Source organism: Sphingobacteriaceae bacterium, assembly GCA_002319075.1.
Classification (GTDB): domain Bacteria; phylum Bacteroidota; class Bacteroidia; order B-17B0; family Aurantibacillaceae; genus Aurantibacillus.
Genome location: NVQB01000001.1, coordinates 2,764,462 through 2,879,804 on the forward strand (window position 1 = coordinate 2,764,462; position 115,343 = coordinate 2,879,804).

Genomic DNA, 115,343 nt, shown 5'->3' on the forward strand with positions numbered 1-115,343 from the left:
TCCAGAGCCTGCCTGGTGTTACAAGAAGCGGGTTTTACAGCTGTAGAGATAGAAGGAAAATTAGTTATTTCTTATAAATCGAAAGAGGAAACTGCTTCTCTTATAAAAAAACTTATCGAAAATAAACTGGATATTTTTGAAGTGTGCATTGAGAAAAACGATCTCGAAACTGTTTTTATGGATCTTACAAAATAAAACCCAGAAGATATGGTTACAGCTTTTATACATAGTTTCGCCGCTGAATGGCTTAAGAAAAAAAGAACTGCTGCATCGTGGCTAACCGTTTTAGGCGCTTTTTTTTCACCTCTTATTTTTTTGATTTATCAGCTCACTCATTTTACCGAACTCTACCATCTTAGTCAGTCCCCTGTTTTTTGGGAATCTGTTTTTGATCATTGCTGGAGTTTTATGTGTACCATGCTTTTGCCACTGGGCGCCATTTTAGCGGTGAGTCTTGTTACCCAAATCGAATTCCGAAATACAACCTGGAAACTCGCGCTGCTAACTCCGCAATCTCTTAGCACTTTATTTTTCTCAAAATTTGCAGTGATCCTTTTTATGTTTGTGCAATTTTTTGTTTTGTTTTGCATCGGGACATATCTCTGCGGGATATTGCCAGCCGTAGTATACAGAGGTATTCCTTTTCCGGTGGAAAAATTCCCTTTTGAGATTTTATTGAAATTTTCCGGCAAATGCTTTTTTGATGCCTTACCTATTCTCGCAATTCAATATTTACTTGGACTCCAGTTTAAAAATTTCTTAGTGCCTCTCGGACTTGGAATAGGATTATACGTAGCTTCTATGATCGCTCTTTCGTGGAAATACGGTTACCTGGTTCCTTACATTTACCTCCCTTTAAATGTGTTGCGGGGCAGCTCAGTGGATTTCGAAATAAACCGGCATTTTTTCGCGGGACTCTATTTTGTGTTTTTTATGCTTCTTAGCTATCTTTTATTTATCACTAAAAAAGAGAAAGCATAAATGAAAAAACCTGTGATCATTCTCCTGCATATCACTTACTGGACACTGTACTGCCTTCTTCTCCTCATGTTGTATGGCCTGACACGTTTAAACGAAAAAGTCCCTCATAACGGTTACGGTCTTCTTATGGTTTTGGCCCAGTCTGCCCTTTTACCTGCGGTTATTGCCTTTTATTCCTGCAACACTTTTCTTTTTTCGCTATTTCTGGGAAAGCGTAAAATTCTTTACTTTATTCTTTCTGGTGTTATTATTTCCATGTGTACGGTGGTTCCGGCAGAGATCCTGTTGTATTTTGAAATAAAAGGTGCTATCTGGAATTTTGAAAATTGCCTGGGTATTGGCCTTTTTATAACTGGAAATGCCTTAATGAATGGCGGAATGGGTACTGTGATGCGAGCCTTTGTAGAATGGTACGAAGACATCAAAGTGAAAGAAGACCTTTCGAAAAAGAATTTTGAAACAGAATTGGCTTTAGTAAAATCGCAGATCAATCCCCATTTTTTATTTAATACCATTAACAACATTGATATGCTGATCCTTAAAGAGCCACAAAAAGCTTCCACCTATTTAAATAAATTGTCAGACATTATGCGTTTTATGCTTTATGAAACTAAAACGGAAAAAGTTTCTCTCAGTAAAGAATTGGCTTACATCGAAAAATACATCGAATTACAAAGAATAAGAAGTACAAATCATGCTTACGTAAAGTTTGAAATTGAAGGATTTTCAGAAGATATCCTGGTAGAGCCGCTTTTATTTATACCTTTTATTGAAAACGCTTTTAAACATACCGAAGACAAGGCAACCAACAATGCAATCCGGATTTCTTTTTTAATAACGAAAGAGAAAATTAATTTTGAGTGTTTTAATATTCGTACAAAGACTCAGGATTTGAAAACAGAGCATAGTGGACTGGGAAACGAACTTATTACAAAACGTTTAGCTTTATTATATCCTGGCAAACACAAAATGGAGATTGGCGATCGGGAAGATGCTTATCTTGTAAAAATTGAATTGAAGATTTGAACATCCGCGCCATCATAATTGAAGACGAGCCACTCGCCGTAGAACGTACAAAAATGTACCTCGAAAAAATTCCTTTCGTGAGTCTTGTCGCCTGCTTTACAAAAGCTAAAGACGCTTTAGAATTTTTAGGAACGAATTCCATTGATCTTATTTTTCTGGATATTAACCTGGGAGAAATTTCCGGGATTCAGCTTTTAGAAACCAAGCGTCCGGAAGCCGAAGTTATTATTACCACTGCTTACGAAGAGCACGCTTTAAAAGGATATGAATTAAATGTCATTGATTATTTATTAAAGCCTTACAGCTTCGAAAGGTTTTTACAGGCGGTTGAAAAGGTTCTGGCTAAACTTTCAAAAAAAGAAAATGAAGTTTCGGAGAGATTTATTTTTATTAAAACGGAGAACCGGGTTGAAAAAGTGTTTTTAAAGGAAATTCTTTACATAGAAGGCATGCGCGATTATAGGAGGATTCACACGCTAAGCAAAAGAATTATGACTTTGCAGAATTTTAAGGAACTGGAAATAGAAATTCCATCAGCCATCATCTGTCGGGTCCACAAATCGTACATGGTTGCTTTAGATAAGATAGTTGCTTTTGAAAAGGATAAATTGAAAGTGGGCGAGGTGGTTATTCCCATTTCAGAGACCTATAAAAAAGGTTTTTTTGATCTTCTTCCGTATCCTTTAAAAAAGGATTAAACGGGTTTTTTAAAAGTCTGGTTTAAAACTGAAGCCAGCCTCAATCCGCTTTTAACTAGTTGCATTTTGATAATAGGGGTTATCTTTTCCAGATATTCATCACCTAATTTATTTCCCTGGAAATCATAAGCGTATGATAAAAGGGCGCGCGATTCTTCCATCCAGGCCATTACGTCAATGCGCTGATAGTTAGTAATGTCTCTTTTAGTAAAATTGGAGGCCAGGCGCAGACAATCTTCTGCGGTTATGGCTTTGTATTCCAGAACTTCCGAATCCCAAACTTCATGCAGATCGGTGGTTTTATAAAAGAACCTGAGTTTAATGTTACTTCCACCTTTGTCCTTCACAAAACCACAATGCAGGGGCTGATGAATGTCGGCTACTAAATGTGTTAAGAGCTTAAGAGAAAGAAAAGTTTCTTTAGTACTGGTTCTTTTTTTTAAGGTCTTAATTAAATTCTCCAGAACATTTATAATATCGGGTTGTTTTGTGCGCACATAGGTTTTATCATTCTCTATGGCTACAAAATGCCAGGGCTTCATAAAATCGTAAGATGAGTTCATAACGACTTCATCCATCCAGTAACCGGCTTTTTCAAGGGAAATCCCTTGCAAATATTTTTCCACCGAATCGGCTACAGCTGGCTCCAGGTAACGGGTTGCAATCTGTGTGACTATCTTATGAGCGCGGGGACCCCAGGCAAAAGCATTTGAAACAAGGCACAGAGTTAGGAGAAGGATGGGTATACGTCTATTCACATTTTAAATGTAGAAGTAATTGTAATAAAAAACAATACCTATGGAAGGGTATTTTCCCGAAATGACTAGGAGGAAAACCACATTTTGGGAAATGTTGGGATAAATTAGATTTTTATTACTAGTTGAAATCTCTTATAATTAAGTCTCTTAACGATATGGCTTAGCTATCGAATAATGCAGACACACAAATTATTATTATCTATAGAAAATTTTATATGTTTTGAATGAAGTAAGGTTCAAAAAAAGATTCTTCAACTTTTATATTTTTAAATCCCAAGATTAGAAATTGGGTTGCAATTTCCCGATAAGTTTCACCAATTGGTAAAAAACAGAGAATGTGATTTTCTGAGCATGACAAGCATCTTTTGAATAAAATGAAAACAGGAATATTTTTCCCATTGTAAAAAAATGAAACGTAATATTTTTCACTGTCGACTTTAAAAACGTTCTGATCTAATAAATTCGCAATTTTAATCAGTGCATCTTTATTTAAATGATGGATCCAGGAACTTTTTAATTGAAAAGATTCTCCTAAGCCTTTTCTTACCCCACCATTTTCATGAATTTCAAAATTTATTTCAAAATTGCAGTTTTCACAGTTGCAATAGATAAATTTATCTGCGAAAGGAAATTTATTAAAATCCGCACTTCTATTTTCTATTTTTCCTAACTCTAGAAAGGTTGTTTTATCTTTAACCTTAAAGTATATATCTTCTACATCTTTTATTGAACTAATTCCCATGTTTTTAAAAGTAAATTATACTTGTATTTTTCAGGTATTTCAATTTCATTTTGATTTAGCAATATATCGAATTTTTCTGAGCATTTAATTTGAATCGCTCCTCCCTGTTTTTCGAACCATGGCATGGCTTCTCCGAATTCTATAAAAACATTAGAATTCTTTTTCATTTTAACTTTAATATAATGATAGTCTCCATATTTTAAAGCATTGGCTTCTGGATCAAAATAATTTTCCATTAGTGCTCTCGATTCTATTGTATAAACTCCTACTGTATAATTCAAAGGGTGAGGCATAACCTCCCGTAATGTTTTCTCCATAGTGAAATCTATCAAATAATTCATCTGCTTTTGAATTTCTTACTTCAGACACCCCCCCAAACACCCTCGCAAGGAGGATATTCGATTGCAGGATCTAGTACGAATTTCCTATAAACATTTTGCTTATGAGCGCGGGGACCCCAGGCAAAGGCCTTTGAAACCAGGCACACAACTAAAAGAAGGGTGGGTAAGCGTGATTCACATTTTAAGTATAGAAATTGTAATAAAAAACAATACCTGTGGAAGGGTATTTTCGCGAAATTAACTGGGGGAGAAAGCACATTTTAGGGAATGTGCTTTTGTGTCAGGGTTTTATTTAAGAATCTAACGCAATTTAAATTGTTTTAAGTGAGATCTCTTCAATTGGGCTTAGTGTAACTGGAAAAGGAAAATTATAGTTAGATTTTGTTCTTTCCTCCCAAATTTTTTCAATAGCATCTTTACTGATAATTTTATGATAAACTCCTCGATCATAAAGCTCTAAAGAAAGACTTTCAAACGCAACTTTGTCATCTGTAACTATCCTGTAACTGTCTTCACTTATTTTACTTATATCAAAAGGGAAATTGCGGTATAGTGCTTTGGTGGTGACAAAAAATGAGTTAGAGATTTCACTTTTTTTAATCACAAAATAGAAAACGTTTAAAACTCCGGTTTTTATAAAAGGCAATTCAATCGGAGGATTCTGACCATGAAAATAGAGTCTATACTCATAATCATTACACCATAATTAGTATTCTAGTTCTTTATATATGGTGTAAGTTCCGAAACGCATTTTTAAATTATTGGTTGATTGATACAAATTTACCAATTGCTGGATTAAATTCAGCTACAATCTTTTCATCACCGTTTTCTATTCCATTCGGGTACTCCTAATCGCGTCTTCGATCCTGCAGTAAAACCATGGTTAGTAAAAGGAAAAGCGTCTGGTTCTGGAATATTGAAAGGAATTGATGCAATATCACTATTGGTGGCTTTGAAACGAATAACGCAGATAACTAAATTACTATCTATTGAAAATTTTACAAGTTTTGAATGAAATAAGCTTCAAAAAAAGAATCTTCAACTTTTATATTTTTAACTCCCAAGATTAGAAGTTGGGTTGCAATTTCCCGATAAGCTTCACCTTGAAACCAGGCACACAACTAAAAGAAGGGTGGGTAAGCGTCATTCACATTTTAAGTGTAGAAGTAATTGTACAAAAAAGCAAGAGCCAATGAAGAGTATTTCCCCCGAGATAAACAGGTATCAAGCATATTGATAAAAAAAAGTTGCTAAGTTCTTGAGCTAATCAAATATAATTTTAGTTCTTCCTGGTGTTGAATTTTGCGACGCAAAATAGTCCAGAATTTCTTTTTTTTCTTTATCTGAAATTTTTCCGTTTGAATCCTCCTTTTCCCATTTTCGTAAAGAGGAAAGATCTGCGTAAAAAACAGGAGGATCAAAGGTCAATTCGCCAGACACGACTACTTTTTTTTGATCATATATTATTACCATAGCTCCCCTCGAAATAATTGAAAAACTTATATCCATTGCTAATTCTAATTAGTTTGTCTTGGTTAACAATTTAAAATGTTCTGAGTTGATGAGATAAAGGGAAGGGTATTTTAGTTATTTCCGGTCAAGATAAAGCCCCTTATTAATTTCCACTAATAATTTAAAAGTTTTATCCATTTCATCATCAAGTAGAGGAAAGGTCTTATTTAATATATTTTCGGGATAAATTCTGGCGAAATTATTTACGGATTCTATAATCCACTTTAGATTTTCAATTGAATCATTTGCTAAAAACGCACTGATAGATGAGTTTGTAATATCAAGAGCTCTTGACTTTAAAAGTGAATTAGAAATGGATGAAATTTTTTCTGCTTCCGACGCACAAGCGATAAAATAGTCAAAATTATGTTTTAGAATTTTGGCTTTTACTACAGTTAGTTTTTCCATGGTATTTCTGTATCTGGCAAAGAAACGATATTTTCTGAAAATTCTAGTTTTATAGTGCAAAGAAAAACATTCCTGCAAGCGTGCCATACAATACAGCGATTTTAATAAAAACTTTAAGTCAACACTAGATGTGAACCTGACGACATAAAACTACGAGATTTTTATACCTCATGAAGGTATTTGTTTGACATAGAACAGCAAATAATGGAACGTTTTATATTGTACTGGGTGGATGTTGTGGAGTACGTTTTAATTCAAACACCTATAGTTAACGAAGGAGAAATGTACTATTTCTATTAGAGGTAATGTAAATTGATTTTTTATCATTGAGGTTTACGCACTAGCAACTGGAGTATCAACTTCTCTAACGTTGTAGAATTCATAGTTATTTCTAATTTTTTCGGATAAATTTTTTAAGGAGTCAAAATCCTCAGTAATTTCTTCGGGAATCAATATGAAACTTCGAGAGTAATCTACTAGACCAAAAAAGACAACTTCAATAATTAATTTGCTGTTTAATTCGTAAAGAATAAAATCCCAGTTTTTTTTATAAAGTACCTTCGCCATAAATTGTGTTTTATAATTCTGTTACTGTAAAATCAACATCTTTTATCATTCCTTCTGTTTTAATTATCGCTTCTAATTGGCCCGTTGGTGATTTTCCTCCCGGTATCCAATGGATGTTAGTGCCTAATTCATTACCACTTGGTGAGGTAAAACAGCTCTACTCATCAAAACTTAGCCCATCAATTTCAATTATATCTAAAACCACGATTGATTCCGGAGCTCTCTGGCCGCCTAAAGAATAAATTATTACACAGGTCTTCTGATTTATTTTGCTGATTGCTACTTCAAGGGGATTTCCAGTAGTAACGCTCAGTGGATATTCATAGTTCGTCACAAATGCGAGATCACTAATAAGAAATATTTGCTCAAGTTTGCTTAAGTCAGTAATTTTCTTTTTATAAAAGGGCTTCTGATTTTTGAAAGGAAAAAAAACCAGTTGTTGATTTAATAGCATTAAAGATATTTTGGCGTTAACATATTCGTTAAAATCTGAACTGGCCAGCCAGTAGTTAGTGTTCAGCGCACAGTTCTTGATTTCGTTTTGACAATCGAAAAAATCGAAATATTTTATTCTATTTTTTAACATAATTTACTCCAAGCAGAATTGCTATACTTCCACTTTTCCAGCACTTCCAGGTCTTCGCTAAGCCTATGAAAAGGTATAGAAGTCTTAATTTGTATAGCTCCTCCATATTTGTCAAACCATGGTATAGCTTCCCCGTATTCAAGTAGCAATGGTTCTTGAGTGCTTTTAATTTTGAATTTAAAGTAATAATAATTCCCGCCACTTTCGGATATTTTTTGATAATTTTCCATCAGCGCTCTAGATTCAAGAGTATAAGCGGTTTCACTAATCGCTAAAGGGCTAGCATATGATCCTCCCAGATCTGATTGAATTTGGAATCGATCAACTATTTCATCTTGTAAAGGTGCTCTTACTTCAGACACCCCCCAAACGCCCTCGCAAGGAGGATATTCGGTTGCAGGATCTAGTCCGAATTTCCTATAAACATTTTGCTTATGAGCGCGGGGACCCCAGGCAAAGGCCTTTGAAACCAGGCACACAACTAAAAGAAGGGTGGGTAAGCGTGATTCATATTTTAAGCATAGAAATTGTAATAAAAAACAATACCTAAGGAAAGGTATTTTCGCGAAATTAACTGGGGGAGAAAGCACATTTTAGGGAATGTTGGGGTTCCGCAGATTTATTGCGAGCTATACAAGTGCAGAGATAAATGAGAAGGTCAAATCGAATTTAATAATTAAATAACAAAGACAAAGAACACTTGTCCTCGCGTTTTGATATTAAATCCAGTGCATCACAAAACTTAAAAAGAAATAGCTAGCTTTTTTTGGCCTTGGCTATTAAATAAAATCATTAGGTAAAAAATTCGGCCCCCCACGTTTAAAAATCACCTTTAAATTGTTTGTAATGCCTTCGAAAAGCCCATTTGAAGAGTATAATTCAATACCACTACCTCTTAAATCTTTTTGTAAAGACAATTTATTTTCAGAGACAAACTCACGTATTTTATTAATAAAGTCTTGAGGAGTATTATTTTTTCTCAATTGCGTGATATTAAAATCATCATTGTGATAATATGGAATTAAGTATGCTATGAGAAGATCCATAAAAATATTTTTGTCATTAACATCGGCCATAACTTGAATAATTTGCTGCCAAAATATTTCCTCAAAAATATTTCCTTTAACTTTTAAATAAGGCAGAATAAACTTTTGGTAACTTCCTAGCGCCCAATGTTCATCAAATTCTTTGTCTAAAACGAAATAGTTTTCACGACCACTTATAAAGTCTTCTAAGTTATTATTTCTTAAAACTTCTTCAAATTCTAATTTCCTTTGATTTTCTCCCATTTACCTGAAAAATTATTAATTAGTTCAATGATATTCTTGTTATGAGTTATCTTTTCTGATCCTACAAGTGCAGCTTCAGTCGTGCCTTTTTTTGTCAAACCATGGTATAGCTTTCCCGTATTCAAGTAGCAATGGTTCGTGAGTGCTTTTAATTTTGAATTTGAAATAATAATAATTCCCTCCACTTTCAGATATTTGTTGATAATTTTCCATCAGTGCTCTATATTCAAGAGTATAAGGGGTTTCAATAGTTGCTAATGGACTAGCATATGATCCTCCCAGTTCTGATTGAATTTGGAATCGATCAACTATTTCATCTTGTAAAGGTGCTCTTACTTCAGACACCCCCCAAACGCCCTCGCAAGGAGGATATTCGATTGCAGGATCTAGTCCGAATTTCCTATAAACATTTTGCTTATGAGCGCGGGGACCCCAGGCCAAGGCCTTTGAAACCAGGCACACAACTAAAAGAAGGGTGGGTAAGCGTGATTCATATTTTAAGCATAGAAATTGTAATAAAAAACAATACCTAAGGAAAGGTATTTTCCCGAAATTGACAGGGGATAAAGCACATTTTAGGGAATGTTGGTAAATGCTAAAAGAAAAATCGCTATGAATTAATCCTTGGAAGTAACGTGTTTCGCGGTGTATTATCATCGCTGCAAAAACGTCACTGGGAAAACCTTATCTGTATTATTTCGAGGGCGCACCAGCAGGCAGTTACGTCGGGGCTTTTGTTTATTTTGAGCCAATCCAAAAGAAATGGATCAATGCCGCTTATGTCTGCCACAAAGGATGTTGACGAGAAACTCGTTTATAGCTGGGCGCATGCGTAACTACTTGTCATGGATCAAACTGATATTGCTAGAATTATTTTGGTAAGGAAACAGTCTCATGAGGAAGTCCAGCAAAGTGGAAGTAATAATAAAATATAATTTTTTAAATGAAGTGTGTGGTTTAAAGAGGGAAAGAGATTTCTGTTGAAAATTCAAAAAAGAAGTTAAAAGTCTAGTTTTTCCGTTTTTTTCAAATCTTCCGGAAATAAATATCCATGCAATGGATATCTTTCTTCCCAAAGAAGCTCTATGTCATACTTATTAATTTTAGCTTCATACATTCCTTTTTCTACTTCCACTGCTTCGAGAATTTTAACATCTTCGCTTGGACGAACAGTCAATATCATCACTTCATTTTCTTCTTCTTTTACGATTGCATCACAACCTTTCACGCTGGCCCATTTTCGTGTTTGGTAAGCATACTTCAATAGACCTCGTTGTAACTCTATGGAGTTATTTGAGTTATCTAATGAGATTAATTTGTCAATGTTGCCGACTCTGACTAGTCTATATTCAACGTTATTGTAAATGGCGTATGTATCAGAACCTCTATTTTTCATGGTTTAACAAATTTATTTAATTCTCTGCTATAACAACCAATAAACTCTTCTTTTCCCGAATTATCAATTATAAACATTTCGGCCTTATCTTCTAATTTTAAACTATTTGGATATTCAACTTTTAATTCCGGAACTCCTAAAACCCCGTTTGTCCCTGCAGTGTACCCCTGACCAGTGAATGGATATGGATTTTTATTATACACGGATTGAATGTTAGGATTGTTGATGCTTCCACCATTGTCATAGTTTCTGGGGATCTCGATACTAGCAAAGTCTAAAGTTTTAAACCTAACTATTAAACACTTAGTTGCTGATGTTGCTACGAATTCTGATTCTTTATAATCTAAACGGAGTCCGTCAAATATTTCGTTATAGGTGTTTAAATGTTTACAATCCTCAGCTGTGGCTATAAATCCTCCAATTGATTTTATATTTGTTTCCGCTTTAAAAAAGCCATCCATAAAGCTAATTGGAAACACTTTTTGCAAAATGCTTTCACTTGTCGGTAGAGGTATGGAATTTCTGATGATATTCACAAAGTCTTTTTCCCCTTGTGTCATAGCAGAGGTTGACTTGAGCATTAATTCCTTAAATTGGCCTAAAGTTAAAAAATTCCCGTTTAATTTATTTTTAGAAAGTAGACCCTCAATTTTATCTGAAAAGCCACTCATTTTTGAAATGATATTTTTACTATAAAGTGCTTGTGCAGAACTGGATCTAGCCATCTTCACCATTCCCCCCAAATAATCCATAACCTCATCCACCTGCTTTGACGTGGTAGCATCATCGATATGTTCCACCAACTCGGTTTTGTTGAGCTGATATTCTTTTACAAGTGCTTGTACCTCAGATTTATCAAATGCTGTAAAAGGTTTTTCATCCGCCAGATCAAAATAACCAGGACTGAAAATTTTTGGATTGCTTAGTATTCTGGCGCCACCCCAAACAGTTACCAGCAAATTAAATTCGTCGATCCATTTTTTAACTTTGCTATTAGCCGGAAGGCCGTTCGCTGTTATATTTGCCAGGGAACCCACTACCTGGGCGCCTTCATAAAGTGCCAGACCCATTTTGCCGATGCGCGCGGCTTTCCAAACCAGTCCTGGACCTGTGGCTAAGCTGACAACATCCGCGACGGTTGCTGAAATTCGTAAGGCATCGTCGTTGAAAGTTTGATCTGCAGCGTATTTTAAAAATATAGCAGGCGCAATGGTCAGTGTAGCATGCGATGCTGCTTCAGCTATGCTGGAAAGCGAACTTCGGTTAACGATAGTTATCGGTGTGAACGGAGAAAGTGTAAACGTAAGCGGATACGTCCAATGGGCAGTGCGAATATTTGTAATTACACCATGCACATTAGCATGTTCTATCGTTTGATAATCTACAACCTGTTTGCTTATGTTAAGACTTCCATTATCGTTAAGAGAAATAGAATATTTATGAGTACCAACGGGCGCGGCAGTGATGAGATAAGAATCATCATAAAAGAAAACGGTCTTAAATTGGTCGGTGATAGTGCCAGGAAAATAGTGTTTAACCACTTCCCCCTTTTCTTTAAATTTTATACATAAAATTTTACTTAATTTTTTATAATCATTAAAAGTAATAATCGCGTAAAGTTCTGCAAGCAAAGACCTGGTTCCGCAATTGTTAGAAGGATTGGTTAAAGCATCAAAAAAGGCAATGATGTTTGCGTCAGGCACCTCAAGGTTTAGAGTTTCAAATAGCCTCACCATGGCGTCTTGTGTTCCCCAGCCATTATCAAGGATCAAAATTTTTAAAAGCCGAATGCGCTCTGCATTACTAATAAAATTAAGCGCGCAAATATTCGACATGTCATTTACATATTCCGCCACCAGTGCTGGGTTTGTGATGGATTTGGTTTGATTATCGGTAGTGATCGTATTATTTGCATACCCTTGAAGTTCTTTAACACGTTGAAGTAGCATCACAACCTTATCCTGATACTGCTGCAATGGAGTTCTTGTTTGCGGGATTACATTGTTAGAGGTACTTAGCAAATGTTTGGTTAAATCGAAGTCATCAATTAAACGCTCGAGACTATAACATTGGGAAATGATTTTTGGACAAAGCGTAATAATATTTGCAACGGTTATGGCATAAGGAATATAATCGCGATCGCAAATAGTTAACGCTTCTAAAAATCTTTTTGAGTCCACGCTGTAGGTTGAAGTGAGAGCAGCGCCAGACAATTCAATAGTTGGCCCCGTTATGCCACCAAATTCCACCGGAAGGCTCTGGAGGAAAGTTCCACTGCCATTATGATTGGCCGTGGGCCATGTAACACTTGAACTTACAGGAACTTTAGTAGCTTTAAACTTAAGTTCTCCGTTTGTCACGCAGCCATAAACAACTACCACTTTATTTAACGAGGAAATTTTTTTTGTAAGAGTGTCCATTAAAATTCCCTTACAATCAGAAGCATCTACATAATAGCCGTTAAAATTTTCGCGGTGTTTTTCTAGCCGGCACCGCGTATAATTTACGTTGTTGTAGGTAAATGCCTGCAAAGAACCATCTGCAAAAAAATCATATTTTTCCGGCGTCTGAATATCCTCGTCATTATATGAAAAGGCAACTTTAGATAATTTACTAAGAAGGAGCGTAAACGGTTTGCCCGCTGGCGACATAAAAGTAATCGTGCTGTCGGGTTCATTGCGAAGCTCCCAGAGCTGGGAAATAGCTTTCGAATCCAATTTTATTTTAAGCACACTCAAATACTTTTCGAGCGCAGCAATAAATTTGGTGGTAACAAGTTCACTGGAGGATGTAGAAGATAAATTATAGGTGTGTTCCTCAAAAGTAGCAGTTCCTGCCAATTCTGTGGCGAGAGGCTCACTTAAACTAATTTTGTAGACGACAGAAAAATCGCTCCGATTGCCGTGAAAACTGACATCGATGCGTCTGTTATTATACGAGCTTTCATTTTTAGTAAAAGTCTTTAAGATTTTGGTGCCAAGGCCTTTTACCTCTTCCAGCGTTTGCTCATCGGCACTTAAATTTATTTTAATGTCGTACTTCTCCTCTAGTTCTTTTTGTTTGGTTAAAAAGGTTTCGCTGGCAGAAAAATACGCGAAAGTCTTAAGGTTGATGAAGCTTCTTTTCACCGCCTTACTTGCGTACAAATTGAGGACCTCTTTTTTTAGTTTTTTTTGGTTGAGGGACTTTAAGAGAGTAAGGCTAGGGGCTTCCCTGTACTGTTCCTCCAATACAGCTATTTCTTTTTCAATCTTCTCAAGCTCGGAATCGTAATAATAGACTATCTCAATTGGAACGTCTGCTTTTTCATTTTCTTGTGAAAAGAGCCTGTTGTAAGTGGAGGCGAAAATTAATATCAGGCATATAATTTTTCTATACATGCTAATTAATGATTTGTTGTTTGCTTAAACTGTAATTAATTGGAGCGTCGAAACCCAGATGAAATCCAAGAACCGTAATGCTTCCACTCATGGAACCATGCAATTCTGATTCGGGTTGACTTTTGTACGTGAGAATCCCGGAAAGGCTAATACCGGCAAGTGTTAAACTATTAGATGCAGCAGAGGTTTCGTAGTCTATACCCACGTTAGCGCTAAGCCATGCACTTATACTTGCTTCGTTAATGGTAAAGGTCGGATCCCATGAGATACTGGTGTAAGCGTTGTACCCAAAATTTAAATTTGCAAAACCCCGTATTTTAATGCCGGTAAATTCAACCCAGGGACTTTGCGCAGAAATCGCTACGTTCATAGCAAGCCCTGCAGTCATGCCCGTATTACTTACTTCCATAAAAGAAGTATTGCTAAGAAAGTCTTTGCATAAAATTTTGACCCCGATTGGATTTTTTTGTGTCCCGGCCCAGACCTTCCAGTTATTTGGACCTCGCAGATCAAGACCTACATCACCACCTGCACAGATGATAGGTTCAGTATTTAATTTAACGGAGAAGTTCCCTGCAATTTTTTTGCATTCCGGAGTTTTATAATAACCCAGGTAACCACTGCCGGTTATAAATCCAGGCGATTGATATTTTCCCTCATTGTTTTTCAGATAATTTAAAACACTAGCATTTCCAACAAGCTGTATGTAAAAACCACCATCATTAAATTCTGCTTCAGCTCCTAAATCAAACATATAAGTTTTTCCAGAAGTTGGTTGATCGTAGAAATAGAATTTGCAACCTATGCCAAATTTGTTTTGTTTATCGGGTACCACCTGAGTTGGAGTGTTGCGTTTCATCTTACTATATGCGAAGCCTTCTACTCCATACCACACAACCGGAACGGGATTTAACGGGATAGTAAAACCCGTAACGCTTAATTTTGCAAACCAGTATGTAAAATTTTGAGCTAACTGTGTTGTTTTTCCATTGAGAAAAAAAGCAGTTATTTCAATAGGATTGTCTTTATTTGGAACTTTGACACGAACCAGCACATCTGCCTGCCAACTGTCTCCGTAAACAGGGTCGTCTTTTGTAAAAATTAAAGTGCCCCGCACATCCAATGCCGGCGTTACCAGGTAAATTGTAGTAGGATCAAATTTTACGATTTTATCAAATTCTCCATTCTTAAGTTTACTTCCAATATTATTGAAATCAAATTTTACTGTACTTAGTATAGCGCTTGCATAAGGTCCTGCTGATGCACCGAAAGACTGTGTTATACTTGAGGCTACAGCATTGGAGATTCCCTGAACAAGCAGTTCATTTAGAATCTGGTTAGAAATAGCGTTCCAGTCTATGCCATTTATCGCGTCTTCAACTAAACTTTCTCCGGTGTTTAATAAATTCGCAGCACTAATAGTCATGATAACATCGCGAATGGTATCGGCAATGCTCTCAAACATGGTTCCCGAATTTTGCAAAATAGAATTCAGATTTATGGTAGCATTAACGCCGTTATTTATAAGCTGAAGTCCGGCCGCGGTTACCTCTTGTTTTACAAAACCTTTTACTTTTGCTGTAACACCTAATTGCACAAAGTTTGTGATTTTGGAAGTAATGTTTGTCTCAAAGCTATTTGCAACGGAGTTCTTGACGCCGGCCACTATATTATTTCTTACAGAAGCAAATACTGTTGTAATAACAGCATGGTACTCTTCATCTACCTGCGCTTTGAGTTTAATTTCGAGTTTTTCGAAAATGGAACCTAAGTTTTGATCTATCTTGGAATTAATAGGTACAACCACTCTGGTATTAATAGCCGTCCTCACTTTCGTCATTGCCTTGTCTGAAACGTCTTGTATAGGTTTATTTATACGAAAAACAATTTCATCGAGTACTTTTAGCAGGACGTAATTCATTAATTCCTTTGCATTTAAGGTCTCTGATTTTTTTGCTACATCGCTTTTCAAAATTAAATTAACTATGTCGAGCGATGCCCAGTCTTCATCTGCTATTTCAGTAACTTCTTGTATAAAAGGCTTTAGACGGTAGATCACATCAATTACTTTTCCCATATCGGTTATGAGATTGTTTTTTATGAGTGGGTCATTTTTCGAAATACTGTCTGCTGTTTCAATGTTTACCGAAGGAGTTCCGTTGAATGCAGTTGCATTTACTCCTAGATCAGTAAAAGCAGTATTTAAGTCACTGACTAAAGCTGCAGTGTACCCAGAAGTGCTGCTTTGAAAAGATGTTGAACTTGCAGTAGATCCCGACGAGGCTACTGTTGAGGTAACGGAAACAGATCCGCTCAGCAATGGATTTTTGTAAATAGAATAAGCGTTTATAACGGGTGGACCTGTTTCTCCGCTTATCTCTTCATCCATGTTTATTTTTGCACTGGCACCGAAGGCATAGGCATTTCCATTTCTTCCGCATCCTAAATAGTCGACCGTTATGTCGAAATTACTCGCCTTACCTGTAGCCTGGTAAGTCAGTGCTGCTTTGCCATTCGGCACATCGAAGCCAATATTGCCATTTCCCCATACAGAGAATCGTTGCACACCTTTGAGATTGAGTTTAAAGTATGGCCAGCTCATATCTAAATCCATCTCAAGATGATTTTTTCCTTTGAACACCGCCCGTTTGATAGTTATCGGAATTTTTTGTTCCGCTCCGCCCCCGCCATTGAAAGTGAAAGTGGTGTTTGTAAGACCATTTACTAAATACCCTTCATTAAACCCATAGTCGGTCATTTCTATGCGGTAAGGAAAACTTTTTACGGTGTCAATAACGGGAATGTAAATTCCGCCGCTGATAAACGCTCTGTCAATTTCACTTTCATTTATTTTCGCGTGAAAATAACCCAGCTTTGACGTAAAGGTCATGAAGCGCAGAGAGTCGCTGGTTTGAAAGGGAATGGTTGTGTTAAGGGACAGGCCTCTATTTGTAACATAAGCTTTATTCGTATCGTTGGTAGTATTAACAAAATCAAATTCCCTGGCAAACGGCAGAGTTATTTGTCCACTGGTTTCAGGTGATTTTGGTAGTTGTAGTTTGGCCTGGTCAATATATAAGCCCTTCCAGCTGCTATCCGCCTCAAATTCACCCGGCGATTGTTTTTCTGAAAAATCAAGAATGTAATGTGTGGGTAGCATGCCAAATTTGGTGTTTCTGGCAAGCATGATACTTTCTGAATTAGGGTTGGCATGTTGAGAAATGTAATGCAATTGTTTCATGTTCTCAAAAGCAATGTGTGTAGCCGAATTATTTGAATTTATAACCTTTGAAGGCAACTGCACATAACCATTAAAATTAAATTCGTATTTACTTTGGTAGATAGAAAGTTCGGAAGATTGATCTAGTTTAACGGTAAAACCATAAGGTTCCATAACTGCTATCTGGTAATCTTTTTTTAGGGGAATACTGTAACTGTTGTTAAGATAGAAGCTTGTATTGGCAAGCGTTAGTAAACAGCGTTCAGAAATTAATTTTTCAACTTCCTGCGATACCCCAGCATGCGGAAAATTCCATTCTACTTTGCCACTTAATTTCAGATTACTCACGCCCACAATAACACTGTCTGGTTTGAATACTGCGGTCTTATTATCTGCATAAGTCTGCGGCTGTAACGTATAAGAAGCACATTCAACCTTGTCGGCAAAGCTGCCACTGATCATTACCCACTCGTTATCGCCCAATGGACTGATCGTTATATTAGAGTAAGCAAATTCGGTTTCAGTAGAACTCTTACTGAGTTTTGTTTTGCACTTACCGGATATAACATTATTTACCTTATCGAAGTTTGTTAATTTGGTAACAGACATCAAAAATCCGCCGGCAATGAACGATTCAATTTCAGGAGGACCGGTAAAAGTCTGGACCTTGCTTTTCGCTATTTGCTGAGTTCCGCTTTGCGCATACACCTGCCAGGCATATTTGCCCATGCGTTTTATATTCGCCCAAAACATTACAGGAACTGTTTTGCTTATTTCCTGATCGTTCACAGCTAAATATTCTTGTTGATAGAAATAATCGTTGTTAAGAATTGCGTCTTCAGGACTTTGATCTTCCTCTATTTCTACAAGTTTTAAAGTATACGTTACTAATTGGTTTGGTAAAGCTTTGCGTGGCTTTTTCCATTTAAATTTTGAAGGCGTTCCCAGGGTAAATTGAAAGTCATTCTCGGGTTCGATAACATCAATGGTGTCATTTTCGTAGTAGCCGAAATGAAAATGACAGGGAGTTGAATAACCATTATTTTTAAAACTACTTCTGCCATTACTCTCAAGTGTTCTTACCGTAAACACATACCTTTTTCCTTTTTCAAGAGGTGGGTCTGTAGCAGCGTATAAGTAATTATTCAGTTGCAGAGGCGAAGATTGCCATATCGGAAGCGCCTGGTTATTGAGGATTGCGGTAGAAGGATTAGTCCAGCTAGTATTCACTTCATAAAGATCTATTTGGTAAGTAAGCTGACTAAGATTTAAATTGCCATTTGCGTTACTAAGTTGCCATTGAAACAAAATATTTTGCAAGGAAATAGTTTCAACCACCGAACCACAAACAGGATTTAAAATAATAGCTGGATCATTTAGGGTAAGGTAGGCAGTAGCGCATCCGGGTCGGGATATGGTTTTACCACTTTCGTAATCGACGGCTTCAAAACAAAAAGTGTATAGTCCTTCAGGCAAACGGTTGCTTATTTCCAGTTGTGCTTTGCTGATGTTTGTAAAATATAAATTGCTGTAATTAAAATAAAACGCCAGGTCAGCGCCTTGCAATTCATAAGGTTGGCCCGGGGAAACAATTACCGGTGTTGCTGGTCTTAAACCGGGTTTGGTTTGAATGACAATGCCATTTGGACCTGTGATCTTTAATTTCAGCGCGAAGGCCCAACTGACTTCAGTAAAATCAGTAAAATAAATTGTGGTCTTAATACGCGGCTGAAAAGGATCTGCATACTCATCGAGGAACAAAGTTTTAGGATTTGTAAGAACTGTTGAAAGTGCAGAAGGATATGTTTGGGCCAGAGTTCTGGCGGCAAAGCAAAAAACAAAAACAGAAAAAAGGAAGATTTTCTGACGCATAAAAAACAAAAGGATCTTAGTGTGTCGACGAAAATACAGCAAACTTCCAGCGGAAAAGTGTTGCGCCAGGGCATGCAAAAATAATTTGGCCGGGATGCTATTTAAAGACGATATACGCAGTAAATGCTCCGTCGAAAAAGAATATTATTTTTCTAAAAAGAGGGAAGGGCTGATATTAGAGGGCAAGAGACGAAGAGGCAGAAGTAAATTTTTCATTTGTTCTTTACTATAAACACCTGTACTTTTTACTAAGCAGGTGAGGGGCAGTAAGCCATTAGCTAATAGTTAGAACCACGATCAGGCTATAAAAGAAAAGGGAAATACAATCGGATTCAAAAATTACATCTCTACAATTTTATTTTGAATGGCGTATTTAATAATGGATGCAACGCTTTTGCCATCGATTCTCGCAAGAATGAGGCTTCTGTCGTATTCTACCGTGCGTACACTTAAAGAAAGGGTGTCCGCAATTTCTTTGGTGGTTTTATCCTCACAAATTAAGCGGATGATTTTCAGTTCCCGCTCGCTAAATTCAGACTCCACAGGCTTTCGCGATGCGGCTTGCACCAGCATGTCTGCAACATCGGCGTCCGCGTATTTTCCTTTAAAGTAAACGTCGGTAATAGCTTGCACTAATTTTGCGGAATCACAATCCTTTGGTAAAAAAGCATTTGTACCTTTTTTAAAGTAGGCCGCTACATTTTCAAAATTATAATTACTGCTTAAAATAATGATCTTAAGTTCGGGGTAATCGCGTTTCAAAGTAGTAAACGCTTCGTGCCCCGATACTACCGGCATATCCAGGTCGAGAAGAATAACATCTACTTTGTTGGAGGTCATTTTTTTTAGAAGTTCCTGACCGTTAGAAGCGGTAAAAACAACTTTCATGTTTTCGTAAGTACTAAGTATAGCAACCAATCCATCGATTACAATTTTGTGATCGTCTGCAATACCTATGCGAATTTGTTTTTTCATTGTTTTAAAGGAATTTTCACCAGTACGTTAGATAAACCATCTTCTACAAAATACAAAATTTTGGCGTTCAGTAGCATGGCCCGTTTCTTTAAAGATTTAAGCCCAAGGCCGTTAGAGGTAGCGCTATGCACTTCCATTTCTTCATCTGTAACTCCCTTACCGTTATGAATGCAGGAGATGATAAAATCGGTGTCGGTGTTTTCGGTAAGAACCAAAAGAGTTCCAAAATTGCTGTGTTTATTCAGATTGTTCAGTACTTCGAGAACAATTCTAAAAATATTAAGTTGTTCGCGAATATCAAAAGGTAAATTGTCGGTAAAGTCACTGGCATTCTTAAAATTAATCAGGGCCGAATTGGCGCTTCGCATACTTTCTACCTTATGTTGCAGCGCTGTTAGAAGTCCATGATGAAGAACCGCTGATGGAACCAGGTCGTGCGAGATATCTCTTACATCGTTGTAAACGGCTCTTATAGAAAGCAATTCTTCTTTAAATACCTCGCCATTAGCGCCCGCCTCACTTAAAACTTTACTTTTGGTTTCAAGTTTCCGGATAATTCCGGTTAAATCTCCTAAGATCTGATCATGCAGGTTGGCGGCAATGCGTTCTTTCTCCTTGTCTTCGGCTTCTCCTGCTGCTTTGAAAATTTCCAGCTGTTTAGCCTGCTCAAGTACCAGCATTTTTTTGCGGTGAACGTTTAAAAAAGCGATCATGCCTAAAAAAAGGCAAACGAAAGCAAGTGCTGCTACAGCAATTAAAATCACTACCTGCGTTGTGCTTTCCATACGCCACGGGAGATAAGAAGGTTGCTTGTAATATTCATGAGCAGATGCAGACTCCAAAGATATTGAAAAAAAAGTGCTGGTAGCTTTCCAAGATAATTATAGAAAAGAAAAAGAACAAAGGCCATACTAAAGTAGAGAACGAAGCCGAAATTTAACCAGAAAAAGTAGTGCTCCCTTAAATCATAAACTTTCAACTCTTTCATCAGCTTAAAAAGATAACTCCACCCTAAGATCAACACAAATACTGCTTCGCAAGTGTTTACCACGCTATCTTCACTATGATAGCCCTTTTGGATTAAAAATTGATAAACTGAAATTAGCATAAAAAAACCATAAAAAATAAGGATGAGTGTTTTTGTCTTTCCTGTCTCGAAAATTTTGTAATACATGAAAATAATAAAAGAGCATTCCAGGATCGTATAAATGTTCTCAGTAGTATACGTTTCGATTTTGTTTGCGGCGAAAATAACTCCGGTAAGTTCAAATAAACAAGACAGTATAAGAAAAACAAATAAAGCTCTTAAAATCACATTAAGAGCTTTACGTTTTATAATACAACAGGCAATTGGAACTAATATACTTGCAACAGATATATCCCTAAGAATATAAAAAAGGAAATCAAAAGTCATTAGGTATTGAGAGGATTTGATATCGAGCAGTTAGGAGGGCATTTAGCTGAACGATCCAAAAGTAAACCGGTGTAAAGATCGTTATCGGAAGCATCTATCCCAACCAGCACCAGTTCTTTGGCGCCGCTGGCATCTATACCATAATAAGCTCTCAGGCCCACACAATTGGGCTGCGCCAACAATGCCGTGATCGAATCTTTAGAAAAAGCGTGTGCCAGAATGACTCCCGGAGGATTTGCATCCCTGTATTTTTTTGTAAGCGCTGTAGCCGTAGCCAGGGGAATGTCGTGATCTTCATGTCCGGTCATAGTGTGGGGGATTAAAGTTAGAGATTGATTTTCCTCAAATATAGCCAAGTCTCCAGCGGCAGCAAAGTAAGAGCCTATGAAATTATAAACCTGTTCGACGGGAAGTTAAATTTTATCGACAGATGCTGTGTTTAAGCCTCTGAATTTTTATCTGGAGACATCCCTCTTTTGGGTGAGACTGCGTTACCCCTTGTTAAAATTGAGAAGCCATAAAGAAAATACTTTATCTTCAATATTCCGTAATTTTTTGCCATGTTCCCAAAAAGAATTCTTGTAGTTATTTTAGTTTTAAGTTTTGTAAAAGGACTAAAAGCGCAAAGCTCAATTGGTTTTGATGTACAAATCAATCGCGATTTTTTTGAATTAAAAGATGAGGGTTCAGCACTTAAAAACGGCCTGGGAATTAATGTTTCTCCTGCATTTATATACCGTTACGGTTTTGGATCTAAACTTACTTTTTTAACCGGAATGCGCCTCAAGTTATACTCTGAAGAGATAGCTTTTAAAAAATTAGTGGGAACATTTACCAGCTCCGGCAACGCAAGCCTGGTGATTCCCTGTCACCTTGAAAAAAATATAAATCTTTACCATTACAAATTATTTTTAAGTCCGCTGCTTGGCCTTAATTATAATTTCCTGCTTAATAGCGGTAGCACAATGGAAGGTGCTGTTTCAACACCCAACGACAGTGCAAGGTTTAAATCTACAAAGCCGTATGAAAGGGTTTCCTTTTTTACTGCTATGGCAGGACTTAGTTTGGAATACCGTTTCAGACCCTCTACCTCTATTGCGCTTTATTGGCAGTATACAAAGGGCTTCTCTACTGTAACCTCTCAAAACATTTCTTATACCGTAAATGATGGTGCTGAAATGCATGCAGTACAAAATAATACGGGAACGTACTTCACCTATTTAGGTGTAAGAATTTATCGTCATTTTCCACGCCGAATAAAAACTGCCAGGGATAAAAAGGAGTAAAATCCTAATCTAAAAGATTTAGTTTCCTGTTAAAATGAATCTTATATTTGGATATAGTTTTTGTATCCCCAATGAAGCAATTTTTATTAGTCCTTTCACTTATTCTGGTGGCTTTTTTATGCCCTGCTCAGAAAAAAACCAAAGGTGCATCCGCTAAGGGCGGACCAAAAGTAGGTGATAAAATTGTTGAAAGCATTCCGTATTTCAAAGACAGTGCTACAGCTGCTACTTATCAATTTCCAAACGATGCGTTCACTTTACTTTACAGGTTTGGTGAAAAAGATGGTACAAAAGATAATTACGACAGCGTTTATAAAATGGTGACTCACGTGTACCGTTTGAACCGCTATTTCGGTCCCCGCAGAAAACCCAGCCGCTTAACCTGTTACATGTTTGTAAAAGAGGTAAATGCGGAGGCCATAGCCTTAAAAAATAAAATCAATGCATGGACCAAGTCGATTGGAGACAGCATGGTAAGAACAGAACGGGCAGGTTTTAATTTTAACCGTCCCTGGCAGGTGCTTTTTATTACCAACACCCAGGTTGGGCCCACAAGTATTTTAGCGGCAGAAAAAGTGAGTATCGTAGCGGCTGATGGCGTGGTACTTGATTCTTCACCCCTTGGCGATTTTCATTTTAAAGGAAAAAAGGGTTCCGTAAAAGGAAAGTTGCTTACAGAAAAAGAAACTAAAAAAGTCCCGATCCCAAATGTTATGGTAAGCCTTTTAAATTTAAAAACAGGCAAAGAAGAAGCCGATTCTGCATTAACTGATATTTATGGTGACTTTGAAATTAGCGTACAGGACGAAAGTGCAGACTACAGCATCATTGTAAAATCACATTCTACAGACGTTGAGAATGTGATCCTTGCAACTCAGAGTGGACAAGAAATTTCGCGGCTTAAAAGAACTTCGCGCGGGTTTGAGTATAAATTAATTCCAGGTGATATAGTGCTTCTTACCGAAAAAGAAAACGAAGACATAACACTGCTCTTTAATAAATTTGGTGTGAGTAAAGAGACAGATTTAAAGGTTTCTGAAAACATCCTTTACGCGCTTGGTCAATATAAAATCGAGGATGCTGCGTCCAAAAAAATTCTTGATAAAGTGGTAAAGATTCTGAAAGAAAATCCAAAGGTAACCTTGCAGTTAATTTCTCACACCGATGCACAGGGTGATGACGCGTTTAATATGAACTTATCCGAAAAACGCTCTACCTCCGTCATAAATTATTTTATTCAGAAAGGGATTGATAAAAAGCGTCTTACCTCAATAGGTAAAGGTGAAACGGAAATTCGTAACCGTTGTATAAATGATGTGGATTGTTCAGATAAAGAACATGAATATAATCGGAGAACGGAATTTAAGTTTACGAAGGGGTAATCAGTAAACTGGTGTTGACATTTTAAGACAATTTAGGCACGGGAATATTTGCATTTTACTCCATAAAATTTGCAAAATGATAGATCCCTGCCGCGGAAGGCGTTTATTCAGATATCAATTTTATATATTTGAATTCACATGTCTATAACCCAATTTACCAGATTCTATTTCGCTTTAAATAGTTTTCTCTTACTCTGTTCAGGTACCGCTGTAGCTCAAAATCCTGACGATAATTTCACCGTGCATAGTTTCAACGGGAAATTTCTTGAGCATCTTATAAAAGAAAAAATAGATTCGGTGCGGCTCGCACATAATTTAAAAACACTTCACAACGATTCTATTTTATTTGTTGCAGCGAAATTTCACGCAAATTATTTATTTAATAAAAAGGAGCTAAGCCATACTGAGCCCGAAAATCCTATCACAGAAACACCTCAAAAACGGGCTGATCATTTTGGAGCAGTAAACTATTTAGTTGGAGAGAACGTTGCATTTACCTATGTAGGAATTCCCAGCAAAGATAAAAAAGGAAAAGTAAGTACGAATTCCACTTACAATCAAACAGCAACAGACTTCGCTGTTATGTGGGTGCATTCACCCGGGCATTATAAAAATATCATCATGCCCGATTACAATGCCACGGGTGTTGCTGTTTGGGCAGATACAAAAACGAATCGTGTTTATGCCGTTCAAAAATTTGCAGACATTCTTTACAGGTATCAATTTGATGAGAATAAGAATTTCTTCTCCTATTCAAATTACGTTCCTGAACCCGTTGTAAGCAGTTTTGAAGGAATTCCGGCGCAGCTTCATAAAGGTAAGCATGCTTACAAATTAAAAAATCCAAAAAAAGAATCGCAGTGTGAACGGTGCTATATGAGTCCGGGTTTTCAATTTGGTTTATCGAGAATTGAAGCGCGGGATGGTAAGATTTATTTTAGTTCTTATGATTTACAGTCTATTCTTACATTATTGAAGAAAAAGAAGGATGGTTTTGCCGTTGAGCTCATTTCTTACGATCCTTATGATTGCGGAAATCCCCAGTACTACACTGATCCTTCAAGAAGAAACAAACAATGCGTTTTTAGCGGGAAAGTGCTGAAGCCGGTTTACAAGAAAAAAGCTATTAAAGGATTTAAGGCGGGAACTAAGGTTAAGAAGATAAAGACAAAAATTGACGCTAACAAAATTAAAAAGTATGAAATAAAACTGGGAAAACTCCCTAAAGACTTAACGGAATATGTGGAATTAAATCTTGTAATAATTCAGAAAAAGAAGGTTTGCCGCATCATGCGGTTTAGCGGCTATTGTGGCGATACATTAGAAAGATTTTATAATCTGCCGCTCTACGTCGACAGTGTTCCGCAAGGCGCGGATATTACAGAGGCTTATAAAAACGTGCAATTTTCTATCCCTTTTCAAAAAGGGAAAACGGACTATAACATGTCCGACATTAAACCCATTACCGATTCTTTGTTAAGCGAAAATTTCACGGCGGATAGCATCATTATAAAAGCCTTTTCATCCGTGGAAGGAAAAGAAGATTTGAATAAAAAACTTCAGGACCAAAGGGCTTTTAATATTGCGAAGGCTTTGGAAAAAAATCAGAAAGAAAAATTGAATACCGTTATAGTGTCCATAGAAAATTGGGAACTTTTCGAAAAGCAGATTAAAGAAAAAGAGGTCTTAAAAGAGTTAAGAGGTTTATCGCACGAAAAAATAAAAGAAGTATTGTTGGATACACTCAAACAAAAAAAGTTTGAACCGTATCTTAAAGACCAGCGGATTGCTTACATCCGCTTGAGAGCGCGCGAGATCATCAACGAGAAAAACATAGAGCGGTATTTAACTACAAAGATCCGGCTGCAGAAACAAACTCTAGGCAAACTACTTGCTGAAGAAAATAAAAAGCCGGAAGTAGTACGCAGCTACCTTGACTCTCTGGAACTCTTTATGAATGTGGCTTACGGCTATATTAAAAAGAAAGTGATCAAGCCCGAATTTTTTGAAAATTTCAGGATCGTAAATTCAAAAGCTTTGAATTCCTACAACATTATGCGTTTGAAATATCTGGCGAAGTTAGATAGTTCCAAGATCGCTGATTTTGAATGGTCCAGGCAGTTTTATGGAGATCTTGTGTATCTATACAATAACAAGGAAAGTTCTTTTTTTATTGATTATAATATGGACGCCTTAATTCAGCTTTATGGAAAGCGAATGAACGTTTCAATACCTGACGATCAACAGGATAATTATTTAGGTGAGCTGAATTATTTTGTCAGAGATTCATTACAAAAAAAACTTGCACAAAAATTAGAACTCAATTTTTGGTTTAGTGTATGCAGTAAAACAAAGGAAGAAACTCCAAAAGATAAACAAGAACTTCACTACCGGTGCCTGACGAATATTCATAACTACTTTAATTCGAAAAAAATAGATCTCGCAGAAAAGAATAAGATCTGTTATTACTACATCTATCATTCCCGTGCAGACTGGGCTACAGAACTTCTTTGGCCAGATTATCAGAATAAAATCGACAATCCCGAAGGTTTAGTGATTCTCGCAAAAGTATTGTATGAAAATTACCAGGAAACAAAAGACCCAGCTTACTACGAATTCTTAAAGGAAATTTACGGCCGGATGGGAGAAAAAACCTGGTGCCCTATGTTTGTAGGGCCTTGTAATATAAGTTTCCAGGCGCTGGACTATGAGAATTTTCGCAACTTTTATTGTGAAAAATGCAGCTCGTATCTCAATTATGCCAAGGCACCAGATAATGTAAAGTAAATTTATATTCAATGGCTACTGTTTCGAAGAAAATGCGTTTTGTAACTTGCATCTTGCTCCTTGCAGGATTGGGAGGATTTTTACTTTGGCAAAAATTTATGGTTGTGCATGAGCCTTTTATGGATAATGCTTTTTATAAGTTTGAGCTGGATAGCATAAAGAGTCAACGTAGGGTATTGTCTAATGACAAGGCTGGATTAAAGAAGGTAAAGGCGGCATTTATCAAAAGCATTACAGGTAAAATATTTCCTTACTGGTATGGAACTAAATGGGATTTTAACGGAACAACTCAATTACCTCAAGAAGGAAGCATTGCCTGTGGTTATTTTGTTACTACTACATTGGAGGATATGGGCGTTCCAATCAATCGTGTAAAGATGGCGCAGTGCGCGTCAGAGGAAATGATCCGCTCTTTAGTTTCAAAAAAGAACCTGCACCATTTATCCGGCATGTCTCTTTTAGAATTTGAGAAAAAAATGGAAAATATCGGGCAAGGCCTATATATTATCGGACTGGACAATCACACAGGTTATATTTTAATTTCAGAAACTGGAAATTTTTTTATTCATTCCAGTGGTTGGTTTCCTTTTAAAGTGGTTAAGGATAAGTTAAGTGAGTCAACAGTGATTGGAAAATCAAAGTACCGGGTTGTTGGTAAGATCAGCGATGACGAAGGTTTTCTTAAAAAATGGCTTGAGATTAAATAAATACAACGCAGCGTTTAGAAAGAAAATTTATTTTTCTAAAACTGCCAAAGCCGTTAATCTGATAGTTACTACGAAGTGTGTGGCCAAATTTAATAATGCGTCTTCATCTCCACATATTTCAAAAACTCCTGCTTAGTAGCTTCTTCCTGGAATTTACCTCCATAAAAAGAGGTTACTGTAGCGGAATTATGATCTTGTACTCCGCGTGACGACACACATAAATGTTTTGCATCAATAATGATAGCTACATTTTCTGTTTCTAAAATATCCTGGAGTTCTTTAGCAATTTGCATGGTGAGACGCTCCTGCACTTGCGGACGTTTTGCAAAGTATTGTACTATACGGTTTAATTTTGAAAGGCCTATTACTTTACCATTTGATATGTAAGCCAGGTGCGCTTTTCCGAAAATCGGTACAAAGTGATGTTCACAGTTGCTGTAAAAAGTAATATCCTTTTCCACCAGCATTTGATTGTACTGGTAAGTGTTTTCGAACAAAGCGATTTTAGGTTTGTTTGCAGGATTTAAACCGCTGAAAATTTCCTTCACGTACATTTTAGCAACACGTTGTGGTGTGCCTTTTAAACTATCGTCGCGTAAGTCAAGACCAAGCGTTTCCATGATCTCACGGAAATTGGCTTCGATCTTTTTCATTTTCTCGTCGTCACTTAATTTAAAAGCATCTTTTTTCATAGGCGTTTCCACGCTGGTCATCACATGGTTATCTCCCATCTCTTCAGCTCTTTCTCTTTCAGTATCACGATCACTTAGTGAAGCGATGTCGCCCTTAGCAAGGGTATTCAACGAAGTTTCTTTCTGTTTCATACAAAGTTATTTTTAACTCAAAACGGTTATCTAAGTGTTTGCGAAGAATACCGTATATAACCATGGCGATATTTTCAGCTGTTGGATTAAGATCTTTAAATTCTTTAGTATCGAGATTCAAATTTTTATGATCAAATTTTTCAATCACATGTTCTTTGATCATCTGGCTCAAAAGTTTGGTGTCAATAACATACCCCGTTACAGGATCGATCTCGCCAATTACTTTTACTATGAGATCATAATTATGTCCGTGATAATTCGCGTAATTGCATTTTCCAAACACGCGTGCATTTTCTTCATCACTCAGCTTATTACTGTGAAGACGATGAGCAGCATTAAAATGCTCTTTTCTGAATACGGCAATTTTATTACTCATATGCTTATGTCAGTATTCTTAATGGTCATATTGAATAGCCACTTTAAACAATCATTCCTATTTTTTCTGGTAAACATGGCTATTTCATAATTTCTTTAAATCAACAAAATAGGGAATAGCTATGATTTTGATTCTTAATTTTTATTCAGGCACTGTTTCAGAAGTTTGCTGATCAAGTGGCCTTAATTAAAGCACTAACAAATTTAAACTAAAAAAGTTTAAGCAAAAGGCTTTTTAGCGAATTATAACGAAATTCTAACCGAAATATTCTACGCAAATACGTGGTGTTTCGTAGAGTTTTACGCAATGTAATTTAACATTTGTAGGTAAATGCGGAACAATCTGCTCCCAGATAGCGATAGCCAAATTCTCAGTACTGGCAAGCTTTCCCGACATAAAGTCCACATCCATATTTAAGTTGCGGTGATCGAGCTTATCACAAACATAAACATTCAAAATCTGACTTAATTTTTTAGCATCCATTAAAAAACCAGTCTCTTTATCGATCTCGCCTTTAATAGTAACGATGAGATCGTAATTATGCCCATGCCAGTTTGCGTTGGCACATTTACCAAAGACTTCGGTGTTTTTTTCTTCGCTCCAGTCAGGATTATATAATTTATGAGCTGCGTTAAAATGCTCGTGGCGGGTCAGGAAAATCATAGCATAAAGTTACGCATTTTATTAATTTTGTAGTCAATGAAAAAGATCCTTATAGTGGGTGCCACGCAGCCTGAAATTAGTCCCACAATCAAATATGTATTAGACGTTTCGAAAAGTGAGGAAGAGGACTTGGAAAATCTCGAAGTCTCTTTTATTTTAACAGGAGTAGGAATGGTGAACACCGCTTTTACTATGGGAAAACTGTTTGGACATAAGTTTGACGTAGTTATCAATGCAGGGGTAGCAGGAAGCTATGTCAATCATAAAATTGGAACAGTTGTAAATGTTACAACAGATTGTTTCAGCGAATTAGGTGCCGAGGATGGAGATGATTTTATCAGTATTCTTGAAATGGGGCTGGGAGATCAAAATGTAGAAGTTAGCGATCTTTTCAAAAATACTTTAACTGACAAACTCGAAATTGTTTCTGGCATCACTGTAAATACAGTAAACGGAAACGAAAAAAAAATTGAACAAATAAAAGCTTATATCTCGCCGCATGTTGAAACCATGGAAGGGGCAGCATTTATACAATGTGCAAACGCCTTGAAATGGAAAGCCATTCAATTAAGAGCGATCAGCAACCAGGTTGAGAAACGTAATAAAGCAAACTGGAATATGCCTTTGGCGATAAAAAATTTAAATGAATTTTTGATTGCGTTTTTAAAAGACTTGAATAAATCAAGCAATTAGAAATAGTAGTGAAAATTAAAGAAACATATCAGCATACTTTGAAGTTCGGCAATCTATTGTCTACTGCCGGCGAACCCATCGTTGATAATCGTATCGAGCTATTCGAAAAGAAATATGATATTATTCTTACTGAAGAGTTTAAATATATTTTAAAACTAAATAATGGATTTTCTCTTGGTGGAGGTATCTATGGCTTGGGTGAAGAATTCGGTGGAGGCTCGCTTGAAAAAATGTATGAGCTTATGCATCAACATTTCCAGGATTTCATTCCCAAGAGAGTAGTACCTTTTTCTTCGGATGGCGCAGGAAATTGTTATTGTCTCTATCTGGATATAAAACAAACGGAAACTTGCCCTATTCTGTTTTATCAACAGGATTACGACTACGAAAACTTTAATGAAATAGAGGTTTGCAATGCTAGTCTTGCGGAATGGATCGACGAGGTTTGTATAGGATGGACTTTACAGGATTACGATTATGACGGAAATAGCAAATCAGACATTTTTTACAGACTCAAACACTTATTTAAAAAAGAAAAATGAAACTTACTCTCGGTTATTCTCCTTGTCCTAACGACTGCTTTATTTTTGACGCTTTACTTCACAAAAAAATTGATACTGAAGGACTGGAGTTTGAAGTGCAGCACGAAGATGTAGAAACTCTTAACCGCAAAGCTTTAAAGGGCGAATTAGATATTACGAAGTTAAGTTTCCATGCCTATGCCTATGTGATGGAGCATTATATTTTATTAAGAGCGGGGAGTGCTTTGGGATTTAATTGTGGTCCATTGTTAGTGCATAACGGATTGTGGAACGGCACAGACAGTTCAAACATGAAAGTTGCCATTCCAGGTAAGATGACAACAGCTAATTTTTTATTGTCTCTTGCTTTTCCTCAATTAAACAATAAAATAGAATATGTTTTTTCAGACATTGAAGATGCAGTCTTAAGAGGAGAAGTAAACGCCGGGTTGATCATTCATGAAAACCGTTTTACCTACGAACAAAAGGGATTAAAAAAAGTAATAGATCTTGGAGAATATTGGGATTCGTTGATTCATGCGCCCATTCCGTTAGGAGGTATTGTGATCAAACGCAATCTGGATTCGGCACTGCAGCAACAAGTAAACCGTTTAATTCGTAAAAGTGTTGAATTTGCTTTTGCGAATCCCGAAAGCTCAATGCCTTACGTGAAAGAACATGCCCAGGCTATGAGTGAAGACGTTATGAAAAAACACATAGCACTTTACGTGAACGATTTTTCGGTAGATCTTGGAGACACTGGTATTAATGCAGTAAACCTGATGTACGCGAAAGCAAAGGAAGTAGGGTTATTTGATTTATCAGGAAAGAAATTGATAATTTAATACAAGGAATAACTTGAAGTAAAAGGCTTTTAACCCTAAATTATAAACTCTTGCCTAGTTCCGTTCCCATTTCTGAAAACAATAATCAAATTTGTTCTTTTCATCAGCGTTGTGGCATTCCTCCCAAACTTTAGTAAACTCTTCTTCTTTTAATTCAGGAAACCAGGCATCCGCTTCAAAGCTATGCTGGATAGCCGTTCTATAAACTTCAGAAATTTGCGGCAAAGTCAGTTTAAAAATTTCTCCGCCACCAATGATAAATACTTTTTCTTCGTTACAACTTTTTATCGCAGCTTCAACACTGTGATAAATCTCAGCGCCTTCTAACCTGTAATCAGAACTGCGGGTAATTACTATATTTTTTCTTCCAGGTAATAAACGTCCTATACTTTCGTAAGTTTTTCTTCCCATAATAATGGGACAACCCATAGTTGTTGTCTTAAAGAATTTAAGATCAGCAGGCAAGTGACACAATAGCTGGTTATTTTTGCCAATGGCATTATTTTGATCCGTAACAACTATAGCAGCGAGTATCATACAAAAAATTTAAGCTACAAACCTATTCAAAATTCTTCTATTGAGACAATTATTTTTTCTTCTAATTGAACTTTAATCCTGTGGGGTAAACCAATTTTTTTTTAGATTTACCCTATGCAGGGACAACTTCTTATAGCACACCCTTTACTACACGACAGTTTTTTTAACCGGTCTGTTGTTTATCTCACTAATCATGGAGAGGATGGGGCTATTGGATTCAGCTTAAATTTCAGAACGCAATTTGTACTCCGCGACGTTCGTCCGCAGGTAATAAATGGCAACTTTCCAATTTTTGACGGCGGCCCGGTTGCTAAAAATCAATTGTTCTTTATCCATACGCTAGGGCATGATATTGCAGACTCTGTCCATATAGGAAATAACATCTTTATGGGTGGAGATTTTAATGAGCTCATTCATATGATAGATCATGGCCAGGTAAAATCGCATGAGGTACGGTTCTTTGCGGGCTACAGCGGCTGGGGAGAAAACCAATTGGAAGGCGAAATTAAAAGTAATCACTGGTTAATAAATACACCTGAGGACTCTTCTTTTTTTAGCAATGAACCCGATGATCTTTGGGGATTGCAATTAAGTGAAGTAAAGGGAAGTTACAGCATTTTTGCTGATTTTGGGTCAGATCCTTCCATGAATTAGAGTGCAGGCATGTCTCTACCGAGAGAAAAATCATTCTGCCTCAAAAAATTTTAAAATATCAAAATTTATTTTATGTTTGACTTAGGGTTTTACACACACAAAACCTAAGCGTTATGTTGGGTAATCGCTTAAAGTAAAAAGCGCTGATTCGTTCAGCGCTTTTTTTATGCTTTGAAGCGACCAAAAAATCATTCGCCGCAAAACAGTGCCATCTACCGCAAAAATTTTTATTCCCTGTATTCACGTAGTACATTTGATCCGGGTCATAACACACACACGTTATCACCCGAGCGGTTTGTTGGGTAATCGCTTTTCTTAAAAAGCGCGGTTTGGGTTCCGCGCTTTTTTTGTTTTCTACTACGCTCAGCCAGGCCGCTAGAAGGCTCAGATGGATCATGCTAAAAAGCTTTGGGGAAGAAAATAAAGTTTGATTGTAGCGTGGATACTAAGCCTATAAATAGCTTTCTATATGCGCTTTAACCGAAAGCGGTGTTACGCTGTATTTGTTTCCGGATCTGGCTTAAAGACAGGTGTGGCGGCAGAGCTTTAGGAAGAGGATAAAATGGCGAAAGCTGTTTGGTTCGTCTTCGCTTAATAGCTGCTGACGGGATAGCAGGTGTCTTGGATGCCTTCACTTTATCATGAGATTTTTTAATCAGCCCTTTTATGAGCAGAAGATCATACAGGCAAAGATTTTCGCTTATTTTGAATTCCTTTAAAAGTGCCAGGGCTTCGATTGTCTGCATCCCTTTCATTGGATCGCGCTTTCCACGAAGGGAGTCTTTATCGTTATCTGCGAGCAGGCGCATCAACTTCATGAGTCGGTGGTAAAGGGTTTTGTCTTTATGAGCAGTGTGTGCTATTACCAGGCGGCGCAGAGCAGCAGCAGCCCGTGCACAAGTTGTGAATTCTTCGCTGTTCTCTCTTGATCGGACAAATACCGGTGAGGTTTTGAATTGTTTTCGACTTGGCCCGCCTTTGCACCTGACCAGCCAGCCAAAGACACTGTGGTAAAAAGAAATACCATTTACAGTACCTGAGAGTTTTATATCACCAACCTGAAATGCCATATACAAAGATACCTGGAAATTGAACGAAAAATTTGACGAATGAGTAAGAGTGTATTGACCTCTGAGGGAAGGTGTATGAGAAGCTGAGTGAATGGATGTGTTTTATATTAAAAGACGGGATATGTACGGGGTAAGTAGGGAGTATTGTGCAAGGAACCAGGGAGTTGGTATAAGGCTGGTGAATTTTACGCCACTCCTTTTGGGCCTGAGCCCTTTTAGTTCGGTCAAACAAACGTCTGAATTAATTAAATAGGCTTTCGCAACACACCTGTTAACTGTGAGCTAAAGTGAAGCTAATTTAGGACAGAGTAGCACGACTAATCTCTCATAGTTTAACTGTGAGTGTGGGAAAGCAAAACACTCCAATTCTTTTGATACGCCCGTGGCGCAGCCAAATCAGTGATAAAAAGCTCAACTAGTTGACTCACCTCAATTAATCAGCGTCAGCCGCAATTATTTTAATTTCAAGTGTTGTCATTTTATCTTTGATGCAGGTTTTATATAAGAACCTAGCGGTTTGTTGGGTAATCGCTTTTAAGAAGCGCGGATTGGGTACCGCGCTTTTTTCTTTCTTAAAATTTTCAAAAATTTCTTTTGCTTATCATTCTTCGGAAAGTCACTCTTATGCGGGGTAAGGATTCACGCAAACTTTGAAAAATTTTTCAAAAGCCTTGGTAACATTTCCCAACTTCTTGCCATTTGGCCTCGAAATTTTGACGAAATAAAAAATTGACCGATTAAAATTGCTTTTTGCCTCAAAAAGTTTTTTGTTTTCCTAAAACGTTTTAAATTTGTTCAGGCTAATCTAACTAAACAGCCGAGCGATTTTTTGGGTAATCGCTTTTTGAAAAGTGCGGTTTTGGGTACCGCACTTTTTCTTTTTTATCTCATTACTAATTTTCGGATTTTTTTTAAGCAGGCATTTGCTCGTTTTAGCAAGAGTGTTCCTTGGTTTTCTATTTCCTTACTTAGGAATTTCGTGTAATATTTTTACTTTAGAAACGGGAAAGGCTTTAATGTCTTGTTGGTTGCCTTTGATGCTAAAATTAAGGCGGTAACATATTTTTTATAAAATGTAGTTGTAGTTCTTAAAAGAAAATACTGAATTTTTTTATGTGTGAATATGCGTCACACCCTTGATCTTCTTTGATAAAAATCAAGAATTTTTCAGCTATTCTTTTTCATTGCAATGAGAAATTTATCCCACCTCGAAATCATCGGATTCACCTTATAAAATTGGTCATTATCATGTGCGAACCTAATTTTGGAGCGCTTATATTATTTTAATGTAAGAAGGTAAAGCACTTAAAAAAACCATTAATGAACAAAGATCAAATTAGTATATTTATTGTAGACGACGACAAGATTCTTTCAACCGTTCTTAAAAACGAAATTCGCCGGAGTTTTCCGGAAGAAAATATGATGATTTATATTTTTGAAGCAGGCGAAATTTGCCAGTCGTTTATGCAGAATAAACCCGATATTGCTATTGTAGATTACCATATGAACAGTCGCTATAAAGATGCCATAAACGGAATTGCCGTAATTGATATTTTCAAAAAGGAGAGTCCGGATACTAATGTGATTCTTTTTACCAAAGAAGAGAATATGACTTTAGCGATGGAAGCCTTTGATCACGGTGCCCATGACTACGTTGTAAAAAACGAATTTATGTTCCGGAGATTGCATGTTGCATTGGTGCAATGTTTACGCCTCAAAAGAATAAAACAGGATCTTAGCCGCCAGAGAAAGCGCGGAAAGATAGCTGTTTACCTGATGACTCTTCTTTTGGCCTGCGCCATGGTTTTGCAATTTGTTGTGCCTGGATTTTTATTAAGTAAATCAGTTTGAAGTTTAAAACCCCAAGTACTATGAATACCCTTATAATTGACGATGATCTGTTCCTTAAAAAAGCGCTGAGTTTCAATTTGCTTGACTTAGGGCATGTTGTGGCAGTTGCAGGCGATGGACAAGAAGCCATTCAGATGATTGAAAAAAATCAGAATTTCGATCTTATTTTTTGCGATGTGATGATGCCGGTGCTAACAGGACCGGCGTTTTTGCTTATGCTTAAAAAATATTTTCCAAAAAATATGCCTTGCATTGTTATTATCTCAGGAGTAAAAGAAGGGGAAGAATTCTTGAAAAAAACAGATATTCAATACGATTATTTTGTAAAAAAGCCAATTGATATGCCCGCGCTTAGGAAGCTTATTGGAGAAATAAGTAATTCCAAACAAAGCTAAGTTCTTAAAAAATGCGATCGGGATTAAGACCATACACAAAGCTTGTTATTATTTTTAGTTTCGTTATAAGTGCGGGATTAGTATTGTTTATTGCGGTAAACGCTAACAGGCATTTGTCGGTTATGTCGGGCAACACCACCGACCTGAACAATGCTTACAGGGTTTTGGAACTTTTAGAAGTTTTAACAAGCGATGTAAATATCATTGACGCAAAACAGAACGCTTACCTCCGCACGAGTGATCCTCAAATTTTGAATGCACTCAACATAAAAGAAACTGAGGTAAAATCGAATTTGAAAAGCATCGGCAAGTATTTTTCGGGCAGAGCAGAGGAGGAAAAATTCTATCTCTTAAAAGAACTTACCTTCAAAAAACTTCAGTATACTAAGGATCTCGCAGGATCGAATAATTCAGCTACTCTAAGGACTAAACGAAAAGCGGCAATGGTGGATCTGGGTACAAAAAATACCTTGAACGAAATCAGTACCCTGATGCATGAAATCGATAGTAGCCTTAGTTACACTACACAGAGCCTAATTGACAGGAACGTTAATTCAGTGAAGGTTTCCAGAAATTGGGGAATACTTGAAGTAGTGCTGGGAGTTATTGTTTTATTTGTGTCGCTCCTTCTTCTATTAAGGGATTTAAATATTCGTAACAAATTGGAAGCTGAACTTCTCATCGCAAAAAATCAGGCGGATGATAATTCTATGATGCAGGAACAGTTTATGGCGAATATGAGTCATGAGATTCGGACACCGATGAATGCTATTCTTGGTTTTGCAGATCTTCTGCAAAAGACGAATCTCGATAGAAAGCAGTCGGAATACATTTCAGCCATTCGTGCCAGCGGATCTAATCTACTGAATATAGTGAACGATATTCTTGATTTTTCGAAAATTGAAGCGGGGAAACTAACCATTGAAAAAATTGCTTTTAATTTAGAGAGCCTCATCGGTTCTCTGAGAATTATGTTTTCGGAAAAGGCGCGACAAAAAAACATACAGTTTGAAGTTAGTATGGATAGTAATTTACCGGAGATGATTTTCGGAGATCCAACACGTTTAACACAAATTCTCGTGAACCTGATCAATAACGCCATCAAATTTACCGATGTTGGCGTAGTAAAAATAAGTTGCGAATTAAAAAGTATTGAGCATGATATGGCTCAGGTTGTTTTTCGTGTCAAAGATACCGGTATCGGCATTCCACAAGATAAATTGGATATTATTTTTGAGCGTTTTAACCAGGGAAATAGAGAAACAACGCGACGCTATGGAGGAACTGGCCTGGGACTTTCGATCGTGAGGGATCTTGTGGAATTACAAAATGGAGAGATCCGTGTAAAAAGCAAACAAAATTCGGGCTCAGAATTTATCGTTACCCTTAGTTACCCTATTTCTTATGAGACACATATAAAAATTACGGATAATTCTCACACACGATTTCCATCCTTGTCGGGAAAAAACTTAAGTGTGCTTCTTGTTGAAGACAATGAACTTAATCAGAAACTTGCAAGATCGTATTTGCAGGGCTTTGGATTAGAGGTAGATTTGGCTGAAAATGGCGCGGTAGCTATAGAAAAATTGCAGGAGAAAAAATTTGACCTTGTGCTTATGGATATTCAAATGCCTGTTTTGGATGGTTACAACGCAGCCCAAAAAATCCGCTACGAGCTTCAAATGGATATTCCGATCATTGCTATGACAGCCCATATTATGAGTGGCGAAAAGGAAAAATGCATCAGCTATGGCATGAACGATTATATTTCGAAACCATTTAAAGAAGCAGATCTTTATGAAATTGTATCCTCTTTTCTGAAAATAGAAAAACAGGTGGAAACAAAACCGCCCCTTGTTGAAACAAGTATTAGAACACATGCAGGGGTAGTAGACTTTAAAGACATTGAAGACATGTCTCGCGGTAATAGATCTTTTATCATAGAAATGATCACCCTGTTTTTAGAAAAAAACCCTTTGGATATTGCAGAAGTAGATGCCGCAATAAAAACCAGGGATCTTAGCGCAGTACGCGCGATATCTCACCGCATGAAAACATCTGTAGGGTTTATGGGACTTAAGCATCTGGGTAAGATTTTAGGTGAAATGGAGATAAAAGCAGAAACGGATGGCGAGATCAAGGAAATTTCAAGCCTTTTCAACAAGGTAGTAGCAGATTGTAAAAAAGCCAGGAGTGAATTTGAAATCGCTCTGGAAACTACTTATAAATAGGCGGTAATTTTTTAACGTCTTCTTAAGCGCCTTCAAATGTTGCTCACTCAGGTAACTGCAGACGTTTATACACATTTATGCTCAGGATATATATTTTCTTAGAAAACTATTGCTTATCTTGATTACGCAAAGCGAACACAGCGGCTGAAAGCATGTTTTAAGGAAATGAGTTTATGCGTTGCATTTTCCGAATTTTTTTTGCAAGTTTAAAAACACAGTTTAAACATTAACTATGATAAAAGCAGTAGCCATAGATGACGAGTCAATTGCATTAAAAGTTATTGAGAACTTTTGCAAAGACATTGATTTTATTAGTCTTGAAAAAACTTTCAGTGAAGCAAAGGAAGGTTTAAAGTACCTGAATAAATTTCCGGTAGACCTTCTGTTTCTGGATATTGACATGCCTTTGATGAATGGTATAGATCTTTATAAACAACTGAAACAAGATACTATGGTTATTTTTATTACTGCTCGTGCAGATTATGCTGTGGAAGGCTTTAATTTAATGGCAGTGGATTATTTACTGAAACCTTTTTCTTACGATAGATTTTTGCAGGCTACCAAACGTGCAAACGATCTTTTAAATTTTAATACCCAAAGCGAAAAAGCTGAGGACTCTAAATTTTTATATATCCGTGCCGATTTCAGTCTTATCAAAGTTGCTATTGCCGATATTATTTACATAGAAGCGCTTGATGATTATTTGAAGATTTATATCCAGGATCAAAAAACGCTTGTGGCAAGGATGACTATGAAAGCCATTCTTGAAAAGCTCCCCTCTTCTAAATTTATCAGGGTACACCGCTCGTTTATAGTGGCTGTAGACCGCATTCAGGCGCTCCGTTCAAAGACAGTACTTGTTGACCGCATTGAAATTCCAATGGGTGGAAGTTATATTGAAGAAGTAAATAAGGTTTTCCAAAAATAAATTGACCTCAAAAAGTGGAATTAGGCCGCATTTAATTCCCTTCTTTTTGCTTTAATTTTATATTTAGTCGCTTCCATCAACACACACATGAAAGAAGACTTTTTATTTATTAATTCTCAAAAGAAACTGCATAAAGTCAATGTGGGTTCTATTAGCTTTATTCAGGCTATGGACGATTACATAAAAATTCATTTTAAAGATTCTAAGTCCATTGTTACCCGCATGACTATGAAAGTAATACTCGAACAATTAGACAGCGACGAGTTTATTCGTGTTCACCGGTCTTTTATTGTTCCGGTAAAAAACATTGAAGCAATGGGTGTAAAGAACATTCTTGTAAATGGGAATGAAATTGCGCTGGGTAAAAATTATGCTGGCGAGGTTAAAGAGCGTTTTAAAGAATACAAGTAAATAATTCTTTCCCTCACAAAAATTTCTCTTACATACATAACCATTTTCAGAGCTTGCTCAGTTGAAAGGGTCTCTTCAAAATTTCAAGCACTTAAATCTGTAAATCGGTAAAAAATATACCCAATGTACGGTATTTTATAGTGGAGGTCCTCTCGCTAAATTGATGGCCTAAAACGGGGACATGAAAAAAATCATCTGGGTATCTTTTTTTATTTGCAATTTTGTTTTTTCTCAGGCGCAGGAGTATAAAAAAATGCAAGATGCTGCCGCCAAAGCGTGCGAAGAAGGCGACTTCAAAAATGCCATTGAGCTTTCAGAATCGGCGATACACGCTGCTACCAGAGACAAGAAAACCAATGTAGATGACTTATATTCTTTGCGATCTGAGAATGCGGCCTACTATCTTTTAAGCGAGCAGGTTGAGAAAGGACTGAGTTTATTTGCTGGTTTAACAGAAGAAGTAGGTACTGGAAAATATCCCATTGCAGAAATGAATCTAAACCAGAACTATGGGATCGCTCTTGTTTTTTTAGGTCTCTATAGTGATGCCTTACCCCTTCTGGAAAAAGCCCACGGGTTAAGTAAGACGCAAAAAATGAAAACCAAAGATCTGGTGTCATGCCTGGGTTCGCTTGCTGTATGTTACCAGTATCAGTACGATTTTTTAAAATCAGAAGCTATTTTTAAGGAAGCGGAGTTAGTTTGTGAAAGAGATAATTTGATGAATACGGCAGATTATGCTGCTCTTGAAAGTAATTTTGCGCTGCTGTATCGCGACATGCAAATTCCAATCAGTGCTAATGAGTGTTATCTGAAGGCAGAGAAAACTTTTACAAGATCAAAAGATACTTTGAATCCTCAATATCCTGTTTTTTTATTGGATTACGGATCAATGCTTGCGGACGCCAACCAGTTTGAGAAAGCACTAAGTCTGTCTTACAGGGCAAAAAACATAGATAAAAAGCTTTACACAGAGAATTCAAATGCTTATGCAGCCGACCTGAATAATCTGGGCTACATTTATGCCCGCATGAATAAAATTGTGGAGACTGAACAGTTTTACATACAGTCTTTAAAGATCAAAAAAGAATTGCCTTTTGTGAGATTAGACAGCTACCTCACTACTTTAAGTAATTTAATGGTTTTTTATTCTAACATGGGAAGAGATGAGGAAGCTGTTGGATTTGTTAAGGAGCTGGAGGATGGGTTAAGGAATAAAGAGCTCACTGATACTTTGAAGCGCGCTACTTTCGCGAATAATCTTGGTATCCAGTTTAAAAACCGGGGAGATATTCTCAAATCTATATACTATTTTAAAGAGGCTTTAAGGTATTATGAAGCCATTTATGGTAAGGATAATTTGTTTATGGCTGAGGTGTACATAGACATGGGAACAGCTTTTTTTGCGGTGGATAATTTTAAAGAGACATCCGACTACCTGAATAAAGCCGCCGATATTTATTCAAAAACCAAAGTGGAAGATAATGTGAATACCATTGGGATGTTTTGCAATCTCGCCATTATTTTAAAAGAAGTAAATAAAGTTAAGGAAGCCAATACATACATAAACAAAGCTCTTGACCTCACAAAAAAATTCAATGTTAAACAAGCAGATATTTTAGAGCAGGTTTATATTAGTAAAGCTGAGATTGCTGCCGAGCTGCACGATGTGAAGATTTCAACGGATTATTTTAATAAATACCTCGAATTAAAATATGCGCAGATCGAAGAAAATTTCAGCTATATGACGGAAAATGAAAAAATGTTTTTCCTTGAAGAGTTTGAACATAATATCAAGAATTTTTATACGATGATCTTAAGTGAAATTGAAAAGTACCCCGAGCTTATTAAGGCTTTGCTGGATTTTCGTTTGAAGACAAAAGCAATGTTACTCAATAATCTTTCTAAGATCAAACAAAGCATCATTGATTTGAACGATCCTCTTCTGAACCAAAAATTTGATGATCTTAAATTAAAACGTGAAACAGTTGCCAAGCTGCTGAGTTTTAACACCGAAGATTATCCCAATGCACTATCTGAAGCCTCTGCTTTAAAGGCTGAAGCCGATTTAATGGAAAAAGAAATTTCATTAAAAGTGAGCGGAACTTTCTCAGGAGATGCAACGAAAAAAAGTGACTGGAAGACCATTCAAAAATTATTAAGTCCGGGAGAAGCTGCCATTGAGATCTTTCAATGTTACCTGGTTTACAATAATAATCAGGGTAAGGGAACCAATTACACTTACATTGTTATTAAGCCAACGGGAGAACCTTTTGCTCTTACAATAGATCGCCCCATTAGCTGGGAAGATGAAGTGCTTAATCTTTACAGAAACAGCATTGACTTTAAGAAAACAGAGCCTGATCTCTATCGTCGTCTCTGGAAATTTGTAGATGAAAAATTAGCCGATACCAAAACTGTTTACATATCACCGGATGGCATTTATAATCAACTCAATCTGAATACAATTTACAATGACGAAAAAAAGCAGTATCTGATCGAAGAAAAAGAAGTTCATTTACTTACTACTTTGAATGATCTACAAAATGTAAAATCCTCAACTTTTAGGAAGCCGAGTAACGCGGTGCTGGTGGGAGATCCAAAGTTTGATTACGATATCACAAAATTAAATGTTCCCAAAAAAGAAAAAGAGGTTTCGCTGGCTGTTGCTTCGCGGGGGGCTTTTGGTTTTGCTCTGGCTGAATTGCCGGGAACAAAAGTAGAAGTGGAAGTGATCAAGACTATTTTTGACAAGAATAACGTGAGTTGCAAATTATTGATGGAAGAAGCGGCTAATGAGCGTGATGTCAAAAAAATTAAAAGTCCTGATGTTCTTCATCTTGCTACGCATGGTTTTTTTCTTGAAGATCCAAAGGAAGAAGACCTGGCAGCTTATGATAAACTGGAAAAAGAGTTTTATAAAAACCCGATGGTGCGTTCTGGTATTTTTTTTAGTGGAGCCAATAAAGATTACGCTCTTAATACTTCGAATGCATCCTCCATTACCGATTTTGAAGATGGGATGCTCACTTCATACGAAGCTATGAACTTGAGTCTTGATAAAACAGAACTTGTAGTGTTAAGTGCTTGTCAAACGGGTTTAGGAAAAGTAAAAAACGGGGAAGGGGTTTATGGTTTGCAAAGGGCGTTTAAGCTAGCCGGAGCTAAATCCATTATTATGAGTCTTTGGCCGGTGAGCGACGATGCTACAAAGGATCTTATGATTGCGTTTTACGATCATTGGATTAAGAACGGAGATATGTACCAGGCATTTAAAGTAGCACAGCTGGAGGTTAAGAAAAAATACCTGGAGCCCTATTATTGGGGGGCCTTTATTCTTGTGGGCAAATAATATACGTGTTTCACGGTAGTGCGAATACCCAGCAGCGGGTATTTGCAGAGTTGATTGGCTGTTTAATATTTGTATATCTAAACCACACACACATGAAGCCACTCTTACCTGCGTTGTTATTAACGATATCTACCTTTACTCAGGCGCAAACCGGTACACATACCGAAGTCACTAAAACGGTACTTGAAAATCTCGGCACGAATGTAAATTCAAGTTCGGGGGAGTTATTACCGGTAATTACAGCTGATGGAAGTACGCTTTATTTTGTACGCGATGGTCATTACGATAACTTCTCAAGCCAGGACGTATGGTATTGTACACGGGAAGGTTCGGGCTGGTCGAAGGCTATTCATCCGAAAGCACCTATTAACCATTCTGGTAAAAATTCGAACGTTTCAAATGTCTCTACAGACGGAAATCAGTTGTTGGTTCGTGGCGCCTTTGAGGATGGGGAGTTTGAGGGTTCAGGACTTTCCATCATTACAAAAAATAAAAAAGGTGAATGGAAAGATCCAAAAAAACTAGAGATCGCAAATTTCAAAAAATATGCAGATGCGGGTTCTTATAATAACTCCTTTCTGGCGCCCAATGGAAAAACATTGATTTATGCTTTTTCTGACAGAAGCAATGGAAATAAACATGATCTCTATTTCAGCCATCTGATCTTAAAAGACAACTGGAGTAAACCAAAATCTATAAAAGACTTTACAAAGTTTGTTGGTAAAGCTTTAAACAACAATACATGGACAGAACCTCAGAAAATAACTGTTTTAAGTAATAGAGATTACAATGAATTCGGACCCTTTATGGCGGCTGATGGGGTTACACTTTATTATTCAACAAATAAACCTGGTGGATTCGGTGATCAGGATATCTGGATGACCAAACGATTAGATGATACCTGGCAAAACTGGTCGGAGCCCATTAATCTGGGAGCCAGCATAAACAGCGACGATTGGGATGCCTATTATTGCCTGGACGCCAGGGGAGAAGAAGCTTACATGGTGTCGAGCAAAGGAACCGGAAACAGTGATATCGTAAAAGTGAAATTGGTAAAAGAGATGCGTCCTAACCCGGTTATTTTAATAAAAGGCAAAGTATTTAATGCTAAAACAAAAGAACCCATTGGTGCAAGCATAGAATACGAAACCCTCATCGATGGAAAGAATGTGGGTGTTGCTCAATCGAACCCGCAAACCGGTGAATATAAAATTATTTTACCCTATGGAAAAAACTATGGATTTATGGCCTATGCCGATAAGCATGCTTCGGTTTCCGACAATTTTGATTTAACTACGGTGGCCGAATATAAAGAGATTGTTCGTGATCTTTATTTAGTACCTATGGAAGTGGGAACTACCATTCGTTTGAATAATATCTTTTTTGACGTCGCCAAAGCCACATTGCGTCCGGAGTCCTATTCAGAATTAGACAGGCTTGCGGGTTTAATGACGCAAAACAGCAAAATGCAAATAGAACTTTCAGGTCACACGGATAACGTAGGTGGTGCTGAGGCCAACTTAAGCCTTTCTTCCGACCGTGCCAAAGCCGTTACGGATTACTTAATAAGTCTGGGAATTGCTACTGATCGTATTGTGGTGAAAGGATATGGCGAAACTAAACCTTTAACATCTAACGATACCGAGGAAGGTAAACAATTAAACAGGCGTGTGGAGTTTACGATCCTTAAGAACTAGGATATACTACTCAAGTTTGATAGCTATGTGACAGAGGCGTCGTACTTTTTTTATGTTCAATAATATGCAAAGAGCCAGAAATTTTCCGGCTCTTTGCATTTGTGCTGTCATTGCTTTTGTATTTTAGTTTTTAAGGAAGTCTTACATTCCTTTTGTAACTTCAATCCCGGCTACTGAGTGCACTCTCTTAGTTGAGATTAATTCGCTCTTTAATATCTACCGGAATTTTTTTCCGGACAAATAATTTTCCAACCTTCAGATTTCCTTTTACTTCAACAGAATTTTTAAATGCTGCGCCGCTTAATAATTTCATCACGTCCATAATATTGGCACCTTTAAAATCATTTTTTAAGTTGAAACTATAAGTTTCCTCAGCATTCGCATTAATGTGAACTCTCTTTGTCAGTTTAGCTTTACCAAGGTACACGCCGCTATAAGTCACGTCAAATTCACTTTTATAAATGGAGAAGCCGAATGCGTTAGGATTTTTAATGCCTATCATAATATCTCCATCGATGCCGGAAGTATTAATCGTGTTTACTTTAAAACCTTTAACACCTGTGCATTGCACTTCTTTAAAATCTTTGCAGTTAGTAAAAGAAAGAAACGTGCAAATGCAAAAAATCAAGAGAGAAAATCGGTAAGTCATTTTTTATTTTTTTAAAGTACGTAATAGCATTATGAGCGAAGATAAAGTCCAGACCCCTTCCAAAACAACGAAGGGCCAGAAGTGAATCAGGTAGCTGGAAATGCAGGCCAGTCCTGCGCCAATAACGTTTAAAAGCAGATACTTCGCAGAAGTAGAGCTCCATTTGTTGGCAAGATTAAATGCGAAGGCGATCAATAAAATAGTAACACCTGTTGTTCCAGTAATATCTCCGTTATTCACTATTTAGAATTTAATTCAGTAAAATACTTATAGAACAAGGGAATAGTTTCGATGCCTTTGTAGTAATTGAACAAGCCATAATGTTCATTTGGAGAGTGCAGAGCGTCTGAGTCTAAACCGAATCCAAATAAAATACTATCCAGACCTAGTTCTTTTTTAAATAAGGCAACTATGGGAATACTTCCACCACCGCGTGTAGGGATTGGTTTTTTACCATACGTCTCCTGCATGGCCTTGCTGGCAGCCTTAAAACCTGCGCTCTCTGTACTCACAACAACAGGTTCTCCACCATGGTGCGCAGTTACTTTTACCTTAACAGATTTAGGCGCAGTTTTTTCAAAATGTTTTTGAAAAAGTTCACTTATTTTATGGGAGTCCTGATCAGGCACTAAACGCATACTAATTTTTGCAAATGCTTTAGAAGGCAAAACGGTTTTTGCACCTTCGCCAATATAACCGCCCCAGATACCATTTACATCTAAAGTGGGACGAATACCAGTTCTCTCATTACTACTAAATCCTTTCTCACCCAGCTCTTCGTCGATGGCCAGATCTTTTTTAAATTCATTCAGATCAAAGGGTGCTTTTCCTAACTCTGCACGTTCAGCATTAGTTAATTCTACAACCTCATCGTAAAAACCCGGAATTGTGATGTGATTGTTTTCATCGTGACAATCGGCAATCATCTTACATAAAATATTAATTGGATTCGCCACTGCACCACCATATACCCCACTGTGTAAATCACGGTTCGGACCAACCACTTCTACTTCCATATAGGCTAAACCCCGCAAACCCACGTCAATACTGGGTGTGTCGTTAGCGATAATAGAAGTATCAGAAATTAGAATCACATCACCTTTTAAGCGGTTTTTATTCTCAATGATCCACGGACCTAGATTCGGAGAGCCCACTTCTTCTTCTCCTTCAATCATAAACTTTACATTGCAGGGAAGCGTGTTTGTTTTCATCATGTATTCAAACGCTTTCACGTGCATGTACATTTGTCCTTTATCGTCGCAGGCACCGCGTGCAAAAATTGCTCCTTCCGGATGAATAGGTGTTTTTTTGATAACGGGCTCAAACGGTGGCGAATCCCAAAGATTAATCGGATCTGCCGGTTGCACATCGTAATGTCCATACACAATTACCGTTGGTTTTTTAGGATCAATTATTTTTTCTCCATACACAACCGGATTTCCTTTAGTTTGCGAAAGTTCTACTTTATCAGCTCCGGCTTCGATTAGCCTCTGCTTTACAGCCTCTGCTGTTTTTATTACATCTGCCTTATATTTACTATCGGCACTCACCGAAGGGATTTTAAGCAGTTCTACTAATTCATTCAATAAGCGATCTTTATTCTGATCTAAATAACCCGTAATGTCTGACTTTTCCATATAAAAAAATTGAACCTTAAAGTTAGTGTTTTACTACCTATTATAAAAAGAATAATTTGCTCTGCGTCCCATGGAGTTAGCTGATTATTTCTAATTTTGTGTACATGATAAAAAGGGTTATTCTTCTTTGCTTTCTGTTGCTGGTTTTCAAACAAAACAAAGCACAGTTTAACGCCTTGCTTACCGAAGGCGATTTCGCGCCGGCAGCAGCACCTAAGTTTGCCATTGAAGATAAAAACACAAAACATAAAGACGCACCTCATGCTTATTTTGATCCTGTGCGCAAACTCTGGCATGCAACGTGGACTCAATTCGATAGTTATAAAAGCAAACAAAAAAGAGACGTTTCAGTTATCTATTATTCGCGTTCTGATGAAGGGAAAACATGGACAACGCCTAAACAACTTAATTTTTTTACTGGCGACTGTCTTGATGGCGACAGCACTGTTAAAGGGCCAATGCCTTGCGTTGGCAGTAACGGAGAAGTCTACATAACCTGGGCGAGCCCAAAAGGATTAGCTTTTCAATGTTCTTTAGACAGTGGAAAAACCTGGTTAAAAGAAGAAAAAATCATTAACCCAATTAAGGGCGGCTGGGCAAATAAAGTAGACGAGATTAAAACGAACGGATTGCCTTTTATTACCTGTGATCTGAGTAACGGCGAATTCAGAGGCCGGATTTATATTACCTGGAGTGATGAAAAAAATGGCGTTAAAAATAAAGACGTTTTTTTAGTTTATAGTGATGATAAAGGTCAAACCTGGACAGAGCCAGTGCTTGTGAGTTACCGTCCAAATCACCGGGAGCAGTTTAAGCCTTGCATAAAAGTAGATACGTTGACTGGTTTTGTTTATGTTTTATATTTTGATAAACAGAATTTTGCGCAGGGCAAAGAAACTGACCTGACATTGGCCTTGAGTAAAAACGGCGGGTTAAAATTTGATTATTACAAAATAAATTCACGGCCTTTTGCGTTTAACTCAAACTTTCTGGAGCTTGAAGATAACAATGGCATGAAAGCCCGTTGGTTGCAGGCTGATGGCTCTAAACGTTTTGGCCTTTATGAAGTGTCGGTTAATGAGAGTACTATAAATGAGTATTACCTGAAAGATGCAGCTGAGGAAATAGAGATTGCCCGAAGTTTTAAATTTGAAGATAAAATAGATCTTGACTTCAAAATTAAAAACAATGCTCTGATCACCGCAGTGGTTACAAAACCACTGGAGCCGGGCTTTGAAAAAATTATTTTTAAAGACAGGCGCGTTTATGGAGGAGCCAATAAATTGAGCATCGATACTAAGCTGGCGGGTCTTAAAAAAGGAAATTATGTACTAACTTTATATTATAACAACCGAAATTCTTTTGTCTGGATTACCGAGGAATAAACTAGTACCGACCCTTATCGCGATTTTTGCGCCAGGCTGTATGGTACATGCGCAACAACGAATAAGCAGTGTAGCGCTCTATCCTACAAATACCAGCGTAGTAATTAAATTCAGCATAGAGCCCGGCGCTACCTGCAGTGGATTTACGATTTTACATAGCCTGGATTCGTTAAATTATGACGAAGTAGCTACAGAGCCCGGAATTTGCGGAACTTCAGCCACAAGCGAAGAAAAAAGTTTTACGCACTTTGCGCCGGTTTTTGATCAGGTAAATTACTACAAAGTTAGGCTTGAACCGCGTGTGGAGACGTCTTTTTCAAAAAGCATTTTCGTAAACTCGCCTGTACAGAAAGGTTTATATGTTTATCCAAATCCGCATTATGAGTCAGGGGAAGTGCTTTCACTCAAAATTCCGGAGGTAGAAAATACTAAACTTAGCGGAGGCATTTTTAATGCATTTGGAGTGTTGGTCAAGAACCTGGATGTATTCACCATCGGCGATCGAGCAGAAATTACTATTTCTGAGCTGGAAAATGGCTTTCATTCCCTCCGTTTAAAACATGAATCCGAAATATTCACTTGTAAATTAATTGTTCTGCACTAATATGGAAGTAAGAGCTGATACCTATCTATGGGCCATCCGCATGTATAAATCCCGCACACTGGCGTCAGATGCTATCAAAGGCGGGAAAGTTAAACTCGATGAACAATCATTTAAACCTTCGCATGTTGTTAAGGTGGGTGAGCGTTACACTATGAGCATTGGTTACGATAAAAAGATTATTGAAGTGAGTGCACTCATGGATAAACGCCAGAGTTTTGAAATAGCGCAAAAGCATTATTTGGATCTTTCACCACCACCCGAGAAAAAGGGGGAAGTTTTACCCTCAGCATTTTTTAAGGTAAATATAAAAAGAGAAAGGGGCACGGGCAGGCCAACCAAAAAAGATAGGCGTGATATGGATGATTTCGGCTCGCTTTAATTAAATATTGTCGAGTAAGGCTTGCGTAAGAGGTTTGTTTAAAAATACAATATCTTTTGAGAGCGCTTTCGATTTTTCTTTGTCATCGGTAGAAACAGAAGAAGTTAAAATTACCAATTTTGGTTTTTTAGGTGTTCTTTCAAGTGTTTTTTGAAACGCGTGTATGAATTGAAAGCCATCTACAATCGGCATATTGATGTCGACAAAAATTACATCGGGGAAAACCTGAGGAAATTCTTTCGAAGTGGTAGCAAGGTTATTTAAAAATTCGAGCGCGCTATTGGAGCTTGTATTTATATAAACGTATTTAGAAAAGCGATAAGAAGTAATAAGCTGCTCATTGATGAAATTATCTACTTCTTCATCGTCGATCAACATCACATATTTATGTTTAAAATTTGGTTCGTCGTTATTCATTTGATGGGTTTTTTTAAAAGGTTATAATAAATTCTGTGCCAACATTTACCTCGCTCCTAATCTCTATTGATCCGCCAAATGATTCGAGTTGCGATTTAATGAGAAATAAACCTAACCCTTTTCCTTCGAGGTTATGATGAAAACGCTGGTAAAGTTGAAATACTTTTTTTCCGTGAAGCTTCATGTCAATTCCGATTCCGTTATCACTAAATCTAAGAATAGTTTTTCCATTTGCCAGCTCTGTTCTAACATTAATTTTAAGGGTTTTCGCTTTGTTACGGTATTTTAAAGCATTGGTTACTAAATTCAAAAAAATACTGTCCAGATAAGATTTATTAAAACTTATTTCATAAACCTCGCTAAAATCATACACAATCTCTGCGCCGCATTCCTTAATTAAAGTATCGCATTGATCAATTGTTTTCTGAAAGGTGGTAAAGAAGGAAAGACGCTCCCTTTGAACAGTAGGAGTATCCTTTACGGTTAAGATAGTATTGAGATCTTTTATAGTTTCATCAAACCGGAGGGTTGATTTTTTTATCCCTTCAAGAATTTGCAGCAAAGTAGGATCTTCTATTTTGAAATTATCAAGCAAATTGGACAATCCCATTAAACTCGCTACCGGTCCGCGAAGATTATGGGATGTTATATAAGCAAATTGTTGCAGGTCTTTGTTGTTCTGAGATAACTCTTTAATAAAGCTTTCTTTTTCCTGCGAATTTTTAAGGAGGAGTTCTTCGTATTTTTTTCTTTCGGTAATGTTGCGAAGAAAGCAAGCTGTGCCTACAACTTCGTGGTCATTATATATTGGATAAAACGAAATTTCAGACCAACTTAGTTCCGAGCCATCATTTTCCATAACCTCTGTGAAAGATTCTCCTGCTAAAGCGCGCTCATAAAACCCTTTAAATCTTCTTCGTATTTTTTCGTCATGTTGAATGGCAAGCAGATCGGTGTCTTTGCTGACAGGTTTTCCCGTACTGTGCAGAACAAGTTCTGAAAACGGTTTATTGTAGGTTATTAATTTCCGATTCTGATCTACACTCCACATTAAATCACTGGTATTATTTATGAGCGATTCGAGATTTTTCCGGTCGAACTCCCGTTCGCGTTCCATGGTTTTTTTCTCTGTAATGTCGCTGCCAACTATGCAAAAACCGGTTATTTTAGTGCCTCTGCTCACCGGACTAATCGTAAAATCTAACCAGATTAGTTTCCCGCGATCGGTTTCAAAGGCTCTGCTGAATTGAAAAGTTTTTCCCGACAGCGTTTTTCGAATAATGCTTCTGAGAAAATGTTTCATTTTCTCGTCAATGATATCGAGTATGGAAGCACCTAGTTTAATTTCTGTTTCGTAAGCTACTTTCAGGTGTTTTACAGCATGCGCGTTAAACGCTTTAATGGTGCCGTCAGGATCCATTAAAATAAACGCTTGTAAGGCGTTATCAAAAATAGTTCTTAAGTTTTCTTCTGATTTAACGATCTGTTCCTGCGATAATTTTTTATTGGTTATGTCCAGAATGGCCACACAAATCCCTTCTGTTTCCCCGTTTTCCCATACAGGAGTGAAAGTTATATTGTACCATATTTTTTTTTCGGGTGTTGAATAGTAATCAATTTCATACTGCACAGTTTCACCCTTTAGAACTTTTTCACGAACATTGTAAAGGAAGTCTTTTCTTTGTGAGTTCACATACTCAATCATTAGCCTGCCTTGTTCTATCTCGTTATTTCCGAATTTAAAAATTGGGCTGGCCTGGGCTTTTTTATTAAAGGCTTTAATTTTTAAATTTCTATCCATTAAAACAAAAGCTTCTGTAGCGTTTTCAATAATGGCACTTAAGTTGTTTTCCGAGTATCTGATTTTTTCTTCGGCTATTTTTTTATCGGTAATGTCACGGGCAATGATCGAAGCTCCGGTAACTACTTCGTTTTGAAAGATGGGTGAAATGGTTAAAGAGACAAAAACCTTTTCACCATTCTTCTTAATACGCAGTGTTTCAAAATGTTTGATGTTTTCGCGGCTCTTCAGTTTATCCACCGTATGATAAGATTCGTCAATTTCAGCAAGTGGCAGAAATTCTGAAGCATCCATTCCAATGGCTTCTGCTTCGGTATAACCAAAAAGTTCTTCTGCTGAACGATTCCAGCTGGTTATTGTGCCGTCTAAAGTGCGACTGATAATTGCATCCTGGGAAGAAGTTACAATAGTTGCAAAGAGTGATTTCTGCTCGTCCAGTTTTTTCTTTTCAGTGATATCTTCAAACAGAAGAACTATAAATCCTTTTTTAGGACTGTAAATGGAAACGGAAAAGCAAATACTCAGCGAGTCTATAAATAATTCAGAAGTGCCTACGGTGCGTTCGGCCGTTACTTTCGTGATCAGATTAAAAAAATGCTGATGCTGTTTCAGATCCGGAACAAGTTCTAAAACTCTTTTTCCGGCAGGGTTTTTTAAACCAGTTATAGTTTCAAAAGATTTGTTTACAGCTATGTACGTGTAATCAACAACGGTAGTATTTTCATAAATGAGTTCGCAGTAGGCAAAACCACTTAAGAGATTTTCAAAAAGATTTCTGTAAAAAATTTCATTTTCTTCCCGTTGTTCTTCTATCTTCTTTTTTTCTGTAACATCCCTGAAATTACAAACGATGGCCTGTACGTTTTCGTCCTGCAAGAGGTTTGAAACGGTTCCTTCTATTAACAGATAGTTTCCGTTTTTTGCCCGAAGGAGGTTACTCGATTCAATTCGTTTGCCTGGTCGTTGAAGAATGGCCTGAAGTTTTTGATGAGAAGTAGGTGTGTTTTCGTTCGGCATAAAACTGAAGAAAGATTTTCCTATTATATCTTCTTCTTCGTAACCGGTGGCTCTTATAAAGGCAGGACTCACATAGATAATAATTCCCTCTGCATTCATCATCGTTATAATGTCTTCAGAGTTTTCAATCAGTGCCCGGAAACGTTTTTCATTTTTTTCGAGTAATAATTGCGTGCCTTTTTTTGCAGTAATGTCTTTAATAAGAACCGAGAGCCCATCGTAAGAAGGATAAATATGATTTTCCAGCCAGGTACGTGTAGGTTCGTAAAAGTCGGTGAGCGAAATGTATTTTTGTTCAATAAGTGCTTTTTCCATAGCCTGAAAAGTGCGGGTACTCATAAATTCGGGGTAAACATCACCGATATATTTTCCTACTACGTCATGATGAGTTTTGCCCGTGCTTTTTAACACATTTTCATTTACATAAGTATAAAAGAGGTTCTTATCGACTGAAACAAATCCTTCTGAGATACGGTTTATTAATGTTTTATAGTTTTCTTCACTCCTTATAACAGCCGCCCAACTTGCGCGCATCTCATGCGTTTTCTTTTGTTCAGCCATATAGGCTAAAATCAGTTTATAACAGAAAAAAAAGGCGGTGAGGGTGGATATGACAATCAAAATAACATTCTCGAGCGTATCAGCTGATTGTTCTGGATAATACTGAATCAGTATCCGTTCAATCATGGGATCAATAAAAAAAACGAAAATGTTACAATAGAGGCAAAAAAAAAGGGTTATAATAAGCGTAATTCGCAGCGCTGGTTTCATTCCTTAAACTAGTTTCTTTGGTGGGTTAATCCCTATAAAGTTATTTAAAAAACGGGCTCTTGGAATTCTCTGTGTTAAAAATGCCTATGGAATTATTACAGATGTAAGTTTTATAGTTTTTTTGTAAGTGGGTGTGGTTTTCTTTTACATTTTAACCCCAATAAAACAAATATCGTCCACTTGTTCAAGGTTGCCCATCCAATGTAACAAGTTGTCGGTGATCAGGCCTTTTTGTTTAATCATGGTCTTTTTATAAATAGATAAGAGTAATTTTTTGATGCGTTTTTGCATGTATTTTTTAGAGGAAGATCCGCCAAACTGGTCGGCGTAACCGTCGGTAAATAAATAGAAGCAGTCGCCCTGATTTAGTTGCAAGTGGTGCGTGGTAAAAGGCAAGGGATTGTCTGTTTTTGCTACTGCTTGTTTATTGGGTTTAATGATGGTGAGTTCATCACTGTTTTCTCGTATAACCCAAAGGGGACTGTTAGCGCCAGCCCATTTAATACTGCGTTTTTCTTTGTCAATGAGACAGAGCGAAATATCCATGCCATCAGTTATCTCGTCGGTATCGGAATGCTGAAAAAAATCGGTTACCAGTTCACGAACTTTGTCTAAAATTTGTCCTGGATCGGTAAGTCCGAATTCTTTTACAGCCTGGTTCAGCGAATTCGTGCATACTACACTTACCATGGCGCCTGGTACACCATGTCCGGTGCTATCGGCAGCAGCAAAAAGAACCTCGTTTGAATTTAAAGGATGCATCCAATAAAAATCGCCGGCCACAATGTCTTTTGGCCTGTAGAGAATAAAACTTTCTGACAGGTAGTTTTTTATGTCGCTCAGCGAAGGCAAGATCGCACTCTGTATATGCTTAGCGTATCTTAACGAATCATTGATCTGACTATTTTTATTTTCAAGGATCGCGTTTTGATTCAGAATTCTTTTTTGATACGCGGAGTTTTGCCTTACAAACGCCGTAAAGAACAAAGTGGTGAAAGCAAACAGAATAAAGTAATTAAAATACCCATAAATTGTAAGCACAGTAGTAAGTTGAACAGATTTGATTGATACTGCAGTTTTAACAGGTAATAAAAAAAGCAAAGCAAAAAAGCCAAGGAGAGAAAGTGCGAAGATAAAGTAGCGCAGAAGTTTCATCTCGTCAAAAAAAACGATGGTAGTCATGCAAATGCACAGAAGGAAAAAATGGAAGTTGGTGAATAGACCAAAAGCCATACTGGTTAAGGTCATAAGCACAAGCATACTGAAAGTTAAAAGTATAAAGCCTTGTAAATGCTTTTTGTAGGCTTGCAGGAAAAAACAGGAAATCGCCATGCAAAATATAGACATGGTAATACTCATCAACGTATATAGTTTAAAGTATAAATGCATTGGAACATAGCCCAAGCAGGCAATACATACAAAAATGATAATCAGGTTGTTTAATTTGATTTTGCGATTCAAACTCTCGCTGTTTCGTTTCGAAATGCCAATGTTTAGCACGTTTTTTAAAGGACGCATAGTACAGTTTTTTTATCTGGTATAAAGATAGGAACACTCCTTTTTTTAATCCGGCATCCTATGTTTTATTCATTCATATGTAAGATTGTTGTTTAGCCTGTTTAACCAGGAGTAATGCCAATCAGGGTTGATATTCGAATCTTGGACGGTCGCCGTTATCTGGTCCGAACTCTATCTGTAGCTCGTTCATCACCTGGTTTAAAATGTCATCAGCATAACTCACTAACTTTTCAAGTTTTACAGAATAAATTCCTTCTTTCGCATTTTTTTCAATTTCGCGTACTTCCAATTTCAGACAATCAATGTGAAAGCCATCAATACTTGGTTTTAGTTGATGCGAGATTTGAAAAACAGTTTTAAGATCTTTAATTGCAAGAGCTTCTTTCATTTGTTTGAGTGAAGAATTCGTTTGACGGATAAAAATTTCAACAAGTTTTTCCATGTACGCCTTATCGCCACCACTCAATAAATTCAGCTCATCCATATTGTATAATTTTTTAGAAGCGTAGGAGATCGCTTCTGCATTTTCAATGATTTCAGTTTTTCCAAGTTGTTTATAGATGCTGTCCATTAAGACTTTTTCTTCAAAGGGCTTGGTAACATAATCATTCATGCCAATACTTAAACAATGGTCGCTCTCTGTTTTAAACGCATTAGCACTCAAAGCTATAATAGGCGTTTTTAATTTTAATGTGTGGCGAATGTTTTGAGTTGCTGTAATGCCATCCATAACGGGCATTTGCAAATCCATTAAAATCACATCAAATTTTTCAGTTTCAAGTAGTTTAACCGCTTCAGCGCCATTGGTAGCAATGCTAACACTAAAATTGTTACGTTCTAAAGTTCTGGTGGCCACAAGACGGTTAAATTCATTGTCTTCCGTTAATAAAACTTTTATCTGAACATTGTTCGCAGTTTTCTTCTGAACACTGTTTTTCTCCACCTCTATTTCTTGTCCTATTGGTAAAGTTAATTTTATTTGAATGGTAGTGCCATGATGACGTTTACTTTGAACATCAATAGTTCCATTCATCAGCTGGATGAGTTCGCGGGTAATTGCCATACCCAGTCCTGTGCCTCCATAATTGCGCGCCGTGGTAACATCTTCCTGTGAAAATTTTGAAAAAATATTTTTCACATAATTTTCTCCCATGCCAATACCAGTGTCTTTAATTGAAAGCAAGATAGTTTGATGGGTTGAAGTTTCCGTTTCTAATTCACAGGCAATGCTCACCCCACCTGTTTGCGTAAATTTCACAGCGTTTCCGAGTAAGTTTAAAAAGATCTGGCGAATGCGTGTTGGATCTCCCACTAAAGTTTTTTTAATGTCGGGTGATACAGTAGCATTCAGGTAGAGATTTTTTTCTGAGGCAGAATTTTTCATGATGTTCACTACATTTTTCAAAACTTCATCCGGGTTAAAATTCTGCATCTCTAACTGAAATTCTCCCGCTTCAATTTTAGAAATATCGAGAATATTATTTAGTACAGATAATAAATGTTGAGAAGCAGTAGAAGTGATCTGAACGTAATGGCGCTGATTCGCGCTCAGATTTTCGTAAGATAATTCACGGATCATCCCGATTATCGCATTCAAAGGCGTTCTGATTTCATGACTCATGTTAGCTAAGAATGCTTCTTTTGCCTGGGAAGATTCTTCCGCTTTTTTCTGAGAAATTTTAAGTTTTTGTTCAAGCGTTTTACGCTCTGTAATATCGAGGTGAATTCCAATTGAGCCTATGAGATTTCCACCATCATCGTAATTTGGAGCTCCACTCACCATCCACCATCTTAGCTCTCCTGATTTATTTTTTATTTCTATCTCATAGATATCCGACAATCCATTTGAACGTTGTGCAGTTTTATTTTTTAAAGTGCTTTTGCTTGATTCAGATACCAAAACATCTACAATGTTTTTGCCAATTAATTCTTCTTTTTTGTAGCCGGAAAGGTCACAGAAACCCTGGTTGCAGTAACGGATAATCTCGCGAAGATCCACTTCCACAAGTCCCATATGGATGTTCGCGATAATGTTGCGGTATTTCTCTTCCCTTAAAATAATGGTTTTTTCAGAAGCTTTTCTTTCTGTTATGTCAATTGCAAGAGCAGTCATTTCGAAATCAACTTCGCTAAGTTGTGTATGCTGTACACTTTGACCGATCCATCGCTCGTTTCCACTCTTGGTTATTATCGGAAATTCGAGATAGGAGGTAGCTTGTTTATTTTCAATTTGAAGCAAATAAACGTTCGCAGCCATCTTTCTGAAATCTTCGCGAATCAATTTTGAGAAATGTGTATTTAATAATTCGATGGCTGAAAATCCAGTCATACGTTCCATTACAGGATTTACAAAGGTGAAATAACCCATGCGGTTAGTTTTGTAAATTACGTCGGTAGATCGTTCAAGTATGTTACGGTATTTTTCTTCGCTCTTTTTTAAAGCTTCGATAGCTCTTTTTTTCTCGGTTTGTTTTTTTCTTAAACGTAAATATTCCTGCTCATCGCATTTGTGTGTTTTAGAAAGTTTTTCGTTTTCACTTTCAAATGTTGCATACGTTTGCTGAACGGCTGCGATAAATTTTTTAAAATCATCATTTTTCTCAGCGCCGTCAGGAAGAAAGTTTTTAATCTGGTTCTGGAGTAACTTATGAAGTTCCATTTTTTCTAATTTTTTGCTGCGTTAGATTTATACAGTAAAAATAGAGTTTGATAACATGGCAAAACTGAGCAGAACAGTCTAAAGAAAACACATGTAAGATTTAGAAGATTTTTGTGATTAAATCACCGTGAAAATGCGGGTTTTGGCCTCTAAAAGATGGGAGTGAAGCAAAAAAAAATGTCCCGCTATGCGAAACATTTTTTATTGGTATAAATTTAATTTTTTCTATGCATCGTAATCGATTACTACTGTTGGAGTAATCGGATGTGCCTGGCAGGTTAAAATAAATCCTTCTTCTACTTCCGCGTCGGTTAAAGCGAAGTTAGCGGTCATTTTTACCTGACCTTCTAATACTTTAGCGCGGCATGTACAACAAACTGCTCCTTTACAACTAAAAGGTGCGTCAACGCCTGCTTCTATTGCAGCGTCCAGTATGCTAATACTGCTTGTTTCCAGGTTAAATTCGGTTTCAATTCCGTATTGCAGAACTTTTACTTTTGCATTTACATTACCACCTGTTGCTACTTCTGCTTTTGCTACAGCTTCAATAACAGCAGTAAAGTATTCAATGTGAATTTTTTCTTTCGGAACTTTTAGTGCTTCCAGCGTGGTTTTTACGTTTTCCATCATTGGCGCAGGACCACAAACAAAGTATTCGTCGGCATTTAAACCGCCAAAGGTTTCCACCAAAGTTTTTGTTTTTTCTGTAGTAAGAATCCCGGTTTGCAAGTCTGATATTTTTTGAATCGGCTGATCGTAAACATGCACTACAGTGAGGTTTGGATTATTTCCCGAAATAACATCCAATTCTTCTCTAAAAATAGAAGTCTCTTCACTTCTGTTGGCGTAAATTAAAGTGATCTTGCTTTGTTTTTCTACATACAAAACGCTCTTTAAAATACTCATCATGGGAGTAATTCCGCTACCACCTGCAAAAAGAACGTAATTTTTTGATTTGGCACCAGATAACACGGTATGAAAATTTCCCATCGGCGTCATCACTTCTATCATATCTCCCACTTTTAACTCGCGGTTGATATAGGTGGATACAAGCCCGCCGTTAACTTCTTTAATAGCCACGCGCAATTCTTTTTCGCTGTACGGACTCGAGCAAAGACTGTAAGAACGCCTTACTTCTTCTCCTTTTAAATTAAGTTTTAAAGTAACATACTGCCCTTGTTTAAATTGGTACTCGGGTTGTTGTTGTGGAGGAACTTCAAAAGCAATGGAAACTGCATCTGCTGTTTCGCGACGGATATCTTTGATCTTAAGTGTATGAAAACGTGCCATAGGTTTAATATAGGCTGCAAAAATAGCCGTTTTAAGCCTATAAAAAAATTAAAATTCCACACGAATCACCTTGCTTTCGGGTAACGAATAAATACCGTTTTTTTTGATTTAAAAGCCTATAAATCCTATCTTTGCAGCAATAATTTAATTCCAGCAGATTATGGACGTTGTTAATTTTGAAGATTTATTTGAAGCCAAGCTGGCTAAAAATGAAATGATTGAACCAAAAGATTGGATGCCTGAAAATTACCGCAAGCATCTTATTCGCCAGATTTCTCAACATGCTCACAGCGAAATCGTTGGTATGTTACCTGAAGGAAACTGGATTTCACGCGCTCCAAGTCTGCGTTCCAAACTTGTTTTATTGGCAAAAGTGCAGGACGAAGGAGGACACGGTTTGTATTTATATACTGCCGCTGAATCCTTAGGTACGAGCCGTGATGAAATGTTGAACGCACTCCTTACGGGAAAAGCAAAATATTCTTCGATTTTTAATTATCCTACTTTAACCTGGGCCGATGTTGGCGCAGTGGGCTGGCTCGTAGATGGCGCAGCGATTATGAACCAGGTAATGTTACAACGTTCTTCTTATGGACCTTATAGCCGTGCAATGGTGCGTATTTGTAAAGAAGAGAGTTTTCATCAACGCCAGGGTTACGAATTAATGACGCATTTGGCTTTTGGTACTCCCGCTCAAAAAGAAATGGCGCAGGATGCTTTGAACCGTTGGTGGTTCCCTACACTCATGATGTTTGGTCCACCCGATCGCGAAAGTCCAAATAGTGAGAATGCTATTAAATGGAGAATTAAACGTGAAACAAATGATCAGTTACGTCAACGTTTCGTAAATCAAACAGTTGTACAGGCAGAATATCTGGGTCTTACAATTCCTGATAAAGGGTTGGTTTGGAACGAAGAACGAAAAGCTTACGATTTCAGCGAGCCAGATTGGGCAGAGTTCAAAAACATTATCAAGGGAAATGGCCCTTGCAATAAAGAACGTATGACTTCCCGCAATAAATCGCACAAAGAAGGAGAGTGGGTAAGAGCAGCAGCAGCAGCCTACGGTAAAAAACAAAGTGAAAAATCACAAGCTGCTTAATAATTTATAATTCAATTTTTTTCAATTTCATATGAGTGATAGTCAAGGCCCTTTGTGGGAAGTATTTGTTCAAAAAAAATCTGGTCAGCCATTTGTACATTGTGGCAACCTTCATGCTTATGATAAAGAAATGGCTTTACAAAATGCCCGCGATTTATACACGCGTCGTGGCGAAGGCATGTCTTTATGGGTAGTACCCAGCGAAGCCATTGTTTCGAGTAGTCCTGAAGATGCGGGTCCGTTTTTTGAACCGGCTAACGATAAAATTTTTCGTCATCCAACCTTCTACCAGATTCCTGATGGAGTAGGGCATATGTAATATAAATTTAAGACGAACAAAACTTATGGATTCGAAGGAAGCTTTATTTAATTATACTTTACGTTTAGGAGATACAAGTCTTATTCTTGGTCAGCGTTTGAGCGAGTGGACAGGGCATGGTCCTTTTTTAGAAGAAGATCTCGCCTTGACGAATATCGCCCTGGATATTTTTGGCAGAGCAAAAGGTCTGCTGGAATATGCCGCGCAAGTTGAAGGCAAAGGAAGAACAGAAGATGATCTTGCTTTTTTTCGTAACGACAGAGAATATTTTAACGCTTTAATTACAGAACAACCTAACGGAGACTATGCGCAGACCATTATTCGCCAGGCTTTCATAGATTGTTTCGATCTGTTATTTTATACGGCGCTTTCAAAAAGTAAAGACGAAACCCTCGCAGGCATCTCCGCAAAATCGGTCATGGAAATTACTTACCATAAACGTCACAGTTTTAGTTGGGTAATGCGTTTTGGAAATGGAACAGAAGAAAGTCTACAACGTTTACAAAAAGGTTTTGACGCCACCTGGGAATATACAGGCGAATTATTTGAAATGACCAAGACAGATGAGGCTCTTTTAAAAGACGGAATCTCTGTAGATCTTGCAGCATTAAAACCCATTTGGGAAAAAGAAATTTTTGAGCTGCTTGAAAAAGCAAACATTCAAATTCCGGAAACAACTTTTATGCAAACCGGTAGCAGAAGAGGTTTGCACGGCGAACACTTAAGTTACATTCTTGCTGAAATGCAATCTCTTCCAAGAATGCACCCAACTGCTAAGTGGTAGTATATGGAAGAACAGAAAAATAACTGGAAAAAACTTTACCCTTACTTTGTAGACTTCTGGCAATATGCTGTAATCATTGTAATTATGATCATAGCAGCGATCTTTATTTTGTAAATGCTATTACGTACTCACCACTCACTAAGTAATTCGGTAGTTCCTGTTCTCTCCAATCCTCCAACCCGTAAGCTTTTCCACCAAAAACAAAAAACGGTATTTTAAATTTCGTTTTACTTTTTTAAGATCGTATTTAAAATTCCAGTTTGCGTGTTGAATGCGGGTCTCAAAAACTTTTGGGTGCGAGCCTTTATAGATTTCTAAAAGATCAATGTTACTGTAATCAAATTCTTCCACTTCAGGAATGTTATTTTTCATCCAGGCATCGTCGTGCCACATCTTGTGAAAAGAACTTTGTTTGGCTTGCTGCGCTTTTGGTGACTTCACCCAGCCATAATGATAAATAAAAGCGCCCGTTTTTTTGACGGTTAATTTTTTGTCATCCAATGTTCTGAATCCCTGCGCGTCTTTGTAAGAGCGAATCGTTTTATTATTTTTTATAATACGGATTTCATGTTTGTACCAGCGTCGTCCAACACCCACGTATTTGTAATGGCCGTAAAAATGTTTGTATTCAAATAGAAGTCCGTCAACGGCTTTGTCCATGGCATGCATCTGCATGCTTTCTTTTATTTTTGGAAGGTCTGCCTCATGCACACACTCGTCGCTCTGAATGTAAAAACACCAATCATACTCTTTTGGAATCTGATCAAAGACTTTATTTGTTTCTAACGATAAAACTTTTCCGCCTTCACGCATGCTGTCATCCCATACGGTATCAATAATTTTTATTTTGTCGGAAGGTATAGAGGCAATTAATTCGCGGGTGCCATCGTCACTGTTTCCTACTCCTACATAAAAAACATCACAAATGGGTAAAATGGAAGTAATGGCTTCCACCACCGGGTAGTCGTACTTAAGGGCGTTTCGTATAATTGTAAATCCTGCAACCTGCATACTAAAAATAATTTAAAATGGATAACCTATTCCGAAATTGATAACGGAATATTGCCAGCCTTGTTTATCAAAAGTCCACCTGCTTCCCGCTGGAAATTTAGGATCTTTTAAAGGTGCTGCTACATCTAAACGCAAAACAAAAAAAGTAAGATCCCAGCGAATTCCTGCACCAGCGCCTATGGCAACCTGGTCCGCAAATTTACTTACAATAAATTCGGCACCTGGCTTATTCGGATCGGGTTGTAAACGCCAGATATTTCCCGCATCCACGAATAAAGCTCCATAAAAAGATTTGATAATATGAAAACGGTATTCAATATTTCCTTCTAGTAACAGGTCCCCTATTTTGTCAAAGCGTGCCGGACTATCTCTTGGATCATATCCTCCGGGTCCCAAAGTCCGAGCGCGCCATGCTCTCACACCGTTTGGTCCGCCGCTAAAAAAACTTTGTTCATACGGAAGTACATTTAAGTTGGCCAAAGGTTTACCAATACCCGCTGCTACACGGTAAACGATACGGCTTTTTTTACGAATGGGAATATAAATTCTAAAGTCAATGTCTGCTTTTAAAAATTGAGCAAAAGGAATATTGAAAATTCTATAACGCCCTAAACTGTCACTGGGCTGATCCGTAGCTTTATAAAAGGCTCGTAAAATATTTCCAGACGACTGTAAATTTAATTTTGCAAAGAAGGCTGCTTTCTGCCCGGTTACAGAATTTTCTTTGGAAGTGTAGGTAAGCCCGTATCGGCTGAGTGTTGTAATGTGATCCTGGAAAGAGTTAAGCAAAAATGCATCGTTATAATCCTTTAATAATTTCGTGTAACTGTCTAACAAATTTGCACGGACCAGGTATACTTCAAAAGGAACGATATCATGTCTTAATTGACGGTTAAAAGTTTTAAAGCTAAAACCGTAGTCCACGTTGGTAATGATTCTGCTGAACTCAGGACGCGTTTGGTAATTTAAAGAAGTCCGGATAAAAGTTCTGGGTTGCTGATCTTTCTTAAAAGGTAATAAAGAGAATGGGAAAAAAGCACGGGGAACTGAAAATGAAATTTCCGGACCAAACTGTATGGTATTAAAAGTTTTTTGAAGTTTTTGCACGGAGTTAATATCTCCAACGCCACTAACCACACCTTCATTAGAATTTAGTGGTTTTTGTGCTGCAACAGAACCCTGGAGTTTGATCTCTACCAATTCTCCGCCCCTGAAAAAATTACGGTTCTGATAAATAATGCTGCCGTCTATGCCTAAATTTCCCGAGGTGTTAGTGCCTTCTGTTTCAGCTGTTGCAGATTGTTTCAATAAAGGATTACAAATGATGTAACAATCAAGTTCATTGGTAAAATCTTTATTCAAAAGAAATTGAATGGTCACGTTTTTAAAGATGCCTAGTCCCAGTAATTGCTTATAAGTTTGCTGTGCGCTGTCTTTCCTGTAATATTGTCCGGGATATAAATCTGTATTGGAAGAAATGATTTTACGTTTGTATGCCAGGGGTTTATTTAAAAGAAAGATTAATCCTTTCTTTTTTGACACTACGGTGTCTTTAAAAACGTAATCCCGCGGATTTCCTACCAACCCTTCGGTGATAATAAAAACATTGGCAATCTTAAATCGGGGATGATCGATTTCCACCAGCGAGTCGTTATCTGCGCTGGTTGCCTGCGAGAATCGCTTCAATTTTATTTTCATTGCTACAGAATGATTAACGCAGTTAGTGTCTGCGCCATAATTGATGTAAGCATTCTCGAAATAAAAATAGCCGTTATTGAGCGCATTGTCGGTAATCCTTTGGCGTTCGGCCTGAAATTTATCCTCATCGTATTGCATCCCCGTTTTTAACAGAGAATTTACAGTATCTTTTAAAATGAGTGCGCCGAGGTTTTTGTCTTTAAGTTCATAGCTAATTTGACTAACGGTGTAGCTCTGGCGGGGCAATAGATAATATTTGATAATCGCACGTTTCGAGTTCCGTATGAGTTGTACGGTGTCGGAAACTTTATTATCAAAGTAACCCTTACTGAATAAAAATTTACTCAGTTGAAAAAGGGTCTGGTGAGTTAATGCAGAGTCATAAACCACAGCCGGTTCTCCAATGTCGCGAAGGCTTTCAACAAACATCAGACTTTCTTTGTCCTTTAATTTTGGTTGTTTGGCCAGCTTACCTCTTTTAAAACGACGCGCATTTTTCTTTTCGAAACGTTTTACTTTTTCCGCATTAAGACGATCGTATTTTAAATTGCGCTTGATTTTTTTTTCATTTATTTTTTTCTCATCGAATAAATTGTACCACCATACAAAAAATTGAACCTGTCTGAAAAATTTCCGGTTGGGTTTCTGTCTGAAAAAAGCCTGGAAACTCTCTTTTGGAATATTAGTGGCCTTTGAATTCTCTACTTCAACCTTTTCAACAATATATTGTCCGGGTAATAATTTTTTTGTGGGATTGCAGGAAGCAAAAAACAGAAGTAAACTCAGTACGCCGGCCTTTCTGATAAGCGCAGCATTTGCAGGCCACCAGGAAAGGTTCATTATTTTTGTGTTGACGTGCAATTCGGCTTTATAAAATACGCTAATTTAGGGTAAAATATGCTTAGTAAAAATCAAATAAAGGAAATACAATCTCTGCAAATAAAAAAGTTCAGAGAATCTAAAAAACAATTTATTGCAGAGGGGATAAAAACGGTGCTTGAAATTTTAGAGCACGCACCGATATTACTCGAGGATATCTTTGCGACGAGAGAATTTATAGAAGCACATAAAGAAACGCTTCGGAGATTAAACCTAAAATACACAGAAGTAAGCGAAGCGGAGTTAAAAAAGATTAGCCTGCAAACCACGCCAAGCGGCGTTATGGCCATCTGTAGATATTTTAAGGAGCCAAAAGCAGATTTCGATTTTGAAAATAATTTCGCTTTTTTTCTCGACGATGTTCGCGATCCGGGTAATCTTGGTACCATCATACGCCTGGCAGATTGGTTTGGTGTTTCTACTATTTTTTGTTCTCCGGGCAGTTGCGACTTTTATAATCCTAAAGTGATTCAATCTACCATGGGAGCCTTCCTTAGAGTTAGCAGCGTTTACATAGAGTTAAAAGATCTGCTTGCAAAACAACAGATTAAAACTATTTATGGCGCAGTATTAACGGGAAGTAATCTTTACAAAGAGAAACTTACCAACGGACTCATCGTAATTGGAAACGAAGCAAATGGTATCAGTGAAGAGAATTTAAATCTTCTTACCAAAAAACTGACCATTCCAGCCAACCAAAATAACGGAACGGAATCCCTCAATGCCGCTATGGCTACCTCGATTATTGCCTCTGAGTTTTTCAGGCAATTAAAACAGAGCTAGAAAATTAGGTTTATTTAGAAGATACGATCCCTTTGTATCTCAATTTGTGGGGGCTTTTCGGATCGTTGCTATGAACGTAAACAACGCGATCCTGTCTGCCATAAGTTGTGCTGCTATTAAAAATAACAGTAATGGTTGCCTTTTGTCCAGGTAGAATGGGTTTGGTAGAAAAATCGGAGGTAGTACACGAGCAGGATATTTCCACATCGCTGATGTAAAGCGGAGACTTCCCCGCATTCGTTATTTCGTATTCATTCTTTACAATTTCTCCGCGTTTTACGAAGCCAAAATTTTTCTTGTCGTCGGTAATTTCCAACTTTGCCTGTGAAAAAATTTTAGAGGAAGACAGGATTAAAAGAAAGCTAAAAAGCATCCTTAAATAAAAAATCCCCTTGGCTGAGCCCAGGGGATTTTTGACTATTTGAGAACCATTAACCACCTGTAACCGGGGCTGTTGGTTTAGATTTTACTTCACCTTTAATACGTACTTTTTTTGTAGCGAATTTTGCGTTTGAAGTAACGGTAACACCTTTATCAAAGCGACCTTCACGTTCAGTATCGTATTTCACTTTAATAACACCACTCTTACCCGGAAGTATCGGTTCTGTTGGCCAGCCTGGCTTACCATCAATGGTAGTTGCAGTACAGCCACATTCGCCAGATACACTCGTAATAGTTAATGGAGTTCTACCTGTATTGGTGAATTTAAATTCGCGAATTCCGTTTGCTTTATATTCAACTACACCGTAGTCCAGAACCTCCGATTCAAATTTAATGTCTGGAGCGTTAGGATCCATATTCGGAACAACAGACTCCTGGGCATTAAGAAGACTTAAACCAAAAATCACAAACAGGAACGAAAGAATTTTTTTCATTTTAAATTAGTTTCTGGGATTAACCTTTTTTCTCAACAGGTGCACCTGCAGGAGTTGTGTTAGTAGGGAAATCAGACTCAACTGGTTTCACTTCAACATTTCCTTTAATAGTTAAAACTACGTTACCGCTTTTTGCATTAGAGTTTACAGTAACTGTTTTATAGATCGCACCCGGACGGTTAGTATCGTATTTTACTTTAATAACACCGGTTTTTCCTGGAAGGATTGGTTCTGGTGGACATTGTGGCACAGTACAACCGCAACTTCCCTGGCAATTAGTAATTACCAATGGTTCTTTACCACTGTTAGTAAATTTAAACTCACACTCCCCGTTACCACCTTGTTTGATTGTACCGTAATCATGCTCCATTTTGTCCATTTTGATATCCGCTAAACTTGCAGCAGCTGCAGGAGCCGGAGTTCCGTGGTTATGCCCATCGTCTGCACTGTGAGTGCTTTGTGCAAATGTGAAAGCAGATAAACCTGCAACTAAACCTAAAGTAAAAATTAGCTTTTTCATGTGTGTCTTTTTTAATTAGTGAGAGATTAAATTTTTTTAATTGATGAAGTACTAAAATACTAAAATCGTGCCATAAAGATATTACAAACACGGGATTCTTTCCGTAATTTTACGAAATTTAACAAAATATTTTCTACTAAATTAACATGGAGATAGCCAAGACATATAACCCCGGCGAAGCAGAGCAGAGATGGTATCCGCATTGGATGAAACATCAGTTTTTTAAATCAACACCCGATCACCGCAAACCTTATACTATAGTCATTCCCCCTCCTAACGTAACGGGTATGTTGCATATGGGGCACATGCTTAATAACACTATTCAGGATGTTTTAATTCGCCGCGCGCGTATGCTGGGCTTTAACGCCTGCTGGGTGCCGGGAACAGATCATGCAAGTATTGCAACGGAAACAAAAGTTGTAAATCTGCTGGCAGAAAAAGGAATTAAAAAGACAGATCTTTCACGTGAAGAGTTTTTAAAACATGCATTCGACTGGAAGGAAAAATATGGCGGAATAATTTTAGAACAGTTAAAGAAATTAGGCGCCAGTTGTGATTGGGATCGTACACGTTTTACCATGGAACCTGCTTTAACAGAGTCGGTGTTAGATGCCTTTATTCACCTTTTTAATAAAGGTCAGATTTATCGTGGTGTTCGTATGGTGAACTGGGATCCACAGGGCCTCACAGCTCTGAGTGATGAGGAGGTTATTCATAAAGAAACTAACAGTAAGCTGGTTTACGTAAAATACCAAATTGAGCCTTCGCCAGGCTCAGCCGCAAAGGAATACATAACAGTTGCTACTACACGGCCTGAAACTATTATGGGTGATACTGCTGTTTGCGTAAATCCACACGACGAGCGCTACGCACACTTAAAAGGAAAAAACATAATTGTGCCTGTAGTAAACCGTGTAGTGCCGATTATTTTTGACGAATATGTGGATCGTTCTTTCGGAACAGGTGCATTAAAGGTAACTCCTGCGCACGATATTAATGACTTTAACCTTGGACAGAAATATAATCTTCCAACTATTGATGCTCTGACTCCGGATGGAAAAATTAGTGAAGCTGCAGGTGCCTACGTGGGTATGGACCGTTTCGCCTGCCGTAAACAGATTATTAAAGATTTGGAAGAACAAGGTCTGGTTGAGAAGATCGAAGAGATAAAAAATAAAGTTGGCTATAGCGAACGAACCAATGCGGTAATTGAACCAAAGCTATCTATGCAATGGTTTTTAAAAATGGAGGAGATTAGTAAACCTGCCTTAGATGCTGTGTTAAACGGAGAAGTGAAATTAATTCCTGAAAAGTACATTAACACTTACAAACACTGGATGGAAAATGTTCACGATTGGTGCATTAGCCGTCAGCTTTGGTGGGGACAACGTATCCCGGCCTGGTACGACAATGCAGGAAATACGGTAGTTTGTAAAACCAAAGAAGAAGCTCTGGAATTATTAAAAGCAAAAAACGCAGCTGTAAAACCAGAAGATTTAAAACAGGATGAAGATGTTCTTGATACCTGGTTCTCTTCATGGTTATGGCCGCTAACGGTTTTTGATCCGGAAGTAATTAAAAATGGATGGGCAAAAGCCAACGAAGATGTGAAATATTATTATCCTACAAATGATTTAGTAACGGGCCCGGATATTTTATTTTTCTGGATCGCACGTATGATCATTGCCGGAAAAGAGTTTGCAGATTTAAAACCTTTTACAAACGTTTATCTTACTGGAATTGTAAGAGATAAGTTGGGAAGAAAAATGAGTAAACAATTAGGAAACTCTCCCGATCCGCTTGATCTTGTAACCAAGTACGGAGCAGACGGTGTGCGTGTGGGAATGCTACTGAGCTCACCTGCCGGAAACGATTTGTTGTTTGATGAAAAAGATTGTGAACAGGGTAGAAACTTTGCCAATAAAGTCTGGAATGCGTTTCGTTTGATTAAAGGATTTGAGGTTATTCCTGCTGTTTCTGCGAACGGAGCCGATATGCAGCCAAACTCTTCTAAAGCAACTATTACCTGGTTTGAAAATAAATTATCGGAGCAACTGGAAATAATCAACGATCATTATTCTAAATACAGAATGAGTGATGCTTTGATGGCAACGTATAAATTGGTGTGGGATGATTTTTGTGCCTGGTATTTAGAAGCTATTAAGCCAGAATTTGTCGACGGTAAATCTTTGCCCATTGATCAGACAACTTACGATGCTACTACTAATTTCCTGGAACAACTTTTAAAAGTGATGCATCCCTGGATGCCTTTTGTGACTGAAGAAATCTGGCATTTACTTAAAGAACGTTCAGAAAAAGAATGTGTGATTGTTGCGGAATGGCCTAAGCAGTTAGCATCTTTAGATGCCAGGCTGTTAGGTGAGTTCGAAGTATCGAAGGAAATAGTAACTACGGTAAGAAATGTTCGCGCGCAAAAACAAATGTCGCCGAAAGAAAAATTAGAAGTCATAGAAAAATCTTCGGCCGACCGTTCTTATTTTGATGATGTTATTGTGAAGCTTGCTAATCTTTCTGCATTTTCTTATTCAAAAGAAAAAGTGGAGGGAGCGTATAGTTTCACAGTTAAAACAACGGAATTTTATATTCCGTTAGCCAACAATATTAATGTAGAGGAAGAAAAAGAACGTCTCACAAAAGAATTGGAATACAACAAAGGCTTCTTAAAATCGGTACAAATAAAATTGTCAAACGAAAAATTCGTGGCTAATGCAAAGCCGGAAATTATAGCAAGTGAACGTAAGAAAGAAAGTGACGCATTGTCTAAAATTGAATCCATTGAAGGACAATTAAAGAGTTTGTAATGAAACTTTGTTTGTAAAATGGCAATGAAGGAAGAAGGAATGGCTTACTGCATGAAGTGTAGATTTTATCTTTTTAAAAAGAAAAAATAAGTAGTAAAAGGCTAAGTAAGTTAAAAGGTCAAAAAAGTCCCCGATCAAAAGATCCGGGGATTTTTTTTATTACATTTGAAAAGGTTGCCATACCCAAATTCACTACAATTTCTATCCTAAAAACAAGATGAAACATGTTGTTAAATAATCAGAAGAATCTTTTACACTACATTAGTTTTTTTCTGATGCCTTGTCTTCATTTGTTAATTCTTTTCCTTGTATATAAACTTTTTTTATTGTCTGGATTTATTACTGTTATAGATCCTTTTTACCTTAAAAAATGGGATGCCGGTCTTTATGCAACCATAGCGGAACACGGGTATAAATTTGAAGCAAACAAAGCAGGTAACACGGCATTTTTCCCCTTGTTCCCCTACACATGGAAAGTACTTTGGAAAATTTTTGGCGCGGGTGTAGAGGGACTGTGTATTTATAATTTTATAGCCTTTAGTTTAGGAATGCTAATTCTTAAAAAAACGCTTGATTTTTCATGGTGGTATTTCCTGTTTTTCATTTCTATTCCTAGTAACATATTTATGTACGTGCCCTACTCAGAGGCAACTTTCTTTTTTTTCTCAGCGTTAGTTTTGGCGGGATTGAAAAGTTCAAATAAACCAATGGTCGTGGTAGGTTTGTTTTTCGCATCAATGACAAGACCATCTGGTGCTTTTTTTATCCCGGCAATTTTCGCCATGGAGCTGTTGCTTTTTGAAGACATCAAAAGTTTTTTGAAGAACGTCCTGATTTATTCAGGCGTCATAGTGCTTGCTGTAATTGTCGTATTTGCTTTTCAATACTATGCTACCGGGGTTTGGCTGGTGTTCTTTAAAGATGGTTGGTCGCGTCAACTGAGCCTTCCGGAATTCCCTCTTACCAGCTGGGGAGGGCTTAAGCACTTGTGGTTAGACGGCACGGCTCTCTTTTTTGGTTTATTAGCCTTTTCCATTTTATGTATTCTTCTGTATAATAAGTTTAAAAGAAAAAAGAACTTCGTCGTGGATAGAGTAGAGGTCTTCAGCCTAACTTACGTAATGATGGCCCTTATAACAATACTGCTATTTGGTGGCAAAGATCCTGATGGAGGCACTTCATTATTATCTCTTAACAGATTTTTAATGGCGACACCCTTTTTTACGGTCATGCTTTATTTTCTCTCGCATCGGGCAGTGTTAAATTACAAGAGTCTTTGCCTTTATACATCAGTTGGCCTGCTAACGCTGTTTTCACTCAATTTAAGAGGAACGGGGTATTCAGGTTTCTCAGAGAGTAGCAGAATGATTTTTGTTTTGTTAGTGTTTACACTTTTCATGCTGTTTATTGCAAGCTCTAAAAAATTCGGGGAGAAATATCTTCCGGCTTTGTACCTTATTAATGTGGGACTTCAAATCATGTTACTGCACCGTTTTGCTTATGCGGGATGGGTAGGTTGATAGCAGATTTCATGAAAATGGCGGTGCGACAAACTTAAACATCCAGTTTTAATAGAAAAACCGGCAGAAGACTTCTACCGGTTTTTTTATTTGCATACTTAGTTTTTTAACCAGTTCAAAATGTAATCTGCTTCTTCTCTCCAGCTTGGTAATCCAACAACGAAATGGTTTTTGCCTTCAAATAATTTGTAATCTGTTATCGAATTTTTATCGCTGTATTTTTTAAAGTTACGGTAACTCAAAGATGCAGGTAGAATATTATCTGTGCTTCCGGTGATAAACAAGATAGGAGCATGTGGTTTTTTGAAGTCTACTTTTGCAGCAGAAGTAAGTGCTCCTCGGGCAACCGTTTTAGATTCAGGAATGGTGTTTTCTTCATAAGATTTTTGTTGTTCACTTAAAGACATACCGTTTGTGAATGCGTATTGCCAGTCGTTAAGCGACATTAAATATGTTTTTTTAAGAGAAGTAAAGATTCCCAAAACTTTCCAAGCAGATTTTAAGAAAGAGAATTCGTAGGGGATAATTCCCAAAGGAGGAAAAGGATGAACTAGCACTCCGGCTGCGGCAAGACCGCGATTAACCAAAACCTGGGTAATTAATCCGCCTAAAGAGTGCCCTACAAGAATTGGCTTTTCGGGTAAAGCTTTTACAAAAGCAGCGTAATGGTCTATTAATTCAGAGAGTGTCAGCGTGGCAAGTTTTGTGTTTTTAGTTGGATGAAGTGCACGGAGTTCTTGAGGACTTCCTTCTTTATGAGGCCATGAAGGATTATGGGTGGTATAACCTTGTGCTTCGAAATAAGTTTTCCATGGGTTCCAGCCATTGTGAGTTACAAAAGCTCCTGTAATAAATACTACTGTTTTTGAGTTGATTGATTTTAACGTGCTCATGATTTCTTTTTTTAGGTTAATTATTTTAGTTCCTTGTTTTCTGAGAACAAATTTCTGGCGATAAAACGGAACTAATTTTAACCTGGGTTAAAATCGTAAAATTATTATTTGGCAGCCCTAACCTGGCTGCCGGCACTTTAATTAAAAGCGCTGTCATCGCATGGAAAGATTACTTCCCCGAAATCCTTTTACGAATGCGGCTCAGCGAAGGACCTTGAATTCCGAGGTAAGATGAAAGGTGGTATAGGGGAATGTTATTAAAAATTTCCGGATGTTGTTTAATGAGGTCAAGGTAACGCTCTTCTGGACTTTGAAACAGGAAACTTTCTGTGCGTTTCATAGAAATACTAAAAGCCATTTCTGCAATCAGCCTTCCAAGCCTTTCCCATTTATGCGATTGCGCATAAAGTTTTTTAAGATGGTCTACATGAATATAAAGCACCTTAGAATCCGTCATAGATTGTGTGTAATAATTACAAGGCGATTGGTGGATAAAACTTTCAAAGGAAACAACGACCTGGTGCTGCGAAAAAAAGAAAACATTTTTTTCAAGTTCTGTTTTGGCATCTACATAATAGGTCCGGAAGACCCCCTCTTCTACAAAGCCCAGGTATTTGCACACATGACGGTATTCGTTGTAATAATCGCCTTTTTTATATTCCTTCTTCTGCCAATACTCTTTTGAAAGATTAAAATCATCTTCATTAAGATCGGCTAAGGTATTTAGGGCATATTTGAGGGTCTCCATAGCTCAAAAATAAGATTATTAATGAAAAATTGAACTTCGTGAAGAATTATGGATATAAGACTTACGTTCTTTCGCAGAAAAGGAAGTTGATTTTTTATTCGGAGTGTTGGCTGAGTCAGGGCGTTTCGTGCGCTGATCCTAAGGAGTGGTCTTAACAACAAACCTTTTTTTCGCTTAGGCGAAAAATGGTTTTTTGATTTTTCATCTTGCCTGCAAGCAAGCTTGCGTCAAGCTGTAAAATCAAAAAACCCACCAAGCGAAGCTTGATGGGTTTTGTTGTTGCCCGAGCTGGATTCGAACCAACATAGTCGGTACCAAAAACCGAAGTCCTGCCATTAGACGATCGGGCATTTTATTTTGGTCTGCAAAAATACAAATTTTTTAATTCAACCAACTATTTTTTTAAAAAAATCATGGATTTTTCTGCTTTTCTCAACAAATTTAAACCAAGTAAAATACTATCTTCGCAACCATTACTTTAATTTATGATGACAAAAGAATTCTCGAGGCTAAATAACATAATCGGCTGGCTGGTTTGGGCCATTGCCACAGTAACTTATTGCTGCACTATCGAACCTACGGCCAGTTTCTGGGATTGTGGCGAATATATTGCCTGCGCATACAAGTTAGAGGTAGGTCACCCGCCGGGAGCTCCTTTCTTTTTGCTGATTGGCCGTTTTTTCACGCTTTTTGGAGGAACTGATCCTGCAAATGCCGGTATGATGATTAACGTAATGAGCGGCTTATGCAGTTCTTTCACCATTTTATTCTTATTCTGGACGATTACGCGCTTAGGAATTAAGGTGTATGGTTCTAAAATAAAAGTAGAGGATCTCGAAAAACCTAAGCAATGGGCTATTCTTGGTGCCGGTATTGTAGGCGCCCTGGCTTATACTTTCTCTGACTCTTTCTGGTTCAGTGCCGTTGAAGGTGAGGTTTATGCGATGTCATCTTTCTTTACTGCTATTGCTTTCTGGGCTATTTTGAAATGGGATGAGGAAGATACCACAAACCCTACAGGAGCTTTGCGTTGGTTGGTTTTAATTAGTTATATGATTGGTCTTTCTATCGGGGTCCATCTCCTGAACTTATTAATTATCCCGGCTGTTGGATTTATTATCTACTTTAAAAAATACACATTTAGCTGGAAAGGTTTTATTATTGCTGGTATTTCTTCGGTAATGATTTTGGGTCTGGTTCAAAATCTTATCATTCCTAAGGTTGTTAAATTTATTGCCGATTACGAAGTTTTCTTTACCAATAAACTTAGTCTTGGGTTTAGTACCGGAACTATTTTCTTTTTTATACTTCTGATCGTTTCTCTTACAGGTTTGATCATTTATACTGCAAACAAACAAGAAAAATATTATAAAATCGGGTTCTATTCAGCCTGCATTTTATCAGGTCTGGCTGTGATTGTTGCTCCAAGCGGCGGCGGAATGTTTTTTCGTTTGATAATGTTAGGCGCAATCCTTTATGCTATTCATAATTATAAAACAAAGACTATCACATTAAACGCAATCTTTTTAAGTTTTGCGACTTTACTGATCGGCTACTCTTCCTTTTTTGTTCTGGTAATTCGCTCACAGGCTAACCCTCCAATGGATGAGAACGATCCTGAAAACGCACCTAATATGTTATCGTATTTATTACGTGAGCAGTATGGTGACTGGCCGGTTTTATACGGGCAATATTATAATGCTCCTACACGTCCGAGAGTTGAATTTGGAAGCCTTGATCCTTTGTACGCAAAGGATACACTTACAGGTAAATACCGTGTTATTGATGCGCGTAAAAATACAATTGCAAAATATGAAAAAGAATTTTGCACCCCTTTTCCGCGTATGTGGAGTGGGCAATCGCATCATGAAACCGGTTATAAATATTGGGGAAATGTGGCAGAACATCACCGGAATAAACTTGTGGAAAACCGGGATGGAGAAAGTGAGACCATTGAGATTCCGACTATGGGCGCCAATCTTATCTATTTTTGGAGATACCAGGTTAACTACATGTACCTGCGTTATTTCTACTGGAATTTTGTGGGAAAACAAAACGATGTGCAAGGTTCAACCGGAAATAATATGGACGGTAACTGGGTTAGCGGGATAAAGCCTATCGATGATTTCAAACTTGGTACCGATTCTACTAAAAAGATCTACCGCGATAAAAATAATTTCGCTGATAATCATTTTTATGGGCTACCATTAATTTTAGGTCTTCTTGGAATGTTCTTCCATTTTAAGAGAAATAAGCCGGATGCCTGGGTTGTTTTATGTTTCTTCTTCTTAACAGGTCTTGCAATCGTAATTTATCTTAATCAATCGCCTTACCAACCACGTGAGCGTGACTATGCGTATACGGGCAGCTTTTATGCCTTTGCCATATGGATAGGTTTTGGTGTATTATTCCTCTATGATCAGCTGAGTAAAAAGGCAGCGTCTATGGGAATTGCTATTGGATCTACTGCTTTAAGTCTTATAGTTCCAGCATTAATGGCGAAAGAAGGTTGGAATGACCACGACCGTTCAAAAAGAACTTTATCGCGTGATGTGGCTATAAATTATTTACAAAGTTGCGCGCCAAATGCAATCCTTTTTACTAACGGTGATAACGATACTTTCCCACTGTGGTACGCACAAGAAGTGGAAGGCATTCGTACCGATGTAAGGGTAGTAAACTTAAGTCTCCTGCAAACAGACTGGTATATCCGCCAAATGCGTCGTGCAGCATATCTTAGTGCACCAGTTCCATTTACTATTCCTGAGCGAAAACTAGAAGCAGAAAAACTTTCTTATGTATTGATCAATCCACAAGGTGGTCCGATGGAATTAGGCAAAGCACTCGCAACTGCTTTGAGCGATGATCCTGCGGGAAAATACGATAATAATGGCGATCTACTGGATGTATTACCAGCTAAGAGTTTGTACGTAAACGTAGATAGCCTGAAAGTAATGCAACAAAAAGTGATCAGTGTAAAAGATACCGCGCGTCTTGCAAAACGTATCAGCTGGGAACTCGGCGGAAGAAATTACGTTCTTAAAAATGACCTCCTTGTGTTAGATCTTATTGCGCATAATAACTGGGAACGTCCTATTTATTTTGCAGTGACAACAGGAGATGATGCTTATGTTGGTATGAAACGTTACTTCCAGTTAGAAGGGCTTGCTTACCGTTTTGTTCCTATTAAACAAACAGAGTCAGAAGAAGCTCAGGGTGGACGCGTAAATACAGATATTATGTACGACAATATCATGAACAAATTTTTGTGGGGTGGTATGGATAAACCTGGTGTAAATCTTGATGAGAACTGTGTAAGGATGGCAAGTAATCTCCGTATGCAGATGTCTATTCTTGCAGGCGCTTTAATTAATGAAGGAAAAAATAAAAAGGCAAAAGCAGTTTTAGACAAGTGTCTGTCTTCTATGCCGGATGAAAACATTCCTTACGATGCAACCATTTACACGGTTTGCGGCGCTTATTACGAAATAGGTGAAACTAAGAAGGGAAATGAGTTAGCTAAAAAGTTATTCGATATTTTTGAAGGCGACCTCCGTATTTACACAGCACAGAAACCAAATCACAGAAGTGCCTATGGAAGAGACATTAACCAGGCGAAAGAAATTTTAAAACGTCTTACTGGTCTCGCACAACAATACAAACAGGACGCACTCACTAAAGAGTTTATGAGTAGAATACAAGGTGTATTAAGTCCGGAAGATTTATCACCACAAAGTGAACCTCAAATTCCATAAATTAATTTAACGGGTAAAGATTTCTTTACCCGTTCTTTTTTACTGAAGTGAAAAATATTCTTCTCATACAGCCCAACGCGGTTTTAAGAAAGATCTATCCCCGTGCTGTCTGGAGCATGGATAGAGCAGAGAAGACAGTCTACCTGACATTTGACGATGGCCCCATTCCCCACCTGACCGAGTGGGTTCTGGACGAACTTGCAAAATTTGGCGTAAAAGCCACTTTCTTTTGTGTGGGTGCCAACATTCTTAAAAATCCGGAGGTTTTTGAACGTGTAAAAAGTGAAGGCCATGTAGTTGCTAATCATACCATGTTTCATACAAAAGGATTTAAAAATACAGTTGGTGATTACGTGCGTGAAGTAGAAGAGTGTAAAAAATTAGTCAGTTCTAATTTGTTTCGTCCGCCTTACGGTCAGTTAAAGCGGGGACAGTATAAAGCCCTGATGGAGCGTGGTTACAGGATTATCCTATGGGACGTAATCAGCTACGATTTCGAGAAAATTTCCAGGGATGAATGCGCGAAAAATGTTCTGAATAATGCAAAGAACGGAAGCATTGTTTTATTTCACGATAATATAAAGGCGGAAGAAAACATGAAATATGCTCTTCCACTGTTCTTACAAACGTTTTTAGAAAAAGGATTTTTGTTTAAGACTCTTTAGAAATCTTCGCTTTGTAGAGCGGCACTGTGCTGCAGGGCTCTCCATACATAATGCTTTTGGCAAAAGGTTTTAAAAGTGTTGTTATCTGCACGTAGGCGTTGGTTGGAATATGTTTTTCACCACAGCCTTTAATTACAACACGTGCATCTTTATAAAGTACCGGGTCAATCGCTGCTAGTTTCTCGGCAAATAAAAGAGTTTCAATCTCTTCTGAATTAGCGAAAAGTACTTTTTTTGCGAAAGGTTCTAAAGCAAGTGTAATAAGCATGTACGCCCAGGTCGGAACAATGGCATCAGCGGTACAAACTATGCCAACAATTTTATCCTGATAATTACTCCAGTTGTTTGTTTTAATGAATTCGCGAAAATCTTTTTCTTTTACTATTTGTTCCATAAACAAATGAGGTTTAATATCAAAGATCACCCGCTCTCCTGCAATATAAAATTCCTCAAGATCAATACTTATAATTCCACTCCCTGCAACTTTATTAATAATTTCTTCCATCGCTAATGAGCTAATAGCCCATTTAAAATTACAGATTTATCAGTCACTTTGTGAATACAACAAATTATAAAAAAGACTAATTTTCTTTTGTTCGTTAAAAACGAGGGTTAACTTTAAGTTAAAAAATTGATGACATTTCGACGAATGGGTGATAAACGACGTTGATTTGTATTTGAACGACCGCCGGTTAAAAACTCAGTGCTAACACGGGCTTTATACTACCCTCAAGGTGGTATTTTTAAGGGTTAATTGGCTTTTAGAGTCTGAGAATAAAATATATTTTAGTACTTTAGATGGCCCAAGAAAAACAAACTAGTTGAGAAATTTTTACGTAATAATTATACTTTTTTTATCCTTAAGCTCTTTAGCGCAGAGCCCGGATACTCTGCGTATAAATTATTTTACTCAAACTCCTTTTGCCTATACAGAAGCTTCTATAGTAAAGGGAATTGAAATAGACATTGTTAGCGAATACATCCTTTGGCTCAAAAGCAAAAAGAAAATGAACATCTACATGAAACATGTAGCCTTCGACGATTTCGATTCTTTCTATGCGAGCACTAAAAAGGGAGATAAAAATACATTGGGATTAGGGTCTTTAACTATAAGCCAGGACCGGGCAATGGAAGTTGATTTTTCAGCTCCGTATTTAAAAAATGTGGCTTTTTGCGTAACAAACGGTCACGCACCCGACGTAAAATCAAAATCTGCGGATGAAATTCTAAGATCTCTCGGGAGCATGAATGCTCTGACAATCAACAATACTTCTTTAAATAAATACATTGTTGAGTTAAAGAAAAATTATATCCAGGATCTAAAAATTTCTTACAAAACTGATGAGATCAAAATTCTGGATGAGATTTCCAAAAATGTTTTGTGCTTTGGATACGTGGATGCGGTAGGTTTTTGGTTTTACCTAAAAAATAATCCGGGTAAATTCTTAAAAATGCAAAAGATTCTGAATCAGTCGAAAGAGGAGTTAGGCCTTATTATGCCGAAGGGCAGTGCGCACAAAGCATTATTTAATGAGTTTTTCGCCACTTTTAAAGTATCACCTGCTTATCGCGGAATTCTCGAAAGATACCTTGGGGCCTACATGACCCAGAACATGGCTATCAATTAATTACTGTCAAATCCTGCTTATTCTGTATCTTTACGCTTTCGAAAATGATAGCAATTGACAAAACCCTGATCAGCGAGGATCTGCTGGATAAAAAATTCGTTTGTGATCTTAATGCCTGTAAAGGCGCTTGTTGTGTAGCCGGAGATAGTGGCGCGCCGCTGGATGAAGACGAGCTACCCATTTTAGATTCAATTCTTGACAAAGTGAAGCCCTACATGGTTAAAAAGGGAATCAAAGCTGTAGAAAAAAATGGTTCTTACGTTATCGACAGCGATGGCGACTATACAACTACATTGGTGAGCGAAGGTGCTGAGTGTGCTTTTGTTTATTTTGATGAAACCAAAACTGCTAAATGTGCAATAGAAAAAGCGTATTATGATGGTGTAATTACCTGGAAAAAACCTATCAGTTGCCATTTATATCCTGTACGAATAAGCAAACATAAAAATTATGAGGCTGTAAATTACAGCAAATGGGATATATGTAAACCGGCATGCGAGTGCGGAAAAAAACTGGATGTGCCCGTTTACAAATTTTTGAAAGAACCATTAATTCGCAAATATGGAAAGGCCTGGTTTAAACAACTGGAAAAAAGCGCGGAGTTACATTTGAAAAAAGATTAAAGAATATGAAGATTTTAATTACCGGATCCAACGGTCTTTTAGGACAAAAATTAGTTTACAAACTTCGAAACAAAAGTGGTGTTGTGTGCATTGCTACTGCCAGAGGATCAAATCGTCTTGTGCAGCAAGAAGGGTATACTTACGATTCACTCGACATTACAGATGAAAAGAATGTAAGAGACATTTTTTCTAAGTATTTACCGGATGTGATTATTAACACGGCCGCGCAAACCAATGTAGATGCTTGCGAAACAGATAGAGAGGGTAGCTGGTTAATGAATGCTACAGCAGTAGACTACCAGGTAAAAGTCCTTGAACAACTTCAAAAGGAAAATAAAGACTACAAACCTCATTTTATACACCTGAGCACCGATTTTATTTTTGATGGAACACACGGACCATTAGATGAGAATGAAAAACCAAATCCTTTAAGTTATTATGCTGAAGGAAAACTGGAAGCGGAAAAAATTGTGCAGGCCTCAAGTCTCGATTGGGCCATTGCCCGCACAGTGCTTGTATACGGTATTGTAGATAATATGAGTCGCAGTAACATTGTGCTTTGGGTGAAATCTAATCTGGAGCAGGGTAAGGTTATAAATGTGGTAGACGATCAGTTCCGTACACCAACACTGGCTGAAGATCTGGCAGATGGTTGTATTCTTATTGCTGAGAAACGTGCCAAAGGAATTTATAATATCTCAGGAAAAAACTTTTATAGCATCTTAGAACTGGCAACCGTAGTAGCAGATTATTACGGCCTTGACAAAAGCCTGATCAAGCCGAGCAAAAGCGCCGATATTAAACAACCGGCCAAACGTCCGCCAGTAACGGGATTTATTATCGATAAGGCAATTAACGATTTAGGATATAATCCGCACAGTTTTACCGAAGGTATTAAGATCCTGGAAGACCAAATCAATGCAATGGCTAAGTAAGACGCTTCTTTACAAGCTACGGTTGATATCTTAGTTGCTTGTAGAAGATGGTCAGAGTATATTTTCCTACTTTTAGTTTTATTAGTTAAAAGTGTCGAATCCATTAAAAAAGTTAGCAGGACAAACGGTCATTTATGGTCTGGGAACCATTCTGCCCCGCTTTCTGAATTATTTTCTTACGCCGATTTTAACGCGAGCTTTTTTACCTGCAGAGTATGGCATTCACTCTGAACTTTATTCTTACATCGCATTTTTAAACGTGCTCTTCACTTACGGCATGGAGACCACTTTTTTTAATTTTAATTCGAGGCTCGAAAACAAACAAGAGGTTTACAATACTGCGCTGGTCACCCTTCTTTGTTCTTCAGTTATTTTTAGCTTGATCCTGATCTTATTTTCTTCTTTTATAGGAGAATATTTGTCAACACCTAACGCCACCTACACCTCCACATTTATCATGTGGTGTATTGGCACTATGGCCTTCGACGCGATGATGAGTATTCCCTTTGCTAAATTACGTGCAGAAAATAAGGCTTTACGTTTTTCACTATTGAAATTATTTAATGTTGTCGTAAATTTTGTATTGACAGTTTTTTTTATTTCCATTTGCAAGAAAGCATACGATGCTTGTGAAGATAATTTTTTCGCCAACCTTTATAAGCCTGAAATTGGAATTGGCTATTGCTTCCTTTCAAATTTCATTGCCAATGGCCTGACGTTATTATTGGTGAGTAATGAGTATCTAAGCATACGTTTTAAAATTAACAGGGAGCTTCTGACGGACATGTTAAAATATACCTGGCCTCTTATTATTCTTGGATTTGCGGGAATGATCAATGAAACACTCGACAGAATTATTCTCAAAAAATTAATGGTGGACAAAGCGGAAGCCCAGGTGGCTCAGGGCATTTACGGGGCTTGCTATAAAATCGCTATTTTAATGACCATTTTTGTGCAGGCATTTCGTTTTGCGGCCGAACCCTTCTTTTTTGGGAAAGCCAAAGAAAAAGACTCGAAAAAAACCTATGCCTTCGTCATGAAGTACTTTGTGATTTTCTGTCTGCTCTTGTTTTTGGGAACGCTAATGAATTTAGATTGGATCAAATTGCTAATTGCTGAGAATTACTGGGGCGGATTAAAAGTTGTTCCGATTTTACTTCTTGCCAATCTTTGTCTGGGCATTATGTATAATTTATCCATCTGGTATAAGTTGAGTGGTAAAACCAAATTCGGAGCAATTATTTCTGTTTCAGGGGCAGTGATTACTATTGTAATTAATGTGATTTTTGTACCCACTTATTCTTATGTAGCCTGCGCATGGGCTACACTTGCTGCATACGGTGGAATGATGTGCCTTTCATATTTCCTGGGACAGAAATATTTTCCCATAAAATATAATATTCGCGCCATGATGGTTTATAGTTTTATTACGCTTGCACTTTATCTTCTCTCTCGCACCTACAGCGACATGGAAAGCACGTTTTTAAAAGTGGTCCTGAATAATTTGTTGATAGGTATATTTGTATGGGTGATTTATAAATTGGAGATTACTAATCTTAAAAAATTACAATCCAATGTCAACGTTAACGATCAAAGTCATAAACCAGTCTGAACACGCGCTTCCTGAATACGCCACTGAACACGCAGCAGGGCTCGATCTCAAAGCAAATTTGAAAGAACCGGTCACCTTAAAACCTTTACAACGTCAACTTATATCTACCGGTTTGTTTATTGAACTACCTGTAGGGTTTGAGGCACAGATCCGTCCAAGAAGCGGGCTTGCCTACAAAAACGGAATTACCGTACTCAACTCTCCAGGCACCATTGACGCAGATTACAGAGGTGAAGTAAAAGTCCTTCTCGTTAATTTATCTGATACAGATTTTGTAATTAATAACGGCGAGAGAATCGCACAAATGGTTGTGGCAAAATACGAACAAATTGATTGGTACGTAGTTTCCGAACTAGAAGATTCGAAAAGAGGAGCAGGTGGATTTGGAAGTACAGGGAAGCAGTAAGCAGGTTTTAGGCGGCAGTAGGCAGTACTAAGCCTACCTGCAAAAGTTCTCACTTAGTTCTTCGGCAATCTGTGAACCAGCTGAAACCGCGCTGCGTATAGTTTCACAGGCTTTAGTCCTTTCTTTCTGATTTTGATAAATGTAGGCTAATCCAAAATAGGCATCGTAATTCTTTGGATCTAATTTTATGCTTTGTTCATAGTCTTTTTTTGCTTCTTCATAATTTCCGCTGAATTCGTACCAATAAGCGCGTGAATAATAACCCATGGCAAAACTTGAGTCTACCGTTATACAAGCGCTAAGGTCATCTATCGCTGAAAGATAATTGTCAAGAAGGCCGTGTGCTATTGATCTATTATAGCGGGCTTTCATATGTTGAGGATTTTGCATTATCAGCACAGTAAATTCATCAATACTGTTACCGTAATCTTCCTGGTTAAAATAAATAAGCGCGTTAAGGTAATGCACTTCATTAAAAGAGGGATACGTGTTCTGAATGTCTTTTGCGAGAAGTCTCGCACCTTTTATGTTTCCTTTTTTTAGGGTAAGAAGTCCTTTGTAGTAAAGCACGCTATCCATCTCATATTTTGCAAAGGAACAAGAGTCCAAAACGCGTTGCGAGCTTTTATAATCGTCATTTTGAAAGCTTGTCCTGAAAGAAATAAAGGGCGACTGGGCCTTCATTAGAATAGCAGAACTAAAAAAGATATAGAATATAAAAAACCGCATCTAATAATTTAAACTAGGACATTTTGCTATGGAGTGCTTACTGGATGTGCGGGTACTCATGCCCACAGGTACAACACCAACCATTATTTCAAAACTGTTACCTGCCGCATAACGCATACTATTTAAGGGATAAGAATACGCAAATCCTGCGGTAAGGTTTTCAAGAAAACGAATTTGAAAAATACCACTAAAAAAACTTGTATTGCGAATACCGGCGCCGAGTCCAACTCTATTTGCCAGATAAAACATGATATTCGCATCAACAATGGGAAGGCTTACAAGGGGCATATTTACAGCAACCGAAGGCATCATCAAAAGGTTATCGGTAAGGGTGATAAATCTTCCATATTCAAAATAAAGAGAAGGTCGGAGTTTAGAGGGACTGCCGATTTTACGGCCTTTAAAATCCTGGAGTTTGTAGATGCTTATTTGTCTGAGTGATAAACCCACATAATATTTTTTGTCTGAGAGCCTTGCGCCGGGAATGATATCAGGATAAACCCAAATAGAAGGCCTTGTTTTATTAACTGCAGGATCAAGAGGATCAAAACCTCCAAGGCTTCGTGTATATTGTCGAGCACCTGCGTATACGCCAAACGAAGCTACCATTCTTTTACGAATGAGGTAATGAACGGTGTAATTCCCATAAATGCCGATACTTCCAACTAAACCACTTTCGTCTGAATCATAATACAGACCTACGTTCTGCCAGCGCTTGTAACTTCTCTGTGGACGAATAGTGTAAGAAAAATTAACGAAGCTTTGTTTAGGGCCAGATTCTAAAGAGGCCCATTGCCGGTTGGTACCAAAGGAATAATAAATCTCTTTGTCGATGTCTGTTCCCGAAGCTGCAGGATTCATCCCTGCCTTATTAAAGGTATATTGGGTGAACATGATCGTTTGTTGCGCTTTAAAAAAAACGCAGGTAAACACGATTACATATAAGAGTACGAGTTTCATTTTCAGGACATGCTTATAACAGCCCACATTCGACCCGTTATGCCTTTATCTCTTCTATGACTAAAAAAATCTTTTTCAAAAGTACAACGGTTCATGGTCCAGATATTTTCTTTTAAAATAGTATGCTGTAACAAGATAAAGAAATTAGCTTTAACCAGGTCAATTTTATTTCCGTTCCAGCAAGACTCCGGAAAGCCACTTTCCCGGAATTTCTGTATGACTTCAACCCCCACTTCAAAATTATCCTGGCAAATACCTTGTCCGATTGCAACTTTGATATTTTCTGCTTTTGCACCGAGCGCAAGCATAGCATTCACGGTAGTTCCCGCAATTTTAGCTTGAGTGCCCCGCCATCCGGCATGTGCAGCGCCAATGACATTATTTATTTCGTCATAAAATAAAATGGGATAACAGTCGGCAATGCTGATAGCGAGTACAAGATCTTTTTGATTTGTAACAATCGCATCACCTTCTTGTGCTCCGGGTTGGGCCACGCATACATGATTACCATGTACTTGTTTCAGATAACAGAGTTTAGAATAAGAGAGATTTAACCCTTCAAGAGCCAGTTGCCTGTTCTTTGAAATGTTTTCAGGAAGATCCTGCGAACCACCCAGATTTAGTGAATCGTAGGGTGAAGGCGAAATTCCGCCATGGCGTGTTGAGAAGCCATGGACGCAATTTATCGCAGGAGACTTAATCCACATTAGCTGATATAACTAAGCTTCATCATATTGGTTCTGCCTTTTTCTTTCATTGGCATACTTGCAATATTAATTACCAGGTCATCGTTTTTTACAAGACCGGCTTTTTTTATGAGATCCTTTAAATCGTCAATGGTCTGATCGGTACTCTCATATTTGTCGTAGTAATACCCACGAACGCCCCATACCAAACTCAGGGTAGTGAGCAATGAAAGATTATCAGTAAATATAAAAATAGGCGCTTTAGGACGGTGACTCGACAATTTGAATGCTGTATAACCACTATTGGTCATGCTTATTAAAGCTTGAGCTCCTGCATGATGAGCAAGTGAACAGGCATTATAACAAATACTATCGGTGATGTAGGTAATTGTTTTTATATGAGGCGTATGTTCTTTATAATAAATAGTATCCAACTCTTCCACTTCTGTAATAATTCTTGTCATCATTTCAATAACTTTCACAGGAAATTTTCCTACAGAAGTTTCGGCGCTTAACATTACGGCGTCAGCCCCATCCATTACAGCGTTTGCTACGTCGTTAACTTCCGCACGGGTTGGCGTATAACTGGTAATCATACTTTCCATCATTTGTGTGGCGATAATTACGGGCTTTCCAATCTGGATACATTTATTAACGATCATTTTTTGTAACAAAGGAACGCGTTCCATCGGAAGCTCTACTCCCAGGTCTCCACGGGCTACCATGATGCCATCTGTAAGATCAATGATGTTATCGATTTCTTTAATGGCTTCCGGCTTTTCAATTTTTGCGATTACTCTGGCGCGTTTGCCTTTGCTGCGAATAATTTCTTTTAATTCTACAATGTCTGTCACGCTTCTAACAAATGACAGGCCAATCCAGTCAAAATCCTGCTCTAAAGCAAAATCAAGATCGCGGAGATCTTTTATGGTTAAACAGGGTAAAGATATTTTTGTATTGGGAAGATTTACTCCTTTTTTTGAAGAGAGGTGTCCGCCCACTTTTATCCGGCATTTTACAAGGTCTTTGCCATTTGTTTCCAGAACTTCGAGGTGTAATTTTCCGTCATCGATCAAAACAATTTCACCTGTTTTTACGTCTTGCGGAAATTGAGGATAAGTGATGTAAATTAATTTGTCATCGCCTTCACATTCTTTGGTGGTAATTTCGATTAGTTCGCCTGTAACTAATTCGGCGCTGTTATTTTTTACTACCCCAATTCTTAATTTCGGACCCTGCAAATCGGCAAGTATTCCAACATGGCGATTTAATTTTTTGTTGAGTTCACGAATGTTTTTTACGTTGTGTAAAACAGCTTCATAATCACCATGAGAAAAGTTGATCCTGCAAATGTCCAGCCCCTCGTTAAACATTTGTTCCAGAACATTAATGTCGGCAGTAGCTGGCCCCATGGTAGCTACAATTTTTGTACGGTTAAATTTTTTCATATCTCGTTTTAGTGTTGTCACCTGAATTCCAGCGAACTCTTCGTTAGAAACCGTATTTTTTACCAGGGATGAGGGCAATACGGTTTTAAAGTCAGGTTATTACAAGCTCCTAAGGTAAAAAAAGGATTGAAGGATAAAAAGAAAGAAGCTTTATTTTATTGTGAGATTTAACGCAATCGTTGTAAAAGACAAAGAAAGAATACTTAAAGTTCGGGGTAAAATCTTCCTGTTCCAAAATGCAGCCCATTCATAGAAAATAAAAAAGCCTACTCAGGTTTTGAGTAGACTTGATTTAAGTTTTTTACAAAGGCTTATTTACGTTTTACAACGCGTTCAACAGCTTCAATAATGTTAATAGTATCCAAACCGTATTTCGTCATTAATTGATCGGGTGTGCCGCTTTCGCCAAAAGAATCGTTAACTGCTACAAACTCTTGCGGAGAAGGCAGGTTGCGGGATAGAAGTTGCGCAACGCTATCTCCGAGTCCACCATTCATTTGATGTTCTTCGGCAGTTACCACGCATTTTGTTTTCTGTAGAGATCTTAAGATGGCTTCGGTATCTAAAGGTTTAATTGTATGAATATTTATGATCTCAGCACTGATGCCTTTTTCTGCTAATTTTTCGCCGGCTTCAATGGCTTTCCAAACCAGGTGACCTGTTGCTATAATGGTTACATCAGTTCCTTCATTCAACATAACCGCTTTTCCTATTTCAAAATTTTGGTCTGCAGGTGTAAAATTTGGTACAGCTGGCCTTCCAAAACGTAAATAAACGGGTCCGTGGTGTTTTGCAATGGCAATGGTTGCAGCCTTCGTCTGGTTATAATCGCAAGGATTAATAACCGTCATATTTGGCAGCATTTTCATCAATCCGATATCTTCTAAAATTTGGTGCGTTGCACCGTCTTCTCCTAAAGTCAAGCCTGCATGAGAGGCACAGATTTTTACATTTTTATCGGAGTAGGCAACACTTTGACGGATTTGATCGTAAACACGGCCTGTGCTAAAGTTAGCAAATGTTCCCGTAAAAGGAATTTTTCCACCAATGGTTAAACCCGCAGCGATACCAATCATATTGGCTTCCGCAATTCCGATCTGAAAAAAACGTTCAGGATGATCTTTTTGAAAAGCATCCATCTTTAGAGAGCCCGTAAGGTCGGCGCAGAGTGCCACAACATCGGGATTTGTTTTTCCGAGTTCTGAGAGTCCTGCTCCAAAGCCTGAGCGTGTGTCTTTTTTTTCAGTATAGGTGTATTTTTTCATTCGCAAGGTTAATTTTAAGAGCGTAAATCTACTAAAAAGCCTTTGCTTAAGCCATTTATAAAGTAAAGGTTTTATTCATAAAAAGCAGGAGTTTCAAACATTTTAGTGATACAGGACGAAAGAGACTTAAGGCAGCCAAGATCTAAGCCATCTAATAATAGGTCATTCGTATATTCTTAATAGAGATTGATGGTTGTTGGAGTACCAGATTTTACTTCAAAATTGCGCTCAACTGTTTTGAGTGTTTCTTTTGAAAATTCTAAACGGTAAACTGCTTTGTATTTGCCCGGCTGAAGGTAGATGATCTCATTAACAAGTGAAGGATTAAAATTACACACCCAAGTCACTTTTTTTCCATCGTCTACATAAATACTTCCGTAACCTGTGCCTTGTTTATTAAAAAACACACTCCCACTGGTTGGTATTTTAATTGAGTTGGTACTACTTTGCTTAATGTCGACATCCTTAATGTAAATTCTGGGAAGAGTTAAAACCTCAAGGTCGTATTTACCTACTATGTACTTTTCTGTCTTGCCAAAATCCTGGGCATTTAAGGTTTTCATGTCGTTGGCTTTTCTAACGATGGTAGTTGGATAGTATTTATTTACAGCACCATCCAATTCTAATTTTAAGAAACCTTGAGGAGCGTCAATGGGAATAATATTATGTTTGCCACGAATAATTGAGACATTCTTTTTTTCCTGTGGCGGCAGGGTATGAACCGTTATGTCATATTTAATATCCGGATCCAATACCAGTGTATCCGGATTGCCGCGATGGTTAATGGTATGCAGGTAATTGTATTTTACGTTAGTACTTCCTGCTTCGTAAAAAGTCATGTCCACATCCGTTTCAGAAGGATTTTTTACAATGTCGAGAAGATCTACTTCTACGGTAGTTTGGGATAGAGCTTCTGTAATAACGAGTTTTAAAACATCTTTAAAATTGGCTTCATTGCTTACATCATAAAACTTTCCCATGCAGCCAAAAACATCAGCAAACTTTACATCCAGGCCAACTCCAATTACAAAAGGCCGAATAAAAATTCCTTTTTTCTGAAGATCGATACTTACCTGGCAGGGGTTGCCACCACACTCTTCAATGCCATCGGTAATTAGGATAACGATATTGCGGCAGTTGCTGCAAGGTGTAAAATCATTCACGCACTCGCCAAGAGAGTAGGCAATTGGCGTGGTTCCAAGAGGTTCCAGCTTTTGAATGCGTTGTTTGATTTTTACAGAATTCGTTTTTGCCTCCGCAAATGGAACTTCGAGCTTACTGTCTTTGCAGTTACGCTCAGGTTTAAAAAAAGTGGTATGTCCGTAACAGCGAAGAGCGAGTTGTAAATTTGGTTCGTTTTTCAGACTGTCTAAAAAGTCGCCCATTACTCTTTTTGCCACTTCTATTTTGATGTTGCTATTCCAGGGAGCGTACATGCTGTAGGAATCATCGAAAATAAAGAGAATACGGTTGGTAATTTGCGAGCGAGATGCAAGACTAAAAAGAACCAGGATACAAGAAAATACCAGTTTTAATGGTTTAATTTTTAGTTTTGAATAGCAGTTCATCATCAGAGCATAAATTTAAACTGCAGATCTTTTAGTTCTGCTTTATTAAAAACTAAACACTAACAACTAAACGCTAATAATCCACTCCGGTTACAAGCAATTGTTCTAAAGCTTTGCTCAATTGCTCGTCATTAGGCGCAGAACCGTGCCATTTATGTGTTCCCATCATAAAGTCAACGCCCATTCCCATTTCTGTTTTCATGAGGATCATTACCGGTTTCCCTTTTCCTAAATGCGATTTTGCAGTGTTTAGAGAGTCAATAACGGCTTGAAGGTCATTACCGTTGTTGTTCTCAAGAACCGTCCAGCCAAAAGCTTCAAATTTTGCTTTTAAATTCCCTAAAGAAAGCACGGTATCAACGTCGCCATCAATCTGGCGGCCATTATAATCTACAGTAGCAATATAATTGTCTACTTTATTGGCAGAAGCATACATAGCAGCTTCCCAGATCTGCCCTTCCTGTAACTCGCCATCACCATGTAAACTGTAGATGATGGAATTATCTTTGTTTAATTTTTTTGCCAAAGCAGCGCCAATAGCTACACTCATGCCTTGTCCTAAAGAACCGCTGGCCACACGTACTCCGGGCAAACCTTCGTGCGTAGTAGGATGCCCCTGCAAGCGAGAGTTTAGCTTACGAAATGTTTTTAATTCTTCAACCGGAAAATACCCGGTGCGGGCTAAAACACTATAAAAAACCGGACTAATATGCCCGTTGCTTAAAAAGAAAAGATCTTCATTTTTGCCATCCATTGTGAAATTAGAAGGCATATGTTTTAAAACGCTTCCATAAAGAGCTACTAAGTATTCAACACAGCCAAGAGATCCCCCCGGATGCCCGGAATTAACCGCATGCACCATTCTTACAATATCTCTGCGAACTTGTCCGCTCAGTTTTTTTAGTTCTTCTATGTTGCTCATTATTACGTTTTTTGGCAGGGAAGTGGTCTTCCGAGGCGGCAAAAATAGCATTTGATGGCGGCTTATAAGGGGGAATGTTAATAATAATCAGGCGATGTTAAAAACTATGATTTTTTACAAATAAATCCATTTTATTGCCTCTTTTGATTAGTATATTTGCGTTTTTATTAAAAACAGGTAATATATTGTAATTTATGGCTTTGAAATGTGGGATTGTTGGTTTGCCTAACGTAGGTAAATCTACTTTGTTTAATTGTTTAAGTAATGCTCAGGCACAGGCGGCAAATTTTCCGTTTTGTACCATTGAACCAAACGTTGGAACTACAACGGTTCCTGATGAGCGTTTGAATAAACTTTCTGAATTAGTTAAGCCTCAAAATATTGTTCCAACTACTGTTGAGATCGTTGATATTGCCGGTTTGGTAAAAGGAGCCAGCAAAGGCGAGGGTTTAGGAAATAAGTTTTTAGGAAATATCAGGGAATGTAACGCGATCTTACACGTTTTACGTTGTTTTGACGATGATAATGTTGTTCACGTTGACGGAAAAGTAAATCCTGTAAGTGACAAAGAAATTATTGATGCAGAACTACAACTTAAAGATCTTGAAAGTGTAGATGCAAAAATGAAAAAATTTGAAAAACTTGCAAAAACAGGCACCGACAAAGAAGCGGTAAGGATTTTTGCAACACTTACAAAAATAAAAACGGCTTTAGAAAGCGGCCAATCGGCGCGCACAGCCAATCTTGAAGAAACAGAATTACCTTATATTGCAGATTTACACTTACTCACGATTAAGCCGGTAATGTATGTTTGTAACGTTGATGAAGCTTCTGCTAAAACAGGAAATAAACACGTAGATGCGGTTAGAGAAGCAGTAAAAAACGAAGATGCAGAGATTTTGATTATCACTGCGCAAATGGAAAGTGAGATTGCAGCTTTAGAAACTTACGAAGAAAAACAAATGTTTCTTGCTGAAATGGGGCTTGACGAGCCAGGTGTAAATAAATTAATCAAGTCGGCGTATAAACTTTTAAAATTAGATACGTATTTCACAGCAGGTGTAAAAGAAGTTAGAGCATGGACTATTACCAAAGGTATGAAAGCGCCTCAGGCAGCTGGAGTAATTCATACCGATTTTGAAAAAGGATTTATTAAAGCGGAAGTGATTGGTTACAATGATTTTGTGACTTTAGGATCTGAGGCGGCGTGCAGAGAAGTTGGAAAATTACGCATTGAAGGAAAAGAGTACGTGGTGAATGATGGCGATGTGATGCATTTCCGTTTCAACGTTTAACGTTTCTTGTTTGTAGTTTTCTGGTTTTTGTAGTTAAACAAACATGAATAAAGCTTTATAAAATAACAAATAAACCGCTGATCCCATTTCGTATTCTTAGAATGACATTTATAATACTTTTAAATTAAAATTTTAAAAAGAAAATACTATGAATAATCATGAAATCGATTACCAATTGCATGGAGAGGAAATGCAATGTGTAGAAATTGAATTAGATCCACAAGAGGCAGTTATTGCAGAACCAGGAAGTTTTATGATGATGACGGATGGCATCAGTATGGAAACTTTGTTTGGTGACGGAAATAATACGGGCTTTATGAGCAAATTATTTACGGCAGGAAAACGTTTGTTGACAGGAGAGAATTTATTCATGACTGTTTACACAAATAACTCACAACAAAAGCGTCACGTTTCTTTTGCAGCGCCCTATGCCGGAAAAATAATTCCTATGGATCTTTCAGGTTTGGGCGGAAAAATCATTTGTCAGAAAGACAGTTTCTTATGCGCTGCTAAAGGCGTTGCTGTGGGAATTGAATTTCAAAGAAAACTTGGAACAGGGTTATTCGGTGGTGAAGGTTTCATCATGCAAAAATTAGAAGGTGACGGAATGGCTTTTGTTCACAGTGGTGGACATGTGATAGAAAAAAATCTTCACAGCGGAGAGATTTTAAAAGTGGATACAGGGTGTATTGTTGCCTTTACAAGCAGCGTGCATTACGATATTCAGTTTGTAGGAGGTATTAAAAATACTTTATTCGGCGGAGAAGGAATGTTCTATGCGACTTTAAGCGGACCAGGAAAAGTTTGGATCCAAACATTGCCTATCAGCCGTTTAGCTGGAAGAATTTTAGCTTACGGTGGAGGAAGAAGAAAAGAAGAAGGAAGCATCTTGGGAGGCTTAGGTAACATTCTCGACGGAGACGGACTATAACCACTAAGTCACTGAGTTGACTAAGAGTCACTAAGTTGGCAGGAGAAGTGGGCAGTTTAAATAGGAAATAATTAAAATTAAAAGAAACTCGAAGTAAATATGGCTAAGTCGAATTACACGGAAGACAATATACGATCACTCGATTGGAAAGAGCATATTCGTACACGTCCAGGTATGTACATTGGTAAGTTAGGCGATGGTAGCGCTTTTGATGATGGAATCTATGTTCTCTTAAAAGAGGTGATGGATAATTCCATTGACGAATTTATGATGGGCGAAGGAAACCGCATTGACATTGTTGTGAAAGAAGGAGTAGTTTCCATTCGTGACTTTGGTCGGGGTATTCCTTTAGGGAAAGTAGTTGAGGTAGTTTCTAAAATGAACACCGGTGGGAAATACGATAGCGAGGCGTTTAAAAAATCTATCGGATTAAATGGAGTAGGAACCAAGGCTGTAAATGCTTTGTCCATTAATTTTAAGGTTACGGCTTACCGTGACGGACAATCTAAAACTGCTGAATTCAGTAAAGGAGAGTTAGTGAAAGAACACAAACTTGTTGCGGCTCCTGGTGAGAAAAACGGAACTTATGTTGAGTTTCGTCCGGATGACTCCATCTTTAAAAAATATCATTTTGTACACGAGTACATAGACAAAATGATCTGGAACTACGCTTTCTTAAATACTGGATTAACTTTAACCCTTAACGGACAACTTTATAAATCAGATAATGGGTTAAAAGATTTATTAGAGAAAAACATTACTGGTGAAACACTTTACCCTATCATTCACTTGAGAGGAGAAGACATTGAGTTAGCCATGACTCATAGCAACGAGCACTTTAGTGAAGAATATTACAGTTATGTGAATGGTCAGTATACTACTCAAGGTGGAACCCATCTTGCAGCTTTCAGAGAGGCCGTAGTAAAAACTGTACGTGAATTCTACAAAAAAGAATTTGATCATTCCGATGTGCGCAAATCAATTGTTGCAGCCATTGCAATAAAAGTTCAGGAACCTGTATTTGAATCGCAAACTAAAACAAAATTGGGCTCCAGTGAAATCGCACCGGGCGGACAAAGTATCCGTGGATTTATTGGTGATTTTATCAAACAACAATTAGATAATTACCTGCATAAAAATCCGGATGTTGCCAAAGCCATTGAAGCAAAAATTTTAGCAAACGAACGCGAACGTAAAGAGCTTTCGGGTATTCAGAAATTGGCCCGTGAGCGCGCGAAAAAATCATCTTTACATAATAAAAAATTGCGCGATTGCAGAACGCATTTAGACGATACTAAAGATGTACGTCGTTTAGAAACCACTCTCTTTATCTGTGAGGGAGATTCGGCAAGTGGATCTATTACTAAAACACGCGATGTAAATACGCAGGCTGTATTTAGTTTAAAAGGTAAACCTTTAAATTGTTTTGGTCTTGGTAAAAAAGTAGTTTACGAAAACGAAGAATTTAATTTATTGCAGTCTGCTTTAAACATCGAAGACGGCTTAGATGAGTTACGTTATAATAATGTGGTTATTGCTACGGATGCCGATGTGGACGGTATGCACATTCGTTTATTACTGCTGACTTTCTTCTTACAGTTTTTTCCTGACCTTGTAAAAAGCAATCACGTAAAGATTTTACAGACACCTTTGTTCCGTGTTCGTAATAAAAAAGAAACCGCTTATTGTTATAGTGATGAAGAACGTAAAGCGGCCATTGCAAAATTAGGTCCAAAGCCTGAGATTACGCGCTTTAAAGGTTTAGGCGAGATTTCTCCCGATGAGTTTAAACACTTTATTGGAAAAGACATTCGTTTGGAACCTGTATTGTTAGATCAGAAAGCCAGTATAAATGAGCTGTTGAATTACTACATGGGTAAGAATACTCAGACGCGACAAGATTTTATTATCGATAATTTACGGGTTGAAAAAGATACTGAGAAAGAACTGGTGAGTTAGCTTGTTAATAGATTTTAACGATCTACAGCGTTTTAGATGCCTAAAAAGTTAGTATTTAGTTAAAGCAAGTTAATTTGGTAAAAAACAATATCTTTGGCACAATAGATGAATTTCCTTAAATAAATCAAACAAAAATAGAAATCATGATTAAAACATCACACTTACTTTTAATTCCGGCTGTTGCAGTTTTAACGCTCGCTGGTTGTAAATCAAAAAAAACAACTCCGGTTCAAAAAGAAACAGGAGCAGTAGAAATTACCGTACCTTTTAGTGGTAAAGAATTTCGTAGCGATGAAAATGCTTTCAGAGCTAAACAAGTGGGAAAGTCTCCTGACATTGCAACAGCTAAAAAAATTGCTTTTCAAAATGCAAGAGCTGAAATGGCTGGCAATATTAATGCTACAGTAAAAAGAGTAACAGATCAATATACAAATCAACGTACCGTTGGCAACACTCAGGAATTCGAAAATAAATTCGAAGAATTATCACGCGAGGTGGTAAATCTTGAAATGTCTAACGTAAAAGAAATCGGCGAAAAAATCTTTAAAGAGTCAGACGGATCTTATACTTATTGGATTGCTATCGAAGCCGATAAAAAAGCAGTTTTTGATAAATTGGATGCTAAAATTTCAAGTGATGCAAAATTGAAATTGGATTATGACAAACAAAAATTCCAACAGATTTTCGATGCTGAAATGAAAAAATTAGCAGACGAAGGTAAATAATCACACTCCTATTTAAGAGCATCTTTTTTCAGGGATGCTCTTTTTTTTAACCCTTCACTTGAGAATACTATCACACATATTTATTTTGCTTGTAGTTTTTTTTGTGTCCTGCACAGGCTCCAAAAAATACTTTAAAGCTGCTGAGAAACTTGAGAAACAGGGTCTTGTGAATGAAGCTGCGCAGTATTACCTGGAGGCTTTGCAACGCAAGCCGTCAAGTGTAGACGCGAGACTTAAATTAAAAGAAGTTGGGCAGAAGCATCTTTCCACTTTGGCGTCTGAATTTTTCCGTAATTATAATACACAACAAACAGAAGCTTCTTTAGAGTCTTTTGAAAAGCTTAAGGACTTTAATTCTAAAGCCAGTGCATTAAATGTGCAACTCGAGTACCCAAAAACATACGAGGAAGACTATCAAAAAACGGTAGAAACCTATTGTCTGAAAAACTATAATCAAACGGTTATTCTCGTTAACCAGAAAAAGTATTCGGAGGCGATGAGCTACATTGGTCGCGTAAAAAAATACAATGCCGGCTATAAAAATTTAAAACAGCTGGAAGTAGTAGCATATTGCGAACCGCTGTATCAAAGTGCTATTAATAACCTGGAGAGCAAAAATTACTCAGGAGCACTTGGAATATTAACTAACATTCAATCCAAGACGGAAAATTATAAAGATTCACGCGATCTTCTGGAACTGGCAACCGCTCAGCAAACCAAAACGTTTATCTTGTTTGAGCCTAAGACCACCCAGGATAAAAATGAAAATGATGTACGCCTTTACCTGTTTGATAATTTTAGCCAGGCGGCACTGCAAAAATTAAATTCTGTAAAAATCATTAACAACACTCCTTTTCAGAATGCGCCCAGCACAATCGACTTAAATAACAGCATGAATATTGATTTGATTCAGGCTATACGCAAGGCAACCGCTGCTGATTATTTTTATGTGTTCGATGTTTCCAACCGAAGTGAATTTAATTCAGGTTTGAAAAAACAATCGTCCACAGGTTATCAGGAAACGCAGAAAAGGATCAATGATACGACTGTAGTAACGGAGTATGTTGCGTTTGCTTACAATAATGTAAAAGCTCAGCGCGCTTTTTCGTATGATTATAAATACAAAGTAATAAACGCTTACACCAACCAGATTGTTTCCTCTCAAACACAAACTATTAAGAGTCAGGACGCCGTGGAGTACCAGGAATTTGCGAAGAAATTTACAGGGAATATAAAAACTTTGTATCCGTATAATCCAAAACAGATTGCGCCTGCGCTTCAATACAATCCCAATAACTGGCGAAATTTTTTTAGTGCACGCAACACTTTAAAGACTTTTGAGGAACTAAAAAACGAAGTCTATTCGCAAAACGTAAATCTTTTTATCAGTACGGCTGGTACCATGAAATAATAAAGGATGATTAGAAATTTTTGCTACATAACTGCCGTAATTTTCTTGCTGCTTTCCTGCAAAGCAAAGCAGGTTGCTGCTCCTGCCGCTACGGTAGCAGAAGTTAAGCCAGCGCCGGTGTGGGTGAGTAGTCGCCCCAACAACGGTTTTAAATATGTAGGAGTTGGTTTTGCTGACAAATCAAAGGGAGGCAATTACCAAATGGAGGCAAAGAAGAATGCTTTGTACGATCTTGCTTCTGAAATTAAAGTAGATATTTCGAGCAACTCCGTTTTATATACAGTGCAAAACAATAACAGCTTTAATGAGAACTTTAATTCACTCATAAAGCTTTCCAACAGCGATAATATTGAAGGTTATTCTCTTGTAGATTCATACGAAAATGACAAACAATATTGGGTTTATTATATTCTTGATAAAGCAGAATATGCCGATTTAAAAGCAAAGAAGAAACAGCAAATTGTTACAAAGGCTTCCAACCTTATTGCTGCGAGTTTTTATGATGAAAAAAATAAAGATTTTTCTTCTTCCTTAAAGAAGCGTATTCAGGCTTTTGGCGTACTAACACCTTACCTGAGCGAAGAAATTACTTTTGATCCTGCGCAAACAAACGGTATTAAAAATGTATTTGATCTTACAAATCTTATTCAAACGCAGCTACAGACTATCACTGTAATGACTCAGAAAGTTATGCCGGTATTAAAACCTTACCAACTCGTTTACAATCCACTGATTTACAACTTGGAATTAAAAACAAAAACACCGTTACAGAATTTCCCCTTGCTTGTTTCAAGTGACGAGGATAAAATTAACGTCAACGAAAAAACTTCCACAAATAATTCGGGAGAGGTTCAAATCAAAATAAATTCTGTTGAACCATTAAACCAGGTTGTCGCATTTTCTTTGAGTCCGGATATTACAACACTGATGGGTACTGACTCTGTTGGTGCCGCGGGAGTGCGTTTACTCAAACAATTTGTTCAGACATCTACCTTAAAAGTGAATGCGAATGTTGCTAACATTACTATTTATGTAAAATCTGTAGAAAATAATTTTGGCAAGGCCACAGGCTTAAATTCTATAGAAACTTTTATAAAACAAAAATTCAACGGACAAGAAGTAAGACTTGTAGATAGACCTGAAGAAGCAGATTACCTTATTGAATCGCTCGCAGAGACAAAAGAAGACATTAGCAGCGCCATTCTCACACAAAATTATAGCATTAAATTGGTTGCTTTAATAATTGATCTGCAATTAAAAAACAGGGCAACAAATGAGGTGCTTTTTAAAACTCAGGTGAACGATGTATACGGATACGCAAACAGTTTAGATAACGCCGGCTTAAACGCATACTCTAATCCAAAAATCAGCGCAAAGCTTGCCGAATCACTCTTCTTTTTGAAGCGTAAGATTTTGGTTTATTAGAATTATTCTGTGATTTTATGACCGATCTTTTCTCTTTTTTCCAGACTCTCTTTCTTTTCCAGGAGTTCATCAATGTAGGAGAATACTAGTTCTATATTTTTAGTATTATTTTCTGTTTTATTCCGAAGACCTTCTACCGCCATTTGTAGTTCCATATTATCCAGCAAATTTTGCCTGATCCTATTGAAAATCCTCATGATTTCTATGTTTACAGACATGGCTTTATCACTTTTTAAGACACTGGATAGCATGGCCACTCCTTGCTCAGAGAAAGCCATAGGCAAGTATCTATCACCACCCCAACTTGAGGTTACAAATTGTGACCTCAAAATTTCAAATTCCTCTTTTTCAAGTTCGAACATAAATTCTTTGGGAAAACGTTCTTATTATCCGGACAATTCATGAAAATTAATTGAAGATCAGCTGACTGACAATCTGCGCATTATTTAAAATAATTATTCAAAGTAATTTGCATTTGAAATAGTAGGATATTTTTACAATAACTTAAACTAAAGAGAATAGGCAAACTGTTTTTTATTGTTAGAACGCTTACTTTTATTATCCTTGTTTGATATAAGGCGCCCGAAATTGTTTTTTTATCTTTTTGCAGATCAAATGAATGTTCAGCTCCGTTCCGAAAGTAACAATGCCATCGCCGCTAACGTCTGCAAAGGGTCCTACGGCTCCAAGATCCAGCTGAAAAATAAATCCCGGATTAAAGTACCAACTATCTTTAACATTTTCTGTTTTCAGGGCAGGGTTTACAATGTAACCTCGTTCATGCAAAAAAATAACTTTTACACCTGCATAAATCTCCACATGCAACTTTTTATATTTCAGGAGACGGTACTGCACGTTAAAGGAGGCACCTAAAAAAGGAACCACAGGTCTGTAAAAAACCTCCATCATCAGCCGCCCTCTTGTAAATTTTTCGGGATGTTTTTCTTCTTCCTCTGACCATTCATGACTTTCGCCAACTAAACGAAAACGTGGTGAAATGTATCTGAAATTAAGGATCGGAAATCTTTTAAAGTCATAATAACTTACTCCGGCCTCCATTTTCCAGGGTCCCTCGATAACTTCCTGGGAAGAAGAACATAGGGTGATACATGAAAAACTAATCAGGAACAGTAACTTCATCAAAATGTTTGGCAGGCACGACAGGGTTTGAAGGATCAATTGCGTGTCGTGGTATAACGGTGATAAGCCCAGTTTAGTATAAAAAGCACCCTATTACCCGCTTTTCACCTCCATTTTGTGGATATTTCCCCGGTATTTTAGCCTGAAACCCCATTTTTCACCCTTAGTTTTTGTTTTTCGAAGCTTATATTTGCACTTTATATTTTTGTACAAACTATGAGTGACATTTTTGAAGGAGCGGATAACGAGAATCATCATGAGGTAGATAACATTACCCACGTAAGTGGCATGTTTAAAAACTGGTTCATTGATTATGCGTCGTACGTAATTCTTGAGCGTGCGGTTCCGGCTATGGAAGACGGTTTAAAACCGGTTCAGAGACGAATTTTGCATAGCATGTGGGAGTTGGAGGATGGTAGGTACAACAAGGTGGCTAACCTGATTGGGAATACCATGAAGTATCACCCACATGGCGACGCCAGTATTGGCGATGCTTTGGTGGCTATTGGGCAAAAGGACCTTTTAATTGACATGCAGGGTAACTGGGGTAACATTTTAACCGGAGATAGCGCCGCTGCTCCACGTTATATTGAGGCCCGTTTATCAAAGTTTGGTCAGGAAGTTATTTTTAATCCAAAAACAACCAACTGGGGAATGAGTTACGATGGCCGTAACAAAGAGCCTATCACACTTCCTGTCAAATTTCCGTTAGTGCTTGCTCATGGCGTAGAAGGGATTGCTGTTGGTTTGGCTACCAAAATATTGCCGCACAATTTTAACGAATTAATTGACGCTTCTATCCAGATTCTTCGTGGAAAAAAGGCTGTTATTTTTCCGGATTTTATTACCGGCGGAATTGCCGACTTTAGCGATTATAAAGACGGATTGCGTGGTGGAAAAGTTAAAATCCGCGCTCGCATAAAAGAACTTAATGCTAAAACACTCATCATTTCTGAAATTCCTTTTGGAACTACAACCGGAACTTTAATCGATTCGATACTTGCGGCCAACGAAAAAGGGAAAATCAAGATTAAAAAAGTTGAAGACAATACTTCAGAGAATGTAGAGATTTTAATTCATCTGCAACCTGGTATTTCTCCTGATAAAACCATTGATGCGCTTTACGCTTTCACAAATTGCGAAATGGGCATTTCTCCAAATGCCTGTATCATTGAGCATGAGAAGCCTCGTTTTGTTGGGGTTAGCGAGATCTTAAAGATTTCCACACACCAAACACTCGAATTATTAAGACGTGAATTAGAAATCGAGCAAAAAGAACTCGAGGAAAAATGGCACTTCGCGTCGCTGGAAAAAATATTTATTAAAGAAGAGATGTATATCGACTTTAAGAAATACTCTAATAAAGAAACTTTATACGACTACTTATACGAGCGCTTTAAACCGCACAAACGTAAACTCATTCGTGAAATTGTAGACGAAGATCTTCAGCGTTTAACGCAGATCCCGATGATACGTATTACCCGTTTTGACAGTATTAAAGCGGAAGAACAAATGAAAGAACTGGATGCAAAAATAGCTACAGTAAAACATCATTTGGCAAACATGACGGATTTTGCAGTGGAATACTTCAAAAATCTTAAAAAGAAATACGGTGTAGGAAGAGAGCGCAAAACAGAAACCAAACAGTTAGAAACCATTATCGCAACGCAGGTCGTAATGGCTAATGAAAAACTCTACATGAATCGTGCGGAAGGTTTTGTGGGGACGAGTTTGAAAAAGGATGAGTTTGTTACCGACTGTTCTGATCTTGACGATATTATTGCCTTTACGAAAGAGGGAAAAATGAAAGTTTTTAAAGTGTCTGATAAAACTTTTGTTGGAAAAGACATCGTGCACATCGCTATCTTTAAAAAGAACGATGAGCGTACAACTTACAATATGATTTATCGCGACGGACCTAAAGGCATTACCTTTATGAAACGTTTTAATGTAACAGGGGTTACACGCGAAAAGGAATATGATCTTACCAAAGGAACGCCCGGTTCAAACGTGTATTGGTTTACCGTAAATCCAAATGGTGAAAGTGAAAAAGTAATAGTTCACTTACGTGCCGTAGCAGGCTTGCGTAAACTTGAAATTGATGTTGATTTTGGAGAGATGGAAATTAAGGCGCGTGGTTCTGTTGGAAACATTGTAACGAAATACACAGTTAATAAAGTAACTCTGAAAGAAAAAGGAGTTTCCACTTTAGAAGGAGAAGATTATTGGTTTGATGAGGGCACGCATCGCCTGAATAAAGAAGAGCGCGGAACTTATATTGGTAAATTTAGCGGCGATGATAAGATCTTAACGGTTACCAGCAAAGGATTTTATAAGCTTTATACTTACGATGTTTTAAATCATTTTGATGACGACATCATTATGATTGAAAAATACAATCCTCATGTTACTTTAACTTGTATTTACTACGACGGTGTAAGCAAAGCATATTTCACCAAACGTTTTGAACCGGAAGTAACGACTAACAAAACACTTATTATTACTGAAAATGAAGCTTCACGTATTGAACTCATAACCGGACAAATTCTTCCAGTAGTAGAAGTAAAATTCGCGAAAGAAAAAGGGAATGAAATTCCGGATGAAACTTTAAATATGGTAGAGTTTAGCCCGATGGTAAACATGAAGGCCAAAGGAAAAAAATTAAGCTCTTACAAGGTGAAAGAAATTAGTTTAAGAGAACCTGAAGAAATAAAATTGGCGCGTAAATTTTTAAAAGCGGATGAAAGTGATAAAACGGGATTATCTCCGATGGAACTTCACCGCAGGGCAATGGATAAGCTGAATAAAGATAACGCGAAGGATTTTTTGGATGGTGATGGCCAGATAACTTTTGAATTTTAGTGAAGTCAATTGTTATAGTTAATTGTTTATAGTAGAAAGTTTGCAATGAGGGTATTTTCGACCTGCTTAATTGTCAATAATAAAAAAATGCTCCGCTTAGCGGGGCATTTTTTTATTACTTTTAAGTATCAATCACACACACTATGAAGTATTATTTTAGAATCGCAACGCTGCTCTGCTTAAGTCTGAGTGCTTGTAAGAAAGACAGAACCTGCAGTTGTTCTATCACTTCAACTGGCTCAACTATTACGCATAGCCAGACTGCAGGTAATGTTATTAATATACCTCCTTTACCTCCAGTAGTCATTGTGGCGGCTACCGACACCACTTTTACAACGCCATTCGTTTATTACAGTACTACAAAATCAAACTACGATAAGGTGTCAAAAAAATCTATGCGCGCAAATTGTGCAAGTTCTTCTGAAGAAGATCTTAAAGACGGTTCTACGCTCATTACTCCAGGTACCTCGACTGTAACTACTACCAGGTCTGGGAAAAGAGTGTATGACTGCAGTATAGAATAGATTGAGTTAAAATTGGCACAATACTTGTCAATCTTTAATTAATTCTTTACCCATGAAAAATAAAATCTCCATTTTAGTCGCAATATTTCTAACTTCCATTGCGTATTCGCAATGCCCGACGATTACTGTTCCTTCATCATTTACACTCACCAATTGTCAAGGAGGTAACACAATTTCTGCAACCTCAAATTACTCTGCAAATATTAGTTCGCGTTGGATTGGTCCTGGGAACATACCAATTGCCAGTTTAGGGACTGCAACCTCGGTTGTTTACCTTAACGCAGCAGAAATTTATACAGTAGAATTTACAGATAACTCAAGCAATTGCATTGTTACGGAAACAGTCGCGGTATGGGACGTTTTCCAAAAACCCTCTTTTAATTTAAGCGCAGGCAATTTTTCTTTGCTTTGCACCTCTTCACAAATTACAGTTAATTTTATTAACGGGTCAACCTTTCCTATACCGGGAGGGCCGATATCTTACACTTTCATTTGTCCGGCATGCTCCACTGTTTTTCCTAACAATGTCCTTTCAACTCAATCAACTTATACAATTGCAACTTGTGGGATTTACGAAGCAATAATTCGAGATAATGCTAATCTTTGCGATGCATCCTACAGGTTCTCCATTGCTTGCTCTACCTTGAATCCTACACCTCTGCTAGTTTCAGGTAACACTACTGTTTGTTCTGGATCAAGTGTTACTTACACTTCAACCGGAACAAACCACCTTTGGAACACAGGCGCTACAAGTTCCACTATAAACGTTATTCCAGCAACAAATGTTGCCTATTCAGTTTCAGGAAACGACATAAATGGTTGTCCGAGTACTGGAAGTGTTGCCGTTACCGTAAATACAACCTGCACAGATGTGTGGCCCGGCGATGCAAATAGCGATGGAATTGTGGATAATGTGGACGTCTTTGAAATTGGTTTGGCTATGAGCTCAACGGGCCCAGCGAGATCACCAGGAGGAAATGCCTATACTAGTCAATTTGCTAACAACTGGACAGGAACAATTAGCACGGGTAAAAATCGTAGTCATGCAGATTGTGACGGTAATGGGTTAATTGATTTGAATGATACACTTGCCATCTTCACTAATTTTTTACTTCCTCACGCCTTTAAATCAACTTTATCAGCTGGTAATAATCCAGACCTTTCTATTTCCGCTAATCCTGTAGTTAGCAGAGGCGCCTGGAATAAAGCAACCATTAGTCTTGGCGATAATACAAATTCTATTTCTCAAATTCTTGGTCTTGCTTTCACTCTCAATTACGATGCATCCATGATTGAAACAGATTCACTTTATCTTACTTATCTGCCCTCTTTCTTAAATAGCAACGGACAGAATGTTCAATTCAGGAAAAAGTTTTTTGGCAATGGCAAGATGTATGGCACAAGTGTCCGCGCCAACGGCACTAACGTAAATGGCAATGGCGCCATCGCTGAACTCTATTTTAAAGTAAAATCGGGCATTGCAGAGAATTCAGTTATCAACTTTTCTTTGTCAGATGTGCAGAAAATAAATTCTTCAGGCAATAAAACTTTGCTTAGTTCAGGAAATTTAAGCGTCTTGGTGGATGCTAATGCAGTAGGACTTTCGAAAGAAAATGCAATTGAGATAAACGTTTCTTTTTTTCCAAATCCCACTGTAAATGAAGTCACTCTGGTAAGTAATTCTAATACACAAGTCGCTTATAAGATTTTCGCAATAAGCGGTAAGGAAGTTTTGGAAGGGCAATTCAAATCTTCTGTAAAAATAGATCTAACAGCAGTTGTAAGTGGGAGCTACTTTGTGGAATTCGAACAACATGGCATTAAAGCTTATAAAAAGCTAATCATTGCCAGATAATTATTTTCCCATGCGAAGTGCCAAATCAACCAGGCGATTACTATATCCCCATTCGTTATCGTACCAACCGATTATTTTTACGAGGTCGCCCACAACACTTGTAAATTCAGAATCGTAGACAACGCTGTGCGGGTTACCGATTACATCGATCCCTACTATGGGATCTTCTGTATATTCTAAAATACCTTTTAAATCGCCTTGAGACGCAGCTTTAAAAGCTTGATTAATTTCTTCAACTGTAGGCGTGTTTTTTAAATGACAGGTAATGTCTGTTAAAGAGCCATCAGGCACCGGGACGCGGATACCGCAGCCACCAATTTTACCTTCGAAGTGAGGAAATATTTTTGTGATTGCTTTTGCTGCTCCCGTTGAGGTGGGAATAATGCTTAGAGCTGCAGCTCTTGCTCTTCGTAAATCTTTATGCGGCGCATCGTGTATGCGTTGATCGCTGGTGTAAGAGTGGACAGTGGTTATGTAAGCTTGTTCAATGCCAAATTGCTCCAGCACTTTAAGCATGGGAGCTGCAGAGTTGGTGGTACAACTTGCATTAGAGATAATCACATCATCATCACTCAAAATAGAATCGTTAACACCTAACACTACAGTTTTAATGTCATCGTCTTTTGGTGGAGCAGAAAGAATTACTTTTTTTGCTCCTGCTTTTAGATGGCCTCCAGCACTTGCTTTGTCTAAGAAATGCCCGGTACTTTCAATTACAATGTCGATGCCTAATTCTTTCCAGGGAAGTTCTTCCGGATTTTTTTTGGAGACTATCTGAATGCGCTTGCCATTTACAATCATCACATTTCCTTCTGTTTTTATTTCTCCCGGAAAAGCGCGGTGTACCGAATCGTATTTTAACAAATGCGCTAAGGTAGCAGTATCTGTAATGTCGTTGATGGCAACAATTTCTATTGCGGGATTGTTGATGCAGTTACGCAGGAACACTCTACCTATTCGGCCAAAGCCATTGATGGCAATTTTAATGCTCATGGTTGTATTTTTGTTTTAATATTGGTGTTGAGGTCGTAAGAATACCAATCATTTTTTTGATGAACTAATATAATATCGTGATCATAAAATTTTATTTCCTCTGCATGAATGGTTTTTTCTTCCTTAGTTTTAATATTATAAAGCACGTAATATTCTTTGGGTTCAAATATTTTATGAATTAAAAAATTCCTGGTTGCCATATCAATGTGCCGAAATGTGCCGATAATTTTTTTACCGGTATAATCAAAAACCTCGTCCTCTGCGTTAAAGCGAACACCGGCGCTGCAAGCTACCAGTAACGAGTCATTCGTATTCATTTTGATAATAGAATAGCGATGCGGAATAATTTCTTCTTCGCGCTCGTTCATTAATCCCGCAAGCACAATATCTCCTTCGTTGATTATAGATGTCTGGTAGAATTTTTTGTCTGCAGCAAATCCAATTTCATGATAACCCTTAAATGTGAGTTGCTGGAAATTTTTGTACACCAGGTTTTTTTTGCCTTTCATGGTCACTGTAAAATACTGGCGATTGTCGTTGTAGGCTTTTACAACATTTTTATTGAGGGCGAATACGCTAAAAGTATCCTTAGCGGTGTTTCGGATAATCAGTCTTTCATTTTTCTTATTCAGGTAATTGCAAGCGTAGGTGGTGGTGGTAACCTTAATAAATTTATTAGCAGAAGCTGTTTTAGTTTTAAAACAGGCGAGACAAACCTGAGCTGTAGAATCAAAATTAAAAATAGTATCATACACAGGTTTAATAATGATCCTGTTATCGCCGTCGTTAGAAGGTTGCCAGATACCCCATTTTCCATTTTCGCGAAAAGGTGAGGTTTGAGAAAAAAAAGACAAGGTAAACCCAGCAAGTAGGGTTAAAAATATGTGGTGCCGGGCTTTCAAGGAAACAAACGTAAAAGTAAGTAAAAATCGATTTTTTTCATAGATTAAAAATATAAATTACCGTTCACCGACTTGAGGATACCATCCACCGCCATCTGTTTAAATCTGGCCTAAAGCCTATTGTGGAGCAGGAAATCCGGATGTAATTTTACAAAAAAATTAGTAATGGAAGACTTAAACAAACGGACAGTGGAGGGTGATTTAGACGAAAACACTTTTCAGGAGATGGAGAAGATCAATCGTCGCGGAAAGATTATGGGAGGCTTGTTAATTGTGGCTATTGGCTCTTTATTCCTGGCGCGCGAGCTGGGTGTTGAAATACCTTTTTGGGTGTTGTCATGGAAAATGCTTCTCATTGCACTGGGACTGTTAACAGCGGTAAAACACAAATTTTTAAATCCGGGTTGGCTTCTATTAGTGGGAGTGGGTGGTGTGTTCTTGCTTACCGATATATATCCGGATATGAAAATAAAACCTTTGCTTTGGCCAATTATCATTATTCTTTTCGGATTAGCCATTATGTTCAAGCCACGTAAAAAGCGAGCCGAACATTGCAGAAACCAATGGCGCAAATACCAGAATAGACATTTCAGAAAGAATCATAATCTACAGGAAGAGTTTAATAAAAAAGAAGAGCCAAATAAGGAAGATTTTATCGAATCAGTTTGTATCATGGCAGGAGCAAAAAGAATGATTGTTTCCAAAAATTTTAAGGGTGGTGAAGTGGTCAATGTGTTCGGTGGCTCTGAGCTTAACCTGAGCCAGGCCGATTTCGAAGGAACGGCGAATTTGGAAGTGACACAGGTTTTTGGCGGTACAAAGATTATTGTACCCAGCAATTGGGAAATTAGGTCTGAAATGGTAACAATTCTTGGAAACGTTGAGGATCGCCGATCTGCCCAACCGCATCTGGATAAAGATCTAAAAAAGGTATTACTACTCACCGGTACAACTGTTTTCGGTGGTGTGGATATAAGAAGTTTTTAAAATATAAATTAACCCACGGGATCCCGGTAAATATCGGCAACTCCTGTACAAACTATAGAATCATGGAAAAATATCTGGCAAAACTCATGTTCAACATTAACATCGATAATGGCAACGATGAATCGCAATTCGACGAACAAATCAGAATTATTGAATCTCAAAACATCGAAAGTGCTTTTTATAAAGCCCGGGTTATTGGAAAGAAAGAAGAAGAAACATTTATGAATTCTGACAATCAGCTCGTAAGCTGGCAGTTTATAGACGTTTCAGAAGTATATCCTTTGCAGGAAGTGAAAGATGGCGAACAAATTTATTCCAATTCGCACAAGATTAAAGACACTGGATCTTTTATAAAATTTATTCGTCAAAAGTCTATGGAGATTCAGGCAAAAAACCTAACATTTGCCTAAACCTTTTTGAAAGAACAATTTCCATATTCTCGCGGTAAACTTCTGTTGGGCTGCATCGTTTGGGGGCTTTTTTTTACAGTCATCCAGATGCTTGTACTTCACAGACTTGAAATCAGCTGGCGCCTGTCGTTTATAGACTCCTTTATTTCATGCACTTTAATAGCGCTGGTGAGTTATAGTTCGGTTGGCTTTTTCAGATTTTACCAGCCTGTAAAAAGCAGCCGCGTTTATAGGTTAATTTATACCATCACCGGTGCTGTAATCTATTGTGTAGCTTTAAGTTTTGCATTAAACTGGATACTCCCAAAAGAGATCGCGTATTTAGAATTTCTTGAGCGCTCAATGCCATTGAGATTTATAAGTGGCCTGATGGTTATTAGCTTTATCTCTTTGTTAAATTGGATGTACAATCTTTTGAACGACCAGAAAGAGCAGGAACAAAGAAAGACAGAGGCAGAACAATTGGTGAAAGACGCTGAACTGGTAAAACTTCGTCAGCAATTACAGCCCCATTTTTTATTCAACAGTTTAAATTCAATAAGTGCTCTTGCAGGATCTAAGCCCGATGAAGCCCGGAAAATGATTCAACAACTCTCTGATTTTTTGCGGGGGACTTTAAAAAAGGATGAGCAGAAAGTAGTTTCGTTAAAGGAAGAAATGCAACATCTTAATTTATATCTTGAAATTGAAAAGGTACGTTTTGGCCACCGTTTAAGTGTTGAACAACAGGTAGCGGATGAGGTTCTGGGAGATATGATTCCTCCATTATTATTACAACCTATTGTTGAAAACGCTATCAAATTCGGGCTTTACGGCACCATAGAAGATATTACTGTGACGGTTTCGGGTCGTTCAGAACAAGGGTATTTATTTGTGGAAGTTAAAAATCCTTTTGATGCTGAAACACAAACAGCCGCGCGTGGCACAGGATTTGGGCTCAGTTCTATCCAGCGCCGATTGTTTTTATTATATGGAAGGAATGATCTTTTATCTACTGAAAAGAAAGAAAGTATATTTATTACCAGGCTAAAAATTCCTCAACTCCAGTTAAACTAACATTTCGAAATGAAAAAAATTGTAATTATAGATGATGAACCGCTGGCACGAAGTATTGTTGTAGAGTATTTGCAAAATCATCCGGATGTGGAAGTAGTTTCGGAATGCAATAATGGTTATGAAGGAGTAAAGGCCATTCTGCAGCATAAGCCAGACCTGATTTTTCTCGATATACAAATGCCAAAGATCAATGGTTTTGAAATGCTGGAATTGTTAGACACTCTTCCTCCGGTAATTTTTGCAACAGCTTTCGACGAGTATGCCATCAAAGCATTTGAGGCAAACGCAGTCGATTACCTTTTAAAGCCTTTTAGCAAAGAGCGTTTTAATACAGCTATTTCAAAATGGTTGACAAAAAGTAAAGACGAAAAAACTCCGGATAAAGGCATGCAAAATCTTTTAGAGAATAGCGAAAAACAAGCGGATGAAAAAAATCGTATTGTCGTAAAAACCAATTCTGAAATAAGTATTGTGCCCGTAACGGATGTTCACTACATTGAGGCATACGACGATTACGTAAAAATATTTACAAAAGACACTTATTTTCTTAAAAAGAAAACGATGAACTATTATGAGCAGGTGTTAGATCCATTGCAGTTCTTCAGAGTTCACCGATCGTTCATAATAAACCTGCAACAGCTTACGCGCATCGAGCCACTTGAAAAAAACTCTTACATAGCGCTTCTTAAATCCGGTAAAAAAATTCCTTTAAGTCGTCCGGGCTATTATAAACTAAAAGAAAAATTGGGAATTTAATTTTGAGATCCTTAGTTGGTTGTATCCCTTTCTTTCATGAATAAGCTAACATCGTCTGTCCATTTAACCTTATATTTTTTAAGATAATTTTCGTGTCCTGCCAAAGGATAAGTACAAAGTTTTTTAGGACCTTTCAGATTTTTATAGATTTCATCGATTTCTTTTCTGGAGACATCCATGTCTTTCTCTCCGAACATTAGCAAGGTGGGGCAGGAGATGTATTTAGCGTACTCTTGTGGGTTGTGTCTGAAAGCGTTAAAGTTATTTTCAAGGCCACCCCAAAAAACGAGCAAATGCGCCATCGGGAAAGAGGGCACTTTTAATATATCAAAACGTGCTTTCACAGTTTTGAGCATCGTTCCAAAAGGGCATTCAACTAATACGCCTTTAACAGATAGTGAATAGTCTTTCTGAGCCTTCATAATTGCTGCTGCTCCCATGGATGTTCCGAACAGGAAAATATTTTTTTCACCCTGCTGTTTTATGTAATCGAAAGATTCCTTCACTTGCAGTGCTTCATAAAACCCGATGGTTGTTTGATTTCCCTCAGATGCCCCGGAGCCCATAAAATCAAGCACAAGGGCGTTATAACCAAGCTTTAAAAACACTTCAGCTTTATCAAGCATAGAGCTTTTGTTTCCTCCGTAGCCATGAAAAATAATAATTGTGCCTTTGCTGGAGTCGGTTTTCATTAGCCAACCTTCCACGTTTTTATTGCTTTGAATCTTAACTGTTTCAAATGACCGCGAGGGAAAAAATGTATTTGCAGGCCGGGGGTTGTTTACGCCAAAGGCGAGTGTTTTTATTTTTTCCGCAAAGCTTATTTGGTCTGGTTTAGATGTCTTGCGGGAAATCGAAGGATCGTAGTGCGTAAATTTGTAAGCGTGAAAGGCTGCTACAACATTCATCAGAACGACAATTGCAATCAGTAGCCTGAATATATTCTTGCGGACGGTTTTTCGGGACATGTAAAAGCAATAACGCGGTATTTGTTGCATTTAGTATAGAATTTTAAAAATTTGGGATAACATATACTTAATGTTCTCTTATCTTTGATGCTGTAAATTTACCCAGTATAAAAAAATGAAAGTACAGTTATTTAAGCCTCATCCCTGGCATGGAATTCCAATAGGAGAAAACTGCCCATCGATTGTAACAGCCTATATAGAAATGGTTCCGGCTGACACGGTGAAATATGAAATTGATAAATTAACGGGTTATAGAAAAGTAGATCGTCCACAAAAGTTTTCGAACTATGTTCCGGCTCTTTATGGGTTTGTTCCACAAACTTTTTGTGATGAAGAAGTAAGAGCGTATGCGGAGCTAATGTCGGGAAAGAAAGTGGATAGGGGAGATGGAGATCCTTTGGATATTTGTGTTTTAACTGAACGCAACATTACAAGTGGAGACATTATTCTCGAAGCTATACCTATCGGAGGTTTTAGAATGTTAGATTCGGGCGAAGCAGATGATAAAATTATTGCTGTTTTAAAACAAGATGAAATTTATGGTAATCTGAAAGATGTGGCAGACTGTCCTGCAACTCTTATTAACCGTTTAAAACATTATTTTCTTACTTACAAAAATATGCCCGGACAAGAAAACAAAGCGGTAGAGATTACTCATACCTATGGCGCAAAGGAAGCGCAGGAAGTTATTTTACGAAGCATCAAAGATTACAACAACAAATACAAATCGCATTTGGAGATTGGCGTTTAAGGTCCAAGTCCTCAGATGATGTGGATTTACATAGAGGAGTGCAGGTGCATTGATCTCTGGTTTAAAACGAGTCTGATAAGTTTAGAAAGTAAAGATTTTTAGGGATATAGTTACAGGAGAATTGCTCAGATAGGGAGTTTACTGACGTTAAAGCTTATCTGTACATTCGGTAAAGTCTCTGGCAACCTTACGAGTCGAGATGCTGTTGCCATTTCCACGCGCTTAGCATCATATCATCCAACGAAAATTCAGGCTGCCATCCTAACTCTTTTTTGGAATAAGTGTTGTCAGCATACACCGAAATAACGTCACCAGGGCGTCTGGGGCCAATTTTATAATCTAATTTTTTACCAGAAACTTTTTCAAACGAACGAATTGCTTCTAAAACACTAACACCATTTCCGGTGCCCAGATTAAATAAAGAAGTAGCGTTTTTATTTTTTCCTTCTACAAGATAGTTAAGAGCTTTTACATGCGCGTCTGCAATGTCGCTCACATGAATGTAGTCGCGTATACAAGAGCCATCCCGGGTATCGTAATCATCTCCGAAAACTGTCAGACTGTTTTTGCCAACTGCAGTTTGTGTGATGATAGGAACTAAATTATTTGGTTTTGCTATTGGAAATTCGCCGATTTTACCGCTAATGTGTGCACCTACAGGATTAAAGTATCTAAGAAGTACTGCGTTAAATCCGGGAGTTGCTTTGCAGAAAAAAGTAATGAGTTCTTCACCTATTTGTTTTGTGTGAGCATAGGGACTTTCCGCTTGTTTCATCGGGGTGCTTTCCGTTACTGGTAATTCATCAGAATTTCCATATACAGAACAGGAGGAAGAAAAAATAAAATTTTTAATTTTCTTTTCCGCTGCAAATTTCAGCATGTTTATCAACGAGGAATTATTGTTCTGGTAATAAGATAAGGGGTCGGAAACCGAATTAGGAACTGACTTAAAAGCAGCAAAATGTATGATGCCTATGATGTCTGGAATTTTTGAAAGCTCTTCAAAAACCTTTTTTTCGTCACAAAGGTCAATATCTATAAATTCAAATCCCCTGTTGGTTATGCTTTTTACTTTGTTATACGAATCAGGATTTGAATTTGAAAAATTATCTACTGAAACCACGCGGTAATTGGTTTTGTTCAATAATTCAATTAATGTGTGTGAGCCTATGTAGCCCGCTCCGCCTGTAACTATAATGCTTTGCATAAGCATTAAAGATAAATAAAATTTTGTAAAGCTTCAGAATAATTAATACTTTTATTTTTTTCAAAACCTTCTTTTTATCCTACCGACAACAATCCGGTGTCGACGAATTCAAAAAGATAGTTGAATCGATAATATGAGACTGCTCAGGAACTTTTTATTTAAAACACTTTATTGGTTTAAGATCGGCAATTATTTACTTAGCAGAAATAGAAAGCGGGGACAAATACCTGTTTTGGTTTTTCATAAAATCATTCCTGAATACGATGGCATTTGGCCAGGCATTCATCCCAAACTCTTTGAAGAGATGATCCTGCTTCTTAAGAAGCACTACACTATTTTGCCTTTGCATTATTTGCATAGCAGGCCGGAAACCGATTTCAGCAGAGCTTGTTTCATAACCTTTGATGATGGTTACAAAGATTACCTGGATTATGCTTATCCTATCTTAAAAAGACATAATGCACACTCCACTCTTTTTGTATTGCCATACAATCTTTCTAATCACGGGCATATCTGGACCTCTACTATTATTTATTTTGTGAAACACTACTGGTTTTCCGAAATCAGGGATTTCTTTTTTCAACATGGCCAAAAAATCAATTTTCGCGATAAATTCAATGACTTTTATTTAAACCTTACCATTACAAAACATCTTTGTCAGTTACGTCAGGTAGAACGCCAGGTGATTATTGATACTTTACAAAAAAAGTTCGAACAGGATAACCGCATTATTGAAAAAGAACTGTTGAGTTTTGATGAATTAAGGAAACTTGATTCTGAGTTTGTAAGTGTTGCCTCGCACAGTCTTACACATCCGAGTTTTATTTTAGAATCGGATGAAACTTTTATTGATTATGAGATGCGGGAATCCAAGATGAGTATTGAGCGCGAACTAAAATTAGAAGCCTCCTCTTTCGCTTTTCCTTTCGCTCGTCACAACGAGTTATCTTTAGATACGGTGAAAAAATACTATAAAATGTGCTTTACAAAGATCAACGACCTGGTAGATTTGAATCGTTTAAAGAAGGATAAAAATTATTACTACGATCTTCCCAGATTTAATATTCACCAGGATAGCGCGGAGGAATTATTTTTGCTCATTAACGGCTTTCATAATAAAATCAAAGGTCAATAATCCTTTATGGCGGTTGCAAAAATCCAGTCTTCAAGGTTAGTGTTTTCTCTTTTTTCGCCGCTTTTTGTAAAAAATTCAATTTCGGTAAACCCTGCTTCGTCTAGTTGAGTTCTTAAATAAGCGGGAGATGTGTAAAATGTCTGTAAGCTGTAATCGTGCGCTGAATCGTTGATGATTGCAAAATCTTTTTCAAAAATTTCTTTAGACTTTAATTTTCTACCAAGAAAAGGTAATAATTTCAAGAAGGTTTTAATGTTAATAACGATGGAATTTGATTTATTCAGCCAGGGCTTCACGTTAAATGTCGGGTGATTTTTGTTGTGCGTGGAGAAAAAGAAAATACCTTTTGGTTTTAAAACTCTAAACACTTCACTAAGTATTTTTTTTCGCCCGTCAGCATCCACATAATCGATGCCATTGAAAGAAAAATTAACGAAGTCAAAAGTACTGTCTTTAAACGTTGATAAATCTCTGGCGTCCATTACGAGGCTTTCGATCGTGAAAAGCTTATTGACTTCTTTTACAAAATTAGCCGAATAATCAATGCCGGTGTACTTTTTGCAGAGTGGATAAAGAAATCTCGTAGTTCTTCCGCCTCCAATGCCAATGTCGAGCACAGTCCCTTCTTTCAAAACTTCACCATGCTTTTCAAAAATAAACTTTTCTACCGGAACGAGAGCGTTTAAATTTTTATACCAATTCACAACTTGTTTCGAGTTGTAAACCTCCAGGTTATTATCCTTTATCTTTTGCATGTTGCTATTATTTTGAGAAGGAGGTTTTTGTAAATAACACCGGTGTACTCTTGTACTTTTAATTTTGTGAATTGCTCTTTAAATGCATTGATATTTAAAAGTACTTTGTCGCTTTGGCCCTCGTACCAGCCTCCAAAATCATAAAACTTAACATCCAGTTTCTTAAATTCAAGAATATCGAGCCAATGCAGGGCTCTGTGTGCTTTCCCGCTGTTTGATGAGTTTATGCCAGGTGTCTGGTCAGTTTGGAAGGAACTAAGATTAGTTGCTCTTTCTTTTGTAACTCTGTAAAAATTGATATAAATAAATTTGTTTTCCTGTTTGATGTAAGAAATAGCAAGAATTCCATTTTTGTTGTAAGCTTTTAAACGGAACCTTTCTGCTAAACGGATGTTTTTTTTTGAAGCAAAAGCATCGAAAAGGTCCATAAAATTTTTAAGCTCTTTCTCGGGAAGATTAAATATGACTTTGTGTTCAAAGTTCTGATTGCCGATAAATGAATTAATCTCAGATACAGTTCTGTGGTAAATCGTTTCGCGAATACGATCTTGAGATTGTGAAAGATCTATCAACAACGTATAAAATTCATTTAAAACATGTGCGTAATTTTTCGGGGATTGAATGCAGTAAATAATATCCGCGGTGTTCTCAATCTTGTCGGTCAAAAAATATTCGTTGACAGAAAAAATAAGCCTTTTATAGCGAATATGATTTATATTTTTAATCAAGCGTCGTGAGTCAGTTTTTTATAAATGCTTGTGTATTTTTGCACAGCCATTTTTGTATCGAAGTGATCCAGGGCTATTTTGCGGTATACACCTGGAGTTTTTTCGAGCTTTAAATAATTTTCACAAGCCCGCGCATATTCCTTGCTTGTAAAATCATTTAATAAGATTCCACCTTTGTGTTTATTGAAATACAGATCATTGTCGCCAATGCCTGCATTTGTAATTATGGGTAAATCCATTGCCCAGCATTCAGCCATTTTAGTGGGAGAAGAAGCAATCTTAGAATAAGAAGGTTTTATAAAAAAAATAGCGGCTTTTGCCAGGGCCAGGTAGCCAGGAACGTCCTTATGAGAACTACTGGTTGAAAAAATAAACGATTTATCTTCCTCCGAATAAGCACTCAAAACTTTTTGAAGTTCCTTAGCATCCTTTGTAAGTATCACTAATTTTAGATGCGGGATACTTTTTTTCCATTCAATCATGCAATCGATCATTTCTTTGGTGTAATACCAGGTGCCAATTGAACCGGTGTAAATAAAGAGCACATCGTTACTTTGTGTTTTTGGAAAAGAAATTTCTGTTTTATGTTCTTTGCTGAAGATCTGCATATCTGCACAACAAGGAATAACGCTTGTTTTTTTATTAATAAAATCGCTGCTGTAAGTTTTTCCGAGTTCGGCCACCGCAGCATTGGTAAGCGAAACGATCGCATCGGAACGCTTTATAAACTCTTGTTCTTTTTTCTTAAAATAGGAATAAAAGAAGCGCTGAATGAAATTGTTTTTTTTCCAGATGCCGCCATCGATACGTTCATCGGCCCAAAATCCCCGCATATCGAAGATAAAAGGAATGTTGTGTTTTTTTCGTAATGACAATCCAATAAGTGATGCCAGGTAACTTCTGCAATGAA

General features: G+C 37.5%; 105 protein-coding genes and 1 tRNA gene (2 of these 106 only partly in view). 50 read left to right on the forward strand and 56 right to left on the reverse strand.

Annotated elements, in window-relative coordinates:
• The 4 genes in view from CNR22_11980 to CNR22_11995 are tightly spaced (at most 12 nt apart) and all read left to right on the forward strand, a layout consistent with a single transcriptional unit that may run on beyond the window.
• Window positions 1-195, forward strand: the 3' end of a protein-coding gene (locus CNR22_11980; protein PBQ32458.1) for a multidrug ABC transporter ATP-binding protein. The gene continues 708 nt to the left of window position 1, outside the view; 195 of the gene's 903 nt are visible here — the last part of the coding sequence; the start codon falls outside the window, past its left edge; the stop codon is at window positions 193-195.
• Window positions 196-207: 12 nt separating this feature from the next.
• Complete coding sequence (locus CNR22_11985; protein PBQ32459.1) at window positions 208-981, forward strand: hypothetical protein; 774 nt, start codon at window positions 208-210, stop codon at window positions 979-981.
• A complete protein-coding gene (locus tag CNR22_11990; protein ID PBQ32460.1) occupies window positions 982-2,007 on the forward strand; it encodes a hypothetical protein in 1,026 nt (341 codons plus the stop codon).
• Window positions 2,004-2,705 carry a DNA-binding response regulator gene (locus tag CNR22_11995; GenBank protein PBQ32461.1) on the forward strand — a complete coding sequence of 234 codons (702 nt, stop codon included), beginning with the start codon at window positions 2,004-2,006 and terminating at the stop codon, window positions 2,703-2,705. The genes CNR22_11990 and CNR22_11995 overlap by 4 nt, the downstream gene beginning before the upstream one ends.
• On the opposite strand, the gene CNR22_12000 is transcribed toward CNR22_11995, so the two are convergent.
• The 18 genes from CNR22_12000 to CNR22_12085 form a co-directional block, all read right to left on the reverse strand.
• A complete protein-coding gene (locus tag CNR22_12000; protein ID PBQ32462.1) occupies window positions 2,702-3,463 on the reverse strand; it encodes a hypothetical protein in 762 nt (253 codons plus the stop codon). The genes CNR22_11995 and CNR22_12000 overlap by 4 nt on opposite strands.
• 211 nt (window positions 3,464-3,674) lie before the next feature.
• Window positions 3,675-4,205 (reverse strand): hypothetical protein, encoded by a 531-nt coding sequence (locus CNR22_12005; GenBank protein ID PBQ32463.1) that lies wholly within the window; start codon window positions 4,203-4,205, stop codon window positions 3,675-3,677.
• A complete protein-coding gene (locus CNR22_12010; GenBank protein ID PBQ32464.1) occupies window positions 4,187-4,522 on the reverse strand; it encodes a hypothetical protein in 336 nt (111 codons plus the stop codon). Before CNR22_12010 ends, CNR22_12005 begins: the two co-directional genes overlap by 19 nt.
• A 334-nt stretch (window positions 4,523-4,856) precedes the next feature.
• Entirely contained in the window at window positions 4,857-5,192 is a 336-nt protein-coding gene (locus CNR22_12015) for a hypothetical protein (protein ID PBQ32465.1), read from the reverse strand.
• Between the two features lie 617 nt (window positions 5,193-5,809).
• Window positions 5,810-6,055: a hypothetical protein gene (locus CNR22_12020; protein PBQ32466.1), complete on the reverse strand. Its 246-nt coding sequence runs from the start codon at window positions 6,053-6,055 to the stop codon at window positions 5,810-5,812.
• 78 nt (window positions 6,056-6,133) lie between these two features.
• Window positions 6,134-6,466, reverse strand: a complete 333-nt coding sequence (locus CNR22_12025; protein ID PBQ32467.1) for a hypothetical protein — start codon at window positions 6,464-6,466, stop codon at window positions 6,134-6,136.
• A gap of 333 nt (window positions 6,467-6,799) precedes the next feature.
• Window positions 6,800-7,033 carry a hypothetical protein gene (locus CNR22_12030; protein ID PBQ32468.1) on the reverse strand — a complete coding sequence of 78 codons (234 nt, stop codon included), beginning with the start codon at window positions 7,031-7,033 and terminating at the stop codon, window positions 6,800-6,802.
• A gap of 157 nt (window positions 7,034-7,190) precedes the next feature.
• Window positions 7,191-7,619 carry a hypothetical protein gene (locus CNR22_12035; GenBank protein PBQ32469.1) on the reverse strand — a complete coding sequence of 143 codons (429 nt, stop codon included), beginning with the start codon at window positions 7,617-7,619 and terminating at the stop codon, window positions 7,191-7,193.
• Complete coding sequence (locus CNR22_12040; protein PBQ32470.1) at window positions 7,613-8,098, reverse strand: hypothetical protein; 486 nt, start codon at window positions 8,096-8,098, stop codon at window positions 7,613-7,615. The genes CNR22_12035 and CNR22_12040 overlap by 7 nt, the downstream gene beginning before the upstream one ends.
• Window positions 8,099-8,398: 300 nt before the next feature.
• The gene (locus CNR22_12045) at window positions 8,399-8,908 is read right to left on the reverse strand and encodes a hypothetical protein (GenBank protein ID PBQ32471.1); all 510 of its coding nucleotides are present in this window, start codon (window positions 8,906-8,908) and stop codon (window positions 8,399-8,401) included.
• Window positions 8,909-8,983: 75 nt separating this feature from the next.
• Window positions 8,984-9,565 carry a hypothetical protein gene (locus tag CNR22_12050; protein ID PBQ32472.1) on the reverse strand — a complete coding sequence of 194 codons (582 nt, stop codon included), beginning with the start codon at window positions 9,563-9,565 and terminating at the stop codon, window positions 8,984-8,986.
• A 343-nt stretch (window positions 9,566-9,908) separates the two neighbouring features.
• Window positions 9,909-10,304: a hypothetical protein gene (locus CNR22_12055; GenBank protein PBQ32473.1), complete on the reverse strand. Its 396-nt coding sequence runs from the start codon at window positions 10,302-10,304 to the stop codon at window positions 9,909-9,911.
• Window positions 10,301-13,684: a hypothetical protein gene (locus CNR22_12060; GenBank protein ID PBQ32474.1), complete on the reverse strand. Its 3,384-nt coding sequence runs from the start codon at window positions 13,682-13,684 to the stop codon at window positions 10,301-10,303. Before CNR22_12060 ends, CNR22_12055 begins: the two co-directional genes overlap by 4 nt.
• Window position 13,685: 1 nt before the next feature.
• On the reverse strand, window positions 13,686-18,776 hold the full coding sequence (locus CNR22_12065; protein ID PBQ32475.1) for a hypothetical protein: 5,091 nt from the start codon (window positions 18,774-18,776) through the stop codon (window positions 13,686-13,688).
• Between the two features lie 339 nt (window positions 18,777-19,115).
• Window positions 19,116-19,751 carry a hypothetical protein gene (locus tag CNR22_12070; protein PBQ32476.1) on the reverse strand — a complete coding sequence of 212 codons (636 nt, stop codon included), beginning with the start codon at window positions 19,749-19,751 and terminating at the stop codon, window positions 19,116-19,118.
• Entirely contained in the window at window positions 19,748-20,536 is a 789-nt protein-coding gene (locus tag CNR22_12075; GenBank protein ID PBQ32477.1) for a hypothetical protein, read from the reverse strand. Before CNR22_12075 ends, CNR22_12070 begins: the two co-directional genes overlap by 4 nt.
• Window positions 20,515-21,165, reverse strand: a complete 651-nt coding sequence (locus tag CNR22_12080; protein ID PBQ32478.1) for a hypothetical protein — start codon at window positions 21,163-21,165, stop codon at window positions 20,515-20,517. The genes CNR22_12075 and CNR22_12080 overlap by 22 nt, the downstream gene beginning before the upstream one ends.
• The gene (locus CNR22_12085) at window positions 21,165-21,473 is read right to left on the reverse strand and encodes a hypothetical protein (protein ID PBQ32479.1); all 309 of its coding nucleotides are present in this window, start codon (window positions 21,471-21,473) and stop codon (window positions 21,165-21,167) included. Before CNR22_12085 ends, CNR22_12080 begins: the two co-directional genes overlap by 1 nt.
• A 252-nt stretch (window positions 21,474-21,725) precedes the next feature.
• Between CNR22_12085 and CNR22_12090 the strand changes: the two genes are divergently transcribed.
• The 4 genes from CNR22_12090 to CNR22_12105 all read left to right on the forward strand — a co-directional run bounded on the left by CNR22_12090 (window position 21,726) and on the right by CNR22_12105 (window position 27,327).
• Window positions 21,726-22,451 (forward strand): hypothetical protein, encoded by a 726-nt coding sequence (locus CNR22_12090; GenBank protein ID PBQ32480.1) that lies wholly within the window; start codon window positions 21,726-21,728, stop codon window positions 22,449-22,451.
• A gap of 71 nt (window positions 22,452-22,522) precedes the next feature.
• Window positions 22,523-23,833 (forward strand): hypothetical protein, encoded by a 1,311-nt coding sequence (locus CNR22_12095; protein ID PBQ32481.1) that lies wholly within the window; start codon window positions 22,523-22,525, stop codon window positions 23,831-23,833.
• A gap of 138 nt (window positions 23,834-23,971) precedes the next feature.
• Window positions 23,972-26,620, forward strand: coding sequence for a hypothetical protein (locus CNR22_12100; protein ID PBQ32482.1), 2,649 nt, complete (start codon window positions 23,972-23,974; stop codon window positions 26,618-26,620).
• Between the two features lie 11 nt (window positions 26,621-26,631).
• Entirely contained in the window at window positions 26,632-27,327 is a 696-nt protein-coding gene (locus CNR22_12105; GenBank protein PBQ32483.1) for a hypothetical protein, read from the forward strand.
• An 89-nt stretch (window positions 27,328-27,416) separates the two neighbouring features.
• On the opposite strand, the gene CNR22_12110 is transcribed toward CNR22_12105, so the two are convergent.
• The 3 genes from CNR22_12110 to CNR22_12120 all read right to left on the reverse strand — a co-directional run bounded on the left by CNR22_12110 (window position 27,417) and on the right by CNR22_12120 (window position 29,190).
• On the reverse strand, window positions 27,417-28,151 hold the full coding sequence (locus CNR22_12110) for a GTP cyclohydrolase I FolE (GenBank protein ID PBQ32484.1): 735 nt from the start codon (window positions 28,149-28,151) through the stop codon (window positions 27,417-27,419).
• Complete coding sequence (locus CNR22_12115) at window positions 28,114-28,527, reverse strand: 6-pyruvoyl tetrahydrobiopterin synthase (protein PBQ32485.1); 414 nt, start codon at window positions 28,525-28,527, stop codon at window positions 28,114-28,116. Before CNR22_12115 ends, CNR22_12110 begins: the two co-directional genes overlap by 38 nt.
• 255 nt (window positions 28,528-28,782) lie before the next feature.
• On the reverse strand, window positions 28,783-29,190 hold the full coding sequence (locus CNR22_12120) for a 6-pyruvoyl tetrahydrobiopterin synthase (GenBank protein PBQ32486.1): 408 nt from the start codon (window positions 29,188-29,190) through the stop codon (window positions 28,783-28,785).
• Between the two features lie 36 nt (window positions 29,191-29,226).
• Here CNR22_12120 and mqnB point away from each other — a divergent pair, with 36 nt between their 5' ends.
• The 3 genes from mqnB to CNR22_12135 are packed head-to-tail and all read left to right on the forward strand — an operon-like array spanning window position 29,227 to window position 31,249.
• Window positions 29,227-29,883: a futalosine hydrolase gene (gene mqnB, locus CNR22_12125; protein ID PBQ32487.1), complete on the forward strand. Its 657-nt coding sequence runs from the start codon at window positions 29,227-29,229 to the stop codon at window positions 29,881-29,883.
• Window positions 29,871-30,425 carry a hypothetical protein gene (locus tag CNR22_12130; GenBank protein PBQ32488.1) on the forward strand — a complete coding sequence of 185 codons (555 nt, stop codon included), beginning with the start codon at window positions 29,871-29,873 and terminating at the stop codon, window positions 30,423-30,425. The genes mqnB and CNR22_12130 overlap by 13 nt, the downstream gene beginning before the upstream one ends.
• Window positions 30,422-31,249: a 1,4-dihydroxy-6-naphthoate synthase gene (locus CNR22_12135; GenBank protein ID PBQ32489.1), complete on the forward strand. Its 828-nt coding sequence runs from the start codon at window positions 30,422-30,424 to the stop codon at window positions 31,247-31,249. Before CNR22_12130 ends, CNR22_12135 begins: the two co-directional genes overlap by 4 nt.
• 54 nt (window positions 31,250-31,303) lie before the next feature.
• On the opposite strand, the gene CNR22_12140 is transcribed toward CNR22_12135, so the two are convergent.
• Complete coding sequence (locus CNR22_12140) at window positions 31,304-31,786, reverse strand: dihydrofolate reductase (protein ID PBQ32490.1); 483 nt, start codon at window positions 31,784-31,786, stop codon at window positions 31,304-31,306.
• A gap of 114 nt (window positions 31,787-31,900) precedes the next feature.
• On the opposite strand from CNR22_12140, the gene CNR22_12145 reads away from it, so the two are divergent.
• Entirely contained in the window at window positions 31,901-32,440 is a 540-nt protein-coding gene (locus CNR22_12145) for a transcriptional regulator (GenBank protein PBQ32491.1), read from the forward strand.
• 476 nt (window positions 32,441-32,916) lie between these two features.
• On the opposite strand, the gene CNR22_12150 is transcribed toward CNR22_12145, so the two are convergent.
• Window positions 32,917-33,510, reverse strand: a complete 594-nt coding sequence (locus CNR22_12150) for a hypothetical protein (protein PBQ32492.1) — start codon at window positions 33,508-33,510, stop codon at window positions 32,917-32,919.
• A 1,320-nt stretch (window positions 33,511-34,830) separates the two neighbouring features.
• Here CNR22_12150 and CNR22_12155 point away from each other — a divergent pair.
• The 7 genes from CNR22_12155 (at window position 34,831) to CNR22_12185 (ending at window position 44,375) form a co-directional block, all read left to right on the forward strand.
• Window positions 34,831-35,361, forward strand: coding sequence for a hypothetical protein (locus tag CNR22_12155; GenBank protein PBQ32493.1), 531 nt, complete (start codon window positions 34,831-34,833; stop codon window positions 35,359-35,361).
• Complete coding sequence (locus tag CNR22_12160; protein PBQ32494.1) at window positions 35,358-35,756, forward strand: hypothetical protein; 399 nt, start codon at window positions 35,358-35,360, stop codon at window positions 35,754-35,756. The genes CNR22_12155 and CNR22_12160 overlap by 4 nt, the downstream gene beginning before the upstream one ends.
• Window positions 35,757-35,767: 11 nt before the next feature.
• Complete coding sequence (locus CNR22_12165; GenBank protein ID PBQ32495.1) at window positions 35,768-37,987, forward strand: hypothetical protein; 2,220 nt, start codon at window positions 35,768-35,770, stop codon at window positions 37,985-37,987.
• A 232-nt stretch (window positions 37,988-38,219) separates the two neighbouring features.
• Entirely contained in the window at window positions 38,220-38,915 is a 696-nt protein-coding gene (locus CNR22_12170; protein ID PBQ32496.1) for a DNA-binding response regulator, read from the forward strand.
• An 87-nt stretch (window positions 38,916-39,002) separates the two neighbouring features.
• Complete coding sequence (locus CNR22_12175; protein ID PBQ32497.1) at window positions 39,003-39,326, forward strand: hypothetical protein; 324 nt, start codon at window positions 39,003-39,005, stop codon at window positions 39,324-39,326.
• Between the two features lie 181 nt (window positions 39,327-39,507).
• Window positions 39,508-42,678: a hypothetical protein gene (locus CNR22_12180; protein ID PBQ32498.1), complete on the forward strand. Its 3,171-nt coding sequence runs from the start codon at window positions 39,508-39,510 to the stop codon at window positions 42,676-42,678.
• A 92-nt stretch (window positions 42,679-42,770) separates the two neighbouring features.
• Window positions 42,771-44,375, forward strand: a complete 1,605-nt coding sequence (locus CNR22_12185) for a hypothetical protein (GenBank protein ID PBQ32499.1) — start codon at window positions 42,771-42,773, stop codon at window positions 44,373-44,375.
• Window positions 44,376-44,562: 187 nt separating this feature from the next.
• On the opposite strand, the gene CNR22_12190 is transcribed toward CNR22_12185, so the two are convergent.
• Genes CNR22_12190 through CNR22_12200 form a run of 3 tightly spaced genes read right to left on the reverse strand, consistent with a single transcriptional unit; the run spans window position 44,563 to window position 46,661 of the window.
• Window positions 44,563-45,024: a hypothetical protein gene (locus CNR22_12190; GenBank protein ID PBQ32500.1), complete on the reverse strand. Its 462-nt coding sequence runs from the start codon at window positions 45,022-45,024 to the stop codon at window positions 44,563-44,565.
• Between the two features lie 3 nt (window positions 45,025-45,027).
• Window positions 45,028-45,225 (reverse strand): hypothetical protein, encoded by a 198-nt coding sequence (locus CNR22_12195; protein ID PBQ34888.1) that lies wholly within the window; start codon window positions 45,223-45,225, stop codon window positions 45,028-45,030.
• A gap of 38 nt (window positions 45,226-45,263) precedes the next feature.
• Complete coding sequence (locus tag CNR22_12200) at window positions 45,264-46,661, reverse strand: peptidase dimerization domain protein (GenBank protein PBQ32501.1); 1,398 nt, start codon at window positions 46,659-46,661, stop codon at window positions 45,264-45,266.
• A gap of 104 nt (window positions 46,662-46,765) precedes the next feature.
• On the opposite strand from CNR22_12200, the gene CNR22_12205 reads away from it, so the two are divergent.
• Genes CNR22_12205 through CNR22_12215 form a run of 3 tightly spaced genes read left to right on the forward strand, consistent with a single transcriptional unit; the run spans window position 46,766 to window position 49,029 of the window.
• Window positions 46,766-48,046, forward strand: coding sequence for a hypothetical protein (locus CNR22_12205; GenBank protein ID PBQ32502.1), 1,281 nt, complete (start codon window positions 46,766-46,768; stop codon window positions 48,044-48,046).
• A gap of 40 nt (window positions 48,047-48,086) precedes the next feature.
• Window positions 48,087-48,650: a hypothetical protein gene (locus CNR22_12210; protein ID PBQ32503.1), complete on the forward strand. Its 564-nt coding sequence runs from the start codon at window positions 48,087-48,089 to the stop codon at window positions 48,648-48,650.
• 1 nt (window position 48,651) lies between these two features.
• A complete protein-coding gene (locus tag CNR22_12215) occupies window positions 48,652-49,029 on the forward strand; it encodes an RNA-binding protein (GenBank protein PBQ32504.1) in 378 nt (125 codons plus the stop codon).
• On the opposite strand, the gene CNR22_12220 is transcribed toward CNR22_12215, so the two are convergent.
• From CNR22_12220 to CNR22_12240, 5 genes are all read right to left on the reverse strand, one after another.
• Window positions 49,030-49,446: a hypothetical protein gene (locus CNR22_12220; protein ID PBQ32505.1), complete on the reverse strand. Its 417-nt coding sequence runs from the start codon at window positions 49,444-49,446 to the stop codon at window positions 49,030-49,032.
• A gap of 13 nt (window positions 49,447-49,459) precedes the next feature.
• Entirely contained in the window at window positions 49,460-53,035 is a 3,576-nt protein-coding gene (locus CNR22_12225) for a hypothetical protein (protein ID PBQ32506.1), read from the reverse strand.
• A 144-nt stretch (window positions 53,036-53,179) separates the two neighbouring features.
• A complete protein-coding gene (locus tag CNR22_12230; GenBank protein ID PBQ32507.1) occupies window positions 53,180-54,553 on the reverse strand; it encodes a hypothetical protein in 1,374 nt (457 codons plus the stop codon).
• A gap of 121 nt (window positions 54,554-54,674) precedes the next feature.
• Complete coding sequence (locus CNR22_12235) at window positions 54,675-57,212, reverse strand: hypothetical protein (GenBank protein ID PBQ32508.1); 2,538 nt, start codon at window positions 57,210-57,212, stop codon at window positions 54,675-54,677.
• Between the two features lie 225 nt (window positions 57,213-57,437).
• Entirely contained in the window at window positions 57,438-58,502 is a 1,065-nt protein-coding gene (locus CNR22_12240; GenBank protein ID PBQ32509.1) for a phenylacetic acid degradation protein, read from the reverse strand.
• Between the two features lie 160 nt (window positions 58,503-58,662).
• On the opposite strand from CNR22_12240, the gene CNR22_12245 reads away from it, so the two are divergent.
• From CNR22_12245 to paaI, 3 genes are read left to right on the forward strand one after another with little or no spacing between them, the layout of a single operon-like run.
• Window positions 58,663-59,604 carry a 1,2-phenylacetyl-CoA epoxidase subunit A gene (locus CNR22_12245; protein PBQ32510.1) on the forward strand — a complete coding sequence of 314 codons (942 nt, stop codon included), beginning with the start codon at window positions 58,663-58,665 and terminating at the stop codon, window positions 59,602-59,604.
• Between the two features lie 31 nt (window positions 59,605-59,635).
• Entirely contained in the window at window positions 59,636-59,923 is a 288-nt protein-coding gene (locus CNR22_12250; protein ID PBQ32511.1) for a 1,2-phenylacetyl-CoA epoxidase subunit B, read from the forward strand.
• Window positions 59,924-59,948: 25 nt separating this feature from the next.
• Window positions 59,949-60,707, forward strand: coding sequence for a phenylacetate-CoA oxygenase subunit PaaI (gene paaI / locus CNR22_12255; protein ID PBQ32512.1), 759 nt, complete (start codon window positions 59,949-59,951; stop codon window positions 60,705-60,707).
• Window positions 60,708-60,845: 138 nt separating this feature from the next.
• Here the strand turns inward: paaI and CNR22_12260 are convergent, their stop codons facing one another.
• Both CNR22_12260 and CNR22_12265 read right to left on the reverse strand, forming a co-directional pair.
• Complete coding sequence (locus CNR22_12260) at window positions 60,846-61,718, reverse strand: glycosyl transferase (GenBank protein PBQ32513.1); 873 nt, start codon at window positions 61,716-61,718, stop codon at window positions 60,846-60,848.
• A gap of 12 nt (window positions 61,719-61,730) precedes the next feature.
• Complete coding sequence (locus tag CNR22_12265; GenBank protein PBQ32514.1) at window positions 61,731-64,256, reverse strand: hypothetical protein; 2,526 nt, start codon at window positions 64,254-64,256, stop codon at window positions 61,731-61,733.
• Window positions 64,257-64,313: 57 nt separating this feature from the next.
• Between CNR22_12265 and CNR22_12270 the strand changes: the two genes are divergently transcribed.
• Window positions 64,314-65,078 carry an RNA methyltransferase gene (locus tag CNR22_12270; GenBank protein ID PBQ32515.1) on the forward strand — a complete coding sequence of 255 codons (765 nt, stop codon included), beginning with the start codon at window positions 64,314-64,316 and terminating at the stop codon, window positions 65,076-65,078.
• 10 nt (window positions 65,079-65,088) lie between these two features.
• Here the strand turns inward: CNR22_12270 and CNR22_12275 are convergent, their stop codons facing one another.
• Genes CNR22_12275 through CNR22_12285 form a run of 3 tightly spaced genes read right to left on the reverse strand, consistent with a single transcriptional unit; the run spans window position 65,089 to window position 66,473 of the window.
• On the reverse strand, window positions 65,089-65,451 hold the full coding sequence (locus tag CNR22_12275; GenBank protein ID PBQ32516.1) for a hypothetical protein: 363 nt from the start codon (window positions 65,449-65,451) through the stop codon (window positions 65,089-65,091).
• A 58-nt stretch (window positions 65,452-65,509) separates the two neighbouring features.
• Window positions 65,510-65,953, reverse strand: a complete 444-nt coding sequence (locus CNR22_12280) for a hypothetical protein (GenBank protein PBQ32517.1) — start codon at window positions 65,951-65,953, stop codon at window positions 65,510-65,512.
• A gap of 19 nt (window positions 65,954-65,972) precedes the next feature.
• Window positions 65,973-66,473: a hypothetical protein gene (locus CNR22_12285; protein ID PBQ32518.1), complete on the reverse strand. Its 501-nt coding sequence runs from the start codon at window positions 66,471-66,473 to the stop codon at window positions 65,973-65,975.
• Window positions 66,474-66,619: 146 nt separating this feature from the next.
• On the opposite strand from CNR22_12285, the gene CNR22_12290 reads away from it, so the two are divergent.
• Together CNR22_12290 and CNR22_12295 are read left to right on the forward strand one after the other, a co-directional pair.
• Window positions 66,620-69,295, forward strand: a complete 2,676-nt coding sequence (locus CNR22_12290; GenBank protein ID PBQ32519.1) for a valine--tRNA ligase — start codon at window positions 66,620-66,622, stop codon at window positions 69,293-69,295.
• Between the two features lie 224 nt (window positions 69,296-69,519).
• The gene (locus CNR22_12295) at window positions 69,520-70,815 is read left to right on the forward strand and encodes a hypothetical protein (protein ID PBQ32520.1); all 1,296 of its coding nucleotides are present in this window, start codon (window positions 69,520-69,522) and stop codon (window positions 70,813-70,815) included.
• 98 nt (window positions 70,816-70,913) lie between these two features.
• Here CNR22_12295 and CNR22_12300 read toward each other — a convergent pair whose 3' ends face one another.
• From CNR22_12300 to CNR22_12310, 3 genes are all read right to left on the reverse strand, one after another.
• Window positions 70,914-71,708: an alpha/beta hydrolase gene (locus tag CNR22_12300; GenBank protein PBQ32521.1), complete on the reverse strand. Its 795-nt coding sequence runs from the start codon at window positions 71,706-71,708 to the stop codon at window positions 70,914-70,916.
• 169 nt (window positions 71,709-71,877) lie between these two features.
• Window positions 71,878-72,456 carry a Crp/Fnr family transcriptional regulator gene (locus CNR22_12305; protein ID PBQ32522.1) on the reverse strand — a complete coding sequence of 193 codons (579 nt, stop codon included), beginning with the start codon at window positions 72,454-72,456 and terminating at the stop codon, window positions 71,878-71,880.
• Window positions 72,457-72,732: 276 nt separating this feature from the next.
• A tRNA-Gln gene (locus tag CNR22_12310) sits at window positions 72,733-72,806 on the reverse strand.
• Between the two features lie 135 nt (window positions 72,807-72,941).
• On the opposite strand from CNR22_12310, the gene CNR22_12315 reads away from it, so the two are divergent.
• Complete coding sequence (locus tag CNR22_12315) at window positions 72,942-76,211, forward strand: hypothetical protein (GenBank protein ID PBQ32523.1); 3,270 nt, start codon at window positions 72,942-72,944, stop codon at window positions 76,209-76,211.
• Between the two features lie 116 nt (window positions 76,212-76,327).
• Window positions 76,328-76,876 carry a polysaccharide deacetylase family protein gene (locus CNR22_12320; protein PBQ34889.1) on the forward strand — a complete coding sequence of 183 codons (549 nt, stop codon included), beginning with the start codon at window positions 76,328-76,330 and terminating at the stop codon, window positions 76,874-76,876.
• On the opposite strand, the gene CNR22_12325 is transcribed toward CNR22_12320, so the two are convergent.
• On the reverse strand, window positions 76,863-77,381 hold the full coding sequence (locus CNR22_12325) for a hypothetical protein (protein ID PBQ32524.1): 519 nt from the start codon (window positions 77,379-77,381) through the stop codon (window positions 76,863-76,865). The two genes, CNR22_12320 and CNR22_12325, sit on opposite strands and share 14 nt — an antisense overlap.
• Window positions 77,382-77,697: 316 nt before the next feature.
• Between CNR22_12325 and CNR22_12330 the strand changes: the two genes are divergently transcribed.
• From CNR22_12330 to CNR22_12350, 5 genes are all read left to right on the forward strand, one after another.
• A complete protein-coding gene (locus CNR22_12330) occupies window positions 77,698-78,504 on the forward strand; it encodes a hypothetical protein (protein ID PBQ32525.1) in 807 nt (268 codons plus the stop codon).
• A 44-nt stretch (window positions 78,505-78,548) separates the two neighbouring features.
• A complete protein-coding gene (locus tag CNR22_12335; protein PBQ32526.1) occupies window positions 78,549-79,127 on the forward strand; it encodes a hypothetical protein in 579 nt (192 codons plus the stop codon).
• Between the two features lie 5 nt (window positions 79,128-79,132).
• Complete coding sequence (locus tag CNR22_12340; GenBank protein ID PBQ32527.1) at window positions 79,133-80,062, forward strand: NAD(P)-dependent oxidoreductase; 930 nt, start codon at window positions 79,133-79,135, stop codon at window positions 80,060-80,062.
• A gap of 91 nt (window positions 80,063-80,153) precedes the next feature.
• Complete coding sequence (locus tag CNR22_12345; GenBank protein PBQ32528.1) at window positions 80,154-81,674, forward strand: polysaccharide biosynthesis protein; 1,521 nt, start codon at window positions 80,154-80,156, stop codon at window positions 81,672-81,674.
• Window positions 81,637-82,080: a dUTP diphosphatase gene (locus CNR22_12350; GenBank protein ID PBQ32529.1), complete on the forward strand. Its 444-nt coding sequence runs from the start codon at window positions 81,637-81,639 to the stop codon at window positions 82,078-82,080. The genes CNR22_12345 and CNR22_12350 overlap by 38 nt, the downstream gene beginning before the upstream one ends.
• Before the next feature lie 33 nt (window positions 82,081-82,113).
• Here the strand turns inward: CNR22_12350 and CNR22_12355 are convergent, their stop codons facing one another.
• The 7 genes from CNR22_12355 to CNR22_12385 all read right to left on the reverse strand — a co-directional run bounded on the left by CNR22_12355 (window position 82,114) and on the right by CNR22_12385 (window position 89,658).
• Window positions 82,114-82,809 (reverse strand): hypothetical protein, encoded by a 696-nt coding sequence (locus CNR22_12355; GenBank protein ID PBQ32530.1) that lies wholly within the window; start codon window positions 82,807-82,809, stop codon window positions 82,114-82,116.
• Window positions 82,810-83,769 (reverse strand): hypothetical protein, encoded by a 960-nt coding sequence (locus CNR22_12360; GenBank protein ID PBQ32531.1) that lies wholly within the window; start codon window positions 83,767-83,769, stop codon window positions 82,810-82,812.
• A gap of 2 nt (window positions 83,770-83,771) precedes the next feature.
• Window positions 83,772-84,476, reverse strand: coding sequence for a laccase (locus tag CNR22_12365; GenBank protein ID PBQ32532.1), 705 nt, complete (start codon window positions 84,474-84,476; stop codon window positions 83,772-83,774).
• Window positions 84,476-85,903, reverse strand: coding sequence for a pyruvate kinase (gene pyk / locus CNR22_12370; protein ID PBQ34890.1), 1,428 nt, complete (start codon window positions 85,901-85,903; stop codon window positions 84,476-84,478). The genes CNR22_12365 and pyk overlap by 1 nt, the downstream gene beginning before the upstream one ends.
• A gap of 311 nt (window positions 85,904-86,214) precedes the next feature.
• Entirely contained in the window at window positions 86,215-87,168 is a 954-nt protein-coding gene (locus CNR22_12375; protein ID PBQ32533.1) for a transketolase, read from the reverse strand.
• A 176-nt stretch (window positions 87,169-87,344) separates the two neighbouring features.
• On the reverse strand, window positions 87,345-88,739 hold the full coding sequence (locus CNR22_12380; protein PBQ32534.1) for a von willebrand factor type a: 1,395 nt from the start codon (window positions 88,737-88,739) through the stop codon (window positions 87,345-87,347).
• Between the two features lie 70 nt (window positions 88,740-88,809).
• Complete coding sequence (locus CNR22_12385; protein ID PBQ34891.1) at window positions 88,810-89,658, reverse strand: transketolase; 849 nt, start codon at window positions 89,656-89,658, stop codon at window positions 88,810-88,812.
• A gap of 194 nt (window positions 89,659-89,852) precedes the next feature.
• Here CNR22_12385 and CNR22_12390 point away from each other — a divergent pair, with 194 nt between their 5' ends.
• The 6 genes from CNR22_12390 (at window position 89,853) to CNR22_12415 (ending at window position 97,404) form a co-directional block, all read left to right on the forward strand.
• Window positions 89,853-90,953 (forward strand): redox-regulated ATPase YchF, encoded by a 1,101-nt coding sequence (locus CNR22_12390; GenBank protein PBQ32535.1) that lies wholly within the window; start codon window positions 89,853-89,855, stop codon window positions 90,951-90,953.
• Window positions 90,954-91,101: 148 nt separating this feature from the next.
• Complete coding sequence (locus tag CNR22_12395) at window positions 91,102-91,884, forward strand: TIGR00266 family protein (protein ID PBQ32536.1); 783 nt, start codon at window positions 91,102-91,104, stop codon at window positions 91,882-91,884.
• A 99-nt stretch (window positions 91,885-91,983) separates the two neighbouring features.
• Window positions 91,984-93,843 carry a DNA topoisomerase IV gene (locus CNR22_12400; protein ID PBQ32537.1) on the forward strand — a complete coding sequence of 620 codons (1,860 nt, stop codon included), beginning with the start codon at window positions 91,984-91,986 and terminating at the stop codon, window positions 93,841-93,843.
• 143 nt (window positions 93,844-93,986) lie between these two features.
• Complete coding sequence (locus CNR22_12405) at window positions 93,987-94,568, forward strand: hypothetical protein (GenBank protein PBQ32538.1); 582 nt, start codon at window positions 93,987-93,989, stop codon at window positions 94,566-94,568.
• A 103-nt stretch (window positions 94,569-94,671) separates the two neighbouring features.
• Window positions 94,672-95,979, forward strand: a complete 1,308-nt coding sequence (locus tag CNR22_12410; GenBank protein ID PBQ32539.1) for a hypothetical protein — start codon at window positions 94,672-94,674, stop codon at window positions 95,977-95,979.
• 6 nt (window positions 95,980-95,985) lie between these two features.
• A complete protein-coding gene (locus CNR22_12415; protein PBQ32540.1) occupies window positions 95,986-97,404 on the forward strand; it encodes a hypothetical protein in 1,419 nt (472 codons plus the stop codon).
• 2 nt (window positions 97,405-97,406) lie between these two features.
• On the opposite strand, the gene CNR22_12420 is transcribed toward CNR22_12415, so the two are convergent.
• Together CNR22_12420 and CNR22_12425 are read right to left on the reverse strand one after the other, a co-directional pair.
• Entirely contained in the window at window positions 97,407-97,766 is a 360-nt protein-coding gene (locus tag CNR22_12420) for a hypothetical protein (protein PBQ32541.1), read from the reverse strand.
• A 196-nt stretch (window positions 97,767-97,962) separates the two neighbouring features.
• Window positions 97,963-98,463: a hypothetical protein gene (locus CNR22_12425; GenBank protein ID PBQ32542.1), complete on the reverse strand. Its 501-nt coding sequence runs from the start codon at window positions 98,461-98,463 to the stop codon at window positions 97,963-97,965.
• Window positions 98,464-98,760: 297 nt separating this feature from the next.
• On the opposite strand from CNR22_12425, the gene CNR22_12430 reads away from it, so the two are divergent.
• The 3 genes from CNR22_12430 to CNR22_12440 all read left to right on the forward strand — a co-directional run bounded on the left by CNR22_12430 (window position 98,761) and on the right by CNR22_12440 (window position 103,785).
• Window positions 98,761-101,406: a DNA topoisomerase IV gene (locus tag CNR22_12430; GenBank protein PBQ32543.1), complete on the forward strand. Its 2,646-nt coding sequence runs from the start codon at window positions 98,761-98,763 to the stop codon at window positions 101,404-101,406.
• A 143-nt stretch (window positions 101,407-101,549) separates the two neighbouring features.
• Window positions 101,550-101,930 carry a hypothetical protein gene (locus CNR22_12435; GenBank protein ID PBQ32544.1) on the forward strand — a complete coding sequence of 127 codons (381 nt, stop codon included), beginning with the start codon at window positions 101,550-101,552 and terminating at the stop codon, window positions 101,928-101,930.
• Between the two features lie 52 nt (window positions 101,931-101,982).
• A complete protein-coding gene (locus CNR22_12440; GenBank protein ID PBQ32545.1) occupies window positions 101,983-103,785 on the forward strand; it encodes a hypothetical protein in 1,803 nt (600 codons plus the stop codon).
• Here CNR22_12440 and gap read toward each other — a convergent pair whose 3' ends face one another.
• Window positions 103,786-104,778 carry a type I glyceraldehyde-3-phosphate dehydrogenase gene (gene gap / locus CNR22_12445; protein PBQ32546.1) on the reverse strand — a complete coding sequence of 331 codons (993 nt, stop codon included), beginning with the start codon at window positions 104,776-104,778 and terminating at the stop codon, window positions 103,786-103,788. It lies immediately after the preceding gene.
• Complete coding sequence (locus tag CNR22_12450) at window positions 104,775-105,680, reverse strand: hypothetical protein (GenBank protein ID PBQ32547.1); 906 nt, start codon at window positions 105,678-105,680, stop codon at window positions 104,775-104,777. The genes gap and CNR22_12450 overlap by 4 nt, the downstream gene beginning before the upstream one ends.
• Window positions 105,681-105,845: 165 nt before the next feature.
• Here CNR22_12450 and CNR22_12455 point away from each other — a divergent pair, with 165 nt between their 5' ends.
• From CNR22_12455 to CNR22_12470, 4 genes are all read left to right on the forward strand, one after another.
• Window positions 105,846-106,667 (forward strand): hypothetical protein, encoded by an 822-nt coding sequence (locus CNR22_12455; GenBank protein PBQ32548.1) that lies wholly within the window; start codon window positions 105,846-105,848, stop codon window positions 106,665-106,667.
• Between the two features lie 62 nt (window positions 106,668-106,729).
• Window positions 106,730-107,077, forward strand: a complete 348-nt coding sequence (locus CNR22_12460; protein PBQ32549.1) for a hypothetical protein — start codon at window positions 106,730-106,732, stop codon at window positions 107,075-107,077.
• 87 nt (window positions 107,078-107,164) lie between these two features.
• A complete protein-coding gene (locus CNR22_12465; protein PBQ34892.1) occupies window positions 107,165-108,133 on the forward strand; it encodes a sensor histidine kinase in 969 nt (322 codons plus the stop codon).
• Between the two features lie 9 nt (window positions 108,134-108,142).
• Window positions 108,143-108,889, forward strand: coding sequence for a DNA-binding response regulator (locus tag CNR22_12470; protein PBQ32550.1), 747 nt, complete (start codon window positions 108,143-108,145; stop codon window positions 108,887-108,889).
• Between the two features lie 11 nt (window positions 108,890-108,900).
• Here the strand turns inward: CNR22_12470 and CNR22_12475 are convergent, their stop codons facing one another.
• Window positions 108,901-109,857, reverse strand: a complete 957-nt coding sequence (locus tag CNR22_12475) for an alpha/beta hydrolase (protein PBQ32551.1) — start codon at window positions 109,855-109,857, stop codon at window positions 108,901-108,903.
• Between the two features lie 115 nt (window positions 109,858-109,972).
• On the opposite strand from CNR22_12475, the gene CNR22_12480 reads away from it, so the two are divergent.
• Window positions 109,973-110,608 (forward strand): inorganic pyrophosphatase, encoded by a 636-nt coding sequence (locus CNR22_12480; protein PBQ32552.1) that lies wholly within the window; start codon window positions 109,973-109,975, stop codon window positions 110,606-110,608.
• A gap of 187 nt (window positions 110,609-110,795) precedes the next feature.
• Here CNR22_12480 and galE read toward each other — a convergent pair whose 3' ends face one another.
• Complete coding sequence (galE, locus tag CNR22_12485) at window positions 110,796-111,815, reverse strand: UDP-glucose 4-epimerase GalE (protein PBQ34893.1); 1,020 nt, start codon at window positions 111,813-111,815, stop codon at window positions 110,796-110,798.
• A 133-nt stretch (window positions 111,816-111,948) separates the two neighbouring features.
• On the opposite strand from galE, the gene CNR22_12490 reads away from it, so the two are divergent.
• Window positions 111,949-112,950 carry a hypothetical protein gene (locus tag CNR22_12490; GenBank protein PBQ32553.1) on the forward strand — a complete coding sequence of 334 codons (1,002 nt, stop codon included), beginning with the start codon at window positions 111,949-111,951 and terminating at the stop codon, window positions 112,948-112,950.
• On the opposite strand, the gene CNR22_12495 is transcribed toward CNR22_12490, so the two are convergent.
• The 3 genes in view from CNR22_12495 to CNR22_12505 are tightly spaced (each overlapping or abutting the next) and all read right to left on the reverse strand, a layout consistent with a single transcriptional unit that may run on beyond the window.
• Window positions 112,944-113,705, reverse strand: a complete 762-nt coding sequence (locus CNR22_12495; protein ID PBQ32554.1) for a hypothetical protein — start codon at window positions 113,703-113,705, stop codon at window positions 112,944-112,946. The two genes, CNR22_12490 and CNR22_12495, sit on opposite strands and share 7 nt — an antisense overlap.
• Window positions 113,693-114,433, reverse strand: coding sequence for a hypothetical protein (locus CNR22_12500; GenBank protein PBQ32555.1), 741 nt, complete (start codon window positions 114,431-114,433; stop codon window positions 113,693-113,695). Before CNR22_12500 ends, CNR22_12495 begins: the two co-directional genes overlap by 13 nt.
• A protein-coding gene (locus tag CNR22_12505) for a hypothetical protein (protein PBQ32556.1) crosses the window boundary here: on the reverse strand, window positions 114,430-115,343 show its 3' portion. It continues 343 nt past the right edge of the window; 914 of the gene's 1,257 nt are visible here — the last part of the coding sequence; its start codon lies off the right edge, out of view; its stop codon occupies window positions 114,430-114,432. The genes CNR22_12500 and CNR22_12505 overlap by 4 nt, the downstream gene beginning before the upstream one ends.

What these genes read in the sequence shown, in the direction of transcription:
- CNR22_11985 (PBQ32459.1), top strand. Translation starts at nt 208, where the DNA reads ATGGTTACAGCTTTTATACATAGTTTCGCCGCTGAATGGCTTAAGAAA.
- CNR22_11990 (PBQ32460.1), top strand. Translation starts at nt 982, where the DNA reads ATGAAAAAACCTGTGATCATTCTCCTGCATATCACTTACTGGACACTG.
- CNR22_12005 (PBQ32463.1), bottom strand. Translation starts at nt 4,205, where the DNA reads ATGGGAATTAGTTCAATAAAAGATGTAGAAGATATATACTTTAAGGTT.
- CNR22_12010 (PBQ32464.1), bottom strand. Translation starts at nt 4,522, where the DNA reads ATGGAGAAAACATTACGGGAGGTTATGCCTCACCCTTTGAATTATACA.
- CNR22_12020 (PBQ32466.1), bottom strand. Translation starts at nt 6,055, where the DNA reads ATGGATATAAGTTTTTCAATTATTTCGAGGGGAGCTATGGTAATAATA.
- CNR22_12025 (PBQ32467.1), bottom strand. Translation starts at nt 6,466, where the DNA reads ATGGAAAAACTAACTGTAGTAAAAGCCAAAATTCTAAAACATAATTTT.
- CNR22_12030 (PBQ32468.1), bottom strand. Translation starts at nt 7,033, where the DNA reads ATGGCGAAGGTACTTTATAAAAAAAACTGGGATTTTATTCTTTACGAA.
- CNR22_12035 (PBQ32469.1), bottom strand. Translation starts at nt 7,619, where the DNA reads ATGTTAAAAAATAGAATAAAATATTTCGATTTTTTCGATTGTCAAAAC.
- CNR22_12045 (PBQ32471.1), bottom strand. Translation starts at nt 8,908, where the DNA reads ATGGGAGAAAATCAAAGGAAATTAGAATTTGAAGAAGTTTTAAGAAAT.
- CNR22_12050 (PBQ32472.1), bottom strand. Translation starts at nt 9,565, where the DNA reads ATGATAATACACCGCGAAACACGTTACTTCCAAGGATTAATTCATAGC.
- CNR22_12055 (PBQ32473.1), bottom strand. Translation starts at nt 10,304, where the DNA reads ATGAAAAATAGAGGTTCTGATACATACGCCATTTACAATAACGTTGAA.
- CNR22_12060 (PBQ32474.1), bottom strand. Translation starts at nt 13,684, where the DNA reads ATGTATAGAAAAATTATATGCCTGATATTAATTTTCGCCTCCACTTAC.
- CNR22_12065 (PBQ32475.1), bottom strand. Translation starts at nt 18,776, where the DNA reads ATGCGTCAGAAAATCTTCCTTTTTTCTGTTTTTGTTTTTTGCTTTGCC.
- CNR22_12070 (PBQ32476.1), bottom strand. Translation starts at nt 19,751, where the DNA reads ATGAAAAAACAAATTCGCATAGGTATTGCAGACGATCACAAAATTGTA.
- CNR22_12075 (PBQ32477.1), bottom strand. Translation starts at nt 20,536, where the DNA reads ATGGAAAGCACAACGCAGGTAGTGATTTTAATTGCTGTAGCAGCACTT.
- CNR22_12080 (PBQ32478.1), bottom strand. Translation starts at nt 21,165, where the DNA reads ATGACTTTTGATTTCCTTTTTTATATTCTTAGGGATATATCTGTTGCA.
- CNR22_12085 (PBQ32479.1), bottom strand. Translation starts at nt 21,473, where the DNA reads ATGACCGGACATGAAGATCACGACATTCCCCTGGCTACGGCTACAGCG.
- CNR22_12090 (PBQ32480.1), top strand. Translation starts at nt 21,726, where the DNA reads ATGTTCCCAAAAAGAATTCTTGTAGTTATTTTAGTTTTAAGTTTTGTA.
- CNR22_12095 (PBQ32481.1), top strand. Translation starts at nt 22,523, where the DNA reads ATGAAGCAATTTTTATTAGTCCTTTCACTTATTCTGGTGGCTTTTTTA.
- CNR22_12100 (PBQ32482.1), top strand. Translation starts at nt 23,972, where the DNA reads ATGTCTATAACCCAATTTACCAGATTCTATTTCGCTTTAAATAGTTTT.
- CNR22_12105 (PBQ32483.1), top strand. Translation starts at nt 26,632, where the DNA reads ATGGCTACTGTTTCGAAGAAAATGCGTTTTGTAACTTGCATCTTGCTC.
- CNR22_12110 (PBQ32484.1), bottom strand. Translation starts at nt 28,151, where the DNA reads ATGAAACAGAAAGAAACTTCGTTGAATACCCTTGCTAAGGGCGACATC.
- CNR22_12115 (PBQ32485.1), bottom strand. Translation starts at nt 28,527, where the DNA reads ATGAGTAATAAAATTGCCGTATTCAGAAAAGAGCATTTTAATGCTGCT.
- CNR22_12120 (PBQ32486.1), bottom strand. Translation starts at nt 29,190, where the DNA reads ATGATTTTCCTGACCCGCCACGAGCATTTTAACGCAGCTCATAAATTA.
- mqnB (PBQ32487.1), top strand. Translation starts at nt 29,227, where the DNA reads ATGAAAAAGATCCTTATAGTGGGTGCCACGCAGCCTGAAATTAGTCCC.
- CNR22_12135 (PBQ32489.1), top strand. Translation starts at nt 30,422, where the DNA reads ATGAAACTTACTCTCGGTTATTCTCCTTGTCCTAACGACTGCTTTATT.
- CNR22_12140 (PBQ32490.1), bottom strand. Translation starts at nt 31,786, where the DNA reads ATGATACTCGCTGCTATAGTTGTTACGGATCAAAATAATGCCATTGGC.
- CNR22_12145 (PBQ32491.1), top strand. Translation starts at nt 31,901, where the DNA reads ATGCAGGGACAACTTCTTATAGCACACCCTTTACTACACGACAGTTTT.
- CNR22_12150 (PBQ32492.1), bottom strand. Translation starts at nt 33,510, where the DNA reads ATGGCATTTCAGGTTGGTGATATAAAACTCTCAGGTACTGTAAATGGT.
- CNR22_12155 (PBQ32493.1), top strand. Translation starts at nt 34,831, where the DNA reads ATGAACAAAGATCAAATTAGTATATTTATTGTAGACGACGACAAGATT.
- CNR22_12165 (PBQ32495.1), top strand. Translation starts at nt 35,768, where the DNA reads ATGCGATCGGGATTAAGACCATACACAAAGCTTGTTATTATTTTTAGT.
- CNR22_12170 (PBQ32496.1), top strand. Translation starts at nt 38,220, where the DNA reads ATGATAAAAGCAGTAGCCATAGATGACGAGTCAATTGCATTAAAAGTT.
- CNR22_12175 (PBQ32497.1), top strand. Translation starts at nt 39,003, where the DNA reads ATGAAAGAAGACTTTTTATTTATTAATTCTCAAAAGAAACTGCATAAA.
- CNR22_12180 (PBQ32498.1), top strand. Translation starts at nt 39,508, where the DNA reads ATGAAAAAAATCATCTGGGTATCTTTTTTTATTTGCAATTTTGTTTTT.
- CNR22_12185 (PBQ32499.1), top strand. Translation starts at nt 42,771, where the DNA reads ATGAAGCCACTCTTACCTGCGTTGTTATTAACGATATCTACCTTTACT.
- CNR22_12190 (PBQ32500.1), bottom strand. Translation starts at nt 45,024, where the DNA reads ATGACTTACCGATTTTCTCTCTTGATTTTTTGCATTTGCACGTTTCTT.
- CNR22_12200 (PBQ32501.1), bottom strand. Translation starts at nt 46,661, where the DNA reads ATGGAAAAGTCAGACATTACGGGTTATTTAGATCAGAATAAAGATCGC.
- CNR22_12205 (PBQ32502.1), top strand. Translation starts at nt 46,766, where the DNA reads ATGATAAAAAGGGTTATTCTTCTTTGCTTTCTGTTGCTGGTTTTCAAA.
- CNR22_12210 (PBQ32503.1), top strand. Translation starts at nt 48,087, where the DNA reads ATGGTACATGCGCAACAACGAATAAGCAGTGTAGCGCTCTATCCTACA.
- CNR22_12215 (PBQ32504.1), top strand. Translation starts at nt 48,652, where the DNA reads ATGGAAGTAAGAGCTGATACCTATCTATGGGCCATCCGCATGTATAAA.
- CNR22_12220 (PBQ32505.1), bottom strand. Translation starts at nt 49,446, where the DNA reads ATGAATAACGACGAACCAAATTTTAAACATAAATATGTGATGTTGATC.
- CNR22_12225 (PBQ32506.1), bottom strand. Translation starts at nt 53,035, where the DNA reads ATGAAACCAGCGCTGCGAATTACGCTTATTATAACCCTTTTTTTTTGC.
- CNR22_12230 (PBQ32507.1), bottom strand. Translation starts at nt 54,553, where the DNA reads ATGCGTCCTTTAAAAAACGTGCTAAACATTGGCATTTCGAAACGAAAC.
- CNR22_12235 (PBQ32508.1), bottom strand. Translation starts at nt 57,212, where the DNA reads ATGGAACTTCATAAGTTACTCCAGAACCAGATTAAAAACTTTCTTCCT.
- CNR22_12240 (PBQ32509.1), bottom strand. Translation starts at nt 58,502, where the DNA reads ATGGCACGTTTTCATACACTTAAGATCAAAGATATCCGTCGCGAAACA.
- CNR22_12245 (PBQ32510.1), top strand. Translation starts at nt 58,663, where the DNA reads ATGGACGTTGTTAATTTTGAAGATTTATTTGAAGCCAAGCTGGCTAAA.
- CNR22_12250 (PBQ32511.1), top strand. Translation starts at nt 59,636, where the DNA reads ATGAGTGATAGTCAAGGCCCTTTGTGGGAAGTATTTGTTCAAAAAAAA.
- paaI (PBQ32512.1), top strand. Translation starts at nt 59,949, where the DNA reads ATGGATTCGAAGGAAGCTTTATTTAATTATACTTTACGTTTAGGAGAT.
- CNR22_12260 (PBQ32513.1), bottom strand. Translation starts at nt 61,718, where the DNA reads ATGCAGGTTGCAGGATTTACAATTATACGAAACGCCCTTAAGTACGAC.
- CNR22_12265 (PBQ32514.1), bottom strand. Translation starts at nt 64,256, where the DNA reads ATGAACCTTTCCTGGTGGCCTGCAAATGCTGCGCTTATCAGAAAGGCC.
- CNR22_12270 (PBQ32515.1), top strand. Translation starts at nt 64,314, where the DNA reads ATGCTTAGTAAAAATCAAATAAAGGAAATACAATCTCTGCAAATAAAA.
- CNR22_12275 (PBQ32516.1), bottom strand. Translation starts at nt 65,451, where the DNA reads ATGCTTTTTAGCTTTCTTTTAATCCTGTCTTCCTCTAAAATTTTTTCA.
- CNR22_12280 (PBQ32517.1), bottom strand. Translation starts at nt 65,953, where the DNA reads ATGAAAAAAATTCTTTCGTTCCTGTTTGTGATTTTTGGTTTAAGTCTT.
- CNR22_12285 (PBQ32518.1), bottom strand. Translation starts at nt 66,473, where the DNA reads ATGAAAAAGCTAATTTTTACTTTAGGTTTAGTTGCAGGTTTATCTGCT.
- CNR22_12290 (PBQ32519.1), top strand. Translation starts at nt 66,620, where the DNA reads ATGGAGATAGCCAAGACATATAACCCCGGCGAAGCAGAGCAGAGATGG.
- CNR22_12295 (PBQ32520.1), top strand. Translation starts at nt 69,520, where the DNA reads ATGTTGTTAAATAATCAGAAGAATCTTTTACACTACATTAGTTTTTTT.
- CNR22_12300 (PBQ32521.1), bottom strand. Translation starts at nt 71,708, where the DNA reads ATGAGCACGTTAAAATCAATCAACTCAAAAACAGTAGTATTTATTACA.
- CNR22_12305 (PBQ32522.1), bottom strand. Translation starts at nt 72,456, where the DNA reads ATGGAGACCCTCAAATATGCCCTAAATACCTTAGCCGATCTTAATGAA.
- CNR22_12315 (PBQ32523.1), top strand. Translation starts at nt 72,942, where the DNA reads ATGATGACAAAAGAATTCTCGAGGCTAAATAACATAATCGGCTGGCTG.
- CNR22_12320 (PBQ34889.1), top strand. Translation starts at nt 76,328, where the DNA reads ATGGATAGAGCAGAGAAGACAGTCTACCTGACATTTGACGATGGCCCC.
- CNR22_12325 (PBQ32524.1), bottom strand. Translation starts at nt 77,381, where the DNA reads ATGGAAGAAATTATTAATAAAGTTGCAGGGAGTGGAATTATAAGTATT.
- CNR22_12335 (PBQ32526.1), top strand. Translation starts at nt 78,549, where the DNA reads ATGATAGCAATTGACAAAACCCTGATCAGCGAGGATCTGCTGGATAAA.
- CNR22_12340 (PBQ32527.1), top strand. Translation starts at nt 79,133, where the DNA reads ATGAAGATTTTAATTACCGGATCCAACGGTCTTTTAGGACAAAAATTA.
- CNR22_12350 (PBQ32529.1), top strand. Translation starts at nt 81,637, where the DNA reads ATGTCAACGTTAACGATCAAAGTCATAAACCAGTCTGAACACGCGCTT.
- CNR22_12355 (PBQ32530.1), bottom strand. Translation starts at nt 82,809, where the DNA reads ATGCGGTTTTTTATATTCTATATCTTTTTTAGTTCTGCTATTCTAATG.
- CNR22_12360 (PBQ32531.1), bottom strand. Translation starts at nt 83,769, where the DNA reads ATGAAACTCGTACTCTTATATGTAATCGTGTTTACCTGCGTTTTTTTT.
- CNR22_12365 (PBQ32532.1), bottom strand. Translation starts at nt 84,476, where the DNA reads ATGTGGATTAAGTCTCCTGCGATAAATTGCGTCCATGGCTTCTCAACA.
- pyk (PBQ34890.1), bottom strand. Translation starts at nt 85,903, where the DNA reads ATGAAAAAATTTAACCGTACAAAAATTGTAGCTACCATGGGGCCAGCT.
- CNR22_12375 (PBQ32533.1), bottom strand. Translation starts at nt 87,168, where the DNA reads ATGAAAAAATACACCTATACTGAAAAAAAAGACACACGCTCAGGCTTT.
- CNR22_12380 (PBQ32534.1), bottom strand. Translation starts at nt 88,739, where the DNA reads ATGATGAACTGCTATTCAAAACTAAAAATTAAACCATTAAAACTGGTA.
- CNR22_12385 (PBQ34891.1), bottom strand. Translation starts at nt 89,658, where the DNA reads ATGAGCAACATAGAAGAACTAAAAAAACTGAGCGGACAAGTTCGCAGA.
- CNR22_12390 (PBQ32535.1), top strand. Translation starts at nt 89,853, where the DNA reads ATGGCTTTGAAATGTGGGATTGTTGGTTTGCCTAACGTAGGTAAATCT.
- CNR22_12395 (PBQ32536.1), top strand. Translation starts at nt 91,102, where the DNA reads ATGAATAATCATGAAATCGATTACCAATTGCATGGAGAGGAAATGCAA.
- CNR22_12400 (PBQ32537.1), top strand. Translation starts at nt 91,984, where the DNA reads ATGGCTAAGTCGAATTACACGGAAGACAATATACGATCACTCGATTGG.
- CNR22_12405 (PBQ32538.1), top strand. Translation starts at nt 93,987, where the DNA reads ATGATTAAAACATCACACTTACTTTTAATTCCGGCTGTTGCAGTTTTA.
- CNR22_12415 (PBQ32540.1), top strand. Translation starts at nt 95,986, where the DNA reads ATGATTAGAAATTTTTGCTACATAACTGCCGTAATTTTCTTGCTGCTT.
- CNR22_12420 (PBQ32541.1), bottom strand. Translation starts at nt 97,766, where the DNA reads ATGTTCGAACTTGAAAAAGAGGAATTTGAAATTTTGAGGTCACAATTT.
- CNR22_12425 (PBQ32542.1), bottom strand. Translation starts at nt 98,463, where the DNA reads ATGGAGGCCGGAGTAAGTTATTATGACTTTAAAAGATTTCCGATCCTT.
- CNR22_12430 (PBQ32543.1), top strand. Translation starts at nt 98,761, where the DNA reads ATGAGTGACATTTTTGAAGGAGCGGATAACGAGAATCATCATGAGGTA.
- CNR22_12435 (PBQ32544.1), top strand. Translation starts at nt 101,550, where the DNA reads ATGAAGTATTATTTTAGAATCGCAACGCTGCTCTGCTTAAGTCTGAGT.
- CNR22_12440 (PBQ32545.1), top strand. Translation starts at nt 101,983, where the DNA reads ATGAAAAATAAAATCTCCATTTTAGTCGCAATATTTCTAACTTCCATT.
- gap (PBQ32546.1), bottom strand. Translation starts at nt 104,778, where the DNA reads ATGAGCATTAAAATTGCCATCAATGGCTTTGGCCGAATAGGTAGAGTG.
- CNR22_12455 (PBQ32548.1), top strand. Translation starts at nt 105,846, where the DNA reads ATGGAAGACTTAAACAAACGGACAGTGGAGGGTGATTTAGACGAAAAC.
- CNR22_12460 (PBQ32549.1), top strand. Translation starts at nt 106,730, where the DNA reads ATGGAAAAATATCTGGCAAAACTCATGTTCAACATTAACATCGATAAT.
- CNR22_12465 (PBQ34892.1), top strand. Translation starts at nt 107,165, where the DNA reads ATGCTTGTACTTCACAGACTTGAAATCAGCTGGCGCCTGTCGTTTATA.
- CNR22_12470 (PBQ32550.1), top strand. Translation starts at nt 108,143, where the DNA reads ATGAAAAAAATTGTAATTATAGATGATGAACCGCTGGCACGAAGTATT.
- CNR22_12475 (PBQ32551.1), bottom strand. Translation starts at nt 109,857, where the DNA reads ATGTCCCGAAAAACCGTCCGCAAGAATATATTCAGGCTACTGATTGCA.
- CNR22_12480 (PBQ32552.1), top strand. Translation starts at nt 109,973, where the DNA reads ATGAAAGTACAGTTATTTAAGCCTCATCCCTGGCATGGAATTCCAATA.
- galE (PBQ34893.1), bottom strand. Translation starts at nt 111,815, where the DNA reads ATGCAAAGCATTATAGTTACAGGCGGAGCGGGCTACATAGGCTCACAC.
- CNR22_12490 (PBQ32553.1), top strand. Translation starts at nt 111,949, where the DNA reads ATGAGACTGCTCAGGAACTTTTTATTTAAAACACTTTATTGGTTTAAG.
- CNR22_12495 (PBQ32554.1), bottom strand. Translation starts at nt 113,705, where the DNA reads ATGCAAAAGATAAAGGATAATAACCTGGAGGTTTACAACTCGAAACAA.